Origin of the sequence: Bacillus sp. FMQ74 (assembly GCF_001875785.1) — a bacterium.
In the GTDB taxonomy this organism is placed as follows: domain Bacteria; phylum Bacillota; class Bacilli; order Bacillales; family Bacillaceae; genus Bacillus; species Bacillus stercoris.
In genome coordinates this window covers 1-115,343 of sequence record NZ_MOEO01000005.1, presented here as the reverse complement: position 1 = coordinate 115,343, position 115,343 = coordinate 1, and the positions used below count along the sequence as shown (strand labels likewise).

The following is a 115,343-nucleotide window of genomic DNA, read 5'->3' as shown; positions in this document are numbered from 1 at the left end:
TAGTTCCTTAGACTTTCGAAAAACATATCCTCCTTATGTAAAATGTGAGGTGTTTATTTAAAGGTTAAAAGGTCGAATGATGCTGAAAATGCTGCCAAATGTTTGAAAAGGGTTTAACTTGCTGAAAAATAGACGATAAAACAGTTGTGTGCCATTTTTGGAAACAAAATACTAGCTGTTTTTGCCAAAAAAACAGTTTAGGAGGTTGAATGAATGAAAAAGAAAATTGTAGCCGGCTTGGCTGTTTCTGCAGTTGTTGGGTCGTCGATGGCCGCAGCACCCGCGGAAGCAAAAACGATAAAAGTAAAAAGCGGTGACTCTCTTTGGAAACTTTCCCGCCAGTATGATACGACAATATCAGCTCTGAAATCCGAAAACAAATTGAAGTCAACGGTGCTTTATGTCGGACAAAGTCTTAAGGTTCCTGAAAGCAGCAGCAAAAAAAGTACGACATCCTCATCTAACTCAAGCAAAACGTCAACATACACAGTTGCATATGGTGATTCCCTATGGATGATTGCTAAAAATCATAAAATGAGTGTTTCTGAGCTTAAAAGCTTAAATGGCCTGAGCAGTGACCTGATTCGTCCGGGGCAAAAGCTTAAGATCAAAGGGACAAGCAGTTCAAGCGGATCAAATGGAACAAAGAAAAACAGCGGTTCCAATTCTTCAGGTTCTTCAAAAAGTACATATACGGTTAAGCTTGGTGACTCACTGTGGAAAATCGCAAACAGCTTAAATATGACTGTAGCTGAATTAAAAACCTTAAATGGTTTAACATCAGATACGCTTTATCCTAAACAGGTGCTCAAAATAAAAGGAAGCAGCTCACCTAAGAGCGGAAACAGCGGTTCCAAAAAGCCGTCAAACTCTAATTCCTCAAAAACAACGACGTACAAGGTAAAAGCAGGCGATTCGCTGTGGAAAATTGCAAATCAGCTCGGGGTCACTGTCCAAAGCATCCGTGAAAAAAACAATTTATCATCGGATGTGCTGCAAATCGGGCAGGTTCTGACTATTTCGGGAACATCAAAATCTAATCCTTCAAATCCGACAAAGCCAACAAAGCCAAAAGATAACTCAGGGTCAAACATTCAAATAGGTTCGAAGATTGACAGAATGATAACGGAAGCGAAAAAATATGTCGGAGTGCCGTACCGATGGGGCGGAAACACGCCTGCCGGTTTTGATTGCAGCGGCTTCATTTATTACCTCATTAATAATGTATCATCTATATCAAGATTGAGTACGGCAGGATATTGGAATATCATGCAGAAAGTCAGCCAGCCGTCAGTAGGAGACTTTGTCTTCTTTACCACATATAAATCCGGCCCGTCTCACATGGGGATTTATCTAGGCGGCGGTGACTTTATTCATGCAAGCTCATCGGGCGTCGACATTTCCAATCTCAGCAACTCGTATTGGAAACAACGATACTTGGGCGCAAGAAGTTATTTTTAAAAATGAGCATGAGAAAAAGCCTTTTATAGGCTTTTTTGTTTATATCAGACAATGATTGACCACACTGTTAGAAAAAAACAAGGGGGAGACAGTATGTACCGTCTCTTGCTGTTGATAATGCTTTCGGCACTGGGAGTTGCGGGATGCGGACAAAAAAAACCTCCAGACCCGCCTAATCGGGTGCCGGAAAAAAAGGTGGTTGAAACGTCAGCGTTTGGTCACCATGTCCAACTGGTCAATCGTGATGGGAAAGCAGTCGGTTTCATAGAGATCAAAGAATCAGATGATGAAGGCCTCGATATTCACATTTCCGCAAACAGCCTGCGTCCAGGCGCTTCCCTCGGTTTTCATATTTATGAGAAAGGTTCTTGTGTCAGGCCGGATTTTGAATCAGCGGGCGGTCCCTTTAATCCGCTGAACAAAGAACATGGGTTCAACAATCCGATGGGGCATCATGCCGGAGATCTGCCGAACCTTGAAGTCGGTGCTGATGGAAAGGTAGATGTCATTATGAATGCACCTGACACCTCACTGAAAAAAGGAAATAAACTAAATATTCTCGACGGAGACGGGAGTGCGTTTATTATTCATGAACAAGCCGACGATTATTTGACAAACCCAAGCGGCAATTCTGGTGCGCGTATTGTCTGCGGAGCCCTTTTGGGAAATAACGAGAAGCAGTAATATCATCCAAGCCCTTTTGTATTGAGCATACAGGGGCTTTTTTAGTATACTCGTTAATGGAATATGAATAGGAAAGGGAATCTGTCTATGACAACTCAACTACAGCACTTAACATTGCCGGAAGATATACAACAAAAGCTTTTATCATATAAAGATCAGCCAATTTCCCCAGAGTTTCAATCGCTCATCGGAACATCAGGCTATGAGGCGGAGGATGAAGCCATTTTATTCGACGCCATTATTGCATTGGCCATGGGAAAAAATGTCCTGCTGAAAGGGCCTACAGGCTCAGGGAAAACAAAGCTGGCTGAAACATTGTCCAGCTATTTTCATAAACCGATGCACAGCGTCAACTGTTCAGTCGACTTGGACGCTGAGGCATTGGTCGGCTATAAAACGATTGAAAATCAATCTGGCCAGGCGACAATCGAGTTTGTTTCAGGGCCTGTTACAAAGGCAATGAAGGAAGGCCATTTTCTTTATATAGATGAAATCAATATGGCTAAGCCGGAAACACTGCCTATTTTAAACGGTGTATTAGATTACAGAAAAATGATGACAAATCCGTTTACAGGCGAGGTCATACGGGCTAAAGGCGGTTTCGGAGTCATTGCAGCCATCAATGAAGGCTATGTCGGGACTGTTCCGCTGAATGAAGCATTGAAAAACCGTTTTGTCATCATCGATGTGCCTTATATTAAAGGCGAGCTGCTGAAACAAGTGCTCATGTCTCAGTCAGCCCTGCAAGATGAGAAATTGATTGACCGGTTTATCACACTTTCCTCCGACCTGATCGTTCAGGCCAATAACGGACAGGTGTCTGAAGAAGCGGCATCCATCAGAGCTTTAATCGATACATGTGATTTAGCCGCTTATATTCCGCCGCGTCGTGCCATCGAGCGGGGAATTGTAGAGAAGCTTGATGATGACCGGGAAAAGGCGGCCGTCCGAAATATCGCAGAAACTCTGTTTGAATGAGGGAGCTGCGATGAAATTTATCAAATTTAACGACAGCACAATTGATTCGTTTTTATTTATGATGTTGACTGATTTGGCCAAAACACTCACCAAGAGTGAAGCGGTAGAAGTGGAGTATGGCGTTCAGTCCTATTACAATCCATTTGAAAAGAAAATCTATATGAGCCACTTTTGGAAAGACAGGGCAGCGGAGGACATGGAAGCGGGTCTGAAAAGCGACGTCTACCTGCGTTCGGTCGGAATGAGATATAGCTCGTTACACGAGTTTGCAAACTTTTTGGATGATATCCATCGGAATCTTACATTCAAAAGCTTTGCCAAGCAGCTGTTTATGCTGCTTGAGGACATTAGAATCGAGGAATGCATCAAACACGATCGACCGGGTACGAAACATGTATTTGCGAAGCGAAAAGACATGTACAGAAAACACTTCTCCACCCAGCTGACCTTGAATTTGGAACGAAGCATTTTTACGGATGCCCTCTTTTGCGCAATCTATGTCAAGCTAACAACGGAATCACCGCTCGAGACTCTTCCGTCTATGCGTGAAGATATCGATCTGATGCGTCCGTTTATTGAGCAGCAGCTCTTGCGCGTATATGAAGCAGATTCGACACGGCAGGTTCTTAAAATTGTAGAAGACCTTATGGACGGACTTGAAGAGGTGCTCGATAAAGACATGCTGAACACCTACTTCTTTTTGCCTGAACTAGATTACGCAAAAGCTGCAGAGCAACCGTTATTCGAAGAAGAGAAAAAAGCGCCGAAGCTGAGTGATGACATTACGCTTCCAAAACAATCAGACGGTGATGAAGATATTCATGAAGAAGAAATGCCGACATGGCACAGGGAAACAGAAGCACCGTCTAAAAGTTTTCTTCAATTTGATATTGAGCACGGCGCAAAATCGGATTTAGGAAAAGATGCATCAAGGGAAGGCGACGATGGAGATCAGGCCCTTGGCTCTGTTCAAGGATCAGCCAGGCAAACGAAACGGAAAGACTATTCCAAGCTGGAAGCGCTGGAATCCCAAAAAGACCAGCCGAACGGAGCGGGTATGGCTGACGGCAAAGAAAATAAATACGCATTTCCGATTTACAAAGAACCGCAGCCGGCAACAAGTGAAGAAGAGCTTTCTTATAAACAGCAGGCAAAAACGATTGAATCGTATCAAAAGCGTTTGAAACAAATGATTCAAAAAACGCTTGAGCATAAAAAAACATTGCCAAGAACAGACCTTCATGCTGGACGGCTGAACAATAAGCTTCTCCGTTACTTCACTGAGCGAAATCCGCGTCTTTTCTACAAAAAACAAGAACCATCATCAGAAATTGACGCAGTTTTTACATTGCTGGTCGATTGTTCTGCCAGCATGTTCGACAAAATGGACGAAACAAAGCGGGGAATCGTGCTGTTTCACGAAGCGCTGAAATCTGTAGCGGTTCCGCATCAGATTGTCGGCTTTTGGGAGGACACAAATGATGCGACCGAAACAAGCCAGCCAAACTATTTCAATACGGTTATTCCCTTCCAATCATCATTAAGACAAGACGCTGGACCGGCCATTATGCAGCTTGAGCCAGAGGAAGATAACCGTGACGGCTATGCGATCCGGCAAATGACGAAAAAAATGCTGCAGCGCAGCGAGGCGCAAAAGTTCTTGATCGTTTTTTCAGATGGAGAGCCGGCCGCGTTTGGCTATGAACAAAACGGGATTGTCGATACAAGTGAAGCGGTTATTGAAGCCCGAAAGAGGGGAATAGAAGTGATAAATGTTTTTCTCTCCAACTCAGTAATAGAAGAATCGCAAATGAAGACCATACAGGATATGTACGGAAAATTCAGTATATTTGTCCCAGATGTTGATCAGCTTCCGGATGTTCTGTATCCGCTGCTGAAAAAACTGCTCCATAAAAGCATAGGATAGCCCTTTATCCTATGCTTTTTGGTGTTTCTTTTTTCAAATGATTAAATTTTTTGTTTTTTATAAAGGTTTTTTACTATTTTGTGAACAATCAAGGTAGAATCAAATTGCAAACAGTGGTAAAATATCGTTGGAAGCGTTTTTATTACATAATTTTGGACACAGCGTTCGAAAGTTATTTTAAGATAGTGAATCATTCACTTGATTATCTAAGTTGGGGGTAATATTCAAATGTTTCAAAATAGCATGAAACAACGAATGAATTGGGAAGATTTTTACGGTCCGAACCTCGGCTATGCGCTGGAGCTTTACGATCAATATACCCAGGATCCGAACAGCATTGACCCGGATTTGAAGGAAATGTTCGACGAGCTCGGTGCTCCGCCAAGCGATTTAAAAGAGGCCTCGGGAACAAAAGAAAAGGGACGTGTTACAGCCGATCTGATTCAAAAGATCGCATCCGCAGTCAGACTTGCAGAAGATATCCGAACCTATGGCCATTTAAACGCTTCCGTCAATCCGCTCAGAAAGGATGGTAAAAAGAGTGAACTTTTTCCATTATCCGATTACGGGCTAACAGAAGAGGAAATAAAAGCAATACCTGCGTCAGTCATTTGTAAAGACGCTCCTAAAAACATTACGAACGGTTTAGAAGCCATTCAGTATTTAAGAAATACGTATAAAAGAACCATCTCATTTGAATTTGACCATGTGCATGACTTCAAAGAGCGCGAATGGCTGACAAAGATGATTGAATCTGGCGAGCTGTTTCAGAAGAACTCAGATGAAAAGCTGTCAGCTGTGTTGGAAAGACTGACAGAAGTAGAGGGCTTCGAGCAGTTTTTGCACCGCACATTCGTCGGACAGAAGCGCTTTTCCATTGAGGGTCTTGACGCTCTTGTTCCAGTGCTTGATGACATTATTGCACAATCTGTCAAATCAGGAACGACAAGCGTTAACATCGGGATGGCGCATAGGGGACGCCTGAATGTCCTGGCACATGTGCTTGGCAAGCCGTATGAAATCATCTTCTCTGAATTCCAGCATGCGCCGAACAAAGATCTTGTTCCGTCTGAGGGATCAATTGGAATCAGCTACGGATGGACAGGGGATGTCAAATACCATTTGGGGGCAAATCGGGAGCTTCAAGACGCTGAAACAAAATCAGCGCGAATTACGTTAGCAAACAACCCGAGCCACTTGGAATTTATCAATCCGATTGTTGAAGGCAGCACAAGAGCGGCACAGGAAACGCGAACACAAAGCGGATACCCGGTACAGGATGAAACAAAATCACTTGCCATTTTAATCCACGGTGACGCTGCATTCCCTGGCGAAGGAATTGTAGCTGAAACATTGAATTTAAGCTCTTTAAAAGGGTATCAAGTAGGCGGTGCGATTCATATTATCGCCAATAACATGATCGGATTCACAACAGAAAGCGCTGAATCAAGATCAACAAAATATGCCAGCGATCTGGCAAAGGGCTATGAAATTCCGATTGTTCACGTGAATGCGGATGACCCAGAAGCTTGTCTTTCTGCTGTTAAGTTTGCAGTCGAATACCGAAAGACATTCAACAAGGATTTCCTGATTGACTTGATCGGGTACAGACGCTATGGACACAACGAAATGGATGAGCCGTCAACCACTCAGCCAATGCTGTATGATGCTGTCAGAAAGCATCCGACCGTCAAACAAATTTTCGCCGAAAAACTCGTAAAAGAAGGCGTGCTTACCGAGGAAGTTGTACAAAACATCGAAAAATCGGTAACGAAGCGCATTGAGGACGCTTATCAGAAAGTACCGTCTAAAAAGGAACATACCGCCTGTGAAATTGAACTTCCAGAGCCTGTATCAAACGGTTTCCCTGATGTGGACACATCGATTGATTTTGATGTGCTTCGCAAGCTGAATGGCGAATTGATCAACTGGCCGGAGTCATTTAACGTTTTCGGCAAGCTAAAGCGCATTTTAGAAAGACGCGCCAAGGCGTTCGATGATGACAGAAAAGTGGAATGGTCTTTGGCAGAATCACTTGCGTTTGCTTCGATCTTGAAAGACGGAACACCGATTCGTTTAACAGGACAGGATTCCGAGCGCGGAACGTTCGCCCAAAGAAACCTTGTGCTTCATGACAGTGAGACGGGCGAAGAATTTGTGCCGCTTCATCACTTATCTGACTGCAGCACATCATTTGCCGTTCATAACAGCCCGCTGTCGGAAGGATCAGTTCTTGGGTTTGAATACGGCTATAACGTGCATTCACCAGAAACGCTTGTATTGTGGGAAGCACAGTACGGAGATTTTGCCAACGCTGCACAAGTGTATTTTGACCAATTTATTTCTGCCGGACGCGCGAAATGGGGCCAAAAATCCGGATTAGTCATGCTGCTTCCGCACGGTTACGAGGGACAGGGGCCTGAGCATTCAAGCGGAAGAATCGAGCGGTTCCTGCAGCTTGCTGCGGAGAACAACTGGACGGTTGCCAACCTGACAAGCGCGGCACAGTATTTCCATATTTTAAGAAGACAGGCTAAAATGCTGCTTCGTGAAGAAATCAGACCGCTCGTCATTATGACGCCGAAGAGTCTTCTTCGCAACCCAAATACGGTGTCGGAAGTGCAGGAGCTTAGCGAAAGCCGCTTCCAGCCTGTTTATGAACAGTCGGGACTTTCTCATGACTATGAAAAAGTAACCAGACTTGTATTATCCAGCGGTAAAGTGTCTATAGACATCAGTGATCATTTTAATAAGTTAGAAGACGGTAAAGAGTGGCTTCACATTGCGAGAATTGAACAGCTGTATCCATTCCCGGCAAAAGGAGTCAAAGAATTATTTGCAAAGCTTCCGAACCTGAAAGAAATCGTTTGGGTGCAGGAAGAGCCGCAGAACATGGGCGCTTGGAGTTATATCAGCCCGTATTTGACAGAGATTGCACCAGAGGGAGTAAGCGTTCAATATATTGGACGAAGAAGACGATCCAGCCCTGCAGAGGGAGATCCGACAGTTCATAAAAAAGAACAGGAACGTATTGTATCTGATAGCTTGACTCGCAAAAACTAAGGGGGAAATGAAAAAATGGCGGAAATTAAGGTACCTGAATTAGCAGAATCAATCTCAGAAGGAACAATAGCCCAATGGTTAAAGCAGCCTGGTGACTATGTGGAACAGGGTGAATATCTGCTTGAACTAGAAACGGATAAAGTGAATGTTGAATTGACAGCAGAAGAATCGGGTGTACTTCAAGAGGTATTGAAAGATTCGGGTGATACCGTCCAGGTCGGAGAAATTATCGGTACGATTTCAGAAGGCGCGGGTGAAAGTTCTGCCCCTGCTCCTACAGAGAAAGCAGAAAGCAAGGAAAGCGTGAAAGAAGAGAAACAGGCTGAACCAGCTGCACAAGAGGTGAGTGAGGAAGCGCAATCTGAAGCAAAATCAAGAACGGTCGCTTCTCCATCAGCCCGTAAGCTGGCGAGAGAAAAAGGAATTGACCTGTCTCAAGTTCCAACTGGAGATCCGTTTGGAAGAGTGCGCAAGCAGGATGTCGAAGCGTACGAAAAACCAGCATCAAAACCTGCTCCTCAGCAAAAACAGCAGCCTCAGGCTCAAAAAGCACAGCAAAGCTTTGACAAACCTGTCGAAGTACAAAAAATGTCACGCCGCAGACAAACGATTGCAAAACGCCTTGTAGAGGTGCAGCAAACATCGGCGATGCTGACTACATTTAATGAAGTGGACATGACGGCTGTCATGAATCTCAGAAAACGCCGCAAAGATCAATTCTTTGAGCAAAACGAAGTAAAGCTCGGCTTTATGTCTTTCTTCACGAAAGCGGTCGTCGCTGCATTGAAAAAATATCCGCTGTTGAATGCGGAAATTCAAGGCGATGAGTTGATCGTTAAGAAATTCTATGATATCGGAATCGCTGTTGCGGCTGATGAAGGCCTTGTTGTTCCGGTAGTACGCGATGCGGACCGCCTGACATTTGCAGGAATCGAAAAAGAGATCGGCGAGCTTGCGAAGAAAGCAAGAAACAATAAATTAACCCTTAGCGAGCTTCAGGGAGGTTCCTTCACGATTACAAACGGAGGGACTTTCGGTTCACTGATGTCAACTCCGATCTTAAACAGCCCTCAAGTAGGTATACTGGGCATGCATAAGATTCAGCTGCGCCCAGTAGCAATTGATGAAGAACGTTTCGAAAACCGTCCGATGATGTATCTCGCTTTATCTTATGATCACCGGATTGTAGACGGTAAAGAAGCGGTTGGCTTCCTCGTGACAATCAAAAATTTACTGGAAGATCCTGAACAGCTTTTATTAGAAGGATAATAAAAAAAGGTACATCACGATAAAGTGATGTACCTTTTTTGATGATATTTAAAGTGATAAATTGCTGCTTTTGGATTCTGCTTGTTTCTTTTTCACTTTTTTTGACCAATATGTTGCAAGCATAGAACCTGAAAGATTGTGCCACACACTGAATATTGCGCTTGGTACGGCAGATAGCGGTGAGAAATGGGCCGTGGCAAGTGCAGCACCAAGTCCGGAGTTTTGCATGCCGACTTCGATTGCAATCGCTTTTTGAGAAGGATAATCCATTTTAAAAAGCTTTGCGCCCATAAATCCAAGCAAATAACCGATACCGTTATGCAGGATAACAACTGAAAAAATCAGCAACCCTGATTGAAGCAGATTTTCCCGGTTGCCGCTGACGACAGCTGAGACAATCGCCACGATGCCAATGACAGAAACAAGCGGAAGGGCATGTACGGCTTTTGCTACTTGTTTTCTGAAAAACATTTTGACGATCACACCTGCAATGATCGGAAATAAAACCGCCTGTAAGATTGAAAGAAATAAAGATCCTGGCGAGACAGGAAGCCATTCCTTGGCAAACAGCATAATCAAAACCGGAGTTAAAACGGGTGCCAACAAGGTAGATATTGTTGTAACAGCAACAGAAAGGGCCGTATTTCCTTTTGCTAAAAATGTCATGACATTAGATGCAGTTCCCCCTGGACAGCAGCCGACAAGAATAACACCTACTGCGATTTCAGCCGGAAGATGCAGCCAAAATGAGAGGCCGAAAGCAACGAGCGGCATGATGGTATACTGAGCAATCACCCCAATAATGACATGCCAAGGTTTTCTGAGCAGTTCTTTGAAATCATCTGCTTGCAGTGTAAGTCCCATCCCAAACATGATAATACCAAGAAAAATCGTAATATAAGAACTGATCCACGTAAAAAAAGACGGGAAGGAAAATCCCAGCACGGCAAACACAATGACCCATACGCCAAAGGTTTGTCCCGCAAAATGGCTTATTTTTCTAATGATGTCCATAAAAACACTCCTAACACATTCATCAAGAACTTCAGTAGAAATTCTCACAGATTTTTAAATATTCTCTTATTATAATTAATTTTCTGAATAATTCAATATCAATCGTCGGATAATAGTCGATAAACTTATTATGTAAACTAATTAAAATGTTCTTGACTATATAGGAAGATATTCTTACAATGAACCTTTATAATGGTTAGACAAAATAGGAGTGATAGGGTGAAGGAAGCGAATCAATGGTCTTCGAAGCTCGGCTTTATTTTAGCCGCGGCAGGATCAGCTATCGGGCTTGGCGCAATATGGAAATTCCCATATGTAGCCGGAACCAGCGGAGGAGGCGCATTTTTACTTATTTTTATTTTATTTACGGTTTTAATCGGACTGCCTTTATTGTTAGGTGAATTCATCATAGGCAGAAAAACGCAGAAAGATGCCGTTCAGTCCTATAAAACACTTGCTCCAGGAACGAAGTGGCATTGGATCGGATATTTAGGCATGGTGACGTGCTTTATTCTTCTCTCCTTCTACAGTGTCGTCGGCGGGTGGATTTTAATTTATATTATAAAAGGCTTCACTGGCGGTTTATCGCAAACATCTGGTTTTGATACGATATTTGCAAGTACCATTTCAAATCCTTATTTGGCTGTAGGAGGCCAGTTGCTCTTTATGGTAGTGACCATTTTAGTTGTTGCTAAAGGGGTTAGCAGCGGAATTGAAAAGGCTAGCCAAGTATTAATGCCGGCGCTATTTATATTATTTATTATTTTAATGGTTCGTTCTGTTACCCTTGACGGTGCGATGGAAGGGCTCAAGTTTTTCCTGATGCCTGATTTTTCAGCGATTGACGCTAATACGATTTTGTATGCGATGGGCCAGTCCTTTTTCTTATTAAGTGTCGGTGTATCTGTCATGGTTACGTACAGCTCTTATTTAGAGAAACAGGAAAATCTTGTACAATCCGCAGTATCAGTAACTGTATTGAACGTACTTGTTGCAGTCATGGCAGGGATTGCGATTTTTCCAGCTGTATTTTCATTTGGTCTCAAGCCAGACCAAGGACCGATCCTGTTATTTAACGTGCTGCCAACTATATTTAATCAAATGCCGTTCGGAATTATCTTTTTATTAGCATTTTTAATTCTATTTTTATTTGCTGCCTTGACATCCGCTTTTTCAATGCTGGAAATTTTGGTCGCAGTGCTTTCAAAAGGTGATGTCAATAAGAGAAAACGATTCGCTTGGTTAGGCGGAATCGCTATATTTATTGTCGGTGTGCCGTCTGCACTATCATACGGTGTCTTAAGTGACGTTTCTATATTTCACTTATCCATTTTTGATGCGGCCGACTATCTTGTGAGCAATATTTTAATGCCGTTAGGCGCGTTATTGATCTCGATTTTTGTCCCGCTTAAAATACCGAAACAGGATTTGTTTGACGAGCTGAAAAGCGGTTCCAGCCTCAAACGGAAGTGGTTTGCGGTTTGGCTGCTGCTTATTCGTTATCTATCTCCTGTTGCCATCATCATCGTGTTTTTGCATGTGGTAGGCATTTTTTAACTCAAGAAGCCCCCTGGGAAAGGGGGGCTTTTTTTAATAGAGTTTCCAAACGACTTCTTTTGCCTGCTCAAAACGTTTTTCTGCCTCGCGCCAATCCACGACATTCCACCAGTGATCGACATAGCTGGCCCGGTCATTTTTATATTGCAAATAGTAGGCATGCTCCCATACGTCAAGCGGTAAAAGAGGGATCACGTCCCACTGGCTGAAGAGCTGGTGTTTTTCTGCTGTTAAAATCTCCAGCCGTCCTGATCGGGGTGCCCAGACTAGAATGGCCCAGCCGACACCTTCCACTTTTTTAGCGGCTTGGGTAAAATGTTCTTTAAAAGCGGAATAGCTTCCAAATGAAAGGTCAATCATTTGAAACAATGCCCCTGTAGGGCGCCGTTTTCCGTTTGGATGCATGGAAAACCAGAAAATACTGTGTAAATAATGGCCTGCGCCATGGAACGCAAGCTCTCTTTCCCAATGAGTGATCAAGTCATAATTCTTTGTCGCTCTCGCTTTTTTAAGCTCCAATTCTGCTTTGTTCAGCCCATCGACATAGGTTTGATGATGTTTTGTATGATGAAGGACCATAATATCGCGTGAAATATAAGGTTCTAAGGCGGAATATTTGTATGGAAGCTTTGGCAGCACATGTTTCCCTATAGGGACATAAGCGCGTCTTTCATTTGTATCATCTGATTCTGTAATATCCCGGTAAAGGGCAGCTGCCTGCTTATACCAATCTTCTTCTGTTGTTTGGTCATCTTCCAGAGCCTCAATCATCTTGTCGATTTGATCTTCGAACTGGTCAAGCTGTCCCCGCTTTTGAACCTGGTCTTTCAGTGCTTCACACCAATTGAACATCTCCGTTTGATAAGATTCACGTTTCATTTGCTGTCTCCTTTTCAATAGAATCAAAATACTTCCCGACAGCCAGCAAAGAGAATACATATGGATAACTGTGATAGCGAATATAAAATTGCTTTGGCAATCCGATTCCTGCTGGATATGCGAGGTTATCGGCGCTGTGTGAACTGCTGTCAGTAAGGTAGTTCATGCCTTTCACAACAGACGGATGTTCGGGATTTTCGTAAGTGAGCAAAGCGTCTAAAGCCCAGGCCGTTTGTACAATGGTTCCTCTTTGAAGCGGTACGTATGTTTTGATTTCGGCGCTTTTGCAAGATTCTCCCCAGCTCCCGTCATCATTTTGTATGGATTTGAGCCAACGCAGAGCTTTTTGTATAGCGGGGTGCTTTCGGTCAACTCCGCATGCATGCATACCCGTAAGAGCAGCCCAGGTGCCGTAAATGTAGCAAACACCCCATCTCCCGTACCATGACCCATTTTGTTCTTGATGCTGGAAAAGCCACTTCACTGCGCGTTGAATATGTTGATGTTTTTCTGTGAAGCCAACTTTCTCGCCTAAAAAATGCAGTACACGCCCGGTGAGGTCGGCGGTTGAAGGATCAACTGCAGCGTCCTCGGCGGATTCAAGCGGCAGAAGGCGAATCAGTGGATGGTTCACATTTTTTTCAAAAGCAGAAAATCCGCCATCATTGTTTTGCATCGATAAAAGCCAAGACACCCCTCGCTCCCAAGCTGCAGAAGAATAATTGCGGGGGATCGCTTTTAAAACGGCTGCAGTGTCGTCACAGTCCGGGTTATTAGTATTAATGTTTGAAAATCCCCAGCCCCCGGGAATGGAATTAGGATTTTTGACAGACCAATCTGCTATTTTGGTATGCTGGCGCTCTAGCAAAAAGTCGGCTGCTTTTGTAACAGAGCCATCCGTTTCGGTCACACCATTTTTTTGAAGAGCATAGCTGATTAGAGCTGTATCCCAAACAGTTGAAGTAGAGTTTTCCAGATAAGGAATCCCGTTGCATTTAGTCATCAGTGATTTTATGCCGTTAATCGCCCTCCTGATAACAGGGGAGTAGCGCGACACACCTAGTGACAGAAGGCTGTAAACCATAAATATGGTTGCGCTCGCATAGCTGTATAATGTTCCGTCTTTTTCAATCCGGTCCAGCATATACGTTTTAGCTGTCTGTAGGCCCAGCTGCTGGAAAGCAAATGGCGCATGAAAAATGCGTTTCCAATGTGACAAAATAGACGTGAGATCTCTTTCTTCGAAAGCATCAGACCGAAGCCAAGTGAAAGGGTTTTTTGTCATGTGCGGATCGAGATGGCGAAGAGATGAAATATTGCGGTTATTAAGGATAAATCGCTGATTGAGTGTTACAGCCATAGGAGCAAAATGAATACGGGCATATGAGCTGAACTGATAGAAATGAACCGGCAATGTTGGGGGGAGCGCCATGAGTGATAATGGTAAATATAAAGCAGGCCAAGGATAAAGCCCGTTCGCGGCAAGCATCCATTTTGTCATGAAATGAACATGTCTCAAACCGCCATGTGAGATGATAAATTGTTCAGCTTTCTTCATGTGCGGCTCAGTTCTGTGAAAACATCCTGAAGCCAGCATCCCGACATATCCTTGGACGGTAGCCGTTAGATTTCCGCGCGTTTCATCGGGATAGTTGATAAATGTGCCATCGGGCTGCTGTTTTGCACGTATGCCGGCGGCAAGTTCTGATATTAGTTCTTTTTCATTTCTGCCGTCATCTAGTGAGGTCAGGAGCAAAATAAAAAAGGAATTTGTCATGATCGGTCCTTCAAAGCAAAATGTCCATGAACCATCAGGATTTTGCGTGTCTCGTAACTCCGTAATAGTTTTCTTTTGAAAACGCCTCACTTTCTCCTGAAGTGTGCCCATCACGCTCAACTCCTTCAGAAGCATATATATTCAGCGTCTTTTACCGCCATTACAGAAAGAAAAAAACTGCTGGCAGGCAGCAGTTTTTTAAACATACATGTTAGTCTTCAAGATTTATCCAAACACTTTTAACTTCTGTGTAATTATCCAAGGCATATGATCCCATTTCTCGTCCGAGTCCTGACTGTTTATAACCGCCAAACGGAGATGCCGCATCAAATACATTATAGCAGTTCACCCAAACGGTTCCGGCTTGAAGGCGGTCCGCGATATAGTGGGCCTGCTTGACGTTCTCTGTCCATAGTCCGGCCGCGAGTCCATATTCTGAATGATTTGCTCGTTCAATAACTTCATCGACTGTTTCGTACGGAATGGCAGTCAGCACGGGTCCGAAAATTTCTTCTTTTGCGATGGTCATTTCGTCTTCAACATTCGCAAACACAGTCGGTGCGACAAAATATCCTGCTTCAAAAGGACAGCTTCCGCCGGTCACAGCTTTTGCTCCTTCATCTTTTCCTTTTTGAATATAGGAAAGAACGCGCTCATGCTGTTCCTTGCTTACGAGAGGCCCGATTTGAGTATCTTTATGAAGACCTGCTCCTTGGCGGAGTGACTCAGCATAGGACGCCATTTCATCAACAACTTCATCATATTGGTCTTTATGAATGAAGACACGTGAGCCCGCACAGCAGACTTGGCCCTGGTTAAACATCACACCGTTTAAAGCGCCCGGGATTGCTTTTTTCAAATTCGCATCCGGCAGAAGAATATTAGGCGATTTTCCGCCCAGCTCCAATGTAACACGCTTAATGCTTTTCGCTGCGGTGGACATGATTTTCTTTCCGATTTCAGTGGAACCGGTAAAGGCAATTTTATCAACCGCTTCGTGGTTCGTCAGCGCTTCTCCCGCATCTTCACCGAATCCTGGGATGATGTTGATTACACCGGCAGGGAAACCGGCTTGGTCAATTAATTCTGCCAAATAAAGAGCTGAAAGCGGTGTTTGTTCAGCCGGTTTGAGGACGATTGTACAGCCTGTTGCAAGTGCCGCGCCCATTTTCCACATCGCCATCAGGAGCGGGAAATTCCATGGAATGATCTGGCCGACGACACCGACAGGCTCATGACGCGTATAATTAAAATAAGCGCCGGAAACCGGAATTGTCTGTCCTGTTATTTTTGTACACCAGCCGGCGTAATAGCGCATATGCTCAATAGCCAGCGGAATATCTCCATTAGTCGTTTCATTGATCGGTTTCCCATTATCAAGTGTTTCAAGCTGAGCAAGCTCAGTTTTATGCTCTTCCATTAAGTCTGCCAGCTTATACATCAGTCTGCTTCTCGAAGCTGGAGACATTATTCTCCATTCACCTTGATCAAAGGCTTTCCGGGCAGCTTTAACCGCTTTGTCCACATCCGCAGCCTGGGCTTCATACAGCGTCATCAAGGTTTCGCCGGTCGCCGGGTTTGGAGTGTCAAAGGTTGCCCCTGAGGCACTCGGAACAAATTTACCGTCAATATAAAGCTTCTTTGTTCCCTGTAAAAATGTCTCCAGCCTTTTCGTCACTTGCATCGTTAAAGAACTCATCCGTAACAAACCTCCAGTCATTTTTTATGGTCTGTTCTGAGATTCTTGGTGATAGCACATTGATTCCTGGATGGAATAGCAGAAATAAGCTGTGATAGTTGCTTCAAACGTAAGCGTATACAAACATTCTATAATAGAAATCAAGGCAAAATCAATGAATAACCGATATTGCAATTTACAAAAGAAAAAAGCTACAATAAGCTTATAGATAAGAAAAGGAGATTTCATCATGATTCATAAAAATTGGCTTGAAAAAGAAACAATTAAAAAAGTAAAGTGTGTGCAGACAAACGCAAAAAAATATATCGTAAACCGGGTCTTAACTCCGGGAAAAGAATATGAAGTAAAGAATGAAACAGAGGAGTTTCTCTTTGTGGTCGACAATACGAATAAAGTGGGCGGCTACTATAAAGAATACTTCGAAGAGATGTAATGTGCCCTTAAAGCATCACAGGTCTTGTTAAAAGCAGTCGATACATAAAACCGCAGCTCAGCTGCGGTTTTTTTGTGATTAAAACAGGAAATATAAAACAAAATGAATGAAACATTAAAAACCACTTTTTTTATAAAAACATTGCTGAATATTGAAACTTTTTTCTTAATATGTGCGTATTACTTGATGACAACAGCTTAAAAGCCGAAAAACAAATCAAAAATTTGAAAAATGTAATCTGTTCGTAATGGTTTAAATGTCTTCTATGTCGTATTCTTATATAGGGATAAAGGACTTATTTTTATGTAGTGAATGATAAAACAAATAGATAAATGCAGAAAGAGGGGTTCTTCATTGGGTATTTTTTCTGTTAGCAGATCAACGGACGCAAAGAAGCTTGAAGCTTTGCTCGTTGAAGGGGAAAGAATAGAATCGATTTATAAGCTCCGAGTGGACCAAATTTGCTTTACAAATAAGCGGATCATTTTCTTTGACAATAAAATGTTTTCCAAAAAGAAGGTTCGTGTATTTCTTCCATATAAAACAATTGAAAGCTTTGCCATCCAAGAAGCGGGAATGTTTGATCCGGACACTGGGCTGTTATTGATGACAAGAAGCAAAACGTTCGAATTAGAATTTGCGAAAGACACCGATTTAAGCGAAGTTCAGGCGGTGCTGACAAAGCATTTGTGCAGCTGAATATTTGATGAGCCAGCCGTTCAAAAAATGGTTAGGCTTTTTTTATATAAAAAAAGAACAGGGCATATGCGCCCTGTTCTTGTTATACCACACTGTTTTTCGCTGAGTTCGAATCAATAAGATCCGCATCTAATACATTTGAAATCGGTACGACAAGAGGAGTAAAGTCGCCATTTTCTTCTCCAAAGCCTTGATTTATTTTGGCTGATAAAAAGTAATCGACCTGCTGATACGGACCGAGTGTTAAAGAGGAACCACGGTCCATCGTATTGATTTTAAATCCGCCGACATTCACGACGGAGGGTGAAAAGAACATCTCATCACTTCCTTTTGATCGAGGAGTTAACCGCTTCACTTTCAAAAGAGGCCGGAGAATCAATTTGATCTCTGTCATCCACATGGCTTCTCGTGCCCATAAATCCGCTCGCATCTCCAAAATTCTGTCCGTAGCCTTGATTTTTTTTATCTGAATTTTGCCATTCTGCCAATAAATTTTGTCCTACGTTAACCGCTGAAGCATTTTCAAAGGAATTAATTTTCAGCATGAAAATATTAATATTGATATACGGAGTTGGTTGAACCACAGGCAAACCTCCTTTCTATAGTTGTATGCTGGCGGTTATAAAGTATGTTAAGACAGGGGGCTTCAAATGGATTTCGAAAAGATGAAGCAGTGGATGGAATTCGCACAGCAGATGTACGGCGGTGACTTTTGGAAACAGGTATTTGATGAAGACCAAAAAACCCCTTTTATGACAAATGGCCAATCTCCGTTTCCGTTTTCGCAGCAAGATCAGCGAGGGAAAGGAGATGCTTCATTTCCAAGCATGGATATTGTAGATACCGTTACGGAAGTCCAGTTTTTAATTTATCTTCCAGGCTACCGTAAACAGGACGTTCACATATTATCGTACGGAGATTATTTAGTGGTGAAGGGGCAGCGCTTTTCCTATTTTAATGAACAGGACTTTCGCCAAAAAGAAGGGAAATACGGAAGTTTTGAAAAGAAAATTCCGCTTTCTGATCATCTTCATGGAAAGATGAGTGCCATTTTTAAAGACGGAATCCTATACATCACCATTCAAAAAGACGAAGGTCAAGCGAAAACCATTGTTATAGATGATTGATTTTCATACTGAGTGCATCTGCCCCATCACGGTCATCAATTGATTCAATCGGAATGACCATGGCCACAAAATCTGCATTTTGTTCCCCAAAACCGTTATTTCTTTTGATAGCAGAGCACCTGTTCCTTAATTCCGCAGAACCAAAGGTAAGAGATGAGCCGGTGCCTATCGTGTTAGTTTTGAGAAGAGAAATATTGATGTTAGTCGGAAGCATGAAAACCTCTCCTTTCTTTGGGATATATCACATTATATATGTAGACGAAAGAGGAGTATGCAAAGGGTCGTGATGTCATGAAAAAAATGCTTAGGTCGCTGATCAGGCATTGTTTGAAACCAGAACTTGACAAACTGCGTGAATGTGAAGAAAGGCTTTCACTGCTTGAAGAACAGAACAACAGCAGCAAACAGGAGTCTGAAGAAACCTATATACATATTGAAACGCTAAATGTTGAAAAAATTGATTATCATCTTGAATTCGGCGAGCTGACCATTGATGAACTGAGCGGCAGATTAAATATAGGCGCAACCTATTATATACCGCCAGAAGAGAAAGACAAAAAGTGCCAGCGAAAACCCGAAGCACCATCAACACCAGCGGTCACGATCCGTTCAAAAAGGCAGTAGCTCATCTTTCCATCCATGTTCCCATGTTTGACAGGAGGCAAAACGGGAAACAGAATAGAAAGGAGAGGATATACATGGCACTGACAAATGAACAAACACAGCATCTCTATCATAAATTGCTCGATATGCAAAAAGAATTGTCTGGAGAGAAAAAGGAAACAGAATCAATGACAGAAGAAGTGGGGGAGCTTTCCAATGGGGTTGACAACCATATGGCAGACCACGGTACGCTCGTCACAGACCGGATGACAGACCAAACGGTGAGAGAGATTGACCGGGAGCTGTTAGAGGAGGTTAACCATGCATTACAAAAGATGAAAGACGGAACTTACGGCGTGTGTGAAAAAACTGGTCAAGACATTCCTTACGAAAGACTTGAAGCTGTTCCCTATGCAAGAATGACAGTTGAGGCACAAGCTGATATGGAGGATGATCTTGAGGGAGATGCTCCTTCATATGAACGAGCGTTTCACGAACAGGTAAAAGATCTATCCAACAAAGAAACAATTGATCAAAAAAGCTCACAGACGTATGAAATCTTAGATCGTGAACAAGATTCGAAGTAAAAATGGCAGGCAAGTACACCGATAATAGATGTACTTGCTTTTTTTTTTGAAAAAAATCTCATATTCAAAATAAAGTGATTGACTTCGAGTGAAAAAGAAAGTAACATACTATTTGTAAGTAAATATAAAAAGTTTACCGGGAGGAATACAAATGTCTACAGTTTTATTTGTAAAATCAAGCGACCGTACAGCTGAAGAAGGCGTTTCAACTAAACTTTACGAAGCTTTCTTAGCTGCTTATAAAGAAAATAACCCTAATGATGAAGTGGTTGAATTAGATCTTCATAAAGAAAACCTTCCTTACCTTGGAAGAGATATGATTAACGGAACATTTAAAGCAGGTCAAGGAATGGAAATGACAGAAGAAGAGAAAAAACAAGCAACAATTGCCGACAAATATCTGAATCAGTTTGTAAAAGCTGACAAAGTTGTTTTCGCATTCCCGCTTTGGAACTTCACAGTGCCAGCAGTGCTTCATACTTATGTTGATTATCTGTCTCGTGCAGGCGTTACATTCAAATACACACAAGAAGGACCAGTTGGTTTAATGGGTGACAAAAAAGTTGCACTCCTTAACGCGCGTGGCGGCATTTATTCTGAAGGACCAATGGCTTCTTTAGAAATGTCATTAAACTTCATGAAAACAGTTCTTGGTTTCTGGGGTGTTCAAGACTTGCACACAGTTGTCATCGAAGGACATAACGCAGCGCCTGATCAAGCGCAAGAAATTGTTGAAAAAGGTTTACAAGAAGCAAAAGATCTTGCTGCAAAATTCTAATGAACAAAAACTCCTTTCATTGCGATAGGAGTTTTTTTGTAGACATATTTATATAGAAGAAAGTGATGAATCCTCATAGCGAAAAAAGGCTGTTTTTTTATTGTAATATATTTTTTGATTTGTCGAATATTTGGATATAATAGCAAAAAACATTATTAATGGCTGGAAAAAGTTTTTCTAAACAATTGTTCTGGCCTCTTGATTAAAACCGCCTGATGGTGTACTATATAAAAGAAGCTACTTTGTGCGTATTGTTAATTAAGTTTTAACCTTTAAGCTGTAATAGGGAGTTTTATATCGAAGCCGGAATGTCATGCCTCCATTGCTGAGGACGACAGGAATGTTTCTGCAAACACCCACTTTGAGGAGTGGTGGTTTAAAACTTTCTTACTTGCATACGGCAAGACGTAGCGAAAGCCATTTCCTTTTGGAAATGGCTTTTTATTTTATCTGAAAAGGTTGGTATAGCAAAATTCAATTTTTGTGTGAAAGAAATGAAGGCCGCTTTTTTATGATATGATGGGAGAAATTCAAGGAAAAGCGAGGTTTACACATTATGTTACATAGAGCCCAATCCCTTCTGGCTCATTATTTTGGTTATGAAAAGCTTCGCAGCGGCCAAGATGAAGCGATCCGCTTGGTAACGGAAGTGAGGCAAAATACGGCCTGTATTATGCCAACGGGAGGCGGCAAATCGATTTGCTATCAAATTCCAGCATTAATGTTTGAAGGGACGACGATCGTCATTTCACCGTTGATTTCCTTGATGAAGGATCAAGTTGATGCATTAGAAGAAGCGGGGATTAACGCCGCCTACATTAACAGCACACAATCCAATCAGGAAATATACGAGAGGCTGAACGGACTCAAAGAAGGGGCTTATAAGCTTTTTTACATTACACCAGAGCGACTAACGTCCACGGAGTTTATCCGGATTTTGCAGGGCATAGATGTTCCTTTGGTCGCAATAGACGAGGCGCACTGTATTTCTCAATGGGGGCACGATTTCAGGCCAAGCTACAGGAATATTGAAATTTTGTTCCGTGAATTACACGACAAGCCTGTCATCATGGCGTTAACAGCAACAGCCACACCTGAGGTTCATGATGATATTTGCAAACAGCTGCATATTCAAAAAGAAAACACGGTATATACCGGATTTTCCCGAGAAAATTTAGCCTTTAAAGTAGTAAAAGGAGAAAATAAAGATCGTTTTATAGATGAATATGTGCAAAACAACAGACATGAAGCAGGAATTGTCTATACCGCGACCAGAAAAGAAGCTGATCGGATATATGAGAGATTGAAACGAAATCAGGTCAGGGCAGGGCGGTATCACGGAGGTTTGGCTGATGATGTGAGAAAAGAGCAGCAGGAAAGGTTTCTTAATGATGAGCTTCAAGTGATGGTGGCAACCTCTGCTTTTGGAATGGGTATTGATAAATCAAATATCAGATTTGTTCTGCATGCACAAATTCCAAAAGATATGGAAAGCTATTATCAAGAGGCGGGACGAGCCGGGCGGGACGGCCTTGCCAGTGAATGTGTTCTCCTGTTTTCACCGCAGGATATTATGGTGCAGCGCTTCTTAATTGAGCAATCAGAACATGAAGAGAAACAAAAGCAGGATTTAAAAAAGCTGAGACAAATGGTCGACTATTGTCATACGGAAGATTGTCTGCAGCGTTTTATCCTTATGTATTTCGGAGAAAAGGAGCCTGATGCGTGCGGACAATGCGGAAACTGCACTGATACAAGGGCGGCCCATGACGTGACGAGGGAGGCGCAAATGGTCTTATCTTGTATGATTCGCATGAAAGAACGATTTGGCAAGACGATAGTTGCCCAGGTGCTTGCCGGCTCCAAAAATAAAAAAGTTCTTGAAAACGGTTTTTCGGACCTTTCAACATACGGAATATTAAAACACCAATCAGTTGGTGAAATCAGTGATTTTATCGAATTTCTTATTTCTGACGACTTTATCAGGATGTCAGACGGAACATTTCCGACTCTTTTTGTCAGCAGTAAAGGAAGGAATGTGCTGAGAGGAGAATTATCAGTAACGAGAAAAGAAGCGTTAAAAGCGGCAGCGATAACTGAAAATGACGAGCTGTTTGAACGATTGCGCATGGTTCGGAAAGAAATTGCGGCTGAGCAGGGTGTTCCGCCATTTGTTGTCTTCTCTGACCAAACGTTAAAAGAAATGTCAGGAAAACAGCCCGTAAATGATGAGGAACTTCTGTCTATAAAAGGAGTCGGAGAACAAAAAAGAGCAAAATACGGCCGGCTTTTTTTACAAGAAATACAAGCTTATGCAAGGATGACAGACTAAAAAAACAGAAAAACAATCTTTTTTTCTATAAAAAACACATTTTATTTTCTCTGTTTTGTCTTAAAATAAAAAGACTTGCGAAGCCTATTATATCAAGGGTTCAGCAAGTCTTTCCATCAGAGAGAAATCCTTCATGTAAAGGAACTGTAATCTAAATCATATCTTTTTGTTATTGATTTGACATTTACGTGTGTTACGATATCACCTGTTAGCCGCCAATAAAAAGCTAACAAGGGAGGATTTACTTATGAAGAAGACGATTATGTCCTTTGTGGCAGTTGCTGCACTTTCTACAACTGCATTCGGAGCTCACGCTTCTGCAAAAGAAATTACGGTGCAAAAGGGTGATACGCTCTGGGGAATCTCTCAGAAAAACGGAGTGAACCTAAAGGACTTAAAAGAATGGAACAAGTTAACTTCTGATAAAATCATTGCAGGAGAAAAACTGACCATTTCTTCAGAAGAAACAACCACTAATGGGCAATATACAATTAAAGCGGGAGATACGCTTTCTAAGATTGCTCAAAAATTCGGCACGACAGTCAACAACCTGAAAGTTTGGAATAACTTAAGCTCTGACATGATCTATGCTGGATCAACTCTTTCAGTAAAAGGTCAGGCAACAGCAGCAAACACAGTTGTTGAGAATGCGCAAACAAGCGCACCTCAAGCTGCACCAAAACAAGAGGCTGTGCAAAAAGAGCAACCTAAACAAGAAGCTGTACAACAGCAACCTAAACAAGAAACAAAAGCTGAGGCAGAAACTTCTGTTAACACAGAAGAGAAGGCTGTTCAATCAAATACAAATAATCAAGAAGCTTCAAAAGAACTAACAGTTACTGCTACTGCTTACACTGCTAACGACGGCGGCATCTCCGGCGTTACGGCAACAGGCATTGACTTAAATAAGAACCCAAACGCGAAAGTTATCGCGGTTGATCCTAATGTGATTCCACTAGGTTCTAAAGTCTATGTTGAAGGCTACGGGGAAGCAACAGCAGCAGACACTGGCGGCGCTATTAAAGGAAATAAAATTGACGTATTTGTACCAAATAAAAGCGATGCATCAAATTGGGGCGTCAAAACTGTAAGTGTTAAAATCTTAAACTAATGATATAGATTGTGATAAAAGACATGAGCTTTTGGCTTGTGTCTTTTTTTCTTTATCATATGCTGATAAAAGAAAAGTGGTCCCGTTTTTCTTTTTATGTGCGATTCAGGGGCTCTCATGTTCAATGAATGATTCTGCATTACAGAGACATTTTGCGCCATGACATTTATAGCTGGTTGTTAATATCCTTGATCGGTGAAATGAACTGCTAAATATCTTTTTTGGCGGATAAAAAGCAGTTGGATGTAGCAGTTGCCATATACGGAATGGTATTTATTTTAGATGGTTTTTAATTGTCAAATTAGGCACTCTTGCAGTTGGGCAAGGCAGTTTGTAAAGCGAAGCAGTCAGCAGATGACTTTCCATACTGAAAACGCAATTCAATCGATATCAAGCAATTCGGCAGTGGCCGACGATTTTAACAGGACATCTAGTCAATCTAAGGCTGTTAAGCATATAATCGTTCAGTAGGCATTAGAAGCGAAGGATATGGATCCGTCTTCTAATTCTGGTTTCGGCGATGTTTTCCATCGGGAATTCCGGTTAACAAAAAAAGGATCTTGGCAGGGATGCCAAGATCCTTTTTTATTTAAACCAGCCTTTTTCTTTTGACCGGGTAATGGCTTCAATTCGATTTTTCACTTCAAGCTTTTCTAGAATCATTGAGATATAATTTCGCACCGTCCCGCTTTTGATGCTGAGTTCCTGAGCGATTTCTTTTGTATTTTTACCGTCAGCCACAAGTTCAAGCACTTCTTTTTCTCTATCTGTCAGAGGGTTAGCCTCGCTGTATAAGTCCTCCATCAGCTCAGGTGCATAGATGCGCTTTCCGTTCATAACGCTACGGATGGCGCTGGCGAGCTCTTCGCTCGGACTGTCTTTTAATAAATAGCCTTTTACGCCTGCTTTAATAGCTCTCTGAAAGTAGCCGGGTCTGGCAAAGGTGGTTAGGATTATAATTTTGCAGCCTGTATTCTTTAGCTCCTCGGCAGCTTCAAGGCCTGTTTTTCCAGGCATTTCAATGTCCATAATACATACATCAGGCTGGCGTTTTTTGACAAAATCAACAGCATCTTGGCCGGTTGTACCTTTTCCTACGACTTCCATATCGTCTTCTAGGTTTAGAAGTGATCCTAAAGCGCCCAGCAGCATTTGCTGATCTTCTGCAATAAATATACTAATCATGTAAGCCATCCTTTATGTTTATTTTGAATTATTAGGAATTGCCATGGTAAGCTTGGTGCCGTTTTCGGTATCGATGTGAAGGCTTCCGTTTGCAAACTCAAGCCGTTCTCTCATCCCGAGTAAGCCATGTCCTTTGGAAAAGGAATTTTCTTCTCCTTTAAATGTTCCATCGTCAGACACTGTAATGACAACTTCCTTCCAGAGCTGCTGAATGTCTACTCGGCAAGTTTTAGCCTGACTGTGTTTGACGACATTTGTAACTGCTTCTTTTAAGCACATGCTCAAAATGTTTTCATTAAGCAATGAGATATTTTCGGGCCACTTCTCTTCTTCATAGATAAACGTAATGTCTGCGGCTTCGAGAATCTGTTTAATGTTGATCAGTTCATCCTTGAGCCGGATGCCTTTCATGGAGGATACGATTTTTCTTACTTCATTTAAAGAAGTTCTCGCTGTTTGCTGAACACTTTTCAGTTCACGAGCTGCTTGTTCGGGATCTTTGTATATCAATTTTCTCGCTAAGTCGCTTTTTAATCCGATAAGAGAAAGCTTTTGTCCAAGCGTATCATGGAGATCGCGGGCAATTCGCTGCCGTTCTTCTAATTTTACCAGTTCTGCAATCCGTTCATTTGCATCCTCAAGCTTTTCTTCCAGCCGTTCGCGTTCCTTGCGGCTTCTTATACTGAAGGGCAATAAAATCGCGCTGATGAGGGTAATGACGACAAAAGGAATTTGAGTCAAGAAGAATTCCTTTTTTAATACGAGACTGAAATTAGCTGCGACCGCCGCGCTTATTAAATGAACATAATATAAAATATGAAAAGGGACGCGTTCCTTAATGTTTCCAATAAAATACGCGATAAAAAAAGCAAAATAAATATAACTGAACAGAGTAATGGAGGACGTCGAAATGCCAATTAATAAAAACCCCCACAAATAAATGGTCCAGCCTTTTGAGACGAAAGCAAATCTATATACGGAAAAAAATAAAAGCGTCAAAATGATGCCGACAATAATAACAAATGTAGATGATGATTTCCATATAAAGTAGAAGGGGAGGATGAAAAATATTGTCCATATATAGGGCGTAATCCCGCTTAGTTTTTGAAATGTAAAATGCTTTTTAATCATGATCTTACCTCATTTTCTGCTTTTCATCTTACTTGTAACTTTATCATTGTGAAAGCCGGAATGCACCCTCCAATAATAAAAAGGAAGTCCTCTAGTATATTAGAAGACCTCCTTCATCATCAGGCGTTCTTTCGCAACTGCTCTTTTTCTGTTGAACCAGGCGAAGAGCTTGAAGGTTTATGTTTGATGTCCCGAAAGGACACAAATTGTTTTTTATCTTCATCCCAAAGGCGGAATGCAAGTGATTGCAGACTTGTTTTTAAGGTGATTGTCGGTACGTTTTTTAATGGTTCGTGATGTTCATGAGCCACTTCAAGCTTATAGTTAGGCACCTTTGGACTCAAATGATGAACGTGGTGGTAACCGATATTGCCAGTCAGCCATTGAAGCAGCTTCGGAAGTTTATAAAATGAACTGCCTTCAACAGCGGCCTGAACGTAGCTCCAGTTTTCATCCGCTTCAAAATAAGAATCTTCAAAGGTATGTTGCACGTAAAACAACCAAACACCGATTGAACCTGAAATCAGAAATATCGGGCCTTGAACGAGCAAAAACGATTGCCAGCCAAAGATCAGACAGCAAGAGGCAGCCAACGCGGCAATTGCCAGATTCGTAAGGTATGTGTTTACACGCTCCTTGCGTCTTGCGCCTTTTTTGTTAAAACGGTTCGTGATCAGAAAAACATAAATCGGTCCGAGAATAAACATGATAAACGGGTTTCTATAAAGTCTGTATGCAAGCTTTGTTCGTCTGGATGCAGCTTTATATTCGTTCACTGTTAACATCCAGATATCTCCTGTTCCGCGTTTATCCAGATTGCTGCTTGTCGCATGGTGAATCGAGTGGCTGTGCTGCCATTGAAGATACGGGAATAAAGTCAGGACACCTGTCAGAAAACCGAGAATATGGTTATAGCGTTTTTGTTTGAAAAAAGATTGATGGCAGCAGTCATGGAAGATGATAAAAATTCTTGTCAGAAAACCCGCGGCAATCACTGTTAATGCTAACGTAAGAAGATAGGAGACATTGAGGCTGAGATAAGCAAGAAACCATAGGCCAAAGAATGGAATAAACGTGTTCAAAAGCTGAATCAGGCTGTTTTTCGTTTCAGGCTGAGCAAATGCAGCGACTTGCTTTGTCAGCTGTTTTTGTTTATGTGCAACGGTTTGTTCAGTCATAGTAAGTATCCTCTCATTGTGTGTCTCGGTTCAGTATACGCTAATGAGAGAAGTCTTTTGTAGTAGCACACATCATGCCTCCTATATGACATTTGTCATGTCTGGTGCGCCTTGCATAACCGATTGCGCTAAAAAAGCTTGTAAAATAATTTACAAGCTGATTAATGTTTATCGATCCATATTCGTGATGTGCCTGAAACAGCTTCAATCCTGCATGTTCCCCCTATAGGGAATGTGGCAATTGGCGAGGTATGCCCAGCATTTATATTTGCGATGATCGGGATGCCGGATAATTCTTTTTTTGTTTCGATCATGGCTTTTACAAGATCTATTGATACGTTTGATGCTTTCTGAAATCTGCCGATCAAAATACCCTTTACATGTGAAAAAGCGGGGAGGTGGATGAGTGATTGCAGATCGCGGTCAAACATGTGGATGTCTGACATATAATCATCTTCAATCAATAAAATGGTATGTTCTGTTTCTGGAAAATACTCCGTTCCTTGCAGCAAATTAAGCGTGCATAGGTTTCCGCCAATCAAAGTGCCTTCCGCATAACCCTCTTGAATCACAACAGGTCCGTTATTAGGATAAAAATGCCTGCTTTCTTGATCCAAATACCAGCGGTCATCGCTCCATTCGCTCGAAGGATGAATCTCAAACGGGTCGTCCGAAGCGCAGCAAGAAAGAAAATAATCTTTTGTATAATCGAGCCCTTTTTTCATGGCAAATGTTGAAAAGAGGGGGCCTGAATACGTAACAAGACCCGTTTTTTGATAAATGGCATTGCTGAGGGCCGTTATATCGGAATAGCCGCACAGAATTTTTGGATGCTGTTTGATTTTTTCGTAATCAAGATAGCGCAGCAGCTGATTTGAATTGAAGCCTCCGAGTGTTGTTAAAATCGCTTTGACGCCGGGATCAAAAAAGGCCGCGTGCAGATCATCAACTCTTGATTCGATAGAGGATGAATCAAATTCGTTACATTCATTTGCATGTTCAGCAATGGTGACCCGATAACCTAAGCGTTCTAATGTTGTTTTTGCTTGAATTTTTGCTTCGTTTGATAATATAGACATGCTGGTTGCGGGAGACACAATCCGGATCTCGTCTCCCTTTTTCAGTTTTGAGGCGTACATAGAACCCTCCATCAATGGTTTTACACCATTACAGCACATCTTGGCTCATTATTCCAGGTTTTTTTACAAATCAACCCATTTAATGCTGCCGGATTGGGTATCAGGATCGACGCATACTTTGAATTGATGTTTTTCGTAAAAATGAATCAGCCGGTCTACATGATTCCAATCCCGTTTGGCGATGTCTCCGGTGACTTTCGGTATATTGTGGTCTCTTGCAATATCTTTTAAATATTTCATGCAAATGGAACCAAACCCGTGATTCGGAGGGCCTTTGATGTCCCCGATATGAATGGCATCATCCTTATAAGATGCTACAAGTGAAAAACAGCCTTTTCCTCTATAAGCCGTTTTACAATCGGTAAGCATAATTTTGCATGTTTGGCCATCATCAATCGAGGAAACAATCATCCACTCTTGATGTTTCGATTGATCAATACCAAGCACTTTGGCATCTTTAGATAAATCCTTCATATTCTCCTGCATCCGGTAAATTTGAAATTCTAAATCATTTAACTCTTCCTCAAGCTCTTGACGATTTTTTTCTTTAATAGTAAACAAGATCAAACTCCTTTCAAAAATCAGCTTAGAAACACAGTTACCAATTGTATTAGAAGAGAGGCGTATTGTAAACAACAATTCCATTATTACTAGAAATTAGCGCAAAGTCAGGTTTGATCGTTTTTAAGAGAGGAAAAAGAAAACTAACCTGTGAAAAAGGAGGAATCGGAATGGCGATTGATTCATTGATTAACAAATTACAGTATGTCCAATTGGAACCGCCGGATAAAATTCTCTCCCTGTATCTTAATACAGACATGAGAGATCCAGAGCAGCAGGGGGGAGAATGGAAGATTGCCCTAAAGTCAGGATTCAGCCGATTAAAAGAGTATTTGGCAGCTAGTGATCCAGAGGAGGAAAAGTGTCTGGATGGAATCAGGGTTAAAATGAATCAATACTTGAATGCAATGGGAAAAGACATGCCCCGCAGTCTCGTGTTTTTTGTTTCCGACAGCGGCATATGGGAACCGATTAAGCTTCAAGTCCCTGTAGATACTAGATTTTACTGGGAAGAAACAGCTGTCCTGGATCAGCTAAGGAGTTTGCGCCAAACATATCCAAGTACGGCGTTTATTTTAACTCAACAGCATGAAGTGAAAATTATTGAAACCGTTTTAGGAAAAATTGAGGCGGTGGAGCGTTATGAGTATGATATGATCAATGAGTCTTGGAAGAATTGCCATTCCGCTGTAGACAAAGCGGCACCATTTGAAGAGAACCGGATGAGGGAACATGTAACAGAGAACCAATCGAGACTGTATAAGCGGCTGGCTGCCAGCCTTGATCAAAAAGCTGCTGCGAAAAGATGGGAACGAATGGTTATCGCCGGTGATAAAGAAACGGCCGATATCTTGGATCAGCATATGAATAAACCCATTCATTCGAAAATTCAAAAGAACCTCCTGAATGAAAATGAACATAAGGTCATTCAACATCTGATAAAAGAGGCGTAAATCTAACAGGGCCGGGGCTAATAGCCGCCGGCCTTTGAAGTGTGTCTAATTTCTGACGAAGCAGTCGAAAACGTTGACATCTTCTTTGAATTTGCATACGATTTGGATAGCCAGTACAAATTAGGAGAGGTCACCAAATGAATCAAACAGAAAATAAACCGAAAAATTACACGGGGATTGTCCTCACGCTGACAGTTCTGATTAACGGTTTAATCGCAGTGCTGTTTTTTATGCCTAAATTAGATCAGTTCAGCCATGCGAATATTCACATTTTGCCCATGCTGAATGCGATATTCAACAGCTTTACGTTTATCTTCTTATTGGCCGCGCTGATTATGATTAAACAGAAAAATATTAAAGCTCACAAACGCTTTATCTTGGCCGCATTCACAACAACATTACTATTTTTGATTTGCTATGTGACTTACCACTCAATTGCGGAAAATACGCTTTATGGCGGAGAAGGGATTATGCGTCCGATTTATTTCTTTATTTTAATTACACATATCTGCCTTTCTGCAATCATTGTGCCGCTTGCGCTGTTTACGCTGATCAGGGGTTTCAGCATGCAGGTAGAGCGCCATAAAAAAATCGCCAGATGGACAATGCCTTTATGGCTGTATGTAAGCCTTACAGGCGTTATTGTATATTTGATGATTTCACCGTATTATTAAAAGCCATACTGAGTATGGCTTTTTTTACATGAAAACATGACAAAAGCCCAAATTCATGTTTGGGCTTTTGTCAGCAAATTGATAGACTCTTATTCATGAGCCTTGGATTCCATGGTTTCAAGTGTTGCAACCTGCATAGATTCTTCAACAGTTTTTGTTTTTTCTTTTACTTTTTCTGCATACGTATAATCACCGTAGCAATACGGATAGCGGAAATTGTTCATGTTTCCCCCGCAAGTATACAGATCAGGATTTTTTTTGACTTGCTGCTCGGAGTATTGTTTTGCCAATTCCTCAGTATGCGTTCCTCCATGTTCAGCTACAAAATCAATGTAACCTGCCCCCATGTTGTAGCTTTGAATAATGGTATCCAAATCCACACCTTTTTCCTTACCGGTCTTGTACATGAGGGTAAATTGCTTGATGCCTTGTTTAACACTGAGTTGAGGGTCTGTTATCTCGTTGCGCTTTAACCCCAGAGATTCAGAGGACTGCATGGGATCATTGCCTTTTCCTTTTGACTCCTGATACATCATGCCTAATATGAGTGATGTATAATTAGGGAGTCCCTGGCTTTCAAGCTCTTCTTCCACCAAGGGTTTGTAATCGGTTAAACGTTCCAAAACAATCGTTTTCGTATCGATCGGAAGTTTTTTGATTAAATCCCGGTTAAAAAAAAGCAAGACCAATAAAAAAGAGGCGATGACAAAGACAAAAATCATCATAAAACCCGCAGCAGCGAAACAGCCTTTTCTCTTTTTCTTCACTGTGTTTCACCCTCAATGTTTGGAGCAGTATGACCTTTTTATTATGACATAGAACGACAAATCAGACCAAGTAAAAACCTGATTTGAAACATAAATTTAAACTATGAGATTGAAATGGAACACAAGCAGGCTGTTTTGCACTCAAGCGCATTTGTTATAAGATAAAATTATGAATAAAGAGGTGATACATATGACTGAATTTAGAGAAACGGAACAATCGGCTGCTGATCTGGACGAGGAGACTTTGTTTCTAGTAGCGCAAACATTCAAAGCGCTTTCTGATCCTACCCGAATCAGAATTCTTCATTTATTGTCACAGGGTGAACATGCAGTAAACGGAATTGCAGAAAAGCTGAATTTACTGCAATCCACAGTGTCCCACCAGCTTAGATTTTTAAAAAATCTCCGGCTTGTCAAATCGCGCAGAGAAGGAACATCGATTTATTACTCTCCGGAGGATGAACATGTTTTAGATGTTCTTCAGCAAATGATCCATCATACACAGCATGATTGAAAAAGACATCCTTGCTTAACTCGCTGCTAGCGGGCAAGGATGTCTTTTTCTTTATTGTGTTCGTGCTGTTCGAGTTCGTTTCGGCTAAGCTTGATGACAAAAGAAGAAAAAACGATATAATAAACGGCTATCAGAAAACAGACGCCAATTGTCAGGGGGTCCGTTCCGATTGACTGACTGTATGATCCAAGGCTGTTTAGATCAGGTGAGGTAAGATAAAGCTCCGTCACTCGATACAGAAATCTTGATAGAAACAAAGTTAAGAGAATCACCTCTACCCAAATATGAGTCCGAAAATAGATCTTTCCTCTGCGTTTTTCAAAGGAGATGTTTTTCTTAGCAAAAAAGACAAGGAACCATCCGCCAAGAATACCCAAAATGAGATATCCAAATAAAAAAGGGTGAATGAGGCTGAAGATTGAAAGTCCAAAAGCAAACAGCGAGAAAAGAATGATGCGGGTGAACAGCCAGCGGGGCTTCAGCGGCTGGTATCCGATGGACCTTTTAATTTTTTTATACAGAAAAAAGATGATAATCATGGCAGGATAAACGCTTTGAAGTGTAAAATGCATGATGTGAAATCCCCTCCGTTGAGAAGTGTATGCTTATCCGGTTGGAAATAGTAGCTGAAATAAAATACTGAACACAAAAAAGAAGGGGAAACCCCTGTTTTCATAACATATGCGAGGTGTATTCGGCCGCATAATAGATATGCCCAAGCTTTATCAAAATGTTATGATTGTTTTGATGGAAAATACAAGAAGAAAAGGTGCGCAGAATGAAACTGGAACGTTTGTTAGCGATGGTTGTATTATTAATCAGCAAAAAACAAGTGCAGGCTGCTGAACTTGCTGAGCTGTTTGAAGTTTCAGTCAGAACAATTTACCGTGATATTGAGGCGATCAATAAAGCTGGTATTCCAATTGTGACCTCACAGGGCTCCGGGGGCGGAATTGGCATTATGGAGACGTATCGGCTTGAGAGAGAGTGGCTGAAAGAGGAGGAGCTGTTTGCGATCGCTTCTGCTTTGCAGAGTGTCTCTTCTATGCATGAACCTGTTTCTCACAGCACCGCTTATCAAAAAATCAAGCACCTCATATCTGAGCAGTCAGCTGAAGCATTTAAGCGCCAAACTGAAAAATGGTTTATTGACATGACGGCTTGGGGCCAGACTGAGGATCAAAAGGCGCTTCGTGAGAAAATCAGCGCCGCCATCGATCGATTGTCAACGATATCTTTTACATATACAAGCGCAAGCGGGGAAACACTGCTTCGGGAAACTGAACCTTATACATTGGTTTGCAAGGCGGGGCACTGGTATTTATATGCCTACTGCCTGGTAAGAAATGATTTTCGTTTTTTTAAACTAAACCGGATGAAAGATCTGGCCATCTTACATCAGACCTTTATCAGAAAAGACATTCAGCTGGACACTTTGCCATGGGATAAGAGTTGGTACCAAAAGGACCGTTTAACTGAATTGGTTATTCTTGTTCAGCCGGCAGCACGTCAGCGCATAGGTGAATGGTTCGGATATGATCTCCTTCACTGTGATGAAGATGAAATCTGCCGGGCAGTGATTTCACTTCCAGAAGATCAATGGCTGATCGGTTTTTTGCTCCAGTTCGGAAAGGATATTGAGGTTCTGCAGCCTCTTCATATACGGGATAAAGTAAAAGAAACCATTCATCACATGCAAAAAATATATGAAACCTGACACACTGCTGTCAGGTTTCTTTGTCTATAATCTTAAAAAAAAGGAGGAGATCGTATGGGCTTTTCACATATGACACACTTAGACCGGAAACGATTTGCCGGACTCTCACAACGAACGAGCAACGCACTGGAAATGACGGAAGAAAGGAGGATTCCCGCACTGTGGGACCAATTCTGGAAGCAGGATGTGAGCGATCTTTTATCACAGGGAGAAAAAGACCAGAGCATTATTGCCTTATATTCGAATTATGAACAGGAGACAAATGGGTTTTACACATATTCAGTCGGAACGTTTCAGGAATACGACGGCATTCTTCAGGAACCATATGAAAACATTGATTTGCCTGCTTCCGCTTACGCTGTTTTCAAGTCCAGAATCGGTCCTATTGAAGAGATTGTGCTTGAAACGTGGAAGGAAATTTGGACTTGGGATAAGCGTCATCTGCGCACGTTTACAGGTGACTTTGAGATGTATGATCGAAGTGCTGCAGTGCCACAGCGGGCACAAGTTAACATTTATGTTGCGATAAAAAAATAATAAACTCTTGAAAAACTAATGGTGTTAGTTAATAATAAAACTAACACCATTAGTTTTTGTTAGGAGGAATAAAAAGATGAGGATTACTCAGTACCAAACGGTTTGGCAGCTGACTTTTTTTCCAGCATTGTTTCCGGTTAATTGCTATTTAGTAGAGGAAGAAAACAAAGTCACCCTTATTGATGCCGCACTGCCAGGCAGCTATAAAGGGATTATTCAAGCTGTGAATCAGCTTGGAAAACCGCTTCAGCATATTTTACTGACTCATGCACATGGGGACCATGTCGGATCACTGGATACATTGACACAAACATTTCCGCATGCAAAGGTCATGATCTCGGAGCGGGATTCATTCTTGCTGCAAGGTGACACATCCTTACGGCCTGATGAGCCGCAGACGCCTGTTAAGGGAGGTATTCCGAAACACGTACAAACAAAGCCCCACCAACTGCTGACGGGCGGTGAAACAATTGGTTCCCTGCTTGCCATTCCAACACCGGGCCATACACCGGGCAGCATGTCATTTCTTGATACAAGAAACGGCACTTTAATAGCAGGGGATGCGTTTCAGTCGCGCGGAGGAATCGCTGTTTCAGGCCAGATAAAATGGACGTTTCCTTTTCCCGCTTTCGCCACATGGAATAAGGAGGAGGCCATCAAAAGTGCACAATTGCTCGCCGATAAGGCGCCTTCCTGTCTCGCTGTCGGACATGGGAATTTCCTGCGATCACCCTCAGAGCAGATGAGCCAGGCGATCCAAAAAGCAAAGAAAGGATGATGAGCATGTCACCGAGAATAGGATTAACCCAAAAAATGATTATAGACGCTGCAGCTGAGATCGCCAATCAGGAAGGGGTAAATGGTGTCTCACTTGCAGCGCTTTCTAAAAAAATGAATGTACGCCCTCCGTCATTGTATAACCATATCAACGGGCTTCAAGCAATCAGAACAGAACTTGCTGTCAGAGGTCTGACAAAGCTTTTTGATCAAATGGCGGATTCTGTAACGGAACTAAAGGGAGATGCCGCTATCCTTTCTTTAGCTCATGCATATGTTGATTTTGCAATTGAAAATCCCGGATATTATGAAGCGGCTCTGCTTAAGGTTCAGGACAAAAGGGCGGAAATCGCTTCAGACCAGATTATCCGTCTTGTGACCGAGCTGCTCATTGGAAACGGCTATGCAAGTGAAAAGACTGCCATTCATGCGACAAGGGGGCTCAGAAGCCTGTTGCATGGCTTTACTGCTTTAATTGCAAAAGAAGCATTTGAACGAGAGGAGAACATTTCAGAAAGCCTGTCATTTTCAATTCGAACGTTTTTGTCAGGTTTATTAATAAACAATAAAACTATTATGTAAACATATAAAAGGTGTCATATATTTCTGAATATTGTATAATGTCAAGGGAGTATACATAGGGGAGAGACATTATGCAATGGATGACATTCACAAGATTGAACGGTTAGCGGCAGCTTCATGGCCGCCTTATATTCAAAAAAGCATAGGGCAATGGCTTCTCAGAGCGAATTTTGGTGTAACCAAAAGGGCAAATAGCGTATGGACTTCTGCGGATATGCCTGAAGGGGATGTTCAGCTAGAGGCCGAACTTTTTTATCAAAGTTTAGGCTTGCCTGTTTGTTTTCATATTAGCAACGCATCACCGAAAGGGCTTGATGACGCATTGGCAGAAAGCAGATATGAAAAGGTTGACGAGTGCTTCCAGATGACAGCGTTGTGCCGGTCGATTATGTGCCGAACAAATGATAACAACCGATTTACATACAAGTGGGAACAAGAGCCATCATCTGTTTGGATAGATGAATTTATTCAATTAGAAGGGTTTTCGCCCGAGCGTCATCAAGGTTAAACACATTTTAAAACACATTTTCAAACGCATGCCCCGTGTAAAACTTTTTTCAATATGTATGACAAAGGAAGCCTGACAGCGCTTGGGACGGTTTCTGTTATAGATGGTTATGGCGGACTTAGTAATATTGTTGTAGCCGAGGAGCACAGAGGAAAAGGGGCGGGAACCCAAGTGATCAGGGTGTTGACTGAATGGGCAAAAAACAACGGAGCGGAACGCATGTTTTTACAAGTGATGAAAGAAAATCTGGCGGCAGTTTCTTTATATGAAAAAATCGGATTTTCGCCTATATCGGAACACCATTACCGGATCAAAAGATGACCAAAGGAAGGGGGTTGCCGATGGATTCGCTTCAAGAGATTATTTGCGAAAAACGGACATACACACGCATTTATCATTCACATAAGCACGCATACAGCCAATTTCTTTTTCCGCTTGAAGGGAGTATAGATCTTGAGACTGAGGGGCGCCAGGTGAAATTAAATCCGGATCATTTTTTATATATTCCACCGGAGTGCGAGCATCGCTTCCGTTCTATCGGAAGAAATGAATGTCTTGTACTGGATGTTCCGCTTCATGCAATGAAAATTGATGAGTATCGTGCAGGATCGGGAATTGAAGCTGCACTCGATCCTTTCTGGTCTTCGATCAGGTACTTGCTGACAGAGGAAGCAAAGGCCGGAAAAGCCAACTCGCTTCATATGCTAGTACAATACATAAAAGAAAAGCTTCAATCCCATAGCTATGCCTCAATTGCATACATTCACAGCCATTTATTTGAGCGGCTGACGATTAAGAAGCTGGCAGAAATCGAGCATTATCACCCAGCTTACTATTCAAGCTGGTTCAAAAAACAGACAGGGAAGTCCCCGCAGAACTATATTGCCGACCTTCGCCTTGAGGAAGCAAAACGAATGCTGATGGAGAGAAATGAAACCCTTACTGTCGTGAGCGAGGCGCTGGGTTTTCAAAACCTTTCTTCTTTTACCAGATGGTTCACAAAAAACACAGGAATGCCGCCCCGCCTGTATCGAAACACCTTATATTCAGATAAAAAATAATGGCTCTTTGGTTAAACGAATCTTGAATATCTCCTTTACAATAGGAGAAAAAGGAGTTATTGATATGGCAGTCATTGAAGACTTTGAGAAATTGGATATCAGAACGGGAACAATTGTAAAAGCGGAAGAATTTCCTGAAGCAAGAGTACCGGCAATCAAGCTTGTAATAGATTTTGGGACGGAAATCGGCATAAAACAATCGAGCGCACAAATCACGAAGCGTTACCAGCCGGAAGGTCTCGTCAACAAGCAAGTCATAGCAGTCGTGAACTTTCCGCCTCGCCGGATCGCCGGATTCAAATCGGAAGTCTTGGTCCTTGGCGGCATTCCCGGCCAGGGCGATGTTGTTCTGCTGCAGCCGGATCAGCCTGTTTCAAACGGCACAAAAATCGGATAACACAAAAAAGACGTTTGCCTAAGGCAAACGTCTTTGCGTATTGAGGCGATGCACCACACGCCACATTCGTGTGTGCCGCAAAAGGCATGTACATCGGCTTACACAATTCAGCTCATCGCTATATGAATATAGCATGGCGGGCGTAGGAATGCAAGGGTTACTTTGTTAATGTGATTGAAAACGTAATAAAACTTGTCTTATTTTGATTTGATTGTATGACAATAATGGTTTAGAGTTTGGCAACAATAACATGGAATGTGACCTGATTGTGACCCGAAGTGTGATCTCAAACACATTTTAAGAGTTGGCAGAAATACTGTTAAATCAATGAAAACGTACTAAATATTAAAGTGAATACAAGGGACTACTGTGACCTGGATTTTTGATCTGGGTCTTTTTTGATGATAAATGCCCCAAAAAGGACATCATTTTTAATCTAGACTTTTAATTGGTTTAATTATATTAGGTTCACCAAAAGCTATCTTTTCTTTATGTCTCTTCAATGAGAGTATTCAATACTCTAAGCAATCCAGAGATTAAGGCTTTTCTGCTGGAGATATGTGAAGAAGTTGCAAGAAGGGAACGTACATACTACTAGTTAGTCGAACAATAAGTCTGGAATTGACTACAAAAAAGATGAGCTTGGGATTGGGTTTCACCCAGTGAAAACAATAGATGTTAATACAATATAACGTTGGATATTTATAGAGCTGCTGATGCTCTTTTGTGAGAAGTATCTCAGTTACGTTATCAAATATTAAGAATGATGTTAATCAACAGTTGAGTTTATTTGAAGTGGATAATGAAAAGAGAAGGAAGCTCTGGTTTGTCATAGATGGAATAAGATAGTAAATACGGCTTAAAAGCCATTCTGAGAGCAGTTTTTTATACATTCGCAGGAACTGCACTTCACAGAGCTGGGCTTACTGGGGGACATAAATCATAAAATAAAAGCCCACTCAAATGTATGAGTTGGGCTAAATTAATTAATCAATCAACCTTTTTTAACCTCCGACAGGCCTTTCAGCTACCTGGATGTTAGATGGTGAATCTGTACTCAATTGCGTTAAAGCTACCCCACTTAAAATTACAGCTAAAATAGATACGCAAAGCACAAGTTTTTTCATAAGATTCCCTCCACCTGGTTCATTTTCTGTTCAGCCCAAATTTTCGCATTGAAAAAGCTTGTTGCTTCTTCAAAAGCACCTATTGATTCAAACCTTTTTGCAGCTATGTAGGACAATTCATCTACACTTTCAAGTTCATTTTGCTGTTTTAAAAACTCAATATTACTAATACAATTATTGAAATTATTTTTTAATTCCCCACAATAAAGGTTGTATAAGATGCTAATTTTGGCTTCGTATACTTTATTCTCCATTAATGTGAGTCTTTCCTGTGCTTTATTGTAAAAATTAATTGCTTTCATTTTTTTGTCAATTTTAAAGAGTTCTTTAATCATCATGAATAAAGAATTTATATAATAAATTGAATGTAACCAAGATTCATTTCCTATTGCTTTTTCAAGAGATTTAATGCATTTATCAGGTTTGTTCCAATCAGAATAAACGATACTGAGGTTGTGATATAATTGAGCTTTCAAAAATTCATCTTTTGTTTCTTTTGCAATATCAATTGCTTCTAAATAATATTTTTCTGCTTCCTCAAATCGTTTCATATCAGCATAGTTTGCAGCTGCAATCATTGTTGAAGTAGCTAGTTTGCATTTATAATCAGGGTGTCGCTTATATATTGAAATTGCATTTTTTATATAGTGTTGTGCCACAATGCTTTGTTTAACAAGAGTGTATAAGTAAGAGACTTTAGAGTAAAATTCAGCTGCTTCAATTTCATCTGGAATTTCTGCAAGCTTTTTCTCAGCTAATCCATATAGGTTAATTGCTCGATCATAGTTTTTGTTGTATGCCTCATACATTGCTTCAAATAAATAAAAGTTGTATTCTAATTTGTCATTTGTTTTTTTAATGAAGTTTTGATTGTCTTCAGTGAAATAGGTGTGCATTTGTAAAGGTTCTCCTCGTGAGGAATGTAGCAACATTTTATGTCTTTCTTCTAATAGACTATAATACGCAAGAACCTCTTGATCTTCTTCCATTTCATCAAAAAGTTTCTTTATCTCTGAATAATATTTTATTGACTCATCAACCTTTTGCTTTTTTATAGCAATGTACCAGTCATTCAGTGTAGTAGCGACAACTTCTGAAGCGATCTTACTCATTCAAACCCCTCTTTCTGAAAATTTCAAAAATCTCTCGAAAATAATCATAACATAGTCATTGAAAAAATTGTAAAAGGATGTAAAGTTTTCTGCAATTTTTTCATTTGAAAAAACGAAAAAAAATACCCTCCTCAATCAAGAGAAGGGTATGGGGTTTATCTCGGTGAATCATAATCCATTGCTTGTTCACTATCAGAAATACCTTGAGTTGTTGGATCAACAATAATGCCCATTGCAGTTAAAAAAGTTAGAAGAGCATTAAATTTCTCTGTTAAATCGTCACCAAATACAGTCAAGTCATATCCAAAAGCAGAGGCAATTGCTTATCGTAAAAATTTATAATGAGCTAAAAAAGACAGTAAACATAAGAATTTTTGATACTTTAATTAGTGAATAGGGGGTAAACGAGCGTAAAACATAAGCGGGAGTAGGGGAAAGTGGTTGTTTTAAGAAGATATTGATAAAAAAGGAAAATTTTAAGAAGGAAAAACGTTGATACTATAGGCTTTTACGATAGCGATTACGATGTGAAAAAGGGTGATTCTGATGTGGAATTAGGAAAATGAAAATTTGGATAGGGTGTGGAAATGGAAGTGCTATGGGTACATTTGTTCTTGCTTTTGAGTATTTGGATGTTAATATACCCCCATATAATGGTAGTGTAATCCCTATATAATAACTCTTATACCTGCATTTCAGTTACATATAATGGTTATGCTCGAATGCTTTATGGATGCATATAAAAAAGGGAAAATCAAGAATATTTTTTTGAAAGCAGAATAACTTCTGTCTTAAAATGGGATAAATTACTTTGTTTTTGATCGTTATCGTAACAGGAAAAATTAATACGAACACTTATTATGTCCTTAATAAGCAAAATGTTCTGAGTAAAGTACTATATATTCAATGATCTCGACTGACTAAACCTTATATGCAATATAAGATATGGCCAAGTAATTGTTATTACTCAGCGGTAACAGAAGAGAAGGAATTAGGGAAAGCATTTGATTTCATACATAAAAGACCGCATAGAAAGAAGCATTTAGCATAAAAAAGGCAAAGAGCTATAACTCTTTACCATTAGTCGATTTCCTTAACCGATTCGCAATGTACTTCATTACATTTACTGCAATCGTTACCAATGCAATAATTAATGCTATTTCAAATAAGAGGGTATATCTAAAATTCACATTAAGCTTTTCAAAGTAATCGCTGGTAAATGAGAGCAGTTGATAAACTCCTAGCATCAAAAGAATAAAGGTAACTCCTAAAATAACAAGTGACTTTTTAGAATAATCCTTAGCATGTTCAAAATTATAAATCATTATTGATACAAATAGCAAAGCCGTAGCAATCTTATGCGATAGCGATTCATCGGCCGAAAATGTTTGCACTACTATGCTGATAATTAATCCAACAATTCCGATTGTTTTATTCAAGGCAACACCAACTTGTATATAAAAAGTTAAGTATGAGTTTACCAATTAAAGGGGATTTTCTCAAGATGGTGCACATTAAAGTTAAATTAAAATCGTGGTTTTATCAAAAATCCCAAGGAATTAAATTAATGAATACATATGAAGTGGATAGTTAATGAGTGGAAAAGTGCAAAATCAAGAAACTTTAACTGTTAAAGAGGTAAGACAAGTATTTTTCAAAAGAAGAGGAATGACATGTACAGGAAGATTTTCGATATGGTTAACGGTAGTGAAGAGCAATCAAAAATAACTGATTGGCTACATAACTTAAATCGACATTAAAGTTTCGAAAAGGAGGATTTCTGAACAAGGAGATGTTTATAGAGAGGAGGGAGAATACATAGAGAACGCAGATCTTCACACTTTACCAATCGGGACAAAATTCTTTGTGCAAAACGGTTGTTGGAAGGGTGAAATTGTTTCGGTGAATGAAAAGAAACATTTATATATGCCACAGATTGGAGAGATGAGGGAAATCAAAGTCGGATCAACTGGGTTGAATATAGAGATTGAATAAAAGATAGTTTTTAACTAAACATATAAGGATGGATCGTTATCGATAAAAGTACACGCATCGATAACGATCGCAGAGGGGGATGTTAATCTCTATAGCGGCGTCTTTCCTCAAAGTCATCGCGATACTCATTCTGCTTTGACTTGGACTTGAAGACAAACCAAATTACAGCAGCTAGTGAATAATCCATGACTTTAACAAAAGTCCAATTCGCAAAAAAATCTAGAAGAAATTTCATTAGATTCCACCTCCGAGAATATGTGGCATCTGTCTTTTGTGATGCCTCTACAATATAAAGAGTGAAATGCAATGTGAAAATCTAAAAAGAATTGAAAAAAAATATAAAAATAATAAGAGAGGATGGGAATATGACAAAAACTAATGAGAAGATTCATGTGCTTGTCGACGAAAAATTAGGAGACATTAAACGCGAATACTTGGAGATAGATCGGGAGGCAAAGGTTGGTGAGAAAATTATCCTTAGAGATGATGATGAGATAGGTACGTTTCTCAGAAGCGATTCAAGTTTTGTTTACTTAGATTTATGCGGCTATAGGAACGGAGTTGCTTGCGATCCAGCCTGTTGCCGTGTACTCGAACCGACCAACATCGTTCACAATGACGGTCAGCGCTACGAAATGGTCGATCGTAAAGCAAAAGTGGGGGAGAAAATTATTTCGATTACTAAGTGTGATATTTACAGTAAAGGGGAAATTGGAACTGTTGGGTATCAAAGTCCACCCCACTATATTTATGTTCGATTTGAAACGAGGGCATCCGCCCGAAGTGTTTCACATGAAGATTACCTCGTTCTCCTCCCACTAGATAAACATGAGAAGATTCACAAAAATAAAAACAGTGGATATAAAGAAATGAAAAATCTCATACATAACGAATTAGGTATCACACGGCAAGATATTCAAGAAATGATTAATGTTGCGGTTTCTAATGAAGTTCAGAAGATGTCTGAGTCAGGAAAGCTGGATAGTATTGCGGGGGTAAAAATCGAGTCTCTTATTGAAGAAGGTTTTAGGGATGGAGGTCGATTGCTCTATGGATTTAAAGAAGGGGTATCAGAATCAGTTTCCGAAGAGGTAGGTAAACGTATTGCAAATGTATTGAACATTAATGTGAAATTAAAGGAGGAAAGGAATTAAGGGGTTCAAACATTCAAGGCGACACCTAAAGGTGCTATGATTTCAAGAAAATCGAATAATGTTGTAAAGGTGCTTATAGCGTTAATGAAGTGATTGTCCATGCCACCAACTCCCATCAAGAAAAATGTCACAAAAAGAGGAACAATTAAAGTGAAAAGTTTCCTTTCTGGCGTCGCAACTGCGGAGATACCGCCTTCAATGTTTGAAAGATTATTATACCATAGTTTTCCTGCAAAGTCAATATTATCAGAGATCTAGGTAATATGAAAATCAAAATAAAATATTTATTTTACAAGAAGTGAGTGAATAGTTTTGGTGAAAAAAGGATTGTTTTACATGCAGAAGCTGTAATGAAGTGATTTTCTATGCACCTTCAATTGAAACGACTGTTTCATGTCCAAGCTGCCATCAAAAACACCTAGTGCAAAGAGAAGTAAATATAATTACGTTAGAAAACACTAAATGACCAATGTACTAAATTTTCATTAGCTTTTTAATTACTTGGCGCTAAGGAGTTATGTAACGGAGAGTTTATACTCTCCAGGATTCGAAGGAAGGGATGCGGAGTTTACCGTGCTTAGTCTTAAATCTGTGCTTAACCTTACATAAAATAGGCTCAATAAATACATACTCATCAGATTCAGACTGTACTTGTTTCATAGAATAAAATTTGCCACGTTCTGCATAGGGCATAAATTCCATAAATCCAGCTGCAGTCCCATCAGAATAAGACAGAAGGAATTTTATATCCTTCTTCGTGTAGCCGGTTATAAGAACTTCAGTGTAATCATAATTAATCACTTTAAGCCAATTATGCGAACGTTTATTGATCTCATAAGGGGAGTCAGTTTTCTTGAGTACGATTCCCTCTAAATTCTTCTCTTTGGCCAGGTTGAAGTAAGCGAATCCGTTACCTTGAATTCCTTCAAGTACAAAGACATTAGAGTGATTTAGCTCAAGTGAGTTTAGAACTGTCTTACGCTCAGTGAGCGGATTAGCTGCTATTGACTGACCGTCTTTATAGATAATGTGCTGACAAGTGGCTTTCGAAAGCTTGGTTTCTCGACCAGTGTTTCGGCACGAGCATTAATCATCTTGTATCCGATCTTTTCAACTTTAGCCCAAGGAGGGATAAGGCCCCATCTAAGCTTGCCCAGACGGTTATTGGATCCATCGTTAATGATTGTCAGGATGTTTTGTGAAGTGATATTCACCTTCAGGTAAGAATTGATCTATGTTGAATTGCTTGATGATGTCATTGTACAAGCTTGATACACGAAAAAAACAAAAAGGAGGGATGTGATGCAGCAAACAGTTGAGGTTAAAGAAGTTGAAGTGTTGGTCAGGGGAATATGGAGAAAGAAAAAAATCATTGATATTAATACTTAAACAGTCTTCTGATAGACTTTACAATAATAAGAAAGCCCCCATACCGGGGGCTTGAAGCTGCCTAATAACCATTAAATCCCTTGATTTCAAAGTTTTCTGTATCGAGATTTAGGCTATTCAATTGCTTTAACAACACCTCAAATTTTAAGCAGTCACCGTTTCTTAATTCATCAGGTATATATTTAGGATTTGCAATTTTCATTCCATTCTCAATCCACTGTTTTCGGTATAACTGAATTGCAGCTTCAATTAAGTAATCTGGCGTTACAATAAAACCTAAGCTTACTTCATGATCTTCACTGTAGCCGTATTCAAAATCGCAACAAGGGCAAATTTCAAATGTTTTTTGATACTCCCCATCATTGTTTAATGGGTTTTCACTTAATCCTTTATATCCGCAAATTAAACATGTATATAATTTAGTCATAGCAATCCCTCTTTAATATATTTATAGTTCCTATTGATTTTTATAATAATTATAACCAGCTTTTTTATTTGGATGTTTTGGCTTAAAGTACGTTATAATAGTATCTTTATTCCCTTGTCGTTCTACAGATAAGAATTCATTGGTCTTCTTATTATACTTATAATAACGATAATTGCCACCAAATTTTTTCTTGCTTCTTTTTTCAAGAACAGTTTTGCTAGTTGCTTTTCCTAAAAAAGTTCGAGCTTTATTTAGATATTGAGATTTCGTAATGTTACCAAATTCTTTTTTGTGCTTACGGTAGTGGTCGTCTAAATTTTTCATACTAACTTTACGGACAGCTTTTGAAGCAGATGTTTTAGTTCCATACTTTTTGGTTGCTTGTTTAACACTTGTTTTGCCAAATTTTTTAATAGCTTGTTTTATACCTATACGTGCAACCACGATAGCAATCCAAACTAGTGGGTACCAAGATGCATGTACTTCAGCAGTATTTACATTAAACTCTTCCCCAGTTTTCGTATCAGTTACAGTTGCAATGAAATCTCCATCATCATTTATATCTTGTAATTCAACATTAAATTCTCCATTGAAAACTTCTCCAGAATCATCTTCTGCTTCTGCAGAAACAACCATACTACTTGTGTCTAAATCTAGTTCTAACTCACCATCGACAGATAAATCATCTGTTTCAATATTTGTTTGGATTGTTGCTTCATTACCATTTATGTCGCTTTCTAATTCAACATTACTGCCATCAATAGATTCCCCAAATATCTCTTCAGTTTCTGAATCAATTTGGTCACTGTCAATTGTTTCTGTTGGTGTTTCATCAGTATCAATTAATTCTTCTTCATTGATATTTTGATATGTTGTTGCAGAAACAAACTCTGTTCCTACGCTATAAAATACAAATACTGCGAGTAAAAAGCTAATAAAATATTTCAATTTATTTCTCCTTTTTATTTTATTGTGAGTGGAATTGTATTAAACCATAACCATATTCTTGATCAGGGCCTATTTTTCCTAAATCTTTGGCTGTACTCTTTAAGCTTTTAATTACATCTTCTCTTTGAAAATGTGGATTTTTAGAAAGAATATTTGCTACAACACCTGTTGCAAAAGCTGTTGCAAATGATGTTCCATTAACGGTTTTTACTTCGCCTTTGGGATTGAAAGCAGGAATTTGAACGCCTGGTGCAACAAAGTCAATCTTACCTTTTGCTGCAAATGGATCTCTTTTAAGGTTTTTATCAATAGAGGAAACAGATATAACATTTTTATATTTTGCCGGATAATCCGTTGAAAGACCTAATGTATTGCCAGCAGAAGCGATTACTATTATGTCCTTCTCAATTGCTTTGTTGATAGCATTTCTTAATCCCTTGTCGTCTTTTTGAAAGCCAAAGCTGAGATTGATAATGTCAACATCCTGTTTAATACACCAATTGATACCGTTAATTACATCATTGACTTCACCACCTCCTTTATCATTAAGAACCTTAACATCGAATAATCTCACTTGAGGAGATATTCCTTGAACTGTTTGTTTATTTAAAGGAGCCATAATAACACCCGCTATGGCTGTACCATGGCCTAAAGAATCTTTTGTAGTGGAATTATTTTTTATAGCATCATATGAGGTTATTGAACTATTTTCAAAAATAGGCATAGAGCTATTAATCCCACTATCTAATACAGCTACCTTTATAGGACTCTTTGGAGAATAAAGTTTAACTTCTTTACTTGGGAACACAGTACATAGTCCCCAGTTTGTTTTGCAGTCACCATTTGACAAGGTAACTAGAGAATACTTACTAGTGCATCCTGTTAAGGAGAATAGCACAAGAAAAGTAACAAAAAACTTTTTCATTTAATAACCTCTTTCAGCTACTTTTTAACTATTTTTCATTTAGGTAAATAATACTTTGTTTCCATATGTAAGTAAATATGGAAAAAATAAATTTTGAATATTGAAATTTTTTTAAATGTGGAAGGGTTGAATAAACAAGAGAATGCTCGGAGTCGTTTTATGTTCAATATATTAAGAAAGAAAGCGTACCAGCATCTGAAGTTAGGACGCTTTTTTTATTATGGCATCTAATTAAGTAAACAACAATTTCACACAGAATGGAGAGATTAAAGTGTCATCTAAAAAAGACGTTAACAGGGAGAATGGTTAGGCAATGAAACAAAAACTTGGAATATAGAGAATGGAGAATGTACTGAAACGCCCGTGGAAATTTTTAAAATGTTGAGGGGGCGTGCAAGCGGGCAAAAAATCACCTTGTCTCATGAAGCTTTTATTATTAAAACTATATTAAAGAGACTATGAAGTGGCTAGCATCTGCAATGGACGGAAGAGGGAAAGGAACAATGGACATTAAGTTCTGAATAAAACAGCAGTTTTAATTAGATAAGATCTCGCTGTATAATAAAGGAAACGGTAAGGTGGGGGTTTGTCTGAAAATCTTAAACTTTAAATTTGATAATTCTTTCTTTGAATTACATACAGCGTTTACTACTAATTTGGACCTTCTAACTGATAATGATATCCAGATGGATATGCTCATGATGAGTAAAGCGATACTCAAAACAGCTGGCTTTACAAATTTCTTAATCCAGGATACATACTTTATAGTTGAAGATAGCAACTCAGTTTACTGTACATATCACTTTCAAGAAACAAATTAAGTAATAATTCAATTAAAGCATTTTGAAAGGCATTCAGGTGTAGAAAACGGAAATCAAGTTATTCTTAGTGATATAGCTAGGTACAAGGTCTAAATAAAACATGGACTTTATTCTAAACAAAGAGAGATGTGAGCGATGGTAAATATCTTAACTAATATCTTGAAAAGTGACAGATTGGATGAATACCCATTATTTCAAAAGTTCTGCTCCCTCAAAGAAAAAGGGTTACGTAAGGAATCCTTTAAAGCAGTATCTTCTTTTATTGATGAAGCAAAGACGTGGGATAATAATGCCCAACAGAAGTTTGCATGTTGGCTATTTGATTTATTTGAAACATCAGATGATATTCACCATGTACTCGTTCATCCTTTGGAAGAGGAAATTATAAAGCCTTTACTTAAGGGATGGATGAAGAGTAATCCGGAAGATCCAAGGCCATATAGGTGGTATGGCGTGTTTTTAAATACTGAAAAACGTGCCGATTACTTACACAATGCGCTTAGACTTGGTGGCAGCAATGAACAATTATCCTTATTAACGCTAATCGATATAAATTTGAACGCACTTTGGTATTCATTTCATCATATATCCGAAGATTTGTACCTTGGCGATATTAAAGAAGATACAGCACTTATTATTAAGTCAATACGGTTAAACAACAAGGTAGAATGTCAACAAACAAGAAATAACAATAACGAAGCACTTAACTATTATCAAGATCTGTTGAATGACTGGGTGTTGTTACAGAAAAACAATCAAAGGGATTTATTGAATGGTGTGAAAATAAGGGAAGAAATTATCATTGGGTCAAATCCTATTATTACGAAAAACATTGAGCGCAGCTAGCGAAGCTCGTTATAAGTCGAAAAGAATCCTGGTTGTGGGAACGAGAAAATCAAAGGCTAATATGGGATTGACCCTGAAGAGCCCGGATTATCCATATTAAGCTTCTTTAGAGTCAAAGCAGATTTAAATACAATTAAAGCAATTACGAAGGACAAGGATGAAAGAGATGTAATTGTTTTTTATTCTTTTCGGCATGGAATTATTAAGGGGCTTGATGTAAAAGTATATTACTTAGATTATCCAATAAAAAATTGCTGAAGAAATCGAATTAAAAATTTCTGGTTGGATTTCGCCTGTTGATTTTGATCACCATGATAGGTTGATTTATTTTTATAAAAAGAATGGATTTGAAGTGGACTATAATCAACAAGCTAAGTCTGGACGAGTTGTTTGCAACATTAGTGATAATGATGATTAGGCATCTTTCAATTTCAGATGCCTTTTGAATAAAATAAGGATTTTAAAGAAATTCAATTGAATTGGAGGCTCGGTTACATTCCACAGTTACCCTGATTGTCAATTCTTATTTTTCTTTTTCAGAGCCCTTTCAAATAGCAATCTTGCAACTTCTTTGTAAACTGATCTAAGCTATCATCCTCAAATTTTTGGTCAATAATTCCAATTGAGCAGTTCTTTCTTAGTATAGCCTTAATTATTTTCTTCTTCAGTTCTTCATATTCTTCATATATTTGCTTCCCTTTATTAGACAAGCAGCAGCTACAATAATTTCACAATCTCTAATGTATATCTCCTTTATACGAAATGGTATAAAGGGTAATTAATTACATACATTGCTCCATCAGATTTACAAACAAGAATTGTGATCCTGCGAAAAAAGGATCAGGATATGGAAGAACAAAACCATTTATATTGTTATTTTTAGGTATTTGTAATTAAATTACAAATACTTATAATATTCACTCGTGAATTCGTGGTATTATACTGAAGGGAACGATCAAAAGCTATGGTGTTAGTAATTAAGAATGTTTTAAATATTTACAAGTGCTATCTCATGTCAAAGTCAGAAAAAATATTATGGGAGGTAACATATGTTTAAGTTTAAAAAGAATTTTTTAGTTGGATTAACGGCAGCTTTAATGAGTATAAGCTTGTTTTCGGCAACCGCCTCTGCAGCTAGCACAGACTACTGGCAAAATTGGACTGATGGGGGCGGAATAGTGAACGCTGTCAATGGGTCTGGCGGGAATTACAGTGTTAATTGGTCTAATACCGGAAATTTTGTTGTTGGTAAAGGTTGGACTACAGGTTCGCCATTTAGGACGATAAACTATAATGCCGGAGTTTGGGCACCGAATGGCAATGGATATTTAACTTTATATGGTTGGACGAGATCACCTCTTATAGAATATTATGTAGTGGATTCATGGGGTACTTATAGACCTACTGGAACGTATAAAGGTACTGTAAAAAGTGATGGGGGTACATATGACATATATACAACTACACGTTATAACGCACCTTCCATTGATGGCGATCGCACTACTTTTACGCAGTACTGGAGTGTTCGCCAGTCGAAGAGACCAACCGGAAGCAACGCTACAATCACTTTCAGCAATCATGTTAACGCATGGAAGAGTCATGGAATGAATCTGGGCAGTAATTGGGCTTACCAAGTCTTGGCGACAGAAGGATATCAAAGTAGTGGAAGTTCTAATGTAACAGTGTGGTAACAGATCATCTTTAATCAGGGGTGAGTTACTAAGAGGCGAAGGTCTTTTAGCTGAATCCTAATATATGCCTCGGCTATGGAAAATGATTATTAAAATCTGAGTAATGGTAAAAGGTCGTTTTTCTACTACGGCCTTGGTATTGCTGGAGGTAGGAGATTCTCTAAGAAACGTATAATGGCCTTATCAAAATCAATTGGTTGATTGATTGACCGCGTATCCCTCTCACTTTATTGTGAAGTCGAAAGAATTGTTCAGTTGACGGCCGAATATACTCGAAGAACTTAGAAGCGCATCTGTAGCATGAAAGCAGAGCGTTTTTTTTTATGAGAAAGCTCAATAAAACAACATTTTTAATGAAAATAAAAGTAGTGGGATTAGAAAAAATACAGTTTTAGAACGTTTAAGGACAATAGGGCTTAGCGTGAATGATGTGAAAGGGGTATCAAAATGCAAATTTATTTGACCAAAAGCGGAAAACAAGACAATCATCACAAATGGTTAGGAACCGTCTTGCTCAGTTGGGGAACGTTCGTATTTGCTTTGTTTTTTGCTACTTTAGTCGGTTCAATGGCTAATCAAGCAGGAGCTTCCAAGCTTTTGCAGCAAGGTATCCAAGCAGGTTTAGTCACATTAATTACTGTCCCGTTACTCTACATTCTTCTTAAACGGATATCTAGTAGACCATTTGACTCTATAGGACTGCCTGGGTGGCGGCAAGCCATTCCGAAGGCCCTGATGGGGGCAATGTATGTGATTGTATTATCCGGATCTGGTTTCGCTATCGCCCATTTATTAGGTTGGATCAAAGTTACGCAATTCCACTTCTCTGTCCATTTAGTGACAGCATTTTTCTTAAATATGATTATCGCTTTCTTTTATGAAGCTTTTCCAGAGGAATTAACTTTTCGCGGAACGGTGTACTATGCTCTAAATAAGCGATGTAACTGTTTCACGGCCTTACTCCTGCAGCCGATCCTGTTTGTGCTTGCTCCAATAACTGTAAGTGGCTTGCAATATATAGCTGGAATTGAATCATCTGCTATCACATTAGATTACATTTTTTTATTGTTGTGTTTTGGAATCATCCTTCAACTCCTGCGTATTGTAACAGGAAGCTTATGGACGTCTGTCGCTTTTCATCTAGCCTTTCTCGAAAATTCTCGGTTCTTCGTCCTGCAGGGGGAGGAGCGCTTTATTACCTACGAAGAAATTGTTCCGGGAACAGGTGCGCTGTTTGTGGTCTTTTTTATGTTGCTTATTGTCGGTACTCTACTATTAATACCTATTGCAATAACTCGCCGAAATACTATTCAATGGCGGAAGAATAAGAAAGACGACCACGATGTTTATTTCTGAACAAATCAGCAGTTTTATACTTAAAGTTAGGCAACAGATTAACCTGGTGAAAATGAACTGAACGCGACTAGCAGGTTAAACAGATTAGTCCCATTCGGTTTAAGGGTACAGTGGTGTTATTAAGTAATGAATTGTGGTGTCTAAAAGATGGAAATGGCGTTATTGAAGATGCAGGTGAGTTATTAACCGGAATTGATATATTAACGGAAAATAATGTGCCAGGCAGCTTTGAACTTATTGAAGGTGATGAAATTGAAGTCGTTGTTAAAAGAAAATAAAGTGGGATTTTCAGGTTAATCAAATAAAACCTAGATTTTAAAGTGGTTTTAAGGGGGGGCTGAACAATATTGAGGAAGGTTCTAACATGAAAGGGGTACTAAATATGCAAGTTTTAAAGATCTTTATTGTTCATGTCTTGTCTGCATTAACAGCTGCTGTTGTTTATGTTTGGGGAAGTGATTACGATGGCTATATTCCATACTTCTTAATAAGTGTTATTCTCTTTATCTTCTATTTAATCTTTGCTGCACCTGTTCAATATTTTTTGAATCGCAATCCAAAAAGGTTTAGCTTGAAATATTTACTTATATACATATTCTTTTCCTTCTTAGTGTGGTTAATCTTTGCTGTAACTACTGACCCAAAGGCAACTATAGGTTTTCTAATGGGATACGAAATTTACTTATTTGGCATTTCATTTGCTCTAATCTTTTGGGTGTGGGACTCAGTTTTTCTGCAAAACAAGGAAAAAATAGCAGCTAAGTAATCTAAGTATATCACCAACTTCTAAATTCCAAAATATTATATAATTAGGTGAAGGGAGGAGAGGGAATGAAAAGGTTAATCGTTTTGACTTTACAGAGCTTTTGAACAGAGTGTAATCACAAACAATTTAAGTATCGTACCCGTTTGTTTCAAATGTCTCTTCCGCAAGATCACCTACATAATTTATTCAACATATTCAAGAATAGCAATTTCCTTCGATTAGCAATGAGGATTACAAAATTATTATGTCTTCTCTTGTTAGGGGATGGAAATAAAACGTCAGAGGCGTTCCATGTGTTTTGACTAGAGCGAATTGAGGACGGACAAGGTTGGATTGAATGGGCTGCTATACTTGAAGACCTATATCAGAAAAGGTTTGGGTATGTTGAATAGAAGCAAAAAAGGGGGAAAACGCCATTAAAAAATTAGTTTTATTATCCAGCTTTTTTGGGATTATGCTATCAATTATAGGGCAATTATTTGGAGTCCTAACAGATTTCTTTATTCCGGGTATTGCACGGCTTATGGGGGTTTTAGCTGGCCTCCTAGTATTACTTTGCTTGAAGTCAAGAAACACAGAAATGCAGACATTTATAGTGACTTCAAGTACTGCATTAGGAATAATAGGTGCAGGAGTTTTGTATCTTCCAGCAGCTATTGTCAATGTCTTAATTGGGTTCAAACTAAACAAAAAGCTAAAAGAAGAAAACACTAAAGGGCAGATCTAATTGACTGCTTTTTGTTTAGTGTGACCATGGAAAATAGTAATAAAATAATCATTTTAATCATAGTGAGGTTTATATGGATTTAAAATTTTACAGACTTCTTAGAACAAGTGAAGTCGAGTTTTTTCAGGTTATACAAAAAGAAACTTCAAACATTTACGGCTATATCTTAATCGTTGATTCAAAAAGAAAAGGAGAGCTGTCTGATAATCCAGTGTTAATTGGTATAGAGGTTGAAAATGAATATGAGGGTTCCTCAAATTATATTCAAGTAATTGCATTCACTGAAGAAAGATATCTTGAAAACTTTACAGCTGATACCTTTTCTTTTATAGATGGTCTGTTAAACATGAAACCAGATTGCCAATTTTTTATTAAAGAACAGGTATATAATTCAGATTCTGAGTTCCTAGACTTTGATTTTCCTTTTGATATGACACCTATTGTGGATATCATTGCCCCGTATGCCCAAAAGATAAATAAAGATATAAATCTTAACAACATTAGAAACAGTGATTTTAATTACCTTTCGCAAAAATAATCGAAAAAATTAAAGCGAAAGATGACTAATGAGTGCTTAATTAATTATTACTAATTTAGAATTGCTTGCCCTTAAGTCAGAAGATGAGCATGATCTAAGGTAAGCGATTGACCTCATCAGCAACGCGTATTCCAGATTCAATTGCGCCCTGCATCCACGCGTGAGTGAGTGAGGCGTGTTCTCCGGCGAAATGAATTCTGCCCTCAGGGACAGGAATATAGGGATACAGCTCTAATTCTTGTCCTGGTTCGAAAGCTGTAAATCCCCCCGCAGAATATGGGTGCTGGCTCCAGCTGAAAGAAGCGCCTGATACAAATTCAGACCATACAATATCGCCATAGATTTCAGATAAATCCAGTAAAGTATATTGGATACGCTCTCCTTCTGAAAGACTGTCCCATATCAGTGCCTCATCTGCCCATGTATAGCTGGCCAGAATGACAGCATGTCCATTTGCTCCAATATTTCTGCTTGGATAATACGAAAAACGAATCGGTAAATCTGTCATAGATTTGCCGCCGCGCTGCCCGGCTTTTTCCCAAAATCGGCTTTTAAACTCTATGCCGATTTTTGTTGCGCTGATATAGTTTAACTCACGGATGGCCCTCCGTTTATAGTACGAGAAAGAATGGTATGGTTCGACTTTTACAAATCGCAAAGTTGAAAAGGGAATGGTTACAATAGCGAGATCAGCTGTAAACGATGCAAATTCTGCCGTTTGTTGATGCTGGCAATGGATCGTAACACGATTTTCATCCTGAGACATTTTCATCATTTTTTGATGGTATAGAATGTTTGTTTTTAATTGGGGAAGAAACGCGTGTGGAAGCAGATCCATGCCGCCTGTTATCTCATAGAAGTGAGCGGGTGATGAAAAAAAGATGGATTCCCGCAATACTTCAACAAGAGACATCCCCATATATGCTTCCATATCCAAAAGTACACCAATCATATCGATCGCGCCATAGGAAAAATACCTATTCAAAAAAGAGCTTAACGAATCATTTTTGTATCGTTCTTCGACAATCCGCCAATTTCTCGCTGGATTTTGATTGATAAAATTTAGAATAGGCTGCAATACAGAAAGCATCAGCTCTTCAGACGTTTTCCCTTGTTCATGTGGTGCGACTGGGTACCCCAGTATTCCAGGAGCTCGTTCAAACATGTGGAGACGTGTCTTGATTCCATTGGCATAAATGATGTCCATAGGGGTTCTGTTGATAAATACATTTGTTGGCAATTTGAATTTTTTGATATATTCTAAGGTTAACAAATGGTTATTCGGTATGCGCATCGGGCCAACGTTAAAATACAAATCATCACTAAAGGGAGCTCTCAAAGTGCAGACACGGCCGCCCGCTCTGCCGCTCGCTTCGAGAATCGTTACTCTGTGACCGGCATTTTTCAGCAATGATGCTGATACAAGCCCGGACAATCCAGCTCCTACAACAAGAATATGCTTTGGGTGCTGGGATGCACTAAGGCCATTTCGAATGATCTTCACCATGTCATCAATCTTTAGAAAAGTCACTTTTGGGAGGCACCTCTTTTTAGGATTTATTGCATTGTATTCACTGAAAAGAGCGCCTATCACGGATCTGTTCACATCTTTTTGGAATTTGAAGGATTATTGTTAAAAGGAAATAAAGGGGTGATGTATTTGACTAACTTTGTTCATAAGACAGTAAACGGTTTGAAAAGTCTCTTAGATGAAAAAGGAGCCATTAAATTGTTTTGTTCTGAAGGAGATATCATGGAATGTCTTGTTACATTTTCACAGGACAAAGCAACCCTGAATGACATTCAAATCTTTGAGGCTAAACACGAGCTTATTCTACCGGAGGATTATCAGAAGTTTATTACACTGCATAATGGTGCGAAAATTTTTCAGATACTTGCTGATGGGGAGAATATAGGTGGAGGACTTTGTTTATTTAGCCTTGAAGAGATTGAAGAAGAATTAAAATATGAGGATTTGTTTGAAGGTATCAATGGCATCCCAATTGGTCACTTATTAGAAGGCTGCCATTTGATGATCGATAAAGATAAATTGAATGAAGGTGATCCCAACTATCTTTATATATTAGAAATAGGTGAGTATACACCATTAAATCTAAATTTCGAGATATTTCTAGACCGGTATATACAATCCAATGGGGCAACTTTTTGGGAATGGCGCTTCTATACAGCAGAAAACTACTACAGAACAAGATAGCTCTATGTATAAGACAGTCTTTGGCTGATAAAGTTTAATGGATCGGGACTTATGACTAGGAAAAATAAGTCTAATTTATGAAGGGGACTCAACGAACAAAGTTTGAACCAAGTTGTTTATGTGACTAATAGTTGCGGAAATTAAGAAAGAACCTGGTGAAATTCACCAGGTTCTTTTTATATTGCACAAAAAAAGACACGGTGATATAATCACACTACGTGCGCTTTCTGGTTAAAAAGTTATAGATATCCATCTTATAACTCTATTATATCCTGCTGGGAAGCTTTTGTCAATATTTATTTTTCGAAGGGGAGATGTAGAATGAGTTCTTTAGTTCTCGGTTTACACGAAATTGAAAAAACACAGCATTCGCTCGTTGGAGGAAAAGGAATAAATTTAGGGGAATTATTAAAAATTCAAGGAATACAAGTACCAGAAGGATTTTGTGTTACAACAGCAGGATACCAAAAAGCCATTGAACAAAACGAAACGTTACAAGTGATGTTGGATCGATTGGCCATGCTAAAAGTTGAGGACCGAGATCAAATTGGTAACATCAGCCGGAAGATTCGGCAAATCATTATGGAAGTAGACATTCCTTCCGATGTTGTGAAAGCAGTGGCTCACTATCTCTCCCAGTTCGGTGAGGAACATGCCTATGCCGTGCGTTCAAGCGCGACTGCTGAAGATTTACCACATGCCTCTTTTGCCGGTCAACAAGATACCTATTTAAATATTATCGGAAAAGAAGCGATCTTGCAGCATATCAGCAAGTGCTGGGCTTCCCTATTTACGGATCGAGCGGTAATCTACCGCATGCAAAATGGATTCGGCCACAGCCAAGTTTATTTATCCGTTATCATTCAAAAGATGGTTTTCCCTCAGTCTTCGGGGATTTTATTTACCGCTGATCCGATTACCTCTAACCGAAAGGTGTTATCCATCGATGCCGGTTTTGGACTTGGTGAAGCTCTGGTCTCCGGCTTGGTGTCTGCCGATTGTTATAAAGTACAGGATGGGCAAATCGTCGATAAGAGAATAGCAACTAAAAAAATAGCTATCTATGGACGGAAAGAAGGCGGAACAGAAACACAGCAGATCGAGCCTGATCAGCAAAAGGCTCAAACGCTGACTGATGAACAAATTTTACAGCTTACACGCATCGGAAGACAGATCGAAGCTCATTTCGGCCAGCCGCAAGATATCGAATGGTGTTTGGCCCGAGATACTTTTTATATTGTACAGAGTCGTCCAATCACTACTTTATTCCCCATCCCTGAAGCGAGTGACCAAGAAAATCACGTTTATATTTCTGTTGGTCATCAACAAATGATGACGGATCCCATAAAACCACTGGGATTGTCTTTTTTTCTGCTGACGACTGCTGCGCCCATGCGTAAAGCCGGCGGAAGGCTATTTGTTGATGTCACACATCATCTGGCATCCTCTGACAGCAGAGAAGTTTTCTTAAAAGGCATGGGACAACACGATCAGCTCTTAAAAGACGCACTTATGACTCTAATAAAGCGACGGGATTTCATAAAGACGATACCAAATGATAAAACAGCACCAAACCCCAGCAGAGGCAATGCAGATATGCCAGCTCAAGTTGAAAACGATCCGACAATCGTGTCAGATTTGATTGAGAGCAGTCAAACATCAATAGAAGAGTTAAAGCAAAACATCCAAACGAAATCAGGATCAGATTTATTTCGTTTTATTCTGGAAGATATCCAGGAATTAAAGAAGATTTTATTTAACCCAAAAAGTTCGGTTCTGATTCGAGCTGCTATGAATGCTTCATTATGGATTAACGAAAAAATGAACGAGTGGTTAGGTGAAAAAAACGCAGCAGATACGCTCTCTCAATCTGTGCCCCATAATATTACTTCAGAAATGGGTCTTGCGCTATTGGACGTCGCAGATGTGATTCGTCCTTATCCAGAGGTAGTTGCTTATTTACAGCATGTCAAAGATGATCACTTTTTGGATGAGCTGGTTAAATTTGAAAATGGACAGGAAATTCAAGACGCGATCTATACTTATCTCAACAAATACGGAATGCGATGTGCCGGAGAGATTGATATTACAAGAACTCGATGGAGCGAAAAACCAACTACACTTGTCCCAATGATTCTTAATAATATCAAAAATTTTGAGCCTAATGCTGGCCAGCGGAAATTTGAGCAAGGGCGAGAGGAGGCTTTAAAGAAAGAACAAGAGTTATTGGATCGATTAAAGCAATTACCCGATGGTGAACAAAAAGCCAAAGAAACCAAACGAATGATCGACATCATCCGGAATTTCAGTGGGTTCAGGGAATATCCAAAATACGGAATGGTTAATCGCTATTTTGTTTATAAGCAGGCTTTACTGAAAGAAGCCGAACAACTCGTAGAAATGGGCGTTATTCATGAAAAAGAAGATATATACTATCTTACTTTTGAAGAACTTCACGAAGTCGTACGCACAAACAAACTTGATTATCAAATCATCAGCAAACGAAAAGACGAGTACAAATTATATGAAAAACTTTCTCCACCACGTGTTATCACGTCTGATGGCGAGATCATTACAGGCGAATACAAACGAGAAAATCTTCCAGCCGGAGCGATTGCAGGTCTCCCTGTTTCCTCAGGAGTGATAGAGGGGCGAGCGCGTGTCATTTTAAACATGGAAGATGCTGATTTAGAAGATGGAGATATATTAGTCACCTCCTTTACTGACCCCAGCTGGACACCATTGTTTGTATCCATAAAAGGCCTGGTCACCGAAGTTGGTGGACTGATGACCCATGGAGCAGTTATAGCGCGTGAATATGGATTACCTGCAGTTGTCGGGGTTGAAAATGCTACCCAACTGATAAAAGATGGGCAACGGATTCGCGTTCATGGTACAGAAGGCTACATTGAAATATGATAATGGCTGATGTGTGTAGCGAGCCATCAGATATTTCTCCATATCCTCTATCTAGAAGCTGCAAGCTGATGGACTTAGCATCTGTACCAAGAAAAGCCGGAACCTCTTAGAGAAGGTCCGGCTTTTTATTTAAAATTGGTGTAGTGTGAGAAAGCCGATTTTGCGGGCGGCATCTTTTTAAAGTGAATTTTTTTATTATCAGCATTTAAACTGTCGAATAAACAGAACGGCTTTAGAGGAAATTGAACAACAGTGAATCAATCGTATTATATTGAGAATATTGAGGATCAAGAAAAGAAGAGAACCGGAGAGGTTGATGTTGTATTTGTTAGGGGAGCACATGGAAAGAAAAACCTTGCTTAAAACAGGAGAAAAAAGGAGCTAAAAAGCTCCTTTATAAGTTTAAACAACTTTTGTATAAATAGCCGTGTAAAACCCGATTGAGTAATCAAAATAATGACGTGTAAGCGTATAAGTATAACCGTTGTATTCTATTGTTAGCTGGTGGTCCATTGGCAAAGGACTAATGCGGTATATAGTATCGTAATCATATTCTTCATTTTTTACTGCAACTTCAGACGAATTTCCAGCAGCCAATGCGGGAACCGCGGATATTAGCACGCCAAAGGATAAAACAGAACCCAATAAGATTTTCTTAATGTTCAATTATACCAACTCCATTTACAATTAATACATATATTGTGTAACGATTGTAAGTTTTTTGGAGTGAATAACGGATCATAAAATGTGAAAATTTTGATTTTAATGGGAGTTGAGATAGTAAACGACAGTAATGATAAGTATATTTATGCTGGAATCCAGAAAGAAGCAGCCTTCAATAATAAGTTTTAAAGCGCAAAAGAGTAAGGGGATAATGTCGAAGGCAACCACATATAAACATTTGAGAAAGAACAAGAAGAAGTTTGAGGAATTGGAGAATGGAGTATGCTGCTGTTATGAATTGCAAAGAAGTAGATTCGTTTGTTGCATCCTGTTGTTTATTTTAAAGTTCAAAAAGAGTTTATAGAGGAGGGGGAAGGTGCCTAAAATAGGGATAAGTTTTATAGTGCTCATGATTTTCCTTGCAGGCTGCAATAAAAATGGACAAAACGGAGACGAAACAAAGGTGCAGAGCCTAGTCGGCTATGTCGTGCATAAAGACAATAATAGGGCAATTCTCATTACTGATACAGAAGCCCCAGCAAAAGAAGATTATGATCTTTCGGAAGGACAACTGATGAACAAGTTTAAAAATAAGATAGTAATAGTAGGATTAAGTGAGATTGATAACACAGATGATCTCAAAAGAGGTGAAAAAATAAAAGTTTGGTTCCATACACTAAAAGAATCAAATCCACCAAGTGCAACGATACAACAATATATTATTACAAAAAAATAATTGAATTCTCGTATAGATAACCTCTGATGGTCTGTTTCAAACTTTACTTGTTACATAAATGAAAACTTGCCGTTAATCGCGTTAATGTTTAATGTTTGTGGTGTTTTAAGATACTTAAAGAAAGAGAGGTATTAGTGAGAATATGAAAAAACCGTTCATTAAAAATGAACGGCGGGGTTTACAAAAGTAATGTTTTTTTCTTTTATGGCAAAAGGATAAAGCAGTGGCGCAATATTGTGTTTCAAATTCTTTACTTGAGATCGTTAAGGACGACTTTAGCTGCCTCAGCGATAAGAGCATTATCATAATTAGCATCTTTCGTAAACCGGTTTGATAGGATTGCCAAAACAATAGGAGCTCTGTTAGGCGGCCAAACGATAGCAATGTCATTTCGTGTCCCGTAACTTCCGGCTCCGGATTTATCGCCGACTTCCCATCCTATTGGAGCGCCTGCCCGAATCAGTTCGTCACCAGTAGCATTGCCCCTCATCCAATCGGTTAAGATCGTGCGCTTGTCAGTCGTGAGAGTGTTATCTAAAGTGAAGGCTTTAAGATCGGTTGCCAGTGCTTTTGCAGTGCTGGTGTCACGAATATCACCAGGAATCGCAGAGTTTAGATCCGTCTCGAATCGTTTAGCGTTCGTTACATGATCCCCAATCTGTTTCAGTGACTTTTCAAAACCTTTAGGGCCGCCAAGCTGTTGCAACAAGATGTTCCCAGCGGTATTATCGCTGTAACGGATAGCCGCTTCCGAGATTTCTTTTAGGCTCATGCCTGTATCTAGGTGTTTCTCTGTGATTGGAGAATATGTAACAAGGTCGTCCTTGCTGTAGTGGATGACTTCATTAAGTTTTTCAATTGAGTTTTTCTTCAGGACAGCAGCTGCGGCTAGAACTTTATAAGTTGATGCGTAAGCAAATCGCTCATTCGGCCGGTAGGCGATTGTCTTGTTTGAACCTGTATCAATTGCATAAACGCCAAGTCTAGCATCAAATTTTTTCTCAAGTTGAACAAATTTTTTATTCGTTATACAGTTTGTCGTGCTTGTGCCTTCTATGGATTTTGCTTCAGCATGTGTCGAGCCGTATAAAAGATTGAAACCAGTAAAGCTTAAACATAAAAGTCCAACACATATTCCGAATTTTATTGACGCTTTATTTTTCAACTTAATCAGGCCTCCTAATTCAAATGATTTTGTATTGCCTTCTAATTAACCTCACAAAACCAAGTATGAAAATGATATTTTTCCAATGAAATGTTTCCCATGACAGTTAGTGTAACAAACCCCTTTAAGCTAGTAAACACAGAATCAAATATATGTTGGTGTCAGATTTTAATAAGTTGAGAGGACAAGGGCTGTTACGACCCACATGCGTTATTTATCAGGATAGACTTCAGATGACATATCAAATTAAATATAATAGCACTGACTCTTTAAAAGAAAATAGATTGGTAAGGCTTCTTTCGAATAGATTTGTATGAAAACTGTTCTTATTAAGGCTCATTTCAAGGTGCTAAAGATTCATTTGGAGGAGACGGTCTTGATTAGGAAAGATTCTTCCAATATATTGAAGTAAAAAGGTATCGGGAGGAACTCTTTTGAAAAAGATGTTGATGTTAACTTTTACATTTCTTTTGGCTTTGACTATCCATGTAGGGGAAGCTTCGGCAGTTATCGTAAAAGATGAGGAGAAAGTGAGTTTTACAATGACAGAAAATGAAAAATGGTTTATGAAGTCTGATGACCTAAATTCAAACCATTGGACATCTCACTTTGGGTACAGATTCACCATTTTCGATACTGAAGGATGTACAATTAACGCAAGAATCATGCGAATGACTTTGTCAGGATATGAAATAACCGTTAGTGAAAAAAACTTCTCAGGTGATCATTTTAATTTTAGTGCAACTGATCGAGTTGAGGCGATGCCTTACAAGACTCATTATTTGATTTTAACAAAAGATCCAGATTGCGGAGATGTTAAAGTAAAAGGTCTATACGGTTTTCAGTTTGATCAGCCAGAATGGTAATAAAAAAGAATATGGATTCTCACCAGCCTAAACGCCAGCCAGGCTAATGTCTCACATGCAGACATTAGCTTTTTTCATTGTTTAATGGGCTGTCGTCAGAATTCTAGAAGACTTTTTCGTAATAGCCATCTCCTGTCACACGAGGTCCAAATCGATAAAGAAAGTGTATCCTCTATCCATTCACACTTTCCGTCGTGAAAATGTAAATGTATTCATAAAAATCCCGCAGCATATCAGCAGTGCGCCGAGGATAATGTTGATGGTGATCTGTTCGTGCAATTGCAGCCATCCAAAGAATAGGGCCAATACGGGAACAAACATTAATGCCATGGATGCTTTTGACGCTTCGATTTGATTGAGCACCCAAAACCATACGACAAAGGTAAAGCCGGTGGAAAGCAAGCCATTAAACAGCAATGACCATACCGCCTGATATGTCCATTCGGCTGAAGTGACGGGCTCCAAAAAAGAGGAAAACAGCAATAACATGATGGCTCCCACCATAAGTTGCCAGGCATTCATGTGAATAACATCGATATGCTTGAATTGTAGCTTACTGAACACATTCGCGATTCCCCAGCTAAGCGCTGCCGCAAGCACGCACAGCTCTCCAAATAAAGCGCTTTGATCGATAGCAAGTATTTCCTTTCCAAATATAAATAACAGTCCGAATAGGCCGCAGACCAGTCCGATCGTTTTATACGCATTCATTTTCTCATTTAATGTAAAATGGCTGAGCACCGTAACAAATATAGGCATCGTATATACCAAAACAGAGGTTTTTCCTGAATCGACAAACTGCATTCCATACGTTAAGATCCCCATATAACCCAGCCCCATCAGCAGGCTCATGATGATATAGCTTTTGAGATGTTCTTTTTGAATTGAAAGCTTTTTTCTTTGAATGAAGAGAATGAGAAATAATGGCACCGCTCCGATGAACAGCCGCAAAGCCGAAAATAAAAGCGGGGGGATGTCATGAATTCCTACTTTCATCGCAACCCAAGTATAACCCCAAATAAGTGTGACAGATAAGATTCCCAGCATAACTTTTACCATGATGAAGCCGCCTTTCTTGTTTAAATATCGTGCTGGTTTCTATCATATGTTACATTTGTATATAACTGAAATACATTTTTATTATCGGAGGTATAACCAAATGGTTATGAATATGAACCATCTACACATATTTGTAAAAGTCGGGGAGAAATTGAATATTACAGAAGCGGCAAAAGAATTGTTCATCTCTCAGCCGGCGGTAAGCAAAGCGATAAAAAACCTGGAGAGCTCGCTTCAGCTCAAATTATTGATCAGGGATAAACATCATGGTTTAATGCTGACTGACGTTGGAAAAGAAATTTTGCTGCTGGCGAGGCAAATGAAGGGAATTGAAAGCAAAATATATCAAATAGCCAACCGGGAAAACAAGCTGTTAAACGGGAAGGTGAAAATTGGTTCATTTCCTGCAGTTTCAACAAATATCATGCCCCAGGCGATTACGGCATTCAGATCAAACTACCCGTTGATCCGCATCGAATTGATCGAGGGAACCTCTGACCAAATAAAAGGATGGGTTGAGGATCGGACGGTTGATATTGGAATCGCAGCATCACCATTTGAACCGTTTGAAAATCAGCTATTGTGTAACGACTATATGGTGGCCGTCATCCCGCCGCAGCGTGATGAATTAAAACAGGAAAAGCATGTCAACCTTGAAACATATCAAGATGACCTCATTTTTTGTAAAGGCGGTCATGAAATTGCGATGTCAAACGCATTTTCGCAATACAACATCGAATTAAAGGAAAACTTGACTGTGCAAAATGCGGAAACCTTGATTAATATGGTCAAAAACAACTTGGGCATAGGCATTATTTCAAACTTCACACTTTCATCCGTACCGCATCAATTGAGTAAAAAGGACATTTTTCCTAGGATCACACGCGATATCGGCGTCATCGCACATTCATTTGAAGAGATAACGCCGGCGGCGCATGAGTTTGTCAAGGCGTTGAAAGCAGTCGTAATCTGAATCATTTATCGTGGTGCGACGAAGTTTGAAGAAGGTGAATACCCACAGGCAGAGTTGCAAAAAAGAAAAAAGCAACACATTTGAACGTTGCTTTTCATTTTAATTGGAGTCTTGTATGCCAGGAGACTGTTAACCTAAAAAAGATTCACCCCTCTCTGCCTTTGTGGGACTCTGCTCCTTAACTTGTTTTAACGATGCTACTATAAGAAAGCTAACAATCACTAGCAAGAGCCATGAACTTACCTTTCCAAGGTGGACGAGACTCCATGTATCGATTTGGTTTGGATATTTCCAAGCCCCAAAAAACGTAGCGATATTTTCCGCTATCCATATAAAAAATCCGATGAGTACAAAAGAAAGTGCGAGCGGCATACGGTAACGAGCTCCATTCACCTCGTATGAAACCCATGTTTGCCAAAAGACAATGAGGACAAGTCCAGATAACCACCATCGAATATCAATCGAAAAATGATGGGTGAAAAAATTCAAATAAATCGCAGCGGCAAGCGGAACAACTGCAAAAAAAGGCGGCCACTTAACCAGTTCAACCTTAAGCCTTCTCCATGCCTGGCACAAATAACTGGCAACACTTGCGTACATGAAGCCGCTATATAAAGGCACTCCAAATAATTTGGAGTACCCTTTTTCTGGATAAGACCAGGAGCCCATATGGACTTTAAAAAGTTCCAGAGCAAGCCCGATAAGGTGGAACAATGTGATCACTTTTAATTCATCCCGAGTTTCAAGACCGGAACGCACCATCCACAATTGCATGAGAACGCAGATCATGAGCAGCCAGTCGTAACGCGGAAAGAAGGGTAGTGGGATCATTTGTGTGATAGCCAAAGAGGCAAATATAACCACAGGAAACAAACATGAAAGCGCTTGTTCCCAGCCGAAATGAACGATTTGTTTTAAAGCTCTCATGTTGTGTGCTCCCTCCAAATGAGTGTTCTTCGTGTATGTAAGGGACGCTTAGTATAGGAGCTGGATGGATATAAGGTTACGTCCATAGGCTCACCGCCAATCACTTTATTTTTCTGTTGATGCCACATATTCGCTTTTTATGACTCCTTTGTGTTTTCATCACTTCGGTATTCCAATATATCCCCGGGCTGACATTCTAAAGCCTTGCAAATCGCTTCTAAAGTTGATAATCGAATGGCCTTTGCTTTTCCATTTTTCAATATCGAAAGATTAGCCATGGTGATGCCAACTCTCTCTGAAAGCTCTGTTACGCTCATTTTTCTTTTAGCAAGCATCACATCAATGTTAATAATAATTGCCATAGTCATCACCTCAGACCGTTAAGTCATTTTCTGATTTTATATCAATCGCTTCTTTTAATAGTTTTTGCAGAACAGCAGCAAAGACCGCAATGACCATTGAAGCAAAAATAATAACCAATCCGATGACTATGATACCCGGGGCGTCGTCTATATCGGCTATCAGATAAAAGACAGGCATGCCTGCTGCATAAAAGATACTGATAGTGACCGCACAGTATTTTATCTTCTTCAAAGCCCTTACTGACAATCCCGAGAAAGCTTTATTCTTGTCAATATAGCTTATAAGTTTGAACGCTTGATAAAGAGCAAAGTAAAAAGGGATCGCCGTTACATACAAATAGATGAAAACGAGATATTTTATATAAGCGATATTTGGAAGTAATTCTGCTGAATAGTTGGCTATCTCAGGCACTAAAAAAATGCATAAAGCAAGAATTGGAATTCCAATCAAAATAACAGCTATCTTTAAAAAGAGTGTTGACATTCGATTCATAACAAGCACCTCATTTGTTTGTTGTCTATTTGAATGTAACAAAAAATTTATCGTTTCTCAATAAAAAAATATTGAAATGAATTAATTTATTGTTGTTAGGGGAAACCCTTTTTCATTTTTGAGCAAGACAAAAAAGCATCCCACATCACTGGAGATGCCCTACTATTTTAAACTTTGGCGGCTGAATGAACCGTGTGCTTCAGTGGGCTCAAGGGATCGGTGTGAACAATTAAAGTGAAGCTCTTTTATGAGGCTTTTATGAACATCTAAAGATTCAAAAAACGATTGGAAGAAATACATCAAAGGATAAGCTGCTGTTCATACTAATGATCGGGAGGTAAAGCAACTTATGATACACATTTTGATCACTGGTCTTTTTTTATTGGCTCAGCCGAGTGGGCCGGATGACAGTTTAACGGTCACACAGCAAGGACGAACAATTGCCACTGTTCACCGTGAAGACTTTACAATGCCTCTTCCCGGCACTCCAATGGTCGACGATGAAAAATACAGTAAATTCATCAAACAGCTTGATCAGAAAGTGTACCGGGAGCCGATAAATGCTGTCCTTAACGATCATGGAAGCATCGTCCCGGGCAGGGTTGGCTACAAACTGTATCAACAGGCTTTTAAGGAAAAGTTTTATGCGTATTTTTATGGCCAAGGCCCCTCCAAGGTAGAAGTGCCGGAAATGAACATTTATCCGAAAGTTGACAGCGAGCTGCTTGCTCACATCAGTACGCAGCGGCTTGGTCAGTACGTGACTTATTTTAATTCGAGCAATAAAAGCCGTTCACACAATATATCTCTTTCTGCAAAAGCAATTGACAATCACGTTGTTTTCCCTAATGAGACGTTTTCGTTTAACCAAGTTGTAGGCATGAGAACTCGGAACAAAGGATATAAAAGTGCGCCCATTATTGTAAAAGGGGAGTTGTCTGAAGGTGTAGGAGGCGGAATTTGCCAGGTGTCCTCAACACTTTTTAATGCAGTCGATCAGGCAGGGCTGCAGGTCGTTCAACGCTATTCTCATACTAGAAGCGTGCCATACGTTCCACACGGACGGGATGCTACGGTTAGTTGGGGAGGCCCTGACTTTCGCTTTCAAAACCAATATAACCAACCAATCTTAATTCGGGCAAAAAGGTATGAGGGAAGTATGGTTGTTACGCTATACTCTTCTGATGTGATCAACAACAAGTTGAGAAAAATCCCAAAAGCTCCATCTCGGATACCGAAAGAAATAAATGCTGAGCAGTAAATACACAATCTTAGTTAAGATGATGGCTTAAGAGCTTTTGCTCAAAATCAATTCTTTAAGGGATCGCCAGTGAAAAGAAAGGGGGACAAACGAAGTGAAAAGGGTATTCTTTTCCGTATGTGCGGTAATAGCAGTTGGATTTGTTTTTTGCCAATCAAAAGCGCATGCTCTGACTTTTACGGTGTTGCCTATTACTCAAAAAACAGACCAGTGGTCAGTAAAAGTAAGTGAAGCAAAAAATGCAAAGGAATATGCGAGACCCCAAAAAGGAGAATATCAAGTATATTCCTTGGAAATCAAAAATGTAGGAGAAAAAGCAGCTACTGTAGATGTGCAATTGTATAGAAATGATCCTGATTCAATCACAAGATTTTCGCTTTTTGGATGCCCTGATGAAACCTGTGTCAAACAAGAAGATAATAAAATGTTAGCTAAAAGTTTAAACGATGGCTCACCGCTGAAGTTCAATCATTTTATGCTGGCAGATAAGGCCTCCGAATTGGAGGTTGTCATTATTTGGACGCAAAAGGGGCAAGAAGGGCGAAATTTAAAACAGACCTTTAAATTCACTGAGGATGGCGTTAATTAGGAAAAAAACTTGTCAGTCATCGATATGAATAGTCATATCTCTTAGATAGATAAGATTAACCAGCATTGAGCATACCGCGGAGAAAGGGGAGAGGAATACGAATATGATGTGGTTTTGATGATTAAGCCAGTACATTGCCAGAGAAAAAAAGAAAATGACAGTTGGAAAGCCAATCACAGATGAGTCAACTGTAATTTATGACTATAGAGAAGAACCAGAAGAGGCTCCGATGGAAGTGAAATGTTTGTTGATTGTCATAAAGTCATTGAATAAGAATAGAGAAAGCATGGAAATGAACAAGCGGTTGAATCACTCCTGCTCATTTTAGCTTGAAATGTGTGGATAAAGAGTGTTACCCCTTTGAAAAACAAAAAACACCCCACTTAATCATTAAAGCCGGTCATTTCAAAATTTTCTATGTCAAGATTTAGGTTTTTTAATTGTTCCAACAAAACGTCGAATTTTAAGCAGCCACCATTTTTCAATTCTTCTGGAATATCTTCCGGATGAGCAATTTCCATCCCGCTCTCAATCCATTGTTTGCGATACAATTGAAATGCAGCCTCAATTAAATGATCAGGAGTTACAATAAAACCTAATCTCACATCATGATCCTCACTGTAGTCAAATTCAAAACCGCAACATGGACAAATGTCAAACGTTTTTTGATACTCTCCTTTAAAAAAGGATTTTGAATTAATCCTTTGTATCCGCAAATTAAACAAGAATATCGTTTTACCACCAAGTTTAATCCTCCTTTAACTGTTATTTGCTTTTGCTGTCCCGTAACAAATATTACTTCAAATAAGAAACTTCGTACTGTATTTATAGCATAATACCCGATAATTGTATTGTTTTTTTCATTACGTATTGTTCTGAGTTTATTTAGCACTATTAAAGCAAGAGGAGTGCATCTAAATCCTTGAAGATGAACACACTCTCAATTTGAAATGGGTGATAGAGGAATCAAGGTAAAATCTCAATATAAGAAGGGTTTTTTAATTAATTGGCAAAATGGAAGATAAGAAAAACTATTTGAGTTGGGACGGGTAAAATGAGTTGAATTCCATGTAATTGTGTTAAAGGAGGGGAAAAGAGGAGATGTGCTACATCGAAATCACAAAGGACAATATTGAAGACAATCATATTTGCTGCGCATTAGGTGCGAAAAAATATGAGCATGCAGTTCATGAAAAGAAGAGATGGCTCAAAGCTCGCATGGATGGAGGATTGGTGTTCTATCGTTTACATGAACGGGCAAAAGTCTTTATTGAATATCTACCTGCGAATGAGGCATGGGTGCCTATCAATGCGCCTAATTTTATGTATATTAATTGTTTGTGGGTATCTGGCAGATATAAAAATAACGGTCATGCGATACGATTGTTGGACAAATGTATAGCAGATGCGAAAGTCCGCGGCATGGATGGCTTTATCCATATCGCAGGCAAGAAAAAACGTCCTATTTAAGTGATAAGCGTTTCTTTGAGCATATGGGGTTTACTCTACAAGATGAAGCTGACCCTTATTTTCAATTAATGGCTTTGACATGGAATGGCCTTGCAGCTTCTTCTGCATTTAAGGACCATGTGAAAAGTGATTCTGTCAATGAAAAGGGGATTACCATATACTATACAGCTCAGTGCCCGTTTGCAGTGGGCATGATAAACGATTTGCGGGAATTGACTGAAAAGAAAGGGGTTCAAATTCAGTCAATTCATTTATCTTCGAAAGAAGAGGCACAAAAGTCACCAGCTATTTGGACAACCTTTAGCGTTTTTTTGATGGGAGATTTGTGACTCATGAGATCATGAGTGTAAATAAATTTGAAAAGTTACTTATTAAACTCTTGTTAGCTTGATTTTTAAAAATAAAAAGCCCATTTTAAAACAAAAATGTATGTAAGGCGTAATATACGTTTTAATTTTGTCTTTGAAAGAGCTTTAATTTAAATTCGAAGTTTAAAGCAGCCATCTGTTAGATTATTAGCTCTTTTTTATTTTCTTTTCAGTAACATTTTGATCATATTTTCCTACTAAAGAGTCAGAAAAGTTGGGAAAACATGAGAAAAAAGAACAACTTTAAGAAATGGCTATTGATCATTGCTGGATTCTTGATCATATGCGTCATAACATTATTTGTAATGGTGTCAGGAAACAAAGTGAAATATGAGGGCAGCGGGAAAAGCGGACTGTGGATGTCTAACCTTGAAAAATCAGACAAAACTTCAATTGGACCTAATTACTTTTTGAATTTGTATTGGCAGGGAAGTAAGAAAGATGAGAAAAGAACTGTTGTTGAAAGAATTACTCTGTATGTAGATGGCGAAAAATATCAAGATGATAACATAGATGAGTACGACTTATCAGAATACACAGGTGAAGAAATGCCAGGTGGGGGACGTATGGAGGACCATATCGCCACCTTTGATTATATGCCTGAAGATGAAGTGATAGGACATAATGTATTAGTGAAAGTGGAGTGGAAGACAGGCCAGAAAAAACAGACAGAAGAAATCAAATTACATAAGAAGCCATGGTATAAAAAATAGCTTATTTGATGTATTTGTGATCACATTAGTGGTCACTTTTTTATTTGCGGATTCCTAGGCACAGCAATCTAAGACTCTGCATAGGCTGGAATAAAATCTTGTTCATTTCTAAAACGAGGTGCATGCTGTTGGAACAACAACCAATCAATCATGAAGACAGAAACGTGCCGCAGCCTATTCGAAGTGATGGAGCTGGAGCTATTGATGCAGGCCCGCGAAATATGATGCGGGATATTCAAAATCCGAATATACTTGTTCCGCCTGTTACAGATGAAGGTATGATTCCTAACTTGAGATTTTCATTCTCAGACGCTCCCATGAAATTAGATCATGGCGGCTGGTCAAGAGAAATCACCGTCAGACAGCTTCCGATTTCGACTGCGATTGCAGGGGTAAACATGAGCTTAACTGCGGGAGGTGTCCGCGAGCTTCATTGGCATAAGCAAGCGGAGTGGGCTTATATGCTTTTGGGACGGGCACGTATCACCGCTGTTGACCAAGACGGACGAAATTTCATTGCTGATGTTGGCCCCGGTGACCTTTGGTACTTCCCGGCAGGAATTCCTCATTCCATACAGGGATTAGAACACTGCGAATTTCTGCTCGTTTTCGATGATGGAAACTTTTCTGAGTTTTCAACGTTAACCATTTCTGATTGGCTTGCACACACCCCAAAAGATGTTCTCTCTGCGAATTTTGGTGTCCCGGAGAATGCTTTCAACTCTCTTCCTTCAGAGCAAGTCTATATCTACCAAGGGAATGTGCCGGGATCAATCGACAGTGAAGACATTCAGTCACCATATGGAAAAGTACCTATGACCTTTAAACACGAGTTGCTAAACCAACCCCCAATTCAAATGCCAGGGGGGAGCGTACGAATTGTGGATTCTTCTAACTTCCCGATTTCAAAAATGATAGCCGCTGCACTTGTTCAGATTGAGCCTGGCGCGATGAGAGAGCTTCATTGGCACCCTAATAGCGATGAGTGGCAGTATTATCTAACAGGGCAGGGACGCATGACAGTATTTATCGGGAATGGGACTGCCCGCACATTTGACTATAGAGCAGGCGACGTTGGATACGTGCCTTCTAATGCTGGACACTATATACAAAACACTGGTACAGAAACATTATGGTTTTTAGAAATGTTCAAAAGTGACCGCTATGCAGATGTGTCACTCAATCAATGGATGGCATTGACCCCTAAAGAATTAGTGCAAAGCAACTTGAATGCTGGATCAGTCATGCTTGATTCTCTGCGTAAGAAGAAAGTGCCTGTTGTAAAATATCCAGGCACGTAAAGACTGAACCGATCACACAGTGGTCTTAAAGTAACTAAAGCTGGGTGTCGGTCTCCGTTTTTATTAAATCCTTATTTATGCGTTATGTAGGGTTTTTCTTCTTGAATCGTATTGTAATGAGCTTTAAACTTAATGAGGAAATGATAACCATCTATATGAAAATTCAATAGAAGCCTATTCTACCAATTTGAATGGCTTTAACGGAGGACAAGAATGAAAACACTGATATTTTTATCCAGTTTGACTGCTATTGGGAGCTCTATATTGGGGCGATGGTTAGGAGTGCTGGATGATTCTTTTGCTGTTGGCAATGCTTGGTTTGTAGGTGTTTTAGCTGGATTGATTTCGCTTCTCATTTTGATTGACAGTCAATCAATGACAAAGAATTACGTAGTAAGTTTAAGTACAATACTGGGCATTCTTGGAGTGGGATTTATATATTTTCCAGCTGCAATCATCAACGTATTATTAGGTATTACACTGGATAAACAAAAGAAAGAAGACTTGAATGTAAGATAAAAAAATCTAATTCTTAGGAGGAAAGGATATGGATTTACCTATATGGGCTTATATCATATTTACAATCACAGGTGCGGCAGGTTTTATCAGTTTAATGTGGTTCAGTTTTTTTGCTGACAAAATTGAAAAATGACCAATTTTATTAGCAATGTAAATTCTTTTTACATCATTTGATTAACATTAAGTTTACATAATGATATTATTTAAAACTAAAAAAATATTAACTAATCGATCTATGTACTAAATATTCATTGTTACCAAAATGGATTTGCACTAAGGAACAAAGCCATTTGGTAAGTTCTTACTATAGAAGCGCACTCACTACAGACGATTCTGTACATCAAGAAGCTCAGATGAATTATTTTTAGGTGAGTTTACTAATGATGAAACCCGGTAAGCTTCCATGTCATCAGCTTCATAAGGCACAAGCAAGCTTTGCAGATATTCAGGGTTTGTATTTTGAGGATTTAGCCATTCCTTTTCAAAATCACGGGCCAATATAACCGGCATCCGGTCGTGTATCTCTTTCATGAGCTCATTAGGCTCAGTTGTTATGATGGTGCAGGTATAAAGAGGGTCTCCTTGATGTGTGTTCCACTTTTCATATAAGCCAGCAAACGCAAAAAGAGCAGATGATTTCAATTTGATCCGCAATGGGATCTTAGTCTTGGAATCAAACCGTTTCCATTCATAAAAACTGTCGGCAGGGATGATGCAGCGTTTGCTGACAAGCGGTCTTCGAAAAGCCGGTTTCTCGGTTATTGTTTCGGCTCGAGCATTGATCATTTTATAACCGATCTTTTCATCTTTTGCCCAAGGAGGAATAAGTCCCCATCTAAGCTTGCCTAAGCGATAATTTGATCTATCATTGATGATCGCGAGAATGTTTTGTGATGGTGCGATATTATAGCTTGGCTGGTATTCATCTTTAGGAAAAAATTGATCGATGTCAAACTGGTCAATAATATCATCAAATGCAGAGAATAAAGTAAACCTTCCGCACATGTCCATCATCCTTTTTAAGGTTTTTGAATATTGTATGGGCCGAACGTTCATTTCATACAGTGCAAGAACAAACATACAGATTATATTTATGATTTTAAGATTCTGTAAATTTCATTGAACGTGGATTCCACTATTTGTATAATGGCATTGCAGCTTAGACTTACATAACGAAAGCGATAAGGAGGAAAGTGAATTGAAGAAAATGGTGTTTCCTGTTTTGATGTCATTTTTCGTTTTTATCAGCTTTGTTCCTGCAATTGAGGCTGCTGTGATTGATCATGACAAAGTAGTAGGGTTTCATGAAGTAGTCCCAACCACTATTTCACAAAAAGCGGCGAAGCGGTTCCAGCCGTATTTGAAAGTTTATAGCGGCTGTGTGCCTTTTCCGGCAGTGGATGCACAAGGCAATACGAGTGGCGGGCTACAGCCAACGGGAGCGCCTGAAGGGAATTGCAGTAAACATATCGGACAAGTATATTCTCGTTCAACTTGGTATAACGGGGTGTGGGCAATTATGTACGCTTGGTATTTTCCAAAGGACGAGGCTTCACCAAGCTTGGGTCATAGACATGACTGGGAGGGAATTGTAGTGTGGATCGACAATCCAGCTAATCCAAGCCCAAACGTTTTATCAATTGCATATTCAGGGCACGGAAAATTTACAAATGTTCAACCAAGTGAAAGCAATATGAAAGATACACATCCATTAATTGCTTACGATAGTACATGGCCTTTAAACCATGAATTACATATGAGTGATCATGCAGCAGGGGGCACTCAGCCATTAATCGGGTGGGAAGATTTAACTCCGGCAGCGAGGAATGCTTTAAACACAACGGATTTCGGAAAAGCAAATGTACCTTTTAATAATCCTAATTTCACAAGTCACTTAGAGAAGGCATGGTTTAGATAATTCATTATGATGCTGGGATTAGTCATTTCCCAATAGGTTTCCGTCTCAGTTTACAGTTTCACAATTCATGCCAGAATGTATTTCCATATAGATAAAAAATGAGGCCGACCTTAAACGCGGCCTTTTTTTACGTTCTTAAAAGATAAGGTTGGCTAAAATACTAACTGACTCTCACGAAAAATCTGTTTTAAGCTTTGTGAGATGTTTTTTTTTACTTGCGATAAACTGGTATAATAAGAAAGACAGTTAAGAAGTTATTGTGAAAAAGAAAAAATGCTTTTTGGTTTGACCGACGTTGGATCTGATGCAGTTACAAGGATCGTTTAAAAATTGCGTTTAAGAACAGAAAGAGGCACGGCGTTTTTTACGCAGGCCTCTTTTATATCAGTAGCCAAATACCAGAGTTGTACTTTGTGATCCGGCATATTTCGTGACAAATTCTTTTGTATACTCCGGTGTTTGAACGCGATAACTGTAATTTGACCCGGGATTCCATGAAGTCAAAGGGGAGGTTTGCTTGTTGAGTGAAGGGTAGCTTCCTATATCCTTGAAATAACCAGTACCCTTGTCGTCAAGGATTCCGCCTTTTTCACTGCCTTTCCCAAAGTAATTATATTCGGAATATATTTTTGCTTTTGTGGCAATCGTAATCGCCTGGTTAAAATTGTTGCTGTAATTGTTTTTAACATGAAAGTATCCGTATCTCATCAGACCCGGGCCTCTAACATACAAGTTCTCAAAATAATTATTGGCGATTGTCATGTGAGGGTAGCCGTCATATTGATGCTGAGAATCATCTGGGTATCCCAAAATCAAACCGTATTTATGATTCGCAAATTTTGAGTTGCTGATCGTGATATAATCTGCTGATTTACCGATATACAGGAGTTTGTCCAAATCACTCCCGCTTGCACTATAGCTGTGGCCTGAGAATGTGACGTGATCAATCCAATAGTTCATGCCGGAATCTAAATAAAGCTGGATATCATTATTTCCGTTAATCTGCGGACTGTGTTCAAACGTTAAATTTTGAAAAATGACATTTCCAGAAGCTGCTGAAGTTGTTAAATAAATATTTTTCAGCGTTTTTTTCGCGTAAGAGCCCACGAGTGTTTTATTTGAGCCAACGGTAACTGTTGTTTTCGCAGATGCGGAGAGATCATTTTGGAGCACTAAAATTTTTGGTGTGGATCCTCCTAGATGGGTTTTTAAATCATTTACGCTTTGAATATAAATAATCTGCCCGTTTTTCCCACCCGTTGTGCCCGCTTTGGAAATGCCTCTTTCATTTTTAGCATTTCCGGCAAATCCTAAAAGGCCATTCGTCGAGGTATTCGGAAAATCAACTGCGCCTAACGCTTTATCAGGCAAGAGAACCAATAACAAACTAAACACGGCGAACCATAAACAAAATCGTTTCATTACAATATACTTCCTTTCAATTTTAATCATTTCCTTGCGGAGATTATTATTACAGTTAATGGAAAGGAATGATAGGTTCTATCTTCCTAATTAACGCTTGGTTACTTAAAAAATACGAATTGCGCCAAAAGACATACTAACAATTGAAATAGAAGAAAGGATTGATACAACGTTGACTGCAGCCGCTTATCGAAACACCTTGCTTTCACTTTTATGTTTAACAGCTGGAATCGTGGATGTAATTGGGTATTTAAGCCTGGGACATGTGTTCACAGCTAATATGACTGGAAACATTGTATTATTGGGATTAGCTATCGGCAAATCCCTTCAGGTCACTGTTTTCAATTCCTTGACTGCGCTAATTGGATTTATATGCGGCGTGATCATTGCAACACTGATTGTCGGAAAGGCGGAAAATAGCCTTTGGCCTGCTGCTGTGACAAAAGCCCTTGCACTTGAAGCATTTATTTTATTTGTCTTTGCTTGTCTTTCGTTTTACCGGGCTTTTGTTCCTGTGCACATTCTGATTATACTCATGAGCATTTCCATGGGGATTCAAACGATAGCAGCCAAAAAACTGGGGATCGCAGGTATTTCTTCAACTGTGTTGACTGGAACACTCGCTTCTCTATTAGAGGATATATCCGGCTGTTTGTTTTTTAAGAAGCAAAAGAAGACTTTCTTAAGAGATACTGTGTTAAGAGCACTGGCTATTATTTTATATTGTGTGGGAGCTATTATTGTTGCTCTGGCTGAGCCTGATTTTTATTACTTCATTATTTGGGTTCCGATTGTGCTGATCTTTGGCATCATGATGACAGCTAAGTTGAAACTGAGCGGGGATAAATAGCTTTTCCTGCATAGCTGTTATCAGGCCAACAGCCTGTCTCATTTCGTGATTGTTATGTGAATTTTGCGAGATGAAAATAAGAAATTCGGTCGATGTGCACATACGTTCATTCGAATTGCTTTTTTATAAGTACGCTTCATTAGATATATGAATGATAGTGAATTCGCCTTAAAATCAACTATGAATCTATTTCCTCTTTCAAACCAGCTGGATTGAGTCTTATAATGATAATGATTCTCATTTAAAGTCTGGTTTGAGGAGGACCAAGTATGAAAAAGATCATAAGTGCGTTAGTTGGTATGGTTTTGTTGACGATCCTCTGTTTTTCCCCGCAAGCTTCGGCAGCATATGACGACCTGCATGAAGGATATGCAACGTATACAGGGTCAGGCTATTCAGGAGGAGCTTTCCTGTTGGATCCCATTCCTTCGGATATGGAGATTACTGCAATAAATCCGGCGGATCTCAATTACGGAGGAGTAAAAGCAGCACTTGCCGGCTCTTATTTGGAAGTTGAAGGGCCAAAAGGGAAAACAATCGTATATGTTACTGATCTATACCCCGAAGGCGCTCGGGGTGCTCTCGATCTGTCACCTAATGCCTTCCGTAAAATAGGGAATATGAAAGATGGTAAAATCAATATTAAATGGCGTGTTGTCAAAGCTCCAATCGCCGGAAATTTCACGTACCGGGTCAAAGAAGGCAGCAGCAGGTGGTGGGCGGCAATTCAAGTCAGAAACCACAAGTATCCTGTTATAAAAATGGAATATGAAAAGAATGGCAAGTGGATCAACATGGAGAAAATGGACTATAACCACTTTGTCAGTACGAATTTAGGGTCAGGCTCTCTCAAAGTCAGAATAACTGACATTCGCGGAAAAGTCGTGAAAGACACCATCCCAAAGCTGCCTGAAAGCGGAACGTCCAATGCATATACAGTGCCGGGGCATGTACAGTTTCCTGAATAAAAAATACGAAACAGCGGATCTTTTCCCGCTGTTTTTTTATTGTTCTGCATCTGCTTGTAAAAATGTTTTAATCATGTTCAACTGCTCCTGCTTTGGATAGCTGGTATACAGCCTGCTTGAAATCCGAATAGGATCTCCGAAAAAGTATCTTTCGTAATGGGTTTGTCTTGTACCGAATGAACTCATTGTTAAATCCCATGCCAAACGGAAAATTTTCACCCGTTCTTCAGCATTTGTATTGGTTGCTTGAAGATATTGGTCAAGATCTTCCCGTATCTCTGAATCAAACGCATTTTCGGTGGGCAGTGTTACCATTCCGCTAGCTCCAATTAATTGTATGATTTCAGTAAATCGAGGGTATAGCTTAGGAATAATCGTACTGATGACTTGAAGAGGAATTAAACTAGGGCGCATATAGCCGAATTCATCTAATTGAGCGTCATTTTCCGACTTGTCAATAAGCGCTTTGATTGTCTCCAATCCCACAATGATTTCAGAGAGCTTTTCTTGTATGTGCTGATATTCGGAAACATTAATGGTGTCAACCAGAAGCTGTGCAACGCCTAATAGAAATTCGATTTTTATCATTTGCCTAATGACAACCTGGTGAAAGGTAAAAGCATGAAATGAGCTTTTTGTCATAAATTCTTTAGCTGCTTCCACATTATCGTAAAAAAACACACGATTCCACGGCACTAACACATGATCAAAAACTACAATTGAATCCATCTCTTCATACCTTGAGCTTAAGGGGTGATTAAAGGCAGAGTCGCTTAAAACAAATGATTCTCTTGTGATGAATCTGACGCCTTTTGTATTAGAAGGGAGTGAAAAAGCATAAGCTTCATCTGTTTCAAAGAAAAGTTTAGGCGCTGAAAAAACCAAGATTTCATCAGTCAACCCGCCTTGTGTTGCAAGCAGACGTGCGCCATGAATGATTAGACCTTTTTCGGTTCTATCAATGACTTTAGCAGATATCGGTTTTTCACTTAGCCCAAAATAGGACTGTGACCGGTTCACTTGCGGGGTAATGAATGTATGCGTAAAAGAAAGGTCATGCTTAGCAGCTTGTTTATACATATCTAGTATATGTTCAGGAAAGCAATTCTCTTTATCTTTCAAAAGCTCCGCTGACGAAGCAAAGCTCATCATAACCGTATTCATGTAATCCGGACTTCTCCCCATCATTCCGTGAGTATGTCTAGCCCAATGTTCAATCATGTTCCTTCTTTTTTTCAAATCATTCTTGGTCTTAGGCTGGAGATAGGAAAGGCCGATTCGATCATGATCTCCAGGAAGGCAATAAGTCATTTCATTTATTAACTCATCCTTTGTTTGCAGTTCATAAAGCGAGCTTTTTGTTTTGAGTATTCCTTTAAATGCCGGATGATCAGAAATGTTACCCTTTATTTTTTTGCCATCATACCATATTTCGTTTTCTAGTTTGTTCAATCGGTCAATGAATTCTTTGCCATTGATGATCCCCATTTCAGTGTATCGCTCCTTAAATGTATGCTGCGTATTGTCATTATATTTTCGAGAAAACAGCCTTGTTCAGCTAATTTGAGATGGGAAAAGCCTTTTTTAGAAAAACGAATAAGAGTGACTTACATACCGCAAAAGACTGCAAATTTCACTTAAGGTTTTTCTGCAAGTTCAGAGATGTAAAGACATTTGCTTATTCATGTGAAAACATCACTATAAAACTTGATAACACGTGTCGATATTATGGACATGAGCGTAAACGAATTGGATTCATACGCTTGGACATATTTTATTTCAGCCATTACTTCGTGGAGAAAGGGAAAACGACACATGAAAGTGAAAACAAAATTGCTGGGGATTATATCAATACTAGTTGTTTCAATCATTGGAATTGGAGGCTCCTCAGTTTTTATGATTTCTTCTATTGTGAAAAAGAATGAAGAACTTAAAGACAAAATGGAATTCCAAAAAGAGATGAAACACATTCAGTATGAATTGACCGGGTTATCAAATGATGAAAGAGGCTTCTTGATTACTGGAGACAAAGAATATGGCGAAGGAATGAAGGAAAAATCAGACGATGTCTTAAAGAGCCTTGATCGGGTTAATGACTTGATTGATGAAGAGAAGTATCAATCAAATATTGAAGACATTAAGACAAGTTTTACTCAGTATAGAGCTTTGAATCAGCAAGTATTAACTGCCTACTCTTCAGATCCGAAAAAAGCAGAAACCATCCATTTTGGAGAAGAAAGAACATTAAGAAAAGAAGTCGTAGATCCGGCTGTCAATAAGCTGTCTGATCGCCTGGATCAAGAGGTAGAGGATCTAAAGGATGAAATACGGGGCAATGGGAAAATGAGTCAATGGCTCATCATCATTGTCACAGGAATATCAGTAATATTAGGCATTGTTCTAAGCATAATGCTATTAAAGTCCATTATGGTGCCACTAAGAAGCATAAATAAGCAGCTAGAGGAAATTGCTCATGGCGAGGCTGATTTAACCAAAAAAGTCATAGTAAAAAATAAAGATGAATTTGGCCAGCTTGCCCAATCTTTTAATTCTTTTACTCATTCATTATCTCAAATTGTGAAGCAAATCAGCAGTTCATCTGAACAAGTCGCCGCTTCCTCCGAAGAATTATCGGCAAGCGCAGAAGAATCAAAATCAACATCTGAACATATTTCCCAAGCCATGCAGATGGCTGCCGACAGCAATGTGAAGCAAAGCTCAATGACAGAAAAGAGCGCAGAATCCATCACTGAATTATTAGACAGTATATCATCTGTGGCTTCAAATACAGGGAACATAGCGGATCTTTCTTCTTCGATGAGAGATAAGGCTGAAATAGGATCTAAGTCCGTTAACAAGATGTTAGATCAGATGAAATTTATTGATAAATCCGTAGATTCAGCCGGGAATGGATTACAGGCATTGGTAGCGAGCACAGAAGAAATTAGTGATATTTCCTCGCTAATCACGACAATTTCCGAGCAGACCAATTTGTTGGCCCTAAACGCAGCGATCGAGGCGGCCAGAGCGGGAGAGCAAGGAAAAGGATTTGCTGTGGTGGCTGAAGAAGTTCGGAAATTAGCGGATGAAACAAATAAATCAGCAAACCACATCCAATCGGTGGTAGCGACCATCCAAAACGAATCGATAGAAACGGTAAATAATATTAAGGTTGTTCAAGAAAATGTGACCTCAGGTATTGTTCTCTCTCAAGAGACAACAGGAAATTTCACTGAAATACTGAACCTGGTGGAACAGGTCACTTCTCAAATACAAGAAGTCGCAGCAGCAACTCAACAGCTTACATCAGGCGTTGAAGTGATTCAGCACACAGTTCATACATTGGCTGCTGGCACAAAAGAAACGTCAGCAAATACAGAAGCGGTTGCAAAATCATCAGAGGAACAGCTGCATTCAATGGAGGAAATCTCCTATGCTGCAGAATCTTTATCTCAGTTGGCGGAAGAGCTTCAATCCGTCATTAACCGTTTTAAATATTAATCAGATTACTAAAGCGCAAAACCCCATCTCATGAGGTGGGGTTTTACTGCCTTTATTGAGATTGTTTTTAAAAATGGAACTAGCTTATTTCTCACCGTTTAAATGACTAGTCCAAGTTTTGATCGATCGTTCCTTCAAAATAGTCATCGCTGACTTGTTCATGAGTCTCAGCCAATCCTTTTTCTAATTGTGTGGTTCCTTTATAATCCGAGGGCTCAAAGGATTTCCCGGCTACATCTGTTGTGTCATTTATGTTTTCTTTGTTATGAGTTTGTGTTTCAGTGTGTACACTTTCTGTCTCAGAATTGCTGCTTACAGATTGCTGAAAATTATATTCCTTGTCTAATGAAGAAAATCTTTTATAATCATCAGGTCTGTCGGCTCCATTTTTTTGAGTCATTTTACTTCCTCCAGATTAAATTTTAATGTGGGCAAAAACTTATTTCGTTCTTTTAGGGTCAGAACCATGTTTTTTAGGATCATCTGCTTTAAAAGCTGTCTCAGTCTCATGGTCATTTCTTATTTGTTCAATACTTGAATTTTGAATTCCTTTTTTACTCATAGGTTTCACTCCTTTACGAAAAGTGTTGAAATATCAACTCTTCTTATTTTGTCTGTTGATCAGGTATTCATTCGCTTTTTTCATTCGCGATTTGGCCAATCAGGTGAGGCAATCTTCATGCCAGTCGAATTATTTAATAAAAAGCCGTCATTTTTGAAACTTTTTATCAGCGAATTGCGTATGGCAGTTAGAGAAGACATCACTATGAAAGAAATACAAAGATAGGGATTTATACATAACAGCATTGTGAATAAATCAAACAAGGGGGGTGAAAAAATGAAAAAAATCGCAGCATATTATCTAATGACATTAGGGCTATCCAGCCTTACGTTTGGTTTGTTTTTCGGGTTTTATTCTTTCGTTATGTATGGCGATATGATAATTGCGTTGTTTACAGCAGCAATTGCTTTATTATACGGTTTTATGATGTATGGCCTTTTTGCTGTTCCGCTGCAAATGATGTTGCAGAAAAAAGCGAGAACATTCAATGTCACATATCTATTGATTTACAGTGTGATTGCTTTTATCGCGGCTTTCCTGTTATTTTTTATTGGTGAACCTGCGTCAATAGCAGGGACATTGCAATCGTATATTTATTATCTGTTAAGTATTACAGCTGCAGTGATTTATTGGTTCTGGGATTCTCTGATCCTTTATAAACGTACGGCTTCGGGCGTATAAAGCAAATCAGAGAAACTGAAGTTGAATATGAAAAAAGACGGAGATTCAACAAAAATTCAGGATATTGCACTTACATTGCTGAGTGAATCTAAATGGAGGGACATAATGAGAGCACACTTTCAATCCGAATAGGTTTTCTAAGTTTTTACGATATACATACGTTCATCAAGATGATAACATTATCAATCAAAGGGAATATAAAAACTAGTGTAGTGGAACGGGCATCTTTTGCTGTTTGAGGAAAGAAATTGATGGGATTAATCGTTTTATCACCGCTAATGTCAAAGTTTTGGTGGGGGTCAATCCATATAGCTAAACTAAACTGAGGAGAGCATTGCGCTCTCCTCAGTTTTGCTTTATTCAGCCCTGCTGTTTTTCAACTAATGTGAATGTCCATTCTTTTAACATCTGTTTCTGTACATATCTTTTTCCGTTTATTTCGATGTAAGGGATGTCTTTCATGTCTCCGGCTAACTGTTTAGCCTCAGCTGCAGTAATTCCTAAAAAATGTCCAATGTAAAAGTAAATATCTCTTTCTTTTATAAGCAAGGTATCACTTTTTTCATATGCTTTTGGATGGTTCATTTGCTTTAAGCCTTCACCGATAAAATAGCCAGCCAAAGCAATACCGATTCCTAAAAAAACGTCCATATGCATGCCTCCATTATGTCAATGTTATGATATACGGGCTTGGCATACTCCGGGTTTCATTTAATTCGAAAGAAAACAGCCAAAACGAGTACTGGCTGTTTTTTCAAGCCTTTTCAATCTGTACACGGCCTGAAAAAAAGGTGGCGCCGCCTCCCATATCGGACAACCGGTCTGGGGTTAGCGCGTTTACAAGCTGTTTTTTTCCTTGCTCATCCGCCCATAATCCTTGGCTGACAACGACACCTGGCAGTACTTGTTCTCCGACTGATGCGGTCAGCTCACATTCTCCCCGGCTGTTCCAAATTCGTACAGGAGCCCCCTCAACGATTCCATGTTCTTCAGCATCTTTTGTGTTGATAAAGAGCTTTGGCGTCTTTTCGAGCTTGATGTGTTTTTCATTGTTTGAAAACGTTGAGTTTAAGAAATTATGGTTTGGCGCCGGAACATACATAAACGGATGTTCATTATCGGTTACAAGAGGCGTATGCGTCGGTAAAGCCGGGAAACCAGCTTGTTTCATTTGTTCTGAATATAATTCTATTTTTCCGCTTGGCGTTGGAAGTTTGCCAGGAAACAGCGGTTTATTGCGTTTCGCTTTCATAAATGAATACTTAGTAAGTGAATCGTAATTAATCTCCGCCAAATGCGGATTATCTGGATGGTCAAGCGCTTGGCGGATTAATTCTTCATCTGAATCCTTGAGCTCCTGGTCTGTGAATCCCATTGCTTCAGCCAGTAATCGGAACACCTCAGTGTTAGACTTGCTTTCTTCATAGTTCTCAATCACCGGCTGCTGAAGCTGAATATAATGGTGCCAGTAGGAGGTATAAAAATCAGTATTTTCAAAAGCGGATGTTGCAGGCAGTACAATGTCCGCATATGCAGCCGTTTCCGTTAAAAACAAATCATGAACCACAGTAAACAAGTCTTTCCGCAGCAAGCCCTGTCTGACTTTGTTTGCTTCCGGCGCGACGACGGCAGGGTTCGTTCCGTAAATAAAAAGAGAGCGAATAGGCGGATCTGTTTCCAAAAGTACCTTGCCAAGCTGATTCATATTAAACGACCTCGGTGTGCGCCCCTTCAATAAGTCGGGCCGCTGCAAGGCATTTGTGTTATATTCTAAAATTCCGCTGTTATGCTTAATTGCACCGCCTCCTGTGTGCAGCCATTGTCCGGTGATTGCCGGAAGACAGGCAATCGTCCGTATAATCATTCCGCCATTATCGTGGTGCTGGGGTCCGTTTCCGATTCTGATAAAAGAAGGGGAGGTTTCCCCATACATTCTTGCCAGCCGGTAAATATGTTCGGTACTGACACCGGTGATCGTCGATACCTTTTCAGGATCATACTGCTTTACGTGTTCTCGGAGCTCTTCATAGCCGACCGTGTACTCAGATAAAAATGCTTCGTCATGAAGATTTTCTTTAAATAAAATGTGCATGATGCCAAGAGCAAGTGCGCTGTCAGTTCCCGGCTTTATTGGAATAAACCAATCTGCGAGACGCCCTGTCTGATTTTTATGTACATCGATCACGACAATTTTTGCACCTTTTTTTCGCGCTTTTTGGGCGATCGTAATTTGGTGCATGTTTGTGCTGACAGCGTTAATTCCCCAAAAAATAAATAGTTTTGTATGAATGGTTTCCTCAGGATCGATTCCCGCGCTTATGCCCATTGTATATTTATAGCCTTCAGATCCCGCTTTGCTGCAAATCGTCCGTTCAAGCTGGCTTGATCCCATGCGGTAAAAAAAGCGGCGGTCCATTCCTTCAGCTGTCAATTTCCCCATATTTCCGTAAAAGCTGTAAGGAAGTATGCTTTCAGCTCCCTCTTCATTAATCAGCTGTTTCCAGCGGGAGGTGATCGTATCAATCGCCTCTTCCCAGGAAATCGGTTCAAATATCGCTTGGCCTTTCGCACCTGTACGTTTGAGCGGCGTAGTCAGCCGCTTTTCATCATAGATGCGCTCCGTCATGTTTCGGACCTTGTTGCATATGTTTCCAGCTGTGACAGGATGATCGGGATCTCCTTGCACTTTCACGATTTTTCCGTCTTTTTTATGTACTAACAAACCGCACTGATCCGGGCAGTCCAGCGAGCAAACGGATTTGAAAATGCCGTTTTGTTGTGTGGCAAAAGATTTCATGGCCCAGTTCCTCTCTAGTTAGATATTTTGTAAGAATTATAACATTTCGGATGATAACGTCAATTCTGAAAAAAAGAGATTGACATCAATCTGTGACTTCTTTATGATAAACGTATTCTTTATTCTGAAAATTACATACTCAACATTTTCTATCCAGAGAGGTGGAGGGACTGGCCCTATGAAACCTCGGCAACATTATTGTGCCAATTCCAGCAAGCGTCAGCTTGAAAGATAGGAAAGCAAGGTTTATACCGGCGTCTGCCTGTAACAGAGCGCGCCCATATATGAATCTCTTTCCATCTTCGGAAAGAGATTTTTTTATGAAAAAATACGATGAAAAGGATGTTTTGCACCATGACGGTTTTGGTTACAGCACCGTACAACGAAGAAGGACGAAAAGAGCTAAAAAACTTGTTTGGCTCAGTTATTTATCAATCTTGGAAAGAACAAGGCCGGGCATATCGGGAGGATGAACTCATTCAGCTGCTAAAGGCAACAAATGCGACAGGTTTGATTACTGAGCTTGATCAGGTAACAGACAGCGTATTTGCTTCTATTCCCGAACTTTCATTTGTCGGTGTTTGCAGGGGAATGCCCTCCAATGTGGATGTGGCAGCTGCCTCAAAAAGGGGCATACCTGTTTTTTATACACCAGGGCGGAATGCACAAGCCGTTGCCGAAATGTTTATTGGAAATGTGATTTCCTTTCTCCGCCATACCAGCGCCTCAAATCAGTGGCTGAAGGATGGAAAATGGGACGGTGATTACCTGCAGGCTTATGTCAAATTTAAAGGAAATGAGCTAACAGGAAAAACGGTCGGTATGGTGGGGTTCGGCGCAGTCGGGCAAAGGATTGCAAAACTGCTGACTGCGTTTGACTGTAAGATAAAGTATTACGATCCATACGTACAAGACGATCAACCGCTGTATGAAAAAGCAACTCTTAAAACGGTTTTTTCAGACAGTGATATCGTTTCTGTCCATCTGCCTCGCACTGAGGAAACACTCGGACTGATAGATCGGCAATATTTTGATCTGATGAAAGAGAGTGCGATTTTCGTTAATACTTCAAGAGCAGTTGTTGTAAACCGTGAAGATCTTTTATTTGTATTAAAAGGACATAAAATCAGAGGTGCGATACTAGACGTTTTTTATCATGAACCTCCAGAGGAATCAGATTATGAATTGATCTCATTGCCTAATGTTCTGGCAACACCGCATCTCGCTGGGGCAACCTTTGAAGTAGAGGATCATCACGTGACGATCATGAATGCTGCCCTCAAAAAGTGGAAGGTTGAAAAAATTCCCAATATTCCGACATTATATAACAAAGATAAACTGAGAATAGAGGTAAAGAAAAGAGGTTAACTGAATGAAAAAACAAAAAGGCTATCTCGTTTTTGATATCGGCACAGGCAATGCGAGGGTAGCGGTCGTGAGTGTCTCAGGCATTGTGCAAACGGTTGAACGGGAGGACATCGAGTATTCCACTGAGACGCTTTACCCGGACAGCCGTTATTTTTCTCCTCAGATACTGTGGAAGCAAGTAATGAGGTTGGCAAAACGTGCGCTATCCCGTTCGCGTGATATTGACATCATTGGGTTGACATCGACGAGTCAAAGACAGGGGATTGTTCTGATCGATCAAAACGGTGACTCTTTTCTCGGGCTGCCGAATATAGATAACCGCGGCCGAGAGTGGGAGGAGAGCATTCCTGATCGGGGAGTGATATACAGCCGTACAGGCCGTCTGCCGACTGCACTATTTTCTGCGCTCAAGCTTTATGGTTTGAAGCAGCGCCAGCCTTCTTTATGGGAAAAGACTGCAAGCTTTACAAGCATCAGTGATTGGGTGACATACCAACTGAGCGGAATCCTAACATATGAACCATCGCAGGCAACAGAAACTCTGCTGTTTGATGTGAAGCACAACACTTGGTCAGAAGAGATGTGCGATATATTCGGCTTTTCTCCATCTCTCCTTCCGCCTCTTGTAAGAGCGGGAACAGCAATTGGAACAATAGCAAATGAATATGCATCCGAATTAGGTCTTTCAATAAATGCTAAGGTGATAACTGGGGGCGGGGATACACAGCTGGCTGTAAAAAGCACCGGAGCTGGACTTGAGGACATTGTCATCGTATCAGGGACAACAACGCCAATAACCAAAATGACTGCGGATCATGGCGACACAAAACATAAAGCCTGGCTGAACTGCCATACAGATCAAGGGCATTGGCTAGTAGAAACGAATCCGGGAATTACCGGCCTGAATTATCAAAAATTAAAACAGATTTTCTATCCGAATGAATCGTACGACGTAATGGAGGAGGAAATTTCTGCACTTGCAAAAGAAGACAATGCGTGTGTAGCGGCTCTCGGCTCTTATTTATCAGCTGAAAAGAATGCATTAACGAGAGGCGGTTTTCTTTTTGACACTCCGCTTTCAGCAGATTTAAAGAGGGCACATTTTGTACGTGCGGCGCTAGAAGAAATCGCGTTTTCAATCAAATGGAACTTTGACATTTTAACAGAAATTTCTCCGTTTGAACGTGACTATGTTTGGGTGTGCGGAGGGGGCTTCCAAAGCAAAGCGCTCACTCAATACATCGCTGACCTTCTTCAGAAAAAAATCTATGTCAAAGAGGGATATCATCAGGCATCTGTCGTTGGTGCTGCAGTCATTTGCAATGAAACCTTTCAATTAACGGAGGAAATGTCAGCAAATGTCCGGGTGATCGAACCGAAGAGCTGTCAGACAGAATTGGCTTTATATGAGGAATGGAAGGAAACACAGCGCTTTTTTTTAGGTTCAGAAAGCAAAGTGTTGATATAGGGCGCATATCCTGCTGTTTTGAGGAATTGTCTAATTTTTAGCTTTAATAAGGTAATACGGTAATGGATATAAGCATCTAAGGAGGAAACAGATATGTTAGATAAAATTGGTATACCAAAGCGGCTTGCGTGGGGATTTTTAGGAGTTGTTTTGTTTATGATGGGAGACGGACTTGAACAAGGCTGGCTTAGCCCGTTTCTGATCGAAAACGGACTTACTGTTAAGCAATCTGCTTCCATTTTTAGCATTTACGGGATTGCGCTTGCCATAGCTTCCTGGTTTTCAGGTGTATGTCTCGAAGCATTTGGCGCGAAACGGACGATGTTTATGGGGCTGTTGTTTTATGTAATCGGTACAGCTGCCTTTATCGTGTTTGGGTTTGAACAGCTAAACCTCCCTGTGATGTATGTGACTTACTTCGTAAAAGGGTTAGGCTACCCGCTTTTTGCTTATTCTTTCTTGACATGGGTCATTTACAGAACACCGCAAAACAGACTGAGCACTGCTGTCGGCTGGTTTTGGATTGCCTATTGCCTGGGCATGTTTGTATTCGGTGCTTGGTACTCAAGCTACGCGATCAAAGCGTTTGGTTATTTGAATACGCTTTGGAGTTCTATATTCTGGGTATGTCTAGGTGCATTCTTCGCATTGTTTATCAATAAAGATCGTTTTGAAAAGAAGAAAAGAAAACGATCAGAAACAGCCGAGGAGCTTTTAAAAGGGGTTACGATTCTTTTTACGAACCCGCGAGTGCTTACAGGCGGAATCATTAGAATCATCAACAGCATTGGTACATATGGATTCCCAGTCTTTTTGCCGATGCACATGGCTCAACACGGAATTTCGACCAATGTGTGGCTGCAAATTTGGGGAACAATTTTTCTGGGGAACATTGTGTTTAACCTTATCTTTGGAATTGTCGGCGATAAATTTGGCTGGAAAAATACTGTTATTTGGTTCGGCGGAGTCGGCTGCGGCATTTTCACTGTCTTATTATATTATGCACCTGTTTTCTCCGGCGGAAGTGTAGCGATTGTCAGTGTGATCGGCTTTATTTGGGGAGGTTTGCTGGCAGGCTATGTGCCGATCGGTGCAATTGTGCCGACGGTGGCCGGAAAAGACAAAGGGGCAGCCATGTCTGTATTGAATTTGGCTGCAGGTTTATCAGCGTTTGTCGGTCCCGCGCTTGCTTGGCTGTTCATCGGTCTCGTCGGTGCGCAAGGCGTCGTGTGGATCTTTGCGGTCCTTTACGTTGCGAGTGCAGTCATGACGAAATGCATTCATATACCTGAAGAAAAAGCAGTAAAGGAGGGTACATCTCCTCAATATGCATCTTAATCAGAAAGCGCCCTGTTGCAGGGGCGCTTTTTATCATTTGTTCAGTCCATGCTTGCACGCTTATGTTGTCTATATGAAGTACTAGAGATGAAAACCTTGAAGGAAGTGATCAAGAATCCTGATCTCATAGCTGGTGCAGGTCATGAATCGGACGTTTCGAAGGGAAAGGGATGTGCGCATAGACCAAGAAAATACCTTCATTCTCTTGGTTTTACAATAGAATACACATTTGTTTCATATGGAATTCCATTTTGATACATGTACTGTTTTAAAACGCCTTCTTTTTGAAATCCCATTTTTATAAGCAGACGATTTGATGCTTCATTTTGGATAAATACAACTGCGCCAATACGCGTCAGGCCAAGGGAAGCAAACCCGTAGGAGACAGCCTCTGAAATGGCTTCTGATGCAAATCCGTTTCGCCAATGCGCCGGGATGATTTCATAACCGATCTCTGCACGCCTATGCTTTTGAGCCAAGGCGTGAAAACCAATTGTCCCGATCAATTCTTTCGTGTCTTGTCTCTCTATTCCCCACCTTATACCGCGTTTTTCTTGATAGAGGGCGGCATAGGTTTGAACCATTGAAATGGCATGTTCTATAGATTCCATGTTTTCAAGTCCGTAATAGCGTGTCACCTTATGGTTTGAGAAACAAGCAAAAATGGCTTCCGCGTCCTGATCGGTCATTTGTCTAAGTGTAAGCCGCTCCGTTTCTAAAACAGGAAACATTCAACCACTCCCCACGTTTGTTTCTGTTTATCATATCCCTTTTATTTCCTCTTTTCTATAGAAAATTCAAAACTGAGGAAGCAAAAGAATGAATTTGTCTTTCTAGTTGCTCTTTGTTTTTGGCGAATTGTTTTAAACGATGGCCGTTTGCGCCTGATGGGTGGGGAAAGCCGCTAAGGCAAATCAAATTCTGGAGTCTGTACTGTCTGATCAATGTTTCACATACTGTTTCGGCGGCTTTTCCTAACGGAATAAGAAGAGCTGGTCCCGCCAAATGATTGAGCTCCGCAGGGAAGTGTTCAAAAGCATAGGTGCTTAGGATAGGAGAGCGAGTGATGGCCGGTTTGTATCCAGTATAGTTTTTTTGCTGGATAAAGACAGGATATTTAATAACGGAAGTTGTATGGAGCATATGCCGTAAGTCACCAAAAAGCTGCCCGGCGCTTTGAATGCCGAAAGCCTGTGGCAGCCCGCATAAATCCAGCATGGTAATAAGGTTATGTCTCATCGATCCGGAGAAACCCGCTGCTATTTTTGTGTCTACTGCCATTTGCTCAAGAGTCCCGCCTTGCCGCAGGCTTTCAGCGGCTGTTTCGTACGCTGTCTTCATCTGGGAAAAACCCGGCGTGATCCCTGCAATCACAAGCGAGGCATTCCGATTGATAAATTCATTATGAGGTGAATAGTAGATCCCAAGTTCGTTTTCTTGATGGAGACGAAATGGATCAGTAAGTAAATCGGACTTTGTAAGTGAAGAGGGAAGAGAATGTAGTTTCTCTGCGAACTCCTTTAAGTAGCTGCGGTTTATAATCATGTGTAAGCCTCCTCGAAAAATGAGATCCCATTTGTCCATTCTGATCGTTACAACGGGATCTCATTCATCCTTATCTGCTATTAAAATGTCCTGCCTGCCACACCTCTTTGACTGCTTGGGGAACTTCTTTTACTTCAGCTGCTGTCTGCTGAAACGCGTATTTTTTCATTTGGACATCATGCTGAATCTTCTTTTGTTTTTGCGTCAGCAGCTCTGCTTCTGTTTTTAATCCCTCGACTTGTTTTTGCATAGCCTGCGTAACAGAAGTCAGCTCCTTTAGTGCGGGGTCTATTTTTTTCTTGTTTTGGATTACATTAAACCCTAAAAATATGATAGAAATAGCCAATACTGTCAGACTGATATAAATAATAACCATATGTTCACTCCTTTTTTCTTTTGTCATTACCCTGTTTCCGCTTTTTTAATCCAAAGAAATGTTGATTGCACAGTTCGTTTGATTTGCGTATTGGATTTATTCTACTTATAATGTGATATCGTACATAGGTAAACAAAGAAAGGGTGCTTCAATTGCAAAGTTTACAAAATAAAACCGCTTTAATCACAGGCGGAGGCAGAGGGATCGGCCGCGCTACAGCTCTTGCTCTTGCGAAAGAAGGCGTAAATATTGGGTTAATCGGCCGGACTGCCGCTAATGTTGAAAAAGTGGCAGAAGAAGTCAAAGCGCTTGGTGTAAAAGCTGCATTTGCTGCTGCAGATGTAAAAGATGCCGAGCAGGTTAACCAAGCTGTCGCTCAAGTGAAAGAACGGCTTGGTGATATCGATATTCTCATTAATAACGCCGGAATCAGCAAATTTGGCGGTTTCTTAGATCTGTCAGCTGATGAATGGGAAAATATTATACAAGTCAACCTAATGGGTGTGTATCATGTGACTCGCGCGGTGCTTCCGGAAATGATCGAACGCAAAGCCGGAGATATCATTAATATTTCGTCTACAGCGGGCCAAAGAGGAGCTGCTGTAACAAGTGCTTATAGCGCTTCTAAATTTGCCGTTCTCGGGTTAACAGAGTCTCTTATGCAAGAAGTGAGAAAACATAATATCAGAGTCAGCGCGTTAACGCCGAGCACTGTCGCTAGCGATATGTCTATCGAATTGAACTTGACAGACGGTAATCCTGAAAAAGTGATGCAGCCTGAGGATCTTGCTGAATACATGGTGGCACAATTGAAATTAGATCCTCGTATTTTCATCAAAACAGCGGGATTATGGTCAACAAATCCGTAAAAATGAGAACCTGTCTTTCGACAGGTTTTTTTATTTGAATGAAATTCATACCGGCATATGTAAATCTGACAATCATTTTAAATTGTAGCTGGCAGTGAATGTAGGCTATAATAGAACTAAGAAAACTATGTGCCAAATGTTCAATTGTCCATTTATTTTTCCCCTGCACCTATAATCAGCAACCATGAGATGACTGGACAATCAGTCTTTAATATTAAGGAGGAAAACAATAAAAGAAAATTGAATATTTAGTACATAGTGTTGTCAGTGACAGAAGAAGGAGTGCATATCATGAAAGAAGAAAAAAGGAGTTCAACTGGCTTTTTAGTGAAACAGCGTGCATTTTTGAAGCTTTATATGATAACAATGACAGAGCAAGAGAGACTCTATGGATTAAAGCTGCTTGAAGTACTTCGGTCTGAATTTAAAGAGATTGGTTTTAAACCAAATCATACAGAAGTATACCGTTCTTTGCATGAGCTTCTTGATGACGGGATACTAAAACAAATTAAAGTAAAAAAAGAAGGGGCTAAGCTGCAGGAAGTCGTCCTCTATCAATTTAAAGATTACGAAGCTGCCAAACTATATAAAAAACAGCTGAAAGTTGAGCTGGACCGCTGTAAAAAACTGATTGAAAAAGCTCTCTCAGATAATTTTTAATAGAAACAAACACCCGGCGCAGCAGTGTGTACCGGGTGTTTTCTGCTTTTCATTATACATATTTGTCGAAAAGAAACAATACAAATCAATGATGACCTTCAAACTTGACATCATTTCCTCACGTGGTAACATTTATAACGTGTGAAAATGCGAACAAAAAAGCGAACAAAGGAGATGTTACCGATCTTTGATCAAAAGAAACTAGCCTTTATAGGAGCAGGATCTATGGCGGAAGGAATGATATCAGGTATCGTTCGTGCCAACAAAATCCCGAAACAAAACATCTGCGTTACAAACCGCAGCAATACAGAGCGATTAACTGAACTTGAACTTCAATATGGAATCAAAGGCGCCTTGCCGAACCAACTATGTATTGAAGACATGGATGTGCTCATTTTGGCAATGAAGCCAAAAGACGCCGAAAACGCTCTGTCATCCCTAAAATCACGTATCCAACCCCATCAATTAATATTGTCGGTCCTTGCCGGCATAACCACCTCTTTTATTGAACAATCATTGCTTAATGAACAGCCGATTGTCAGAGTGATGCCCAATACTTCCAGTATGATCGGCGCTTCTGCAACAGCTATTGCCCTTGGCAAGTATGTGTCAGAAGACCTGAAGAAGCTGGCCGAAGCATTGCTCGGATGTATGGGCGAAGTCTATACAATTCAAGAAAATCAAATGGACATATTCACCGGAATTGCAGGCAGCGGTCCCGCGTACTTTTATTATTTAATGGAATTTATTGAAAAGACAGGTGAGGAAGCGGGTCTTGATAAACAGTTATCTCGAAGCATCGGAGCACAGACGCTATTAGGCGCAGCAAAAATGCTCATGGAGACAGGAGAACATCCCGAAATCTTGAGAGACAATATCACGTCACCGAACGGAACGACAGCGGCGGGGCTGCAAGCCTTGAAAAAGAACGGCGGCGGAGAAGCGATTTCTCAAGCGATAAAGCATGCGGCTAAGCGTTCAAAGGAAATCAGCGAAGATATTGAAAAAACAGCAGCGCCGCTATCAGGAGTGATAAAGTGACGCCTGATACTAGCATGAAAAGAGTTGTTGTGAAGATTGGAAGCAGTTCATTAACAAGCCTCCATGGAGAAATCAGCATTCGAAAATTAGAAGCGTTGGTCGATCAGGTCGTCAAACTCAAAGACGCCGGATATGAAGTGATTTTGGTTTCCTCAGGCGCAGTAGCGGCGGGATATCGGAAGCTCGGATTTATCCAAAGACCCGAGAAGCTTCCAGAAAAACAAGCATCAGCTTCAGTCGGCCAGGGATTGCTGATGGAAGCTTATTCAAAGCTGTTTTTGGCACACGGCTATGTCGCATCCCAAATTTTAATTACGAGAAGCGATTTTTCTGATGAAAATCGGTATAACAATGTCAGGAATACATTGAATGTACTGCTCGAGCGCGGCATCATCCCGATCATAAACGAAAACGATACAGTTACAGTCAATCGGCTCAAGTTTGGCGACAATGATACGCTCGCAGCAAAAGTCGCTGGATTGATTGATGCAGATATGCTTGTGATTTTATCAGATATCGACGGGTTATATGACGGCAATCCGCGCACAAATCCAAAAGCGAAAAGGATACAGCGGGTGAGTGAAATAACACCTGACATGGAATTGTGCGCAGGTGACACTGGGAGCGTAGTCGGAACCGGCGGCATGCGGTCTAAGCTTGATGCATTTAAAATCGTAATGGCTTCCGGCATTAAAGGTTTTCTCGGTCAGGCAGATGCCGGAGATATTTTATACCATGCTGTTCGTGAAGAGGCGGAAGGCACCTATTTTGAAGCAAAAGGAACTCTTCCGTTGAATCGAAAGGAGCAATGGATCGCTTTTAATTCCGGCCCGGAAGGTGAAATGATTTTATCAGACGATTATTCACAAAAAATAACAAATGGGCAATCGAGCTTATACCTGGACGGTGTACAGAAGATTAAAGGAAAATTCAAAAGCGGTTCAGTTGTTCGGCTAATGGATTCACAAGGAACAGAAATCGGGCTTGGAATCGTTAATTATTCTTCTGTGCAGCTTCAAGAACCAGAAAAGAAGAAAGAACTGATCAACAAAGCGCTAATTGATCAAGAAGCATTTGTTTGCCATGTGGATTTTACTTTGCCTGTTAATTAATTTGCAGCAAAAAACCCGAGCTTCTATAAAGAAGGTCGGGTTCATTTTTTTATTGATACTGCTCCAGCTTAGAGAAGAATTGAATGACAAACTCATAAAAATCATTCGCAGAAGGCGCAAGCTCTCTATTTTTTGGTTTAATGATTCCGACAGTCCGTTTCACTTGAGGGAACTCAATTGGAATTTTCACAGTAAAACGAGGTGTTGTTTCAGCAAACGTACTTTCAGGCAGAAGGGTTACGCCCATTCCTGCGGACACTAATCCTTTGATAGCATCCAAATCCTCACCCTCCGTTGAAACGAGAGGAGCAAAGCCGGCTTGTTTGCAGGAATCGATTGCCATTTTCCTGAGTACAAATCCTTCCGGGAACAATACAAATTGATCGTTGCGCAAATCGATTAAATGAACCGTTTTTTGTTTAGCGAGCGGATGATTTAATGGAACAAGCGCGTAAATTTTTTCAGTGAATAAAATTTTTCCCGCTATGTCAGAGAAATTCGTCGGCACCGGCCCTAATAAGGCTAGATCAATATCGCGGCTTCTGACAGCTTCAATCAGAAACTTATAGGAGCCTTGGCGCAGCAAAAATTCGACGTGCGGATATTCTTCTTTAAACGCTGATATGACAGTCGGCAAAAGCTGGCTGGCGAGGCTCGTAGGAAAGCCGATCTTTACCGTTCCGCGGTGCGGGTCAAGATACTCATCAATTTGTTCTTTTGCATAATCAATGGCTTTCATTGCGGTTTTCACATGAATCAAAAATTCTTTCCCAATTGGCGTGAGTTTGATATTTCTCCCTTCACGTTCAAATAAGGTCACATTTAATTCCTCTTCAAGATTGGCAATTTGTCTGCTGATTGCTGATTGGGCCACATGCAAATGATCAGCGGCTTCTGAAACGTGTTCTCTTTCAGCCACCTCCATAAAATAACGCAGTTGGCGCAACTCCATGTTTGTCTCACATCCATCTATCTCATTTTGAGATTCTTTTGATCTAAATTATATATTGTTTATATCGTTTTGAAAACCTACAATGATTATAGAGTTGTTAGATTTTATGACCGGTATTATCGGAAATTGATCGGGGGAGAGGAATTATGACGTACAATCAAATGCCAAAAGCTCAAGGTCTCTACCGTCCTGAATTTGAACATGATGCATGCGGAATCGGCCTATACGCACACTTAAAGGGCAAGCAGACTCACGAGATTGTTAAACAAGGACTTAAGATGCTTTGCCAGCTGGACCACAGAGGAGGCCAAGGCAGTGATCCGGATACAGGAGACGGAGCCGGCTTACTGGTTCAAATCCCTGATGCTTTCTTTAGAAAAGAGTGCAAAGACATCAATCTGCCGGAAAAAGAACGTTATGGGGTAGGAATGGTCTTTTTCTCACAGAAAGAAGAGGAAAGAAAAAAAATTGAAAAGAAAATCAATGCACTGATTGAACAAGAAGGCCAAGTCGTTCTTGGATGGAGAACTGTACCTGTAAATGTCGGAAAAATCGGAACAGTTGCGCAAAAAAGCTGTCCGTTTGTCCGTCAGGTATTTATCGGCGCAAGCTCTGATCTAAAGGACAATTTATCTTTTGAACGGAAGTTGTATGTCATTCGTAAACAGGCTGAAAACTGGGGTGTAACGGAAGGATTTGATTTTTATTTTGCCAGTCTTTCAAGCCAGACCATTGTTTACAAAGGCCTTTTAACACCTGAGCAGGTTGATGCGTTTTATTCTGATCTGCAAGATGAAGCATTCGTTTCAGCTTTTGCGCTTGTTCATTCACGCTTCAGCACCAACACATTCCCTACCTGGGAAAGAGCGCATCCTAACCGTTATTTGGTTCACAACGGTGAAATTAACACCCTTCGCGGAAATATCAATTGGATGAGAGCACGTGAGCAACAATTTGTATCTGAAAGCTTCGGTGAGGACTTAAACAAGATTTTGCCGATTCTCAATGCTGACGGCAGTGACTCTTCCATTTTAGATAACGCATTTGAGTTTTTTGTGATGGCTGGACGCAAACCGGCACATACAGCAATGATGCTCATTCCTGAACCTTGGACGGAAAATACGCATATGTCTAAGGAAAAAAGAGCGTTTTACGAGTACCATAGCTCTCTGATGGAGCCTTGGGACGGACCAACAGCTATTTCATTTACTGACGGAAAACAAATCGGCGCAATCCTTGACCGGAATGGTCTCCGTCCGGCCCGTTATTATGTCACAAAAGATGATTATATTATTTTCTCATCTGAAGTAGGCGTTATTGACGTTGAACAGGAGAACGTTTTATATAAAAACCGCCTTGAGCCTGGGAAAATGCTTTTAATCGACCTGGAAGAAGGCCGAATTATCTCCGATGAAGAAGTCAAAACACAAATTGCAACTGAATATCCGTACCAAAAATGGCTAGAAGAAGAGCTTGTACAAGTGAATCCTGATCCGGAATCAAGAGAGGAAGAACAATTTACTGATCTTTTAACTCGCCAGAAGGCATTCGGATACACATTTGAGGATATCCAAAAATATCTAATTCCTGTTATTAAAGAAGGCAAAGACCCCCTTGGTTCAATGGGGAATGACGCGCCGCTTGCTGTACTTTCCGATCGCGCGCAGTCACTGTTTAACTACTTTAAGCAGCTGTTTGCACAAGTAACGAACCCGCCAATCGACGCGATTCGTGAGCAGCTTGTCACTTCAACCATGACCTGGCTTGGTGCGGAAGGCGATCTTCTTCACCCAAGTGAACGAAACGTTCGCCGGATTAAACTGTATACACCTGTTTTATCCAATGAACAGTTTTACGCATTGAAAACGATTGTTCACCCTGATTTAAAAAGCCAAAAAATCGATGTGCTGTTTTCAGAGGATCTTGAACGCGGATTAAAGGACATGTTCACACAGGCAGAGAAAGCCATCAGTCAAGGTGTAAGCCTGTTAATTTTATCAGACAAAAAGATGAATGAGCGCCTGACACCAATTCCGCCTCTTCTGGCAGTAAGCGCGCTGCACCAGCACTTAATCCGCAAAGGGTTGCGTACGAAAGTCAGCATTATTGTGGAATCGGGAGAAGCACGTGAAGTGCATCATTTTGCAGCGTTAATCGGTTATGGCGCAGATGCGATTAACCCTTACCTCGCTTATGCGACCTACAAGCAGGAAATTGATGAAGGCCGTTTGGATATCAGCTATGAAGAAGCTGTCAGCAAATATGGAAAAAGTATTACTGAAGGTGTCGTAAAAGTGATGTCCAAGATGGGGATTTCAACTGTACAAAGCTACAGAGGCGCCCAAATTTTTGAAGCGGTAGGAATCAGCCGTGATGTGATCGATCGCTATTTCACAGGTACTGCATCACAACTCGGCGGCATCGATATACAAACAATTGCAGAAGAGGCGCAACGCCGTCACCGGGAAGCGTATCAGGATGATTACAGCAAAACGCTTGAACCGGGAAGTGACTTCCAATGGAGAAATGGCGGAGAGCATCATGCGTTTAACCCGAAAACGATTCATACCTTGCAATGGGCTTGCCGCAGAAATGATTACAATCTGTTTAAACAGTATACAAAAGCGGCAGATGAAGAACGCATCGGATTTTTGCGGAACTTGTTCGCATTTGACGGAAACCGCAAGCCTTTGAAGTTGGAAGAGGTTGAATCGGCTGAATCGATTGTCAAACGCTTTAAAACGGGTGCGATGTCATTTGGGTCCTTGAGTAAGGAAGCACACGAAGCTTTAGCCATCGCAATGAACCGTCTTGGAGGAAAAAGCAACAGCGGTGAAGGCGGAGAAGATCCAAAACGTTTTGTTCCAGATGTGAACGGCGATGATAGAAGAAGTGCGATCAAACAAATTGCATCAGGACGTTTCGGTGTCAAAAGCCATTACCTTGTCAATGCTGAGGAGCTGCAGATTAAAATGGCTCAAGGCGCTAAACCGGGTGAAGGCGGGCAGCTGCCTGGCAACAAAGTATATCCATGGGTTGCCGATGTCCGAGGGTCAACACCAGGTGTCGGTTTAATCTCACCTCCTCCTCACCATGACATTTATTCAATTGAGGATTTAGCCCAGCTGATCCACGATTTGAAAAATGCCAACCGTGACGCAAGAATCAGCGTAAAGCTGGTGTCAAAAGCAGGTGTAGGCACAATTGCTGCAGGTGTTGCCAAAGCGACTGCAGATGTCATTGTGATCAGCGGCTACGATGGAGGTACAGGTGCTTCTCCGAAAACCAGTATTAAACATACAGGGCTGCCATGGGAGCTTGGTCTTGCAGAAGCGCATCAAACATTAATGCTGAACGGCCTTCGTGACCGTGTTGTGTTAGAAACGGATGGAAAACTCATGACGGGCCGCGACGTTGTGATGGCTGCCTTGCTCGGTGCAGAAGAATTTGGTTTCGCAACGGCTCCGTTAGTTGTACTCGGCTGTGTCATGATGCGTGCCTGCCATTTGGATACATGCCCTGTCGGTGTAGCAACACAAAACCCAGATCTTCGCAAAAAGTTCATGGGGGATCCTGACCATATTGTGAACTATATGCTGTTCATTGCTGAAGAAGTTCGTGAGTACATGGCTGCGTTAGGCTTCAAGACATTTGATGAAATGATCGGCCGCACTGATGTACTTCATGTGAGTGAACGGGCGAAGGGGCACTGGAAAGCAAGCCAGCTAGATTTGTCTACACTTCTTTATCAGCCTGAAGGCGTGCGGACGTTCCAATCACCGCAAAATCATAAAATTGATCAATCGCTTGATATCACAACGATTCTCCCGGCAGTACAAGAAGCCATCGAATCTGGAAAAGAAGCTGATATATTGATTAAAATCAATAATACAAATCGTGTAACCGGAACGATAACCGGCAGTGAGATCTCTAAGCGCTACGGAGAAGAAGGGCTTCCTGAAGATACGATCAAGCTGCACTTTACCGGATCAGCCGGCCAAAGCTTTGGAGCTTTCGTTCCTAAAGGAATGACACTTTATTTGGACGGAGACTCAAATGATTACGTTGGAAAAGGGCTTTCTGGCGGAAAAATCATCGTCAAGTCACCAGAAGGATTCAACTCTGCTTCGGATGACAATGTCATTATCGGCAACGTTGCTTTTTACGGTGCGACAAGCGGAGAAGCATATATTAACGGACGTGCTGGTGAACGTTTTGCCGTTCGGAACAGCGGTGTGAATGTAGTTGTAGAAGGCATCGGCGACCACGGCTGTGAATACATGACTGGCGGCAGCGTTGTCGTTCTCGGTGATGTAGGCAAAAACTTTGCGGCAGGTATGTCCGGCGGAATCGCTTATGTATTGGCTGAAGATGCCAAAGCTTTTAAACGCAAATGCAACCTTGAGATGATTTTATTTGAATCATTAGAGGATGAGAAAGAAATCCAGCAAATCAAAGCAATGCTTAAAAGACATGCTGCGTATACAAACAGCCAAAAAGCACAAGATCTGCTTGCTCAATGGGAAGACAGCGTGAAAAAATTCGTTAAAGTCATTCCGAAAAACTATAAACAAATTCTTGCGAGCATCGAAGAGCAAAAAGCTGCGGGTTTATCAGAAGAAGAAGCCATCATGTTCGCTTTTGAGGCCAACACGAAGCCGAAGCAGAATACAGCAGCAGATGGACAAAAACAAGCGGTAGTACAGTAAGGAAGGGGAGAGGAACATGGGGAAACCAACTGGATTTATGGAGATCAAACGAGAAAAACCTGCTGAGCGGGACCCTCTCACTCGCTTAAAGGATTGGAAAGAATATTCCGCTCCTTTTTCAGAAGAAGCATCGAAACGGCAGGGGGCGCGGTGTATGGATTGCGGTACACCGTTTTGCCAGATCGGTGCGGACATTAACGGATTTACATCCGGCTGTCCGATTTACAACTTAATTCCTGAATGGAATGATCTTGTCTACCGGGGCAGATGGAAAGAAGCATTGGAACGTCTGTTGAAAACAAACAACTTTCCTGAATTCACAGGGCGGGTATGTCCTGCTCCTTGTGAAGGATCATGCACATTAGCGATTTCAGACCCGGCCGTTTCAATTAAAAACATCGAGCGAACCATTATCGACAAAGGATTTGAGAACGGCTGGATTCAACCTAGAATTCCTAAAAAACGAACAGGCAAAAAAGTGGCCATCGTCGGGTCGGGCCCAGCCGGACTCGCGAGTGCTGACCAGCTGAATCAAGCGGGGCATTCCGTCACTGTTTTTGAACGATCAGACAGAGCGGGCGGCCTCTTAACATACGGCATTCCAAACATGAAGCTTGAGAAGGGCATTGTAGAACGCCGAATTAAATTACTGACGCAAGAAGGAATTGATTTTGTCACGAACACAGAAATCGGTGTTGACATTACAGCGGATGAGCTAAAGGAGCAATTTGATGCTGTGATTCTGTGCACAGGCGCTCAAAAGCAGCGGGACCTCTTAATTGAAGGGCGCGACTCAAAAGGAGTCCATTACGCGATGGATTACCTGACGCTCGCAACAAAAAGCTATTTAGATTCTAATTTTAAAGACAAGCAATTCATTGATGCCAAAGGGAAAGATGTCATCGTAATCGGAGGCGGAGATACAGGAGCTGACTGTGTGGCTACTGCTCTGCGACAAAAAGCCAAAAGCGTGCATCAATTCGGCAAACACCCAAAACTTCCGCCAGCCCGCACGAATGACAATATGTGGCCTGAACAGCCGCACGTCTTTACGCTTGAATATGCGTATGAAGAAGCGGCAGCAAAATTCGGAAGAGATCCGAGGGAATACTCCATTCAAACGAAAAAAATGGTCGCGGATAAAAATGGCCAGCTGAAGGAGCTCCATACCATCCAAATGGAAAAAGTGAAAAATGAGCATGGAAAATACGAGTTCCGCGAGCTGCCTGGAACTGAAAAAGTATGGCCTGCTCAGCTTGTCTTTATCGCTATCGGCTTTGAAGGCACAGAACAGCCGCTGTTGAAACAGTTCGGTGTGGATTCTGTAAACAACAAAATCAGTGCAGCATATGGGGATTATCAAACAAATATCGATGGCGTATTCGCCGCAGGGGATGCAAGAAGAGGCCAAAGCTTAATCGTATGGGCGATTAATGAAGGCCGTGAAGTAGCGCGCGAAGTGGATCGGTATTTGATGGGGAGTTCAGTTCTTCCGTAAATAAAGGGGATTATCATATAAAAAAAGAAACCGGTCTGGCTGCCAGCCGGTTTCTTTTTTTATTCCATTACGATCCCAATGTTTCCAAACTGCCTGCCTTCCTGCATTCTTTTATATGCATCACATGCTTTTTCTAAAGGATATGTGCGGTCGATTACAGGTCTCAGCTTATGTTTTTCAATGAAAACAAGCATATCGTGAAATTCCTCACCGCTTCCCATCGAGGTTCCCAAAACATTGATCTGCGGAAAGAATAGAGAACGCACCGGAAAACTGAGATCGTCCCCTGAGCTTGCCCCAAAGCTGACAATGCGGCCATTCGGCTTTACATGACGAAAGTATTCCGAAAAGAGGGCAGGGCCTATGCTGTCAAGAACAACATCAGCCTTTTTTCCCTGCATCTGTTCATCCCAATTGCTGTAGCTGTCAAATGCGTAATCAGCACCTAATTGCAGCGCCCTTTTTCTTTTCTCCTCACTGCGGGACGTCACACTTACTGTTGCCCCAATCGCCTTAGCCATCAATAAAGCGTAGGTTGCAACTCCGCTTCCAATTCCGGGTATCAATAGATGCTCGCCTTTTTTCAATTGTCCCTTTGTAAACAGGGCCCGATATGCAGTTAAAGCGGATAAAGGTAAAACGCCCGCTTCTTCCCAAGATAAATAAGAAGGTTTTTTGATTGCATTTTGTGAAGGAATGATCACATATTCAGCAAGTGTTCCGTCAGAAGGACCTCCCAGAATCTCAGGTACAGGCGGAACATTCTCTGTCAATTCCCAGTTTAATGTCGGGAAAATGATGACTTCTGTTTGAACAGTAACATTTTTCACGCCTTCACCAATCTCTTCAATGAGACCGGCGCCGTCAGAACCGAGTATCATGTGAGGATCTTTTTCAGATTTGTTTTTCATGAGAAACAGGTCACGATGATTCAGACCCGCAGATTTTAATTTTACTTTTACCTCTCCATATCCAGGCTTTTTCGCAGGGACGTTTTGAAATGATAATCCTTGCAGTCCGGTTGTTCCATTGTGAATTACAGCTTTCATGCCGTCTTCCTCCTCATTGAATTGTATTTTCATATCTTTACATATTTTACTTAGCAGTTTTCTTCGAGTAAAATGAACAAATATGATAGCCAATATCACTTTTAATCATAGCAAGAAGGTGAGAGCCCATGGAAAGCGGAGATTTAAAGATTTTTCAGGCTGTTGCTCGTGAAGGAAGCATAACGAAAGCAGCGCAAATGCTGAATTATGTTCAATCGAATGTGACAGCCAGAATACATAACCTTGAGGAAGATTTGAATATCAGGCTTTTTCATCGGACGAATCGCGGGATGAAGCTGACTGCTGCGGGAGAAAATCTTTTGCAATATGCTGATCAAGTATTATTGCTGTTAGCCGAAGCTGAAAAATCGGCACAGATGAGTCGGCATCCGAAAGGGCCTTTGCGGATCGGCTCACTAGAAACGACGGCGGTAACGCATCTGCCCGAACATGCAGCCTCCTTCCTCAGACGTTTTCCTGATGTAGATCTATCGGTGAACACAGCTGATACGCATCATCTGATTCAACAGGTTCTTGATCATAAAGTTGATGGCGCTTTTGTATATGGACCGGTTGAGCACACTGCTGTCAGACAAATCCATGTTTCCCATGATGAATTAGTTTTGATTTCATCACGAGAAGGGACGGCCGAGGATATGCTTCAGCAGCCGATGCTCTTTTTTGGGGCTGGCTGTTCTCATCGTGACAGGGTCAAAAGATTACTGAAGGAAGCAGGCATACCCAATCAAAAAATCATAGAGTTTGGCACATTGGAGGCGATTATAAAAGGAGTTTCCGCCGGGATGGGTACGGCGCTGCTCCCAAGGTCCGCTGTTGACTGCTCCGAGCATCGTACGAATGTATGGATTTATCAACTGCCAGCAGCATATCAAGACGTAGAGATCGTATTTATATACAGGAAAGACTTTTTTATTACGAGTGCTTTTCAGACATTTCTTGATGAGATAAACGAAATGAAAAGATGAAGATAGACGTGTTGGATTTCTGGTCTGATACACTGCATTAGCAGAATAAAGCCGTTTATCAGTTTTTGTTTTAAAGATGTGCATAAAAAAACTGTACTCAATTGAAGCGAGTACAGTTTTTTCTTTTTATTTACGCTTTAAATTAATGCCGATCGCTGCGCCGTTTCTGCTTGAATCAGCTACGCCTTTAAAGGTGCCGTTTTCATGGTCAATCGATATGCTTTGCACATTTCCGATATCCACCGGACTTGTGCCAAATTTGTGGCCCATGCCGTTCAGCTTGCTGAGGACGTCTTTAGGAACTCCGTCTTCGTAACGGTAAGAGCTCATGCTGTTTGTGTAAATTCTCGGCTCTTCAACAGCCGCTTTTAATTCCATACCGTATTCTATATGGTAGAGAATGGTTTGCAAAACGGATGAAATAATTGTGGCCCCGCCAGGAGATCCAACCGTGAGGACAGGCTTGTCATCCTTAAATAAAATCGTCGGGGTCATGCTGCTTAAAGGCCGTTTGTTCGGCTGTACTTCGTTAGCTCCGCCTGGTATTGCATCAAAATCCGTTAATTCGTTGTTTAAAATAACACCGTAATCAGGGACCATAATACCCGTTCCGAATAGCTGTTCGATTGTTGTTGTATAGGAAACTACATTTCCCCATCGATCAGCAACTGTAAAGTGGGTTGTTTGGCCTTCAACTTTGTCTTTCGGCTGTTCGACTTGTTTATAGTTTGCTGATCCTTCTTGGTATTTCCAAGGATCACCGGCTTTCGGTTTTTTATTCACTTGATCTAGGTTGATTAATTGCTGGCGTTCTTTAATATAATCGGGGTGAAGCAGGCCTTTGAGAGGAACATTTACAAATTCGGGATCACCTGCGTATGACGCACGGTCGGCATAAGACAAATGCATCGTTTCGGCAAGCAGCTGATATTTCTCCCATGAGCGGACATCGTATTGTGAAAGGTTAAAATCATCAAGTATTTTCAGCATTTGCAATAAGAAAATACCACCGGAGCTTGGAGGGGGAGTAGTGGCGATTTGATAGCCTTGATAGTCTCCCCAAATCGGTTCATCAATTGTGATGTCGTAATTTTCTAAATCTTTTTTCGTCATTGATCCGCCGAAATCCTGGACAGTGTCAGAAAGCGCCTTGGCGAATTTTCCTTTATAAAAAGCGTCAGTGCCTTTGGAGCGAATAAGTTTAAACGTTTTGGCCAAATCTTTTTGAATAAGGGTATCGCCTTCTTTAAGCGGCTCGCCATTTGGCAAAAATACATCTTTTGCAGCTGTCCGTGACAGCTTTTCCTGGTAATTAGAAATGGCATCTGCCAACACTGAATCAATCGGAAAGCCTTTGTCAGCGAGTTTAATAGAAGGGGTAATTAATTGCTTTATTGAACGGGTTCCCCATTTATCCAAGGCTTCTTCCAGCCCTTTCAGCGTGCCTGGAACACCAACGGCAGTACCTTTTGTCACACGTTCAGAGAAAGGAATTGCTTTGCCGTTTTCATCCAAAAACATGTCAGGGGTTGCGCCTGCTGGAGCACGCTCACGGCTGTCGATTATCGTTGTATCCTTCGTTTTTCCATCATACACCATCATAAAACCGCCGCCGCCAATGCCTGACATCATCGGCTCTGTTACATTGAGTGCGAATTGAATAGCGACAGCTGCATCAATGGCATTTCCTCCTTTTTTCAGCACATCAGCACCGATTTCAGAAGCAAGAGGATGTGCGGTCGCAACCATGCCGTCTTTTCCAACATCTACTTGTTTGTACTCATCGTAGCTTTTGGGCGGTTTTTTAGCTTCCGCGTGAAAAGGGACACTTCCAGCGACTAACAGGACACTAAGCAGAGCTGTTAAACAGACGTTCCACGTTCTTTTCATGTTCTCCCTCCTATATGAAGCTGTATTGTTACAATCTTAGCGTAAAAAAATTACAGCGTTTTCACAAGTGACAAATGGTATATTATATAGTACATAAAGCCGTTTTTCTGTGCAAAATTGATTATATTGATATGAGCCATGTGCTATATTAGAATCAGCATACGGATTAAGAAGGGACTGCTATATGTATTTAACGATTGAAGAAACAGCAGAATATACAAATCTTTCAGAGGATTATATTAAAAGCTTGGTGCTTGAAGGGAAAATCAGGGCAGTTCATGACGGGGAGCAATTTTTGATTTATAAGGAGCAGTTCAAAACGCATCTCGAACAGCTGGAGAATTACAAAGCACTTGTGCAGGAAATATTAAATGAACCAATCCCGGAAGATATTGATGTAAAGGATGAAGATTAGGACACAATTTGAAATTGTGTCTTTTTTTGTATGTTTTTTCAGAAACGCTGAAAAATCCGGAGCGTCAGATTTCGTTTTAAGAGGCTTTTTGATCACAACTAGAGTGATAAGTATCTGAGAGATTAAAAGCTTTATAAGAGCCTTTAAGGCTCATTTAAAAGGAAGAAGGTTTACATAAGCTTACTCACACGATTATGTAACACTATGTATATTATGTTACATAAATGCCGCCGCACTTTGACATTCAACGTTTTTCAGCTATAATAGTAACATAGACCTCAAAACGTTACATAATGGTTTTTAAGGAGTTTTTTGATGCATATTGTACAGCCGATTCGCAGCTTAGAGAAAATCCAAGAAGTCAAACAGTATTTGCTTAACAAAAACAAACGGGATTATTTTCTGTTTATTTTCGGCATCAACAGCGCGCTCCGCATTTCTGATATTCTGCCGCTGCAAGTGAAGGACGTTAAAAATAAAGATCATTTATGGGCGACTGAAAGCAAAACGAAAAAGAAAAGAAAGATTCTTATTTTAGAGTCACTGAAACAGGAAATATATGAGTATACGAAAGATATGAAGGAAAACGACTATCTTTTTAAATCTGTGCGGACCAGAAAGCCGATTTCCCGCATTCAGGCCTACAGAATTTTAAGAGAGGCCGCTGCGGCGTGCGGACTTGAGGAGATAGGGACGCATACACTCAGGAAAACGTTTGGCTATCATTTTTATCAGCGAACGAAAGACATCGCCGAGCTGCAGAGAATACTGAATCATTCATCACCCTCAATTACAATGCGGTATATCGGTATTGATGAAGATACGACAAGAGCCGCATATAAGGTTTTTGGAGGGCTTTAATACAAATCGCTTGAAAATATTGATCATCAGAGCTACTATATAAATACCAAAAGCTCTAGTAGCACAGCGGATAGTGCAGCAGTTTCCTAAACTGCAGGTCGGGAGTTCGAATCTCTCCTAGAGCGTTATATTCACAGAAAGACAACAGGCACTTTTCGCCTGTTGTCTTTCTTTATGCCAAATAAAAAACGCCCGCTTATGCAGGGCGTTTTTCTTATATAACTGCGTCAAATTGATTGACTTTCCACTTTTTATTTTCTTTGACATATGTCACTTTCCGTTTTGCAGAAGGGGATCCGTCTAAAGTAGGAACGGTAAATTCGTAAGTGATTGTGCCGCCTTTTTTAGAAATCAGTTTAGCGGTTGATTTTTTCCAATTTAAAAGGTTGTCTCCGTCACCGATCGGAACAGCAAGTTTTCCTTTTGAAACAGTGAAGTGATAATCTTTAAAGCCTTTTTCGATTGCTGTTTTTGTAAAAATAGGAGTTAGGTAATTCACCGCTTTTGCTTTAGTGCCTAGATCACTGCACATGTATACATATTGAAGATTTTGATACTCAAATGTGCCTGATGGGCAAACTGCTTTTTTCACCTTTGGATTGTGGCCGCTCATTGTGTTCCAAAAATGTTCTCTGGCGGATAACGCCAGCTGCAGTGCTTGTTTTTGTGATAAATCGCCTGATGTATTTTTCGCAAATGCATTTGTGCTTAATGACAGAATAAGTGCAATGGTTGTTAGAAATAGAAGACATTTTTTCATTATCGCTCTCTCCTTCAAAATCTCTTTCTCTTATGTTACAAATGTTACAATAATTACGGACAGATTACAAGACCTTTGCATAAATTATTTTTTATTCTTTTACTCGCAAAAATACGCCATTACTTGGTAGTTTATTCTTCATAAGCTAAAAAGATGTGTAAAATGAGAAGAATCGGGAAGGGTTTCATATATACAGTGATGAATAATAACATGTTGCATCTCCTGTTTTTGTCAAAAAATGAGGGCATGTTCAAAACGAATTCAAATAAAGGAGTCCTTCAATATGGAAACATCACAAGAACCTCATGTAACTCAAAAGAAAAGCAAACCATCAGTCTGGCGGTCTATGTCACTCTTTTTGGTGCCTCTTCTGCTGAGCAATGTGTTGCAATCAGTCGGCCAGCTTGTCGGGATGATGGCTGTAGGCAGATGGCTCGGTGTTGACGCAGTGGCAGCTGTATCATCCTTTTTCCCGTTATTTTTTCTTTTAATCTCATTTACGATTGGGATTGGTTCAGGAAGCTCGATTCTGATCGGACAAGCCTATGGGGCGAAAAATGAAGAACGGCTAAAGGCTGTAGTCGGGACGACGCTCACGTTTACATTTTTATTAGGCGTTGTGTTAGCCGTCATCGGCAGTATTTTCACCCTGGATATCCTTCGTTTAATGGGCACGCCAGAAAATGTCATTCATGTCAGCGCTAACTATGCACGTATTTTATTTTACGCTATGCCGTTTATGTTTTTATATTTTGCATATACTACCTTTTTGCGCGGAACAGGAGATTCCAAGACACCGTTTTATACACTTATTGTGAGTACTGTTATCAACATCTCGCTTTTGCCTGTCTTAATCCTTGGCATGTTTGGTCTTCCGAAACTGGGCATATACGGCTCGGCATATGCAACTGTCATTTCCACGATTGCGACTTTTCTCGTGTTAATGGTATATTTACGAAAACGAAAACACCCGCTGCAATTTGATAAAACAGTGCGACGTTATTTGAAAATGGATAAGGAACTGCTGGCTCTCCTGCTGCGTCTTGGGATTCCAGCAAGCATCAATATGATTCTTGTCTCATTATCAGAGATAGCGGTTATTTCATTCGTCAATCATTACGGCTCTAATGCAACAGCTGCATACGGAGTGGTCAACCAGGTGGCCAGCTATGTACAAATGCCGGCCGTCAGCCTTGGTATCGCGGTTTCTATTTTCGCTGCGCAATCGATTGGCGCGAACGAATTTGACCGCTTAAAGCAGGTCATTCGCGTGGGGATTTGGCTGAATTATATCATTGGCGGCGTACTGATCATTTTGATCTATGTTTTTTCACACCAGATTTTAGCGTTATTTTTAACCGAGCAAGAGACACTTTACATTGCGCACCGTCTCTTGATGATTACATTGTGGAGCTATTTACTGTTTGGAAATGCCCAAATCATTTCTGCAACGATGCGGGCAAGCGGAACGGTTTTATGGCCGACCGTTATCAGTATATTTTCGATCTGGGGAGTTGAGGTGCCTGTCGCCTTCGTCCTTTCTCACTACACAAAGCTTGAAATACTCGGCGTCTGGGTTGGCTATCCGGCTGCGTTTGCTGTCAGCCTGCTGTTGATTTATGGGTATTATCAATTCGTGTGGAAAAAGAAACAGATCACACGTCTCATCCAATAGCCTCCCGAATCACACCGTTCATGAGTTTGAACGGTGTTTTTTTATTTGATAGGGGAAACATAAAATGGAGGAAATATGGCACAGTACATTGAATTCTTATACTAGCAATGAATCAAGGAGAGGTTGAGTATACATGGCAAACTTTATTGAAAAAATCACGTATTTGGGAACGCCGGCCATCAAAGCGGGCAACGAACATCTAGAAATGATTGTTGTCCCCGAGTGGGGGAGCAACGTCATTTCACTCGTGGACAAAACAACAAAAGTCCAGCTTTTGCGTGAACCGGAAACAGCAGAAGGTTTTCACGATACACCAACCTTGTATGGCATTCCAATCTTGTTTCCGCCTAACCGCATAAGTGACGGTACATTCAGTTTCCGGGGCAGAACGTATCATTTTGATATCAACGAGAAGGATAAACACAACCATCTTCACGGGTTTCTTTACCATGAAAAGTGGAATGTCGTGACCACGAAGCAAACTGATGAAGAAGTGATTGTTGAAACAGAAATTGATCTTTCTGAGCTTCCCCATGTGTATAAGCAATTTCCTCATCATGCCGTCGTTCGGATGACATACACGATCAAGGGGAATACCCTATTTAAACATGCGACGGTCATGAACAAAGGAAAGGAAGCGTTTCCTTGGGGAATTGGTTATCATACTACATTTGTATTTCCGGCAGAAAGCTCGTTATTCTCCCTGACAGCAGATCAGCAATGGGAATTGGATGAACGCTTGCTGCCGACCGGGGAGCTGATGGATGTACCGCATAAAGAAGCTTTGCATGAAGGAATAGATTTGCGCCACAAGCAACTGGATGATGTCTTTTTATCTTCTTATCAGAAGAGAGGCGGAGAAAATCAGGCAGTCATTTATCATCAGCATGCACATATAAGCATTATTTATAAGGCAGATGCACAGTTTAAACATTGGGTTGTATACAATGCGGACGCAAAACAAGGGTATTTATGCCCTGAACCTTACACATGGGTGACAAACGCCGTGAACCTTGATTTACCTTCATCACTCACCGGTTTACAAGTGCTGGAGCCGGGAGAAGAAACGACAGCTAAAAGCAGTATCACCATTGAACTGAATCATCAATAGCCAATGATGAAGCGCAGAGAGGCGGGGAAATTAATGAAAAAAAGCATAAAGCTTTATGTTGCTGTTTTACTGCTTTTCGTCGTTGCTTCGGTACCTTATATGCATCAGGCTGCGCTTGCCGCTGAAAAACAAGGTGCACTTTCCGGGCAGATCGATAAGATTTTAGCTGATCATCCTGCACTCGAAGGCGCAATGGCCGGCATCACCGTTCGCTCTGCGGAAACAGGTGCTGTTCTATATGAACATTCAGGAGACACCCGAATGAGGCCCGCCTCTTCTCTAAAGCTTTTGACAGCGGCCGCGGCACTTTCTGTCCTTGGCGAGAACTATTCTTTTACAACCGAGGTACGGACGGACGGCACACTGAAAGGAAAAAAGCTGAATGGTAACCTTTATTTGAAAGGGAAGGGAGATCCGACACTTTTACCATCTGATTTTGACAAAATGGCTGAGAAATTGAAACATTCCGGCGTAAAAGTAATTAAAGGCAATCTGATCGGCGATGATACGTGGTATGATGACATGCGATTATCACCTGATATGCCTTGGAGTGATGAATACACTTATTACGGCGCGCCAATCTCCGCACTAACAGCGTCTCCGAATGAAGACTATGATGCAGGCACTGTGATTGTTGAGGTCACCCCAAATAAAAAAGAAGGGGAAAAGCCTGCTGTTTCTGTCTCTCCGAAAACCGATTATATAACGATTAAGAATGATGCCGAAACGACGGAGCCCGGTTCAAAGAAAGACCTCACGATCGAAAGAGAGCATGGAACAAACACGATTACAATTGAAGGGAGCGTACCGGTTGACGCAAACAAGACAAAGGAATGGATTTCTGTCTGGGAGCCTGCCGGATATGCCTTAGATTTATTTAAGCAGTCACTAAAAAAACAAGGAATTACTGTGAAAGGGGATGTCAAGACGGGTGAAGCACTTGGTTCTTCAGACGTGCTCCTCGCTCATCGCTCAATGCCTTTATCGAAACTTTTTGTGCCGTTCATGAAATTAAGTAATAACGGACATGCAGAAGTACTCGTAAAAGAGATGGGGAAAGTGAAAAAAGGAGAGGGAAGCTGGGAAAAGGGGCTCGAAGTGTTAAACAGTACGCTTCCGGAATTTGGTGTTGATTCCAAATCACTCGTCTTAAGGGATGGATCAGGAATCTCACATATTGATGCTGTATCCTCAGATCAACTCTCACAGCTGTTATACGACATTCAAGATCAGAGTTGGTTCTCGGCTTATCTAAATTCTTTACCTGTTGCAGGCAATCCTGACAGAATGGTAGGCGGAACGCTGAGAAACCGCATGAAAGATACTCCTGCACAAGGAAAAGTAAGGGCAAAAACCGGATCGCTAAGTACGGTCAGCTCTCTATCCGGTTACGCAGAAACAAAGAGCGGAAAAAAGCTTGTCTTCTCTATTCTGCTAAACGGATTGATTGATGAAGAGGATGGAAAAGATATTGAGGATCAAATTGCTGTCATTTTAGCAAATCAATAATAGTGTCAGGCCTGTTTTCCAAGAGAAAACAGGTTTTTTTATGTCTGTAACAACTCCCTGTCAAATATTGGAAAAATTATGCACAAAAGCAAATTAGTTTGATCAAAAAATAGTGTGTAAAGACCTTACGTGAAACCATACTTTTATCACTTTATATCCGAAAATTTGATAAAAAAAGAAACTAAAAATAAAGAAATAATACTATATTCAAAAAAATGTTATAAAAATTTAATATTTTTTATTGTACTTTAAAAAATATCCGTTAATATAGTGCATATATGGATTATACAGACATATAATTTCTTTTATTGTCATTTTTCTACTTTTTTCTACTTTTTCTTATCCTCTTATTATGAGAACTGGAGGGAATCCGTTGAGCGAACATACTTATTCTTTAACCCATGCCCAAAGGAGAGTGTGGTTTACCGAACTGCTGGAGCCAGGCACCAGCATTTGCAATCTCACCGCCTGCGTGAAATTCAGAGGCAATATTGATCTTGAGGCCCTAGAGGAAGCACTGAATCATTCCGTCTCCCGCAACGATGCCATTAGGTTTCAGCTGCTAGAAGGAGAAGAGCCTGAACCGCGACTGCACCTTACTGAATATCAATATACTTCACTTGAAATAATAGATTTTTCAAATGTTGAAATGATAGAAATGGAGCAATGGATACAAGATCAAGCGAGAATTCCATTTAAACTGTTCAACTCACCTCTTTATCAATTTTACCTCCTTAGAATTGACTCTCATGAAGTTTGGCTGTTCGCGAAATTCCATCACATCATAATGGATGGAATCTCTTTAAACGTGATGGGAAATCAAATTATAGATCTTTATCAAAAAATGAAAAAGAAAGATCCTTTACCTGATCAGCCGGAACCTTCTTACTTGAGCTACATTGAAAAAGAGAGTCAATATCTACAATCTTCACGTTTTGCAAAGGACCGTTTATTTTGGACGCAAACCTTTGAGCACCCGTTGGAATACCACTCGTTAGCCAGCCAAACGTCCTTACAAAAACAAAGCACATCTGCATCCAGAGACACCATCATTCTTTCACCTCATCTAGAGCAAACGATTCGAATCTTCTGCGAAGAACATAAGATCAATATCATTTCCTTATTTATGGCTTCATTTTACATATGCATCAGCCGAATCACTTCTAAAAAAGATCTTGCCATTGGCACCTACTATGGCAACAGAGGGTCAAAGGCTGAAAAAGAAATGCTTGGCATGTTCGTTAGTTCTCTTCCAATCAGAATAACAGTTGATCCTGACACAGATTTTCTTTCCTTTGTCCGTAAAATAGGCAGGGAACAGCTTTCCGTTATGCGTCATCAACGCTTTCCTTATAATTTGCTTGTAAATGAATTAAGAAATGAACAGAAGGATTTACACAACCTTATCGGTATATCTATGCAGTATCAGCCACTTCAGTGGCACAATGCAGATGATTTTGACTACGAAACAGCGCTTTATTTCAGCGGATACACCGCGAACGAACTTTCAGTTCAAATACAAGAACGGATAGACAATGGAACCATTCAATTAAATTTCGACTATCAAAATACCTTGTTTTCTCTTGAGGATATGAAACGAATACAATCTCATCTGCTTACCATACTGGAAAACGCCCTTCAACATCCGCACAGCTTTATAAGAGAATTAGATATGACGAATACAAGAGAAAAGCAAAAATTGTTGTATGAGTTTAACAAGACGGAAGCTGTTTCGCCTAAAGCTTTCACCCTGCATGGGCTGTTTGAGCGACAGGCAGCTTTCACACCGGAGCGGCTGGCCATTCGATTTTCAGGCGGTTCGCTGACATACGCTGAGCTCGACATGTATGCCAGCCGGCTGGCTGCCCGCCTTGCGGCACGCGGCGTCTCGAAGGAAAGCATCATCGGTGTCCTGTCTGAGCGGTCACCTGACATGCTGATCGCTGTACTTGCTGTATTGAAAGCTGGCGGGGCGTATTTGCCGCTTGATCCTGCATATCCGGATGATCGGCTGAGCTATATGCTGAAAGACAGCGGGGCAGCGCTCTTGCTGACGCAGCCGGGATGTTCCGCACCGAGCTTTTCCGGAGAGACGCTTGAAGTTGACATGACATCTCTTGCGCGAGAAGAAGCAGAACGTCATGTGTCTGCTTCTGTTAGCGGCGGTTCTCTCGCTTATGTCATCTATACGTCGGGCTCCACCGGGCAGCCAAAAGGGGTAGCCGTCGAGCACCGCCAGGCTGTTTCTTTTCTGACCGGCATGCAGCGCCAGTTTCCGCTTTCGAAAGATGACATTGTCATGGTGAAAACCTCTTTTTCCTTTGATGCGTCTGTCTGGCAGCTGTTTTGGTGGACCCTTTCCGGCGCTTCGGCGTATCTGCTTCCGCCTGGCTGGGAAAAAGACCCCACATTGATCGTCAAAGCTATTCATCAGGAAAACGTGACAACGGCTCATTTTATTCCGGCTATGCTGAACAGTTTTCTCGATCAAGCGGAAATCGCAACACTGGGTGACGGGACAAGCCTGAAGCGTGTATTCGCCGGAGGTGAACCGCTTGCACCCCGTGTGGCAGCGCGATTTGCTTCTTTATTGCCGGAGGTATCGCTGATCCATGGCTATGGGCCGACAGAAGCAACGGTTGACGCGGCATTTTACGTGTTGGACCCAGAGCGGGACAGGGACCGCTTGCGGATTCCGATCGGGAAGCCCGTACCCGGTGCGCGTTTGTATGTTTTAGATCCGCATTTAGCCGTACAGCCTATCGGTGTCTCCGGAGAACTGTACATTGCCGGAGCGGGTGTGGCTAGAGGCTATTTAAATCGGCCGAGCTTAACGGAGGAGCGTTTTCTTGAGGACCCGTTTTACCCGGGTGAACGCATGTACAAAACAGGAGATGTGGCGCGCTGGCTCCCTGACGGGAATATGGAATTCCTCGGCCGCACGGATGATCAGGTGAAAGTCCGCGGCTACCGGATTGAGCCCGGAGAAATTGAAGCGGCGCTTAGAAGCATAGAAGGCATAAGGGAGGCGGCCGTTACCGTACGGACAGACAGCGGCGAGCCGGAATTATGCGCTTATATAGAAGGGCTCCCGAGAAACGAAGTGCGGGCGCAGCTTGAGAGACGGCTGCCGGGCTACATGGTCCCAGCCTATATGATCGAGATGGAACAGTGGCCGGTTACGCCAAGCGGAAAGCTGGACCGGAACGCCCTGCCAGCTCCTGGCGGAGCGGCAGATGCAGAGGCCTACACAGCGCCAAGAAATGTGACCGAGATGAAGCTTGCCCAGCTGTGGGAGGACGTCCTGAAAAACGGCCCTGTCGGGATTCACGACAACTTTTTTGACCGCGGGGGACATTCCTTAAAAGCAAC

Annotated in this window: 103 protein-coding genes, 1 tRNA gene, 1 other RNA gene, 15 pseudogenes and 1 riboswitch; of the genes and pseudogenes, 73 read left to right on the top strand and 47 right to left on the bottom strand. The window is 40.6% G+C overall.

The window, feature by feature from the left end:
- The first annotated feature begins 213 nt into the window (after positions 1-213).
- The 6 genes from cwlS (at position 214) to odhB (ending at position 9,382) form a co-directional block, all read left to right on the top strand.
- Complete coding sequence (gene cwlS, locus BLL41_RS11370) at positions 214-1,461, top strand: D-gamma-glutamyl-meso-diaminopimelic acid endopeptidase CwlS (RefSeq protein ID WP_071577930.1); 1,248 nt, start codon at positions 214-216, stop codon at positions 1,459-1,461.
- Positions 1,462-1,554: 93 nt separating this feature from the next.
- Positions 1,555-2,145 carry a superoxide dismutase family protein gene (locus tag BLL41_RS11365; protein ID WP_071577929.1) on the top strand — a complete coding sequence of 197 codons (591 nt, stop codon included), beginning with the start codon at positions 1,555-1,557 and terminating at the stop codon, positions 2,143-2,145.
- A gap of 63 nt (positions 2,146-2,208) precedes the next feature.
- Complete coding sequence (locus BLL41_RS11360; protein ID WP_083427996.1) at positions 2,209-3,123, top strand: AAA family ATPase; 915 nt, start codon at positions 2,209-2,211, stop codon at positions 3,121-3,123.
- A 10-nt stretch (positions 3,124-3,133) separates the two neighbouring features.
- On the top strand, positions 3,134-5,050 hold the full coding sequence (locus tag BLL41_RS11355) for a nitric oxide reductase activation protein NorD (RefSeq protein WP_071577927.1): 1,917 nt from the start codon (positions 3,134-3,136) through the stop codon (positions 5,048-5,050).
- Positions 5,051-5,278: 228 nt separating this feature from the next.
- Positions 5,279-8,113: a 2-oxoglutarate dehydrogenase E1 component gene (gene sucA, locus BLL41_RS11350; protein ID WP_071577926.1), complete on the top strand. Its 2,835-nt coding sequence runs from the start codon at positions 5,279-5,281 to the stop codon at positions 8,111-8,113.
- A gap of 15 nt (positions 8,114-8,128) precedes the next feature.
- Entirely contained in the window at positions 8,129-9,382 is a 1,254-nt protein-coding gene (odhB, locus tag BLL41_RS11345; protein WP_069149725.1) for a 2-oxoglutarate dehydrogenase complex dihydrolipoyllysine-residue succinyltransferase, read from the top strand.
- Between the two features lie 48 nt (positions 9,383-9,430).
- Here odhB and BLL41_RS11340 read toward each other — a convergent pair whose 3' ends face one another.
- Positions 9,431-10,396, bottom strand: coding sequence for a bile acid:sodium symporter family transporter (locus BLL41_RS11340; protein WP_071577925.1), 966 nt, complete (start codon positions 10,394-10,396; stop codon positions 9,431-9,433).
- Between the two features lie 219 nt (positions 10,397-10,615).
- Here BLL41_RS11340 and BLL41_RS11335 point away from each other — a divergent pair, with 219 nt between their 5' ends.
- Positions 10,616-11,953 carry a sodium-dependent transporter gene (locus tag BLL41_RS11335; RefSeq protein ID WP_071577924.1) on the top strand — a complete coding sequence of 446 codons (1,338 nt, stop codon included), beginning with the start codon at positions 10,616-10,618 and terminating at the stop codon, positions 11,951-11,953.
- Between the two features lie 33 nt (positions 11,954-11,986).
- Here BLL41_RS11335 and BLL41_RS11330 read toward each other — a convergent pair whose 3' ends face one another.
- The 3 genes from BLL41_RS11330 to dhaS form a co-directional block, all read right to left on the bottom strand.
- Complete coding sequence (locus tag BLL41_RS11330) at positions 11,987-12,832, bottom strand: superoxide dismutase (protein ID WP_071577923.1); 846 nt, start codon at positions 12,830-12,832, stop codon at positions 11,987-11,989.
- A complete protein-coding gene (sqhC, locus tag BLL41_RS11325) occupies positions 12,822-14,720 on the bottom strand; it encodes a sporulenol synthase (RefSeq protein ID WP_071577922.1) in 1,899 nt (632 codons plus the stop codon). Before sqhC ends, BLL41_RS11330 begins: the two co-directional genes overlap by 11 nt.
- A gap of 100 nt (positions 14,721-14,820) precedes the next feature.
- Positions 14,821-16,308, bottom strand: coding sequence for an aldehyde dehydrogenase DhaS (gene dhaS, locus BLL41_RS11320; RefSeq protein ID WP_071577921.1), 1,488 nt, complete (start codon positions 16,306-16,308; stop codon positions 14,821-14,823).
- 229 nt (positions 16,309-16,537) lie between these two features.
- Between dhaS and BLL41_RS11315 the strand changes: the two genes are divergently transcribed.
- Positions 16,538-16,741: a DUF6501 family protein gene (locus BLL41_RS11315; RefSeq protein ID WP_003231245.1), complete on the top strand. Its 204-nt coding sequence runs from the start codon at positions 16,538-16,540 to the stop codon at positions 16,739-16,741.
- A gap of 354 nt (positions 16,742-17,095) precedes the next feature.
- Positions 17,096-17,440 (top strand): PH domain-containing protein, encoded by a 345-nt coding sequence (locus BLL41_RS11310; RefSeq protein WP_003220141.1) that lies wholly within the window; start codon positions 17,096-17,098, stop codon positions 17,438-17,440.
- A gap of 82 nt (positions 17,441-17,522) precedes the next feature.
- Here BLL41_RS11310 and BLL41_RS11305 read toward each other — a convergent pair whose 3' ends face one another.
- Together BLL41_RS11305 and BLL41_RS11300 are read right to left on the bottom strand one after the other, a co-directional pair.
- A complete protein-coding gene (locus BLL41_RS11305) occupies positions 17,523-17,756 on the bottom strand; it encodes a hypothetical protein (RefSeq protein WP_014664266.1) in 234 nt (77 codons plus the stop codon).
- Between the two features lie 4 nt (positions 17,757-17,760).
- The gene (locus BLL41_RS11300; protein ID WP_004399338.1) at positions 17,761-18,024 is read right to left on the bottom strand and encodes a hypothetical protein; all 264 of its coding nucleotides are present in this window, start codon (positions 18,022-18,024) and stop codon (positions 17,761-17,763) included.
- Between the two features lie 66 nt (positions 18,025-18,090).
- Here BLL41_RS11300 and yocM point away from each other — a divergent pair, with 66 nt between their 5' ends.
- Positions 18,091-18,567, top strand: coding sequence for a salt stress-responsive protein YocM (gene yocM, locus BLL41_RS11295; protein ID WP_014664265.1), 477 nt, complete (start codon positions 18,091-18,093; stop codon positions 18,565-18,567).
- On the opposite strand, the gene BLL41_RS11290 is transcribed toward yocM, so the two are convergent.
- Positions 18,554-18,781 (bottom strand): hypothetical protein, encoded by a 228-nt coding sequence (locus BLL41_RS11290; RefSeq protein WP_071577920.1) that lies wholly within the window; start codon positions 18,779-18,781, stop codon positions 18,554-18,556. The genes yocM and BLL41_RS11290 overlap by 14 nt on opposite strands.
- A gap of 77 nt (positions 18,782-18,858) precedes the next feature.
- Between BLL41_RS11290 and BLL41_RS11285 the strand changes: the two genes are divergently transcribed.
- The 6 genes from BLL41_RS11285 to BLL41_RS11260 all read left to right on the top strand — a co-directional run bounded on the left by BLL41_RS11285 (position 18,859) and on the right by BLL41_RS11260 (position 23,978).
- Entirely contained in the window at positions 18,859-19,191 is a 333-nt protein-coding gene (locus BLL41_RS11285) for a hypothetical protein (protein ID WP_071577919.1), read from the top strand.
- A 74-nt stretch (positions 19,192-19,265) separates the two neighbouring features.
- Complete coding sequence (locus BLL41_RS11280) at positions 19,266-19,757, top strand: TraR/DksA family transcriptional regulator (RefSeq protein WP_071577918.1); 492 nt, start codon at positions 19,266-19,268, stop codon at positions 19,755-19,757.
- A gap of 151 nt (positions 19,758-19,908) precedes the next feature.
- Complete coding sequence (gene azoJ, locus BLL41_RS11275; protein WP_071577917.1) at positions 19,909-20,535, top strand: FMN-dependent NADH-azoreductase AzoJ; 627 nt, start codon at positions 19,909-19,911, stop codon at positions 20,533-20,535.
- A 231-nt stretch (positions 20,536-20,766) separates the two neighbouring features.
- Positions 20,767-20,953: non-coding RNA, 6S RNA (gene ssrS, locus BLL41_RS11270), on the top strand.
- Positions 20,954-21,091: 138 nt separating this feature from the next.
- Positions 21,092-22,867, top strand: coding sequence for a DNA helicase RecQ (gene recQ / locus BLL41_RS11265; protein ID WP_071577916.1), 1,776 nt, complete (start codon positions 21,092-21,094; stop codon positions 22,865-22,867).
- 247 nt (positions 22,868-23,114) lie between these two features.
- Positions 23,115-23,978 (top strand): LysM peptidoglycan-binding and 3D domain-containing protein, encoded by an 864-nt coding sequence (locus tag BLL41_RS11260; protein ID WP_071577915.1) that lies wholly within the window; start codon positions 23,115-23,117, stop codon positions 23,976-23,978.
- Between the two features lie 585 nt (positions 23,979-24,563).
- Here BLL41_RS11260 and desR read toward each other — a convergent pair.
- The 5 genes from desR to BLL41_RS11235 form a co-directional block, all read right to left on the bottom strand.
- A complete protein-coding gene (gene desR / locus BLL41_RS11255; protein ID WP_071577914.1) occupies positions 24,564-25,163 on the bottom strand; it encodes a two-component system response regulator DesR in 600 nt (199 codons plus the stop codon).
- Between the two features lie 18 nt (positions 25,164-25,181).
- Positions 25,182-26,294, bottom strand: a complete 1,113-nt coding sequence (gene desK, locus BLL41_RS11250; protein WP_014664256.1) for a two-component sensor histidine kinase DesK — start codon at positions 26,292-26,294, stop codon at positions 25,182-25,184.
- A gap of 119 nt (positions 26,295-26,413) precedes the next feature.
- Positions 26,414-27,472 (bottom strand): Delta(5) desaturase DesA, encoded by a 1,059-nt coding sequence (gene desA / locus BLL41_RS11245; protein WP_071577913.1) that lies wholly within the window; start codon positions 27,470-27,472, stop codon positions 26,414-26,416.
- Positions 27,473-27,633: 161 nt separating this feature from the next.
- Complete coding sequence (locus tag BLL41_RS11240; RefSeq protein ID WP_071577912.1) at positions 27,634-28,611, bottom strand: S66 family peptidase; 978 nt, start codon at positions 28,609-28,611, stop codon at positions 27,634-27,636.
- A gap of 63 nt (positions 28,612-28,674) precedes the next feature.
- Positions 28,675-29,172 (bottom strand): N-acetyltransferase, encoded by a 498-nt coding sequence (locus BLL41_RS11235; RefSeq protein WP_071577911.1) that lies wholly within the window; start codon positions 29,170-29,172, stop codon positions 28,675-28,677.
- 170 nt (positions 29,173-29,342) lie between these two features.
- Between BLL41_RS11235 and BLL41_RS11230 the strand changes: the two genes are divergently transcribed.
- Together BLL41_RS11230 and BLL41_RS11225 are read left to right on the top strand one after the other, a co-directional pair.
- Positions 29,343-30,125 (top strand): VLRF1 family aeRF1-type release factor, encoded by a 783-nt coding sequence (locus BLL41_RS11230; protein ID WP_071577910.1) that lies wholly within the window; start codon positions 29,343-29,345, stop codon positions 30,123-30,125.
- A gap of 137 nt (positions 30,126-30,262) precedes the next feature.
- Positions 30,263-30,799, top strand: a complete 537-nt coding sequence (locus tag BLL41_RS11225) for a DUF420 domain-containing protein (protein WP_003231280.1) — start codon at positions 30,263-30,265, stop codon at positions 30,797-30,799.
- An 89-nt stretch (positions 30,800-30,888) separates the two neighbouring features.
- Here the strand turns inward: BLL41_RS11225 and BLL41_RS11220 are convergent, their stop codons facing one another.
- Positions 30,889-31,566 carry a lysozyme family protein gene (locus BLL41_RS11220; RefSeq protein ID WP_071577909.1) on the bottom strand — a complete coding sequence of 226 codons (678 nt, stop codon included), beginning with the start codon at positions 31,564-31,566 and terminating at the stop codon, positions 30,889-30,891.
- 190 nt (positions 31,567-31,756) lie between these two features.
- Here BLL41_RS11220 and czrA point away from each other — a divergent pair, with 190 nt between their 5' ends.
- Positions 31,757-32,080, top strand: a complete 324-nt coding sequence (czrA, locus tag BLL41_RS11215) for a Zn(II)-responsive metalloregulatory transcriptional repressor CzrA (protein WP_003231284.1) — start codon at positions 31,757-31,759, stop codon at positions 32,078-32,080.
- A 26-nt stretch (positions 32,081-32,106) separates the two neighbouring features.
- On the opposite strand, the gene csk22 is transcribed toward czrA, so the two are convergent.
- A complete protein-coding gene (csk22, locus tag BLL41_RS11210; RefSeq protein ID WP_071577908.1) occupies positions 32,107-32,652 on the bottom strand; it encodes a mother cell-specific sporulation protein Csk22 in 546 nt (181 codons plus the stop codon).
- Positions 32,653-32,858: 206 nt separating this feature from the next.
- Between csk22 and BLL41_RS11205 the strand changes: the two genes are divergently transcribed.
- From BLL41_RS11205 to BLL41_RS23070, 8 genes and pseudogenes are all read left to right on the top strand, one after another.
- Positions 32,859-33,797, top strand: coding sequence for a helix-turn-helix transcriptional regulator (locus tag BLL41_RS11205; RefSeq protein WP_071577907.1), 939 nt, complete (start codon positions 32,859-32,861; stop codon positions 33,795-33,797).
- Between the two features lie 54 nt (positions 33,798-33,851).
- Entirely contained in the window at positions 33,852-34,334 is a 483-nt protein-coding gene (locus BLL41_RS11200; protein ID WP_071577906.1) for a GyrI-like domain-containing protein, read from the top strand.
- A gap of 76 nt (positions 34,335-34,410) precedes the next feature.
- Positions 34,411-35,112: an MBL fold metallo-hydrolase gene (locus BLL41_RS11195; RefSeq protein WP_071577905.1), complete on the top strand. Its 702-nt coding sequence runs from the start codon at positions 34,411-34,413 to the stop codon at positions 35,110-35,112.
- 5 nt (positions 35,113-35,117) lie between these two features.
- Positions 35,118-35,693: a TetR/AcrR family transcriptional regulator gene (locus tag BLL41_RS11190; RefSeq protein WP_071577904.1), complete on the top strand. Its 576-nt coding sequence runs from the start codon at positions 35,118-35,120 to the stop codon at positions 35,691-35,693.
- Between the two features lie 76 nt (positions 35,694-35,769).
- A pseudogene (locus BLL41_RS11185) lies at positions 35,770-36,522 on the top strand (GNAT family N-acetyltransferase).
- A gap of 14 nt (positions 36,523-36,536) precedes the next feature.
- The gene (locus BLL41_RS11180; RefSeq protein ID WP_083427995.1) at positions 36,537-37,262 is read left to right on the top strand and encodes an AraC family transcriptional regulator; all 726 of its coding nucleotides are present in this window, start codon (positions 36,537-36,539) and stop codon (positions 37,260-37,262) included.
- Between the two features lie 64 nt (positions 37,263-37,326).
- Positions 37,327-37,659 (top strand): chaperone CsaA, encoded by a 333-nt coding sequence (gene csaA / locus BLL41_RS11175; protein WP_017697558.1) that lies wholly within the window; start codon positions 37,327-37,329, stop codon positions 37,657-37,659.
- Positions 37,660-38,191: 532 nt separating this feature from the next.
- A pseudogene (locus tag BLL41_RS23070) lies at positions 38,192-38,605 on the top strand (DinB/UmuC family translesion DNA polymerase); the annotation flags it as partial.
- Between the two features lie 58 nt (positions 38,606-38,663).
- Here the strand turns inward: BLL41_RS23070 and phrK are convergent.
- The 3 genes and pseudogenes from phrK to BLL41_RS11155 all read right to left on the bottom strand — a co-directional run.
- Positions 38,664-38,786, bottom strand: a complete 123-nt coding sequence (gene phrK, locus BLL41_RS11170) for a phosphatase RapK inhibitor PhrK (RefSeq protein ID WP_004399440.1) — start codon at positions 38,784-38,786, stop codon at positions 38,664-38,666.
- Positions 38,783-39,898, bottom strand: coding sequence for a response regulator aspartate phosphatase RapK (rapK, locus tag BLL41_RS11165; RefSeq protein WP_071577902.1), 1,116 nt, complete (start codon positions 39,896-39,898; stop codon positions 38,783-38,785). The genes phrK and rapK overlap by 4 nt, the downstream gene beginning before the upstream one ends.
- A gap of 155 nt (positions 39,899-40,053) precedes the next feature.
- Positions 40,054-40,221, bottom strand: a pseudogene (locus tag BLL41_RS11155) (phage holin); the annotation flags it as partial.
- Between the two features lie 624 nt (positions 40,222-40,845).
- On the opposite strand from BLL41_RS11155, the pseudogene BLL41_RS23300 reads away from it, so the two are divergent.
- Positions 40,846-40,949: pseudogene (locus tag BLL41_RS23300) on the top strand (hypothetical protein); the annotation flags it as partial.
- Positions 40,950-40,962: 13 nt separating this feature from the next.
- Here the strand turns inward: BLL41_RS23300 and BLL41_RS11150 are convergent.
- Positions 40,963-41,337, bottom strand: coding sequence for a YoqO family protein (locus BLL41_RS11150; RefSeq protein WP_071577901.1), 375 nt, complete (start codon positions 41,335-41,337; stop codon positions 40,963-40,965).
- A gap of 234 nt (positions 41,338-41,571) precedes the next feature.
- Here BLL41_RS11150 and BLL41_RS11145 point away from each other — a divergent pair.
- Positions 41,572-41,893 (top strand): annotated as a pseudogene (locus tag BLL41_RS11145) (hypothetical protein).
- Between the two features lie 10 nt (positions 41,894-41,903).
- On the opposite strand, the pseudogene BLL41_RS11140 reads toward BLL41_RS11145, so the two are convergent.
- Positions 41,904-42,128 (bottom strand): annotated as a pseudogene (locus tag BLL41_RS11140) (hypothetical protein).
- Positions 42,129-42,258: 130 nt separating this feature from the next.
- Between BLL41_RS11140 and BLL41_RS11135 the strand changes: the two are divergent.
- Positions 42,259-43,047, top strand: a complete 789-nt coding sequence (locus BLL41_RS11135; protein WP_071577899.1) for a hypothetical protein — start codon at positions 42,259-42,261, stop codon at positions 43,045-43,047.
- 531 nt (positions 43,048-43,578) lie between these two features.
- Here the strand turns inward: BLL41_RS11135 and BLL41_RS11130 are convergent.
- Together BLL41_RS11130 and BLL41_RS11125 are read right to left on the bottom strand one after the other, a co-directional pair.
- A pseudogene (locus BLL41_RS11130) lies at positions 43,579-44,076 on the bottom strand (ATP-dependent DNA ligase); the annotation flags it as partial.
- A 2-nt stretch (positions 44,077-44,078) separates the two neighbouring features.
- Positions 44,079-44,313, bottom strand: a pseudogene (locus tag BLL41_RS11125) (SOS response-associated peptidase family protein); the annotation flags it as partial.
- A 33-nt stretch (positions 44,314-44,346) separates the two neighbouring features.
- On the opposite strand from BLL41_RS11125, the pseudogene BLL41_RS23065 reads away from it, so the two are divergent.
- A pseudogene (locus tag BLL41_RS23065) lies at positions 44,347-44,427 on the top strand (hypothetical protein); the annotation flags it as partial.
- Positions 44,428-44,497: 70 nt separating this feature from the next.
- Here the strand turns inward: BLL41_RS23065 and BLL41_RS11120 are convergent.
- The 3 genes from BLL41_RS11120 to BLL41_RS11110 are packed head-to-tail and all read right to left on the bottom strand — an operon-like array spanning position 44,498 to position 46,736.
- Positions 44,498-44,863 carry a hypothetical protein gene (locus BLL41_RS11120; RefSeq protein WP_071577897.1) on the bottom strand — a complete coding sequence of 122 codons (366 nt, stop codon included), beginning with the start codon at positions 44,861-44,863 and terminating at the stop codon, positions 44,498-44,500.
- A gap of 30 nt (positions 44,864-44,893) precedes the next feature.
- Positions 44,894-45,811 (bottom strand): SAR2788 family putative toxin, encoded by a 918-nt coding sequence (locus tag BLL41_RS11115; protein ID WP_071577896.1) that lies wholly within the window; start codon positions 45,809-45,811, stop codon positions 44,894-44,896.
- A gap of 19 nt (positions 45,812-45,830) precedes the next feature.
- Positions 45,831-46,736 (bottom strand): S8 family peptidase, encoded by a 906-nt coding sequence (locus tag BLL41_RS11110; protein WP_083427994.1) that lies wholly within the window; start codon positions 46,734-46,736, stop codon positions 45,831-45,833.
- Positions 46,737-47,692: 956 nt separating this feature from the next.
- Between BLL41_RS11110 and BLL41_RS11100 the strand changes: the two genes are divergently transcribed.
- From BLL41_RS11100 to BLL41_RS11085, 5 genes are all read left to right on the top strand, one after another.
- Complete coding sequence (locus BLL41_RS11100; RefSeq protein WP_177230636.1) at positions 47,693-48,403, top strand: hypothetical protein; 711 nt, start codon at positions 47,693-47,695, stop codon at positions 48,401-48,403.
- A 1,049-nt stretch (positions 48,404-49,452) separates the two neighbouring features.
- Positions 49,453-50,094, top strand: a complete 642-nt coding sequence (gene xynA, locus BLL41_RS11095) for an endo-1,4-beta-xylanase XynA (RefSeq protein ID WP_071577895.1) — start codon at positions 49,453-49,455, stop codon at positions 50,092-50,094.
- A 447-nt stretch (positions 50,095-50,541) separates the two neighbouring features.
- Positions 50,542-51,450 carry a CPBP family intramembrane glutamic endopeptidase gene (locus BLL41_RS11090; RefSeq protein WP_071577894.1) on the top strand — a complete coding sequence of 303 codons (909 nt, stop codon included), beginning with the start codon at positions 50,542-50,544 and terminating at the stop codon, positions 51,448-51,450.
- Positions 51,451-51,563: 113 nt separating this feature from the next.
- Positions 51,564-51,728 (top strand): hypothetical protein, encoded by a 165-nt coding sequence (locus BLL41_RS22610; RefSeq protein ID WP_256252436.1) that lies wholly within the window; start codon positions 51,564-51,566, stop codon positions 51,726-51,728.
- A gap of 86 nt (positions 51,729-51,814) precedes the next feature.
- Positions 51,815-52,216: a UPF0715 family protein gene (locus tag BLL41_RS11085; RefSeq protein ID WP_240345541.1), complete on the top strand. Its 402-nt coding sequence runs from the start codon at positions 51,815-51,817 to the stop codon at positions 52,214-52,216.
- An 84-nt stretch (positions 52,217-52,300) separates the two neighbouring features.
- Here BLL41_RS11085 and BLL41_RS23295 read toward each other — a convergent pair.
- Positions 52,301-52,402 (bottom strand): annotated as a pseudogene (locus tag BLL41_RS23295) (hypothetical protein); the annotation flags it as partial.
- A gap of 125 nt (positions 52,403-52,527) precedes the next feature.
- On the opposite strand from BLL41_RS23295, the gene BLL41_RS23060 reads away from it, so the two are divergent.
- From BLL41_RS23060 to BLL41_RS11075, 3 genes are all read left to right on the top strand, one after another.
- Positions 52,528-52,608, top strand: coding sequence for a hypothetical protein (locus BLL41_RS23060; RefSeq protein ID WP_240345573.1), 81 nt, complete (start codon positions 52,528-52,530; stop codon positions 52,606-52,608).
- A gap of 23 nt (positions 52,609-52,631) precedes the next feature.
- Positions 52,632-52,943 (top strand): hypothetical protein, encoded by a 312-nt coding sequence (locus tag BLL41_RS23055; RefSeq protein WP_256252442.1) that lies wholly within the window; start codon positions 52,632-52,634, stop codon positions 52,941-52,943.
- 73 nt (positions 52,944-53,016) lie between these two features.
- Positions 53,017-53,481, top strand: coding sequence for a hypothetical protein (locus tag BLL41_RS11075; protein ID WP_071577892.1), 465 nt, complete (start codon positions 53,017-53,019; stop codon positions 53,479-53,481).
- A gap of 94 nt (positions 53,482-53,575) precedes the next feature.
- On the opposite strand, the gene BLL41_RS11070 is transcribed toward BLL41_RS11075, so the two are convergent.
- The gene (locus tag BLL41_RS11070) at positions 53,576-54,988 is read right to left on the bottom strand and encodes a flavin monoamine oxidase family protein (RefSeq protein ID WP_071578110.1); all 1,413 of its coding nucleotides are present in this window, start codon (positions 54,986-54,988) and stop codon (positions 53,576-53,578) included.
- A 153-nt stretch (positions 54,989-55,141) separates the two neighbouring features.
- Between BLL41_RS11070 and BLL41_RS11065 the strand changes: the two genes are divergently transcribed.
- Positions 55,142-55,696 carry an SMI1/KNR4 family protein gene (locus BLL41_RS11065; RefSeq protein ID WP_071577891.1) on the top strand — a complete coding sequence of 185 codons (555 nt, stop codon included), beginning with the start codon at positions 55,142-55,144 and terminating at the stop codon, positions 55,694-55,696.
- Between the two features lie 321 nt (positions 55,697-56,017).
- Entirely contained in the window at positions 56,018-58,615 is a 2,598-nt protein-coding gene (ppsA, locus tag BLL41_RS11060) for a phosphoenolpyruvate synthase (RefSeq protein ID WP_071577890.1), read from the top strand.
- A 402-nt stretch (positions 58,616-59,017) separates the two neighbouring features.
- Here ppsA and BLL41_RS11055 read toward each other — a convergent pair whose 3' ends face one another.
- Positions 59,018-59,281: a hypothetical protein gene (locus tag BLL41_RS11055; RefSeq protein ID WP_071577889.1), complete on the bottom strand. Its 264-nt coding sequence runs from the start codon at positions 59,279-59,281 to the stop codon at positions 59,018-59,020.
- A gap of 373 nt (positions 59,282-59,654) precedes the next feature.
- Here BLL41_RS11055 and BLL41_RS11045 point away from each other — a divergent pair, with 373 nt between their 5' ends.
- Complete coding sequence (locus BLL41_RS11045; RefSeq protein ID WP_071577888.1) at positions 59,655-60,014, top strand: DUF3221 domain-containing protein; 360 nt, start codon at positions 59,655-59,657, stop codon at positions 60,012-60,014.
- Between the two features lie 250 nt (positions 60,015-60,264).
- Here BLL41_RS11045 and bla read toward each other — a convergent pair whose 3' ends face one another.
- Positions 60,265-61,185, bottom strand: coding sequence for a class A beta-lactamase (gene bla, locus BLL41_RS11040; protein ID WP_083427992.1), 921 nt, complete (start codon positions 61,183-61,185; stop codon positions 60,265-60,267).
- Between the two features lie 428 nt (positions 61,186-61,613).
- Here bla and BLL41_RS11035 point away from each other — a divergent pair, with 428 nt between their 5' ends.
- The gene (locus BLL41_RS11035) at positions 61,614-62,045 is read left to right on the top strand and encodes a hypothetical protein (RefSeq protein WP_071577887.1); all 432 of its coding nucleotides are present in this window, start codon (positions 61,614-61,616) and stop codon (positions 62,043-62,045) included.
- A 180-nt stretch (positions 62,046-62,225) separates the two neighbouring features.
- Here BLL41_RS11035 and BLL41_RS11030 read toward each other — a convergent pair whose 3' ends face one another.
- Positions 62,226-63,104, bottom strand: a complete 879-nt coding sequence (locus BLL41_RS11030; RefSeq protein ID WP_071577886.1) for a DMT family transporter — start codon at positions 63,102-63,104, stop codon at positions 62,226-62,228.
- Positions 63,105-63,204: 100 nt separating this feature from the next.
- On the opposite strand from BLL41_RS11030, the gene BLL41_RS11025 reads away from it, so the two are divergent.
- A complete protein-coding gene (locus tag BLL41_RS11025; protein WP_071577885.1) occupies positions 63,205-64,077 on the top strand; it encodes a LysR family transcriptional regulator in 873 nt (290 codons plus the stop codon).
- A gap of 129 nt (positions 64,078-64,206) precedes the next feature.
- On the opposite strand, the gene BLL41_RS11020 is transcribed toward BLL41_RS11025, so the two are convergent.
- From BLL41_RS11020 to BLL41_RS11010, 3 genes and pseudogenes are all read right to left on the bottom strand, one after another.
- A complete protein-coding gene (locus BLL41_RS11020; RefSeq protein ID WP_071577884.1) occupies positions 64,207-65,004 on the bottom strand; it encodes a DUF817 domain-containing protein in 798 nt (265 codons plus the stop codon).
- A gap of 105 nt (positions 65,005-65,109) precedes the next feature.
- Positions 65,110-65,366, bottom strand: a pseudogene (locus BLL41_RS11015) (helix-turn-helix domain-containing protein).
- A gap of 10 nt (positions 65,367-65,376) precedes the next feature.
- Positions 65,377-65,859, bottom strand: coding sequence for a DUF2975 domain-containing protein (locus BLL41_RS11010; protein WP_071577882.1), 483 nt, complete (start codon positions 65,857-65,859; stop codon positions 65,377-65,379).
- 349 nt (positions 65,860-66,208) lie between these two features.
- Here BLL41_RS11010 and BLL41_RS11005 point away from each other — a divergent pair, with 349 nt between their 5' ends.
- The 3 genes and pseudogenes from BLL41_RS11005 to BLL41_RS23290 all read left to right on the top strand — a co-directional run bounded on the left by BLL41_RS11005 (position 66,209) and on the right by BLL41_RS23290 (position 67,982).
- Positions 66,209-67,120: a VanW family protein gene (locus tag BLL41_RS11005; protein WP_071577881.1), complete on the top strand. Its 912-nt coding sequence runs from the start codon at positions 66,209-66,211 to the stop codon at positions 67,118-67,120.
- 94 nt (positions 67,121-67,214) lie between these two features.
- Positions 67,215-67,709, top strand: coding sequence for a hypothetical protein (locus tag BLL41_RS11000; protein ID WP_071577880.1), 495 nt, complete (start codon positions 67,215-67,217; stop codon positions 67,707-67,709).
- A gap of 154 nt (positions 67,710-67,863) precedes the next feature.
- A pseudogene (locus tag BLL41_RS23290) lies at positions 67,864-67,982 on the top strand (hypothetical protein).
- 110 nt (positions 67,983-68,092) lie between these two features.
- Here the strand turns inward: BLL41_RS23290 and BLL41_RS10995 are convergent.
- A pseudogene (locus BLL41_RS10995) lies at positions 68,093-68,454 on the bottom strand (hypothetical protein).
- Positions 68,455-68,810: 356 nt separating this feature from the next.
- On the opposite strand from BLL41_RS10995, the pseudogene BLL41_RS10990 reads away from it, so the two are divergent.
- From BLL41_RS10990 to BLL41_RS10975, 4 genes and pseudogenes are all read left to right on the top strand, one after another.
- Positions 68,811-69,570, top strand: a pseudogene (locus BLL41_RS10990) (GNAT family N-acetyltransferase).
- A gap of 201 nt (positions 69,571-69,771) precedes the next feature.
- A complete protein-coding gene (locus tag BLL41_RS10985) occupies positions 69,772-70,260 on the top strand; it encodes a DUF4944 domain-containing protein (protein ID WP_071577879.1) in 489 nt (162 codons plus the stop codon).
- A 122-nt stretch (positions 70,261-70,382) separates the two neighbouring features.
- On the top strand, positions 70,383-71,561 hold the full coding sequence (gene oxdD / locus BLL41_RS10980) for an oxalate decarboxylase (protein WP_071577878.1): 1,179 nt from the start codon (positions 70,383-70,385) through the stop codon (positions 71,559-71,561).
- A gap of 213 nt (positions 71,562-71,774) precedes the next feature.
- Positions 71,775-72,080: a hypothetical protein gene (locus tag BLL41_RS10975; RefSeq protein ID WP_071577877.1), complete on the top strand. Its 306-nt coding sequence runs from the start codon at positions 71,775-71,777 to the stop codon at positions 72,078-72,080.
- Positions 72,081-72,401: 321 nt separating this feature from the next.
- On the opposite strand, the gene BLL41_RS10970 is transcribed toward BLL41_RS10975, so the two are convergent.
- The gene (locus tag BLL41_RS10970; RefSeq protein WP_071577876.1) at positions 72,402-73,085 is read right to left on the bottom strand and encodes an SOS response-associated peptidase; all 684 of its coding nucleotides are present in this window, start codon (positions 73,083-73,085) and stop codon (positions 72,402-72,404) included.
- Between the two features lie 202 nt (positions 73,086-73,287).
- On the opposite strand from BLL41_RS10970, the gene BLL41_RS10965 reads away from it, so the two are divergent.
- Positions 73,288-73,998, top strand: coding sequence for an NPP1 family protein (locus BLL41_RS10965; protein WP_371261916.1), 711 nt, complete (start codon positions 73,288-73,290; stop codon positions 73,996-73,998).
- A 384-nt stretch (positions 73,999-74,382) separates the two neighbouring features.
- Here BLL41_RS10965 and BLL41_RS10960 read toward each other — a convergent pair whose 3' ends face one another.
- Positions 74,383-75,420: a polysaccharide lyase family 1 protein gene (locus BLL41_RS10960; RefSeq protein WP_071577874.1), complete on the bottom strand. Its 1,038-nt coding sequence runs from the start codon at positions 75,418-75,420 to the stop codon at positions 74,383-74,385.
- A 172-nt stretch (positions 75,421-75,592) separates the two neighbouring features.
- Between BLL41_RS10960 and BLL41_RS10955 the strand changes: the two genes are divergently transcribed.
- Positions 75,593-76,270 (top strand): YoaK family protein, encoded by a 678-nt coding sequence (locus tag BLL41_RS10955; RefSeq protein ID WP_071577873.1) that lies wholly within the window; start codon positions 75,593-75,595, stop codon positions 76,268-76,270.
- Between the two features lie 269 nt (positions 76,271-76,539).
- The gene (gene exlX / locus BLL41_RS10950) at positions 76,540-77,238 is read left to right on the top strand and encodes an expansin ExlX (protein ID WP_071577872.1); all 699 of its coding nucleotides are present in this window, start codon (positions 76,540-76,542) and stop codon (positions 77,236-77,238) included.
- A 36-nt stretch (positions 77,239-77,274) separates the two neighbouring features.
- Here the strand turns inward: exlX and hpaB are convergent, their stop codons facing one another.
- On the bottom strand, positions 77,275-78,726 hold the full coding sequence (hpaB, locus tag BLL41_RS10945; protein ID WP_071577871.1) for a 4-hydroxyphenylacetate 3-monooxygenase, oxygenase component: 1,452 nt from the start codon (positions 78,724-78,726) through the stop codon (positions 77,275-77,277).
- A gap of 327 nt (positions 78,727-79,053) precedes the next feature.
- On the opposite strand from hpaB, the gene BLL41_RS10940 reads away from it, so the two are divergent.
- Positions 79,054-80,739: a methyl-accepting chemotaxis protein gene (locus tag BLL41_RS10940; RefSeq protein ID WP_071577870.1), complete on the top strand. Its 1,686-nt coding sequence runs from the start codon at positions 79,054-79,056 to the stop codon at positions 80,737-80,739.
- Positions 80,740-80,845: 106 nt separating this feature from the next.
- On the opposite strand, the gene BLL41_RS10935 is transcribed toward BLL41_RS10940, so the two are convergent.
- Positions 80,846-81,139 carry a YozQ family protein gene (locus tag BLL41_RS10935; protein ID WP_071577869.1) on the bottom strand — a complete coding sequence of 98 codons (294 nt, stop codon included), beginning with the start codon at positions 81,137-81,139 and terminating at the stop codon, positions 80,846-80,848.
- 39 nt (positions 81,140-81,178) lie between these two features.
- The gene (locus tag BLL41_RS10930; RefSeq protein WP_003241887.1) at positions 81,179-81,301 is read right to left on the bottom strand and encodes a hypothetical protein; all 123 of its coding nucleotides are present in this window, start codon (positions 81,299-81,301) and stop codon (positions 81,179-81,181) included.
- Between the two features lie 276 nt (positions 81,302-81,577).
- Between BLL41_RS10930 and BLL41_RS10925 the strand changes: the two genes are divergently transcribed.
- Entirely contained in the window at positions 81,578-81,982 is a 405-nt protein-coding gene (locus BLL41_RS10925; protein WP_071577868.1) for a UPF0715 family protein, read from the top strand.
- A gap of 360 nt (positions 81,983-82,342) precedes the next feature.
- On the opposite strand, the gene BLL41_RS10920 is transcribed toward BLL41_RS10925, so the two are convergent.
- Entirely contained in the window at positions 82,343-82,633 is a 291-nt protein-coding gene (locus tag BLL41_RS10920) for a hypothetical protein (RefSeq protein WP_071577867.1), read from the bottom strand.
- 103 nt (positions 82,634-82,736) lie between these two features.
- Positions 82,737-84,779, bottom strand: a complete 2,043-nt coding sequence (locus BLL41_RS10915; RefSeq protein WP_071577866.1) for a molybdopterin oxidoreductase family protein — start codon at positions 84,777-84,779, stop codon at positions 82,737-82,739.
- A 146-nt stretch (positions 84,780-84,925) separates the two neighbouring features.
- A riboswitch (SAM riboswitch) is annotated at positions 84,926-85,017 on the top strand.
- A gap of 95 nt (positions 85,018-85,112) precedes the next feature.
- Here BLL41_RS10915 and BLL41_RS10910 point away from each other — a divergent pair.
- The 3 genes from BLL41_RS10910 (at position 85,113) to BLL41_RS10900 (ending at position 88,953) form a co-directional block, all read left to right on the top strand.
- On the top strand, positions 85,113-86,147 hold the full coding sequence (locus BLL41_RS10910; protein WP_083427991.1) for a 2-hydroxyacid dehydrogenase: 1,035 nt from the start codon (positions 85,113-85,115) through the stop codon (positions 86,145-86,147).
- 4 nt (positions 86,148-86,151) lie between these two features.
- A complete protein-coding gene (locus tag BLL41_RS10905; RefSeq protein WP_071577864.1) occupies positions 86,152-87,615 on the top strand; it encodes an FGGY-family carbohydrate kinase in 1,464 nt (487 codons plus the stop codon).
- A gap of 93 nt (positions 87,616-87,708) precedes the next feature.
- Positions 87,709-88,953 carry an MFS transporter gene (locus BLL41_RS10900; RefSeq protein ID WP_071577863.1) on the top strand — a complete coding sequence of 415 codons (1,245 nt, stop codon included), beginning with the start codon at positions 87,709-87,711 and terminating at the stop codon, positions 88,951-88,953.
- Positions 88,954-89,150: 197 nt separating this feature from the next.
- Here BLL41_RS10900 and BLL41_RS10895 read toward each other — a convergent pair whose 3' ends face one another.
- The 3 genes and pseudogenes from BLL41_RS10895 to BLL41_RS10885 all read right to left on the bottom strand — a co-directional run bounded on the left by BLL41_RS10895 (position 89,151) and on the right by BLL41_RS10885 (position 90,874).
- Entirely contained in the window at positions 89,151-89,684 is a 534-nt protein-coding gene (locus BLL41_RS10895; protein ID WP_071577862.1) for a GNAT family N-acetyltransferase, read from the bottom strand.
- Positions 89,685-89,725: 41 nt separating this feature from the next.
- Positions 89,726-90,498: pseudogene (locus tag BLL41_RS10890) on the bottom strand (hypothetical protein).
- 70 nt (positions 90,499-90,568) lie between these two features.
- Entirely contained in the window at positions 90,569-90,874 is a 306-nt protein-coding gene (locus BLL41_RS10885) for a DUF948 domain-containing protein (RefSeq protein ID WP_071577860.1), read from the bottom strand.
- Between the two features lie 152 nt (positions 90,875-91,026).
- On the opposite strand from BLL41_RS10885, the gene BLL41_RS10880 reads away from it, so the two are divergent.
- The 4 genes from BLL41_RS10880 (at position 91,027) to proB (ending at position 94,556) form a co-directional block, all read left to right on the top strand.
- Positions 91,027-91,743, top strand: coding sequence for a 3-ketoacyl-ACP reductase (locus BLL41_RS10880; RefSeq protein WP_071577859.1), 717 nt, complete (start codon positions 91,027-91,029; stop codon positions 91,741-91,743).
- Positions 91,744-92,034: 291 nt separating this feature from the next.
- Positions 92,035-92,403: a replication termination protein gene (rtp, locus tag BLL41_RS10875; protein WP_003220337.1), complete on the top strand. Its 369-nt coding sequence runs from the start codon at positions 92,035-92,037 to the stop codon at positions 92,401-92,403.
- Between the two features lie 147 nt (positions 92,404-92,550).
- On the top strand, positions 92,551-93,444 hold the full coding sequence (proC, locus tag BLL41_RS10870) for a pyrroline-5-carboxylate reductase (protein ID WP_083428001.1): 894 nt from the start codon (positions 92,551-92,553) through the stop codon (positions 93,442-93,444).
- Positions 93,441-94,556 carry a glutamate 5-kinase gene (gene proB, locus BLL41_RS10865; RefSeq protein ID WP_071577857.1) on the top strand — a complete coding sequence of 372 codons (1,116 nt, stop codon included), beginning with the start codon at positions 93,441-93,443 and terminating at the stop codon, positions 94,554-94,556. The genes proC and proB overlap by 4 nt, the downstream gene beginning before the upstream one ends.
- A gap of 49 nt (positions 94,557-94,605) precedes the next feature.
- On the opposite strand, the gene gltC is transcribed toward proB, so the two are convergent.
- Positions 94,606-95,508: a glutamate biosynthesis transcriptional regulator GltC gene (gltC, locus tag BLL41_RS10860; protein ID WP_071577856.1), complete on the bottom strand. Its 903-nt coding sequence runs from the start codon at positions 95,506-95,508 to the stop codon at positions 94,606-94,608.
- A gap of 146 nt (positions 95,509-95,654) precedes the next feature.
- Here gltC and gltB point away from each other — a divergent pair, with 146 nt between their 5' ends.
- Both gltB and gltD read left to right on the top strand, forming a co-directional pair.
- Positions 95,655-100,217: a glutamate synthase large subunit gene (gltB, locus tag BLL41_RS10855; RefSeq protein ID WP_071577855.1), complete on the top strand. Its 4,563-nt coding sequence runs from the start codon at positions 95,655-95,657 to the stop codon at positions 100,215-100,217.
- Between the two features lie 16 nt (positions 100,218-100,233).
- Positions 100,234-101,715: a glutamate synthase small subunit gene (gene gltD, locus BLL41_RS10850; protein ID WP_071577854.1), complete on the top strand. Its 1,482-nt coding sequence runs from the start codon at positions 100,234-100,236 to the stop codon at positions 101,713-101,715.
- Between the two features lie 59 nt (positions 101,716-101,774).
- Here gltD and BLL41_RS10845 read toward each other — a convergent pair whose 3' ends face one another.
- Entirely contained in the window at positions 101,775-102,764 is a 990-nt protein-coding gene (locus BLL41_RS10845; RefSeq protein WP_071577853.1) for a zinc-binding dehydrogenase, read from the bottom strand.
- A gap of 128 nt (positions 102,765-102,892) precedes the next feature.
- Between BLL41_RS10845 and yofA the strand changes: the two genes are divergently transcribed.
- Positions 102,893-103,750 (top strand): LysR family transcriptional regulator YofA, encoded by an 858-nt coding sequence (gene yofA, locus BLL41_RS10840; protein WP_071577852.1) that lies wholly within the window; start codon positions 102,893-102,895, stop codon positions 103,748-103,750.
- A 126-nt stretch (positions 103,751-103,876) separates the two neighbouring features.
- Here yofA and ggt read toward each other — a convergent pair whose 3' ends face one another.
- On the bottom strand, positions 103,877-105,640 hold the full coding sequence (gene ggt / locus BLL41_RS10835; RefSeq protein WP_071577851.1) for a gamma-glutamyltransferase: 1,764 nt from the start codon (positions 105,638-105,640) through the stop codon (positions 103,877-103,879).
- A gap of 184 nt (positions 105,641-105,824) precedes the next feature.
- Between ggt and BLL41_RS10830 the strand changes: the two genes are divergently transcribed.
- The 3 genes from BLL41_RS10830 (at position 105,825) to BLL41_RS10820 (ending at position 107,041) form a co-directional block, all read left to right on the top strand.
- Positions 105,825-106,055, top strand: a complete 231-nt coding sequence (locus BLL41_RS10830; protein WP_003231472.1) for an excisionase family DNA-binding protein — start codon at positions 105,825-105,827, stop codon at positions 106,053-106,055.
- 315 nt (positions 106,056-106,370) lie between these two features.
- Positions 106,371-106,916, top strand: a complete 546-nt coding sequence (locus tag BLL41_RS10825; protein WP_071577850.1) for a site-specific integrase — start codon at positions 106,371-106,373, stop codon at positions 106,914-106,916.
- Between the two features lie 52 nt (positions 106,917-106,968).
- A tRNA-Arg gene (locus BLL41_RS10820) sits at positions 106,969-107,041 on the top strand.
- 89 nt (positions 107,042-107,130) lie between these two features.
- Here BLL41_RS10820 and iseA read toward each other — a convergent pair.
- Positions 107,131-107,676 carry a DL-endopeptidase inhibitor IseA gene (gene iseA, locus BLL41_RS10815; protein WP_069839363.1) on the bottom strand — a complete coding sequence of 182 codons (546 nt, stop codon included), beginning with the start codon at positions 107,674-107,676 and terminating at the stop codon, positions 107,131-107,133.
- A 283-nt stretch (positions 107,677-107,959) separates the two neighbouring features.
- On the opposite strand from iseA, the gene BLL41_RS10810 reads away from it, so the two are divergent.
- From BLL41_RS10810 to BLL41_RS10795, 4 genes are all read left to right on the top strand, one after another.
- Complete coding sequence (locus tag BLL41_RS10810) at positions 107,960-109,351, top strand: MATE family efflux transporter (RefSeq protein ID WP_071577849.1); 1,392 nt, start codon at positions 107,960-107,962, stop codon at positions 109,349-109,351.
- A 133-nt stretch (positions 109,352-109,484) separates the two neighbouring features.
- Positions 109,485-110,462, top strand: coding sequence for an aldose 1-epimerase (gene galM / locus BLL41_RS10805; RefSeq protein ID WP_071577848.1), 978 nt, complete (start codon positions 109,485-109,487; stop codon positions 110,460-110,462).
- Between the two features lie 33 nt (positions 110,463-110,495).
- Complete coding sequence (dacB, locus tag BLL41_RS10800) at positions 110,496-111,971, top strand: D-alanyl-D-alanine carboxypeptidase/D-alanyl-D-alanine endopeptidase (RefSeq protein WP_071577847.1); 1,476 nt, start codon at positions 110,496-110,498, stop codon at positions 111,969-111,971.
- Positions 111,972-112,344: 373 nt separating this feature from the next.
- A partial coding sequence (locus tag BLL41_RS10795) for a non-ribosomal peptide synthetase (RefSeq protein WP_141770199.1) occupies positions 112,345-115,343 on the top strand: 2,999 nt, incomplete at its 3' end.

Bases quoted from the DNA above. Each gene is read 5' to 3' on its own strand.
- cwlS (WP_071577930.1), top strand. From the start codon at position 214: ATGAAAAAGAAAATTGTAGCCGGCTTGGCTGTTTCTGCAGTTGTTGGG.
- BLL41_RS11365 (WP_071577929.1), top strand. From the start codon at position 1,555: ATGTACCGTCTCTTGCTGTTGATAATGCTTTCGGCACTGGGAGTTGCG.
- BLL41_RS11360 (WP_083427996.1), top strand. From the start codon at position 2,209: ATGAATAGGAAAGGGAATCTGTCTATGACAACTCAACTACAGCACTTA.
- BLL41_RS11355 (WP_071577927.1), top strand. From the start codon at position 3,134: ATGAAATTTATCAAATTTAACGACAGCACAATTGATTCGTTTTTATTT.
- sucA (WP_071577926.1), top strand. From the start codon at position 5,279: ATGTTTCAAAATAGCATGAAACAACGAATGAATTGGGAAGATTTTTAC.
- odhB (WP_069149725.1), top strand. From the start codon at position 8,129: ATGGCGGAAATTAAGGTACCTGAATTAGCAGAATCAATCTCAGAAGGA.
- BLL41_RS11340 (WP_071577925.1), bottom strand. From the start codon at position 10,396: ATGGACATCATTAGAAAAATAAGCCATTTTGCGGGACAAACCTTTGGC.
- BLL41_RS11330 (WP_071577923.1), bottom strand. From the start codon at position 12,832: ATGAAACGTGAATCTTATCAAACGGAGATGTTCAATTGGTGTGAAGCA.
- sqhC (WP_071577922.1), bottom strand. From the start codon at position 14,720: ATGGGCACACTTCAGGAGAAAGTGAGGCGTTTTCAAAAGAAAACTATT.
- dhaS (WP_071577921.1), bottom strand. From the start codon at position 16,308: ATGAGTTCTTTAACGATGCAAGTGACGAAAAGGCTGGAGACATTTTTA.
- BLL41_RS11315 (WP_003231245.1), top strand. From the start codon at position 16,538: ATGATTCATAAAAATTGGCTTGAAAAAGAAACAATTAAAAAAGTAAAG.
- BLL41_RS11305 (WP_014664266.1), bottom strand. From the start codon at position 17,756: ATGTTCTTTTCACCCTCCGTCGTGAATGTCGGCGGATTTAAAATCAAT.
- yocM (WP_014664265.1), top strand. From the start codon at position 18,091: ATGGATTTCGAAAAGATGAAGCAGTGGATGGAATTCGCACAGCAGATG.
- BLL41_RS11290 (WP_071577920.1), bottom strand. From the start codon at position 18,781: ATGCTTCCGACTAACATCAATATTTCTCTTCTCAAAACTAACACGATA.
- BLL41_RS11285 (WP_071577919.1), top strand. From the start codon at position 18,859: ATGAAAAAAATGCTTAGGTCGCTGATCAGGCATTGTTTGAAACCAGAA.
- BLL41_RS11280 (WP_071577918.1), top strand. From the start codon at position 19,266: ATGGCACTGACAAATGAACAAACACAGCATCTCTATCATAAATTGCTC.
- azoJ (WP_071577917.1), top strand. From the start codon at position 19,909: ATGTCTACAGTTTTATTTGTAAAATCAAGCGACCGTACAGCTGAAGAA.
- recQ (WP_071577916.1), top strand. From the start codon at position 21,092: ATGTTACATAGAGCCCAATCCCTTCTGGCTCATTATTTTGGTTATGAA.
- BLL41_RS11260 (WP_071577915.1), top strand. From the start codon at position 23,115: ATGAAGAAGACGATTATGTCCTTTGTGGCAGTTGCTGCACTTTCTACA.
- desR (WP_071577914.1), bottom strand. From the start codon at position 25,163: ATGATTAGTATATTTATTGCAGAAGATCAGCAAATGCTGCTGGGCGCT.
- desK (WP_014664256.1), bottom strand. From the start codon at position 26,294: ATGATTAAAAAGCATTTTACATTTCAAAAACTAAGCGGGATTACGCCC.
- desA (WP_071577913.1), bottom strand. From the start codon at position 27,472: ATGACTGAACAAACCGTTGCACATAAACAAAAACAGCTGACAAAGCAA.
- BLL41_RS11240 (WP_071577912.1), bottom strand. From the start codon at position 28,611: ATGTACGCCTCAAAACTGAAAAAGGGAGACGAGATCCGGATTGTGTCT.
- BLL41_RS11230 (WP_071577910.1), top strand. From the start codon at position 29,343: ATGGCGATTGATTCATTGATTAACAAATTACAGTATGTCCAATTGGAA.
- BLL41_RS11225 (WP_003231280.1), top strand. From the start codon at position 30,263: ATGAATCAAACAGAAAATAAACCGAAAAATTACACGGGGATTGTCCTC.
- czrA (WP_003231284.1), top strand. From the start codon at position 31,757: ATGACTGAATTTAGAGAAACGGAACAATCGGCTGCTGATCTGGACGAG.
- csk22 (WP_071577908.1), bottom strand. From the start codon at position 32,652: ATGCATTTTACACTTCAAAGCGTTTATCCTGCCATGATTATCATCTTT.
- BLL41_RS11205 (WP_071577907.1), top strand. From the start codon at position 32,859: ATGAAACTGGAACGTTTGTTAGCGATGGTTGTATTATTAATCAGCAAA.
- BLL41_RS11200 (WP_071577906.1), top strand. From the start codon at position 33,852: ATGGGCTTTTCACATATGACACACTTAGACCGGAAACGATTTGCCGGA.
- BLL41_RS11195 (WP_071577905.1), top strand. From the start codon at position 34,411: ATGAGGATTACTCAGTACCAAACGGTTTGGCAGCTGACTTTTTTTCCA.
- BLL41_RS11190 (WP_071577904.1), top strand. From the start codon at position 35,118: ATGTCACCGAGAATAGGATTAACCCAAAAAATGATTATAGACGCTGCA.
- csaA (WP_017697558.1), top strand. From the start codon at position 37,327: ATGGCAGTCATTGAAGACTTTGAGAAATTGGATATCAGAACGGGAACA.
- phrK (WP_004399440.1), bottom strand. From the start codon at position 38,786: ATGAAAAAACTTGTGCTTTGCGTATCTATTTTAGCTGTAATTTTAAGT.
- rapK (WP_071577902.1), bottom strand. From the start codon at position 39,898: ATGAGTAAGATCGCTTCAGAAGTTGTCGCTACTACACTGAATGACTGG.
- BLL41_RS11135 (WP_071577899.1), top strand. From the start codon at position 42,259: ATGACAAAAACTAATGAGAAGATTCATGTGCTTGTCGACGAAAAATTA.
- BLL41_RS11120 (WP_071577897.1), bottom strand. From the start codon at position 44,863: ATGACTAAATTATATACATGTTTAATTTGCGGATATAAAGGATTAAGT.
- BLL41_RS11110 (WP_083427994.1), bottom strand. From the start codon at position 46,736: ATGAAAAAGTTTTTTGTTACTTTTCTTGTGCTATTCTCCTTAACAGGA.
- BLL41_RS11100 (WP_177230636.1), top strand. From the start codon at position 47,693: ATGGTAAATATCTTAACTAATATCTTGAAAAGTGACAGATTGGATGAA.
- xynA (WP_071577895.1), top strand. From the start codon at position 49,453: ATGTTTAAGTTTAAAAAGAATTTTTTAGTTGGATTAACGGCAGCTTTA.
- BLL41_RS11090 (WP_071577894.1), top strand. From the start codon at position 50,542: ATGCAAATTTATTTGACCAAAAGCGGAAAACAAGACAATCATCACAAA.
- BLL41_RS11085 (WP_240345541.1), top strand. From the start codon at position 51,815: ATGAAAGGGGTACTAAATATGCAAGTTTTAAAGATCTTTATTGTTCAT.
- BLL41_RS11075 (WP_071577892.1), top strand. From the start codon at position 53,017: ATGGATTTAAAATTTTACAGACTTCTTAGAACAAGTGAAGTCGAGTTT.
- BLL41_RS11070 (WP_071578110.1), bottom strand. From the start codon at position 54,988: ATGGTGAAGATCATTCGAAATGGCCTTAGTGCATCCCAGCACCCAAAG.
- ppsA (WP_071577890.1), top strand. From the start codon at position 56,018: ATGAGTTCTTTAGTTCTCGGTTTACACGAAATTGAAAAAACACAGCAT.
- BLL41_RS11030 (WP_071577886.1), bottom strand. From the start codon at position 63,104: ATGGTAAAAGTTATGCTGGGAATCTTATCTGTCACACTTATTTGGGGT.
- BLL41_RS11025 (WP_071577885.1), top strand. From the start codon at position 63,205: ATGGTTATGAATATGAACCATCTACACATATTTGTAAAAGTCGGGGAG.
- BLL41_RS11020 (WP_071577884.1), bottom strand. From the start codon at position 65,004: ATGAGAGCTTTAAAACAAATCGTTCATTTCGGCTGGGAACAAGCGCTT.
- BLL41_RS11010 (WP_071577882.1), bottom strand. From the start codon at position 65,859: ATGAATCGAATGTCAACACTCTTTTTAAAGATAGCTGTTATTTTGATT.
- BLL41_RS11005 (WP_071577881.1), top strand. From the start codon at position 66,209: ATGATACACATTTTGATCACTGGTCTTTTTTTATTGGCTCAGCCGAGT.
- BLL41_RS10985 (WP_071577879.1), top strand. From the start codon at position 69,772: ATGAGAAAAAAGAACAACTTTAAGAAATGGCTATTGATCATTGCTGGA.
- oxdD (WP_071577878.1), top strand. From the start codon at position 70,383: ATGCTGTTGGAACAACAACCAATCAATCATGAAGACAGAAACGTGCCG.
- BLL41_RS10975 (WP_071577877.1), top strand. From the start codon at position 71,775: ATGAAAACACTGATATTTTTATCCAGTTTGACTGCTATTGGGAGCTCT.
- BLL41_RS10970 (WP_071577876.1), bottom strand. From the start codon at position 73,085: ATGTGCGGAAGGTTTACTTTATTCTCTGCATTTGATGATATTATTGAC.
- BLL41_RS10965 (WP_371261916.1), top strand. From the start codon at position 73,288: ATGGTGTTTCCTGTTTTGATGTCATTTTTCGTTTTTATCAGCTTTGTT.
- BLL41_RS10960 (WP_071577874.1), bottom strand. From the start codon at position 75,420: ATGAAACGATTTTGTTTATGGTTCGCCGTGTTTAGTTTGTTATTGGTT.
- exlX (WP_071577872.1), top strand. From the start codon at position 76,540: ATGAAAAAGATCATAAGTGCGTTAGTTGGTATGGTTTTGTTGACGATC.
- hpaB (WP_071577871.1), bottom strand. From the start codon at position 78,726: ATGGGGATCATCAATGGCAAAGAATTCATTGACCGATTGAACAAACTA.
- BLL41_RS10940 (WP_071577870.1), top strand. From the start codon at position 79,054: ATGAAAGTGAAAACAAAATTGCTGGGGATTATATCAATACTAGTTGTT.
- BLL41_RS10935 (WP_071577869.1), bottom strand. From the start codon at position 81,139: ATGACTCAAAAAAATGGAGCCGACAGACCTGATGATTATAAAAGATTT.
- BLL41_RS10930 (WP_003241887.1), bottom strand. From the start codon at position 81,301: ATGAGTAAAAAAGGAATTCAAAATTCAAGTATTGAACAAATAAGAAAT.
- BLL41_RS10925 (WP_071577868.1), top strand. From the start codon at position 81,578: ATGAAAAAAATCGCAGCATATTATCTAATGACATTAGGGCTATCCAGC.
- BLL41_RS10920 (WP_071577867.1), bottom strand. From the start codon at position 82,633: ATGGACGTTTTTTTAGGAATCGGTATTGCTTTGGCTGGCTATTTTATC.
- BLL41_RS10915 (WP_071577866.1), bottom strand. From the start codon at position 84,779: ATGAAATCTTTTGCCACACAACAAAACGGCATTTTCAAATCCGTTTGC.
- BLL41_RS10910 (WP_083427991.1), top strand. From the start codon at position 85,113: ATGAAAAGGATGTTTTGCACCATGACGGTTTTGGTTACAGCACCGTAC.
- BLL41_RS10905 (WP_071577864.1), top strand. From the start codon at position 86,152: ATGAAAAAACAAAAAGGCTATCTCGTTTTTGATATCGGCACAGGCAAT.
- BLL41_RS10900 (WP_071577863.1), top strand. From the start codon at position 87,709: ATGTTAGATAAAATTGGTATACCAAAGCGGCTTGCGTGGGGATTTTTA.
- BLL41_RS10895 (WP_071577862.1), bottom strand. From the start codon at position 89,684: ATGTTTCCTGTTTTAGAAACGGAGCGGCTTACACTTAGACAAATGACC.
- BLL41_RS10885 (WP_071577860.1), bottom strand. From the start codon at position 90,874: ATGGTTATTATTTATATCAGTCTGACAGTATTGGCTATTTCTATCATA.
- rtp (WP_003220337.1), top strand. From the start codon at position 92,035: ATGAAAGAAGAAAAAAGGAGTTCAACTGGCTTTTTAGTGAAACAGCGT.
- proC (WP_083428001.1), top strand. From the start codon at position 92,551: ATGCGAACAAAAAAGCGAACAAAGGAGATGTTACCGATCTTTGATCAA.
- gltC (WP_071577856.1), bottom strand. From the start codon at position 95,508: ATGGAGTTGCGCCAACTGCGTTATTTTATGGAGGTGGCTGAAAGAGAA.
- gltB (WP_071577855.1), top strand. From the start codon at position 95,655: ATGACGTACAATCAAATGCCAAAAGCTCAAGGTCTCTACCGTCCTGAA.
- gltD (WP_071577854.1), top strand. From the start codon at position 100,234: ATGGGGAAACCAACTGGATTTATGGAGATCAAACGAGAAAAACCTGCT.
- BLL41_RS10845 (WP_071577853.1), bottom strand. From the start codon at position 102,764: ATGAAAGCTGTAATTCACAATGGAACAACCGGACTGCAAGGATTATCA.
- yofA (WP_071577852.1), top strand. From the start codon at position 102,893: ATGGAAAGCGGAGATTTAAAGATTTTTCAGGCTGTTGCTCGTGAAGGA.
- ggt (WP_071577851.1), bottom strand. From the start codon at position 105,640: ATGAAAAGAACGTGGAACGTCTGTTTAACAGCTCTGCTTAGTGTCCTG.
- BLL41_RS10830 (WP_003231472.1), top strand. From the start codon at position 105,825: ATGTATTTAACGATTGAAGAAACAGCAGAATATACAAATCTTTCAGAG.
- BLL41_RS10825 (WP_071577850.1), top strand. From the start codon at position 106,371: ATGCATATTGTACAGCCGATTCGCAGCTTAGAGAAAATCCAAGAAGTC.
- iseA (WP_069839363.1), bottom strand. From the start codon at position 107,676: ATGAAAAAATGTCTTCTATTTCTAACAACCATTGCACTTATTCTGTCA.
- BLL41_RS10810 (WP_071577849.1), top strand. From the start codon at position 107,960: ATGGAAACATCACAAGAACCTCATGTAACTCAAAAGAAAAGCAAACCA.
- galM (WP_071577848.1), top strand. From the start codon at position 109,485: ATGGCAAACTTTATTGAAAAAATCACGTATTTGGGAACGCCGGCCATC.
- dacB (WP_071577847.1), top strand. From the start codon at position 110,496: ATGAAAAAAAGCATAAAGCTTTATGTTGCTGTTTTACTGCTTTTCGTC.